107 protein-coding genes, 1 tRNA gene and 4 pseudogenes (2 of these 112 only partly in view) are annotated in these 110,183 nt (G+C 72.9%); 56 read left to right on the top strand and 56 right to left on the bottom strand.

All coding sequences use genetic code 11. From position 1 onward, the window contains the following. From ACZ8ZB_RS10870 to ACZ8ZB_RS10810, 13 genes and pseudogenes are all read left to right on the top strand, one after another. Positions 1 to 733: the 3' portion of an MCE family protein gene (locus ACZ8ZB_RS10870; protein ID WP_470737502.1), read on the top strand. Its footprint begins 326 nt before the window's first position; the window shows 733 of its 1,059 coding nt (coding positions 327–1,059); the start codon falls outside the window, past its left edge; the stop codon is at positions 731 to 733. Beyond that, entirely contained in the window at positions 730 to 1,815 is a 1,086-nt protein-coding gene (locus tag ACZ8ZB_RS10865; protein WP_470737501.1) for an MCE family protein, read from the top strand. The genes ACZ8ZB_RS10870 and ACZ8ZB_RS10865 overlap by 4 nt, the downstream gene beginning before the upstream one ends. Beyond that, positions 1,812 to 2,834: an MCE family protein gene (locus ACZ8ZB_RS10860; RefSeq protein WP_470737500.1), complete on the top strand. Its 1,023-nt coding sequence runs from the start codon at positions 1,812 to 1,814 to the stop codon at positions 2,832 to 2,834. Before ACZ8ZB_RS10865 ends, ACZ8ZB_RS10860 begins: the two co-directional genes overlap by 4 nt. Further along, positions 2,831 to 4,141, top strand: a complete 1,311-nt coding sequence (locus tag ACZ8ZB_RS10855; protein WP_470737499.1) for an MCE family protein — start codon at positions 2,831 to 2,833, stop codon at positions 4,139 to 4,141. Before ACZ8ZB_RS10860 ends, ACZ8ZB_RS10855 begins: the two co-directional genes overlap by 4 nt. Further along, positions 4,138 to 5,415, top strand: coding sequence for an MCE family protein (locus ACZ8ZB_RS10850; RefSeq protein ID WP_470737498.1), 1,278 nt, complete (start codon positions 4,138 to 4,140; stop codon positions 5,413 to 5,415). Before ACZ8ZB_RS10855 ends, ACZ8ZB_RS10850 begins: the two co-directional genes overlap by 4 nt. Next, positions 5,412 to 5,927 (top strand): hypothetical protein, encoded by a 516-nt coding sequence (locus ACZ8ZB_RS10845; protein WP_470737497.1) that lies wholly within the window; start codon positions 5,412 to 5,414, stop codon positions 5,925 to 5,927. The genes ACZ8ZB_RS10850 and ACZ8ZB_RS10845 overlap by 4 nt, the downstream gene beginning before the upstream one ends. A 353-nt stretch (positions 5,928 to 6,280) precedes the next feature. Continuing rightward, positions 6,281 to 6,778, top strand: a pseudogene (locus ACZ8ZB_RS10840) (hypothetical protein); the annotation flags it as partial. Between the two features lie 27 nt (positions 6,779 to 6,805). Continuing rightward, positions 6,806 to 7,354 carry a hypothetical protein gene (locus tag ACZ8ZB_RS10835; RefSeq protein ID WP_470737496.1) on the top strand — a complete coding sequence of 183 codons (549 nt, stop codon included), beginning with the start codon at positions 6,806 to 6,808 and terminating at the stop codon, positions 7,352 to 7,354. Between the two features lie 45 nt (positions 7,355 to 7,399). After that, entirely contained in the window at positions 7,400 to 8,227 is an 828-nt protein-coding gene (locus ACZ8ZB_RS10830; protein ID WP_470737495.1) for a hypothetical protein, read from the top strand. Between the two features lie 64 nt (positions 8,228 to 8,291). Beyond that, a complete protein-coding gene (locus tag ACZ8ZB_RS10825; protein ID WP_470737494.1) occupies positions 8,292 to 9,584 on the top strand; it encodes a lytic transglycosylase domain-containing protein in 1,293 nt (430 codons plus the stop codon). A gap of 187 nt (positions 9,585 to 9,771) precedes the next feature. Further along, positions 9,772 to 10,749, top strand: a complete 978-nt coding sequence (locus ACZ8ZB_RS10820) for an arabinan endo-1,5-alpha-L-arabinosidase (RefSeq protein ID WP_470737493.1) — start codon at positions 9,772 to 9,774, stop codon at positions 10,747 to 10,749. Beyond that, on the top strand, positions 10,731 to 10,868 hold the full coding sequence (locus ACZ8ZB_RS10815; RefSeq protein WP_470737492.1) for a hypothetical protein: 138 nt from the start codon (positions 10,731 to 10,733) through the stop codon (positions 10,866 to 10,868). Before ACZ8ZB_RS10820 ends, ACZ8ZB_RS10815 begins: the two co-directional genes overlap by 19 nt. 27 nt (positions 10,869 to 10,895) lie before the next feature. Continuing rightward, a complete protein-coding gene (locus ACZ8ZB_RS10810; RefSeq protein WP_470737491.1) occupies positions 10,896 to 11,459 on the top strand; it encodes a hypothetical protein in 564 nt (187 codons plus the stop codon). A 7-nt stretch (positions 11,460 to 11,466) separates the two neighbouring features. Here the strand turns inward: ACZ8ZB_RS10810 and ACZ8ZB_RS10805 are convergent, their stop codons facing one another. The 8 genes from ACZ8ZB_RS10805 to ACZ8ZB_RS10770 all read right to left on the bottom strand — a co-directional run bounded on the left by ACZ8ZB_RS10805 (position 11,467) and on the right by ACZ8ZB_RS10770 (position 21,928). Further along, positions 11,467 to 13,206, bottom strand: a complete 1,740-nt coding sequence (locus tag ACZ8ZB_RS10805; RefSeq protein ID WP_470737490.1) for a pyridoxal phosphate-dependent aminotransferase — start codon at positions 13,204 to 13,206, stop codon at positions 11,467 to 11,469. A 158-nt stretch (positions 13,207 to 13,364) separates the two neighbouring features. Continuing rightward, positions 13,365 to 14,519 carry an aldose epimerase family protein gene (locus ACZ8ZB_RS10800; RefSeq protein ID WP_470737489.1) on the bottom strand — a complete coding sequence of 385 codons (1,155 nt, stop codon included), beginning with the start codon at positions 14,517 to 14,519 and terminating at the stop codon, positions 13,365 to 13,367. 55 nt (positions 14,520 to 14,574) lie between these two features. Then, on the bottom strand, positions 14,575 to 15,822 hold the full coding sequence (gene mmsB / locus ACZ8ZB_RS10795; protein WP_470737488.1) for a multiple monosaccharide ABC transporter permease: 1,248 nt from the start codon (positions 15,820 to 15,822) through the stop codon (positions 14,575 to 14,577). Then, positions 15,819 to 17,369, bottom strand: a complete 1,551-nt coding sequence (gene mmsA, locus ACZ8ZB_RS10790; protein WP_470737487.1) for a multiple monosaccharide ABC transporter ATP-binding protein — start codon at positions 17,367 to 17,369, stop codon at positions 15,819 to 15,821. The genes mmsB and mmsA overlap by 4 nt, the downstream gene beginning before the upstream one ends. A 32-nt stretch (positions 17,370 to 17,401) precedes the next feature. Next, a complete protein-coding gene (chvE, locus tag ACZ8ZB_RS10785) occupies positions 17,402 to 18,508 on the bottom strand; it encodes a multiple monosaccharide ABC transporter substrate-binding protein (protein WP_470737486.1) in 1,107 nt (368 codons plus the stop codon). 139 nt (positions 18,509 to 18,647) lie between these two features. Beyond that, entirely contained in the window at positions 18,648 to 19,616 is a 969-nt protein-coding gene (locus ACZ8ZB_RS10780; RefSeq protein WP_470737485.1) for a hypothetical protein, read from the bottom strand. Between the two features lie 118 nt (positions 19,617 to 19,734). Next, the gene (locus tag ACZ8ZB_RS10775) at positions 19,735 to 20,739 is read right to left on the bottom strand and encodes a zinc-dependent alcohol dehydrogenase (RefSeq protein WP_470737484.1); all 1,005 of its coding nucleotides are present in this window, start codon (positions 20,737 to 20,739) and stop codon (positions 19,735 to 19,737) included. Positions 20,740 to 20,764: 25 nt separating this feature from the next. Beyond that, positions 20,765 to 21,928, bottom strand: a complete 1,164-nt coding sequence (locus ACZ8ZB_RS10770; protein WP_470737483.1) for a mandelate racemase/muconate lactonizing enzyme family protein — start codon at positions 21,926 to 21,928, stop codon at positions 20,765 to 20,767. Between the two features lie 241 nt (positions 21,929 to 22,169). On the opposite strand from ACZ8ZB_RS10770, the gene ACZ8ZB_RS10765 reads away from it, so the two are divergent. Beyond that, positions 22,170 to 22,958, top strand: coding sequence for an SCO2400 family protein (locus ACZ8ZB_RS10765; RefSeq protein ID WP_470737482.1), 789 nt, complete (start codon positions 22,170 to 22,172; stop codon positions 22,956 to 22,958). A 157-nt stretch (positions 22,959 to 23,115) separates the two neighbouring features. Here ACZ8ZB_RS10765 and ACZ8ZB_RS10760 read toward each other — a convergent pair whose 3' ends face one another. Next, positions 23,116 to 23,553 (bottom strand): MarR family winged helix-turn-helix transcriptional regulator, encoded by a 438-nt coding sequence (locus ACZ8ZB_RS10760; RefSeq protein ID WP_470737481.1) that lies wholly within the window; start codon positions 23,551 to 23,553, stop codon positions 23,116 to 23,118. A 93-nt stretch (positions 23,554 to 23,646) separates the two neighbouring features. Between ACZ8ZB_RS10760 and ACZ8ZB_RS10755 the strand changes: the two genes are divergently transcribed. From ACZ8ZB_RS10755 to ACZ8ZB_RS10745, 3 genes are all read left to right on the top strand, one after another. Next, positions 23,647 to 24,666 carry an NADP-dependent oxidoreductase gene (locus tag ACZ8ZB_RS10755; RefSeq protein ID WP_470737480.1) on the top strand — a complete coding sequence of 340 codons (1,020 nt, stop codon included), beginning with the start codon at positions 23,647 to 23,649 and terminating at the stop codon, positions 24,664 to 24,666. 116 nt (positions 24,667 to 24,782) lie between these two features. Beyond that, on the top strand, positions 24,783 to 25,580 hold the full coding sequence (locus tag ACZ8ZB_RS10750) for an EI24 domain-containing protein (protein WP_470737479.1): 798 nt from the start codon (positions 24,783 to 24,785) through the stop codon (positions 25,578 to 25,580). Further along, positions 25,577 to 26,191: a LysE family translocator gene (locus tag ACZ8ZB_RS10745; RefSeq protein ID WP_470737478.1), complete on the top strand. Its 615-nt coding sequence runs from the start codon at positions 25,577 to 25,579 to the stop codon at positions 26,189 to 26,191. Before ACZ8ZB_RS10750 ends, ACZ8ZB_RS10745 begins: the two co-directional genes overlap by 4 nt. Here ACZ8ZB_RS10745 and ACZ8ZB_RS10740 read toward each other — a convergent pair. The 3 genes from ACZ8ZB_RS10740 to ACZ8ZB_RS10730 all read right to left on the bottom strand — a co-directional run bounded on the left by ACZ8ZB_RS10740 (position 26,163) and on the right by ACZ8ZB_RS10730 (position 29,630). Next, on the bottom strand, positions 26,163 to 27,413 hold the full coding sequence (locus ACZ8ZB_RS10740; protein ID WP_470737477.1) for a pyroglutamyl-peptidase I: 1,251 nt from the start codon (positions 27,411 to 27,413) through the stop codon (positions 26,163 to 26,165). The genes ACZ8ZB_RS10745 and ACZ8ZB_RS10740 overlap by 29 nt on opposite strands. Before the next feature lie 318 nt (positions 27,414 to 27,731). Next, a complete protein-coding gene (locus ACZ8ZB_RS10735) occupies positions 27,732 to 28,703 on the bottom strand; it encodes an aldose epimerase family protein (protein WP_470737476.1) in 972 nt (323 codons plus the stop codon). Between the two features lie 15 nt (positions 28,704 to 28,718). Beyond that, on the bottom strand, positions 28,719 to 29,630 hold the full coding sequence (locus tag ACZ8ZB_RS10730; protein WP_470737475.1) for an SGNH/GDSL hydrolase family protein: 912 nt from the start codon (positions 29,628 to 29,630) through the stop codon (positions 28,719 to 28,721). A gap of 237 nt (positions 29,631 to 29,867) precedes the next feature. Between ACZ8ZB_RS10730 and ACZ8ZB_RS10725 the strand changes: the two genes are divergently transcribed. Continuing rightward, positions 29,868 to 30,362, top strand: coding sequence for a DUF3145 domain-containing protein (locus ACZ8ZB_RS10725; RefSeq protein ID WP_371238322.1), 495 nt, complete (start codon positions 29,868 to 29,870; stop codon positions 30,360 to 30,362). Positions 30,363 to 30,605: 243 nt separating this feature from the next. On the opposite strand, the gene fabF is transcribed toward ACZ8ZB_RS10725, so the two are convergent. From fabF to fasR, 5 genes are all read right to left on the bottom strand, one after another. Further along, positions 30,606 to 31,877: a beta-ketoacyl-ACP synthase II gene (gene fabF, locus ACZ8ZB_RS10720; RefSeq protein ID WP_470737474.1), complete on the bottom strand. Its 1,272-nt coding sequence runs from the start codon at positions 31,875 to 31,877 to the stop codon at positions 30,606 to 30,608. A 113-nt stretch (positions 31,878 to 31,990) separates the two neighbouring features. Further along, positions 31,991 to 32,239, bottom strand: a complete 249-nt coding sequence (locus tag ACZ8ZB_RS10715) for an acyl carrier protein (RefSeq protein WP_004931691.1) — start codon at positions 32,237 to 32,239, stop codon at positions 31,991 to 31,993. Between the two features lie 80 nt (positions 32,240 to 32,319). Next, positions 32,320 to 33,351 carry a beta-ketoacyl-ACP synthase 3 gene (locus ACZ8ZB_RS10710; RefSeq protein ID WP_470737473.1) on the bottom strand — a complete coding sequence of 344 codons (1,032 nt, stop codon included), beginning with the start codon at positions 33,349 to 33,351 and terminating at the stop codon, positions 32,320 to 32,322. A 22-nt stretch (positions 33,352 to 33,373) separates the two neighbouring features. Next, on the bottom strand, positions 33,374 to 34,285 hold the full coding sequence (locus ACZ8ZB_RS10705; protein WP_470737472.1) for an ACP S-malonyltransferase: 912 nt from the start codon (positions 34,283 to 34,285) through the stop codon (positions 33,374 to 33,376). 89 nt (positions 34,286 to 34,374) lie between these two features. Continuing rightward, positions 34,375 to 35,580, bottom strand: coding sequence for a fatty acid biosynthesis transcriptional regulator FasR (fasR, locus tag ACZ8ZB_RS10700; protein WP_470737471.1), 1,206 nt, complete (start codon positions 35,578 to 35,580; stop codon positions 34,375 to 34,377). A gap of 62 nt (positions 35,581 to 35,642) precedes the next feature. Here fasR and ACZ8ZB_RS10695 point away from each other — a divergent pair, with 62 nt between their 5' ends. Then, positions 35,643 to 36,302: a pirin family protein gene (locus tag ACZ8ZB_RS10695; RefSeq protein WP_470741460.1), complete on the top strand. Its 660-nt coding sequence runs from the start codon at positions 35,643 to 35,645 to the stop codon at positions 36,300 to 36,302. A gap of 610 nt (positions 36,303 to 36,912) precedes the next feature. Next, on the top strand, positions 36,913 to 37,155 hold the full coding sequence (locus ACZ8ZB_RS10690) for a hypothetical protein (RefSeq protein ID WP_470737470.1): 243 nt from the start codon (positions 36,913 to 36,915) through the stop codon (positions 37,153 to 37,155). A gap of 85 nt (positions 37,156 to 37,240) precedes the next feature. Here ACZ8ZB_RS10690 and ACZ8ZB_RS10685 read toward each other — a convergent pair whose 3' ends face one another. Beyond that, positions 37,241 to 38,062 (bottom strand): serine hydrolase domain-containing protein, encoded by an 822-nt coding sequence (locus ACZ8ZB_RS10685; RefSeq protein WP_470737469.1) that lies wholly within the window; start codon positions 38,060 to 38,062, stop codon positions 37,241 to 37,243. A gap of 126 nt (positions 38,063 to 38,188) precedes the next feature. Next, positions 38,189 to 38,338 (bottom strand): annotated as a pseudogene (locus ACZ8ZB_RS10680) (GNAT family N-acetyltransferase); the annotation flags it as partial. A 95-nt stretch (positions 38,339 to 38,433) separates the two neighbouring features. Here ACZ8ZB_RS10680 and ACZ8ZB_RS10675 point away from each other — a divergent pair. Then, positions 38,434 to 38,910, top strand: a complete 477-nt coding sequence (locus ACZ8ZB_RS10675; protein WP_470737468.1) for a MerR family transcriptional regulator — start codon at positions 38,434 to 38,436, stop codon at positions 38,908 to 38,910. After that, positions 38,907 to 39,932, top strand: coding sequence for an aldo/keto reductase (locus tag ACZ8ZB_RS10670; RefSeq protein WP_470737467.1), 1,026 nt, complete (start codon positions 38,907 to 38,909; stop codon positions 39,930 to 39,932). The genes ACZ8ZB_RS10675 and ACZ8ZB_RS10670 overlap by 4 nt, the downstream gene beginning before the upstream one ends. A gap of 108 nt (positions 39,933 to 40,040) precedes the next feature. Here the strand turns inward: ACZ8ZB_RS10670 and ACZ8ZB_RS10665 are convergent, their stop codons facing one another. From ACZ8ZB_RS10665 to ACZ8ZB_RS10655, 3 genes are all read right to left on the bottom strand, one after another. Further along, positions 40,041 to 40,889: a DUF4429 domain-containing protein gene (locus tag ACZ8ZB_RS10665; RefSeq protein ID WP_470737466.1), complete on the bottom strand. Its 849-nt coding sequence runs from the start codon at positions 40,887 to 40,889 to the stop codon at positions 40,041 to 40,043. A gap of 66 nt (positions 40,890 to 40,955) precedes the next feature. After that, on the bottom strand, positions 40,956 to 42,173 hold the full coding sequence (locus ACZ8ZB_RS10660) for an alpha/beta hydrolase (protein ID WP_470737465.1): 1,218 nt from the start codon (positions 42,171 to 42,173) through the stop codon (positions 40,956 to 40,958). Positions 42,174 to 42,227: 54 nt separating this feature from the next. Beyond that, positions 42,228 to 42,917 carry a TetR family transcriptional regulator gene (locus ACZ8ZB_RS10655; RefSeq protein WP_470737464.1) on the bottom strand — a complete coding sequence of 230 codons (690 nt, stop codon included), beginning with the start codon at positions 42,915 to 42,917 and terminating at the stop codon, positions 42,228 to 42,230. Positions 42,918 to 43,028: 111 nt separating this feature from the next. Here ACZ8ZB_RS10655 and ACZ8ZB_RS10650 point away from each other — a divergent pair, with 111 nt between their 5' ends. Together ACZ8ZB_RS10650 and ACZ8ZB_RS10645 are read left to right on the top strand one after the other, a co-directional pair. Further along, entirely contained in the window at positions 43,029 to 44,648 is a 1,620-nt protein-coding gene (locus ACZ8ZB_RS10650; RefSeq protein ID WP_470737463.1) for an MFS transporter, read from the top strand. A gap of 151 nt (positions 44,649 to 44,799) precedes the next feature. After that, the gene (locus ACZ8ZB_RS10645) at positions 44,800 to 45,108 is read left to right on the top strand and encodes a small hydrophobic protein (RefSeq protein WP_470737462.1); all 309 of its coding nucleotides are present in this window, start codon (positions 44,800 to 44,802) and stop codon (positions 45,106 to 45,108) included. 60 nt (positions 45,109 to 45,168) lie between these two features. Here the strand turns inward: ACZ8ZB_RS10645 and aceE are convergent, their stop codons facing one another. Continuing rightward, complete coding sequence (aceE, locus tag ACZ8ZB_RS10640; protein WP_470737461.1) at positions 45,169 to 47,916, bottom strand: pyruvate dehydrogenase (acetyl-transferring), homodimeric type; 2,748 nt, start codon at positions 47,914 to 47,916, stop codon at positions 45,169 to 45,171. A 404-nt stretch (positions 47,917 to 48,320) separates the two neighbouring features. Between aceE and ACZ8ZB_RS10635 the strand changes: the two genes are divergently transcribed. The 6 genes from ACZ8ZB_RS10635 (at position 48,321) to ACZ8ZB_RS10610 (ending at position 52,783) form a co-directional block, all read left to right on the top strand. Beyond that, entirely contained in the window at positions 48,321 to 48,758 is a 438-nt protein-coding gene (locus tag ACZ8ZB_RS10635; RefSeq protein WP_030218400.1) for a DUF3052 domain-containing protein, read from the top strand. Between the two features lie 108 nt (positions 48,759 to 48,866). Further along, complete coding sequence (locus tag ACZ8ZB_RS10630) at positions 48,867 to 49,325, top strand: peroxiredoxin (RefSeq protein ID WP_470737460.1); 459 nt, start codon at positions 48,867 to 48,869, stop codon at positions 49,323 to 49,325. Between the two features lie 115 nt (positions 49,326 to 49,440). Beyond that, the gene (locus ACZ8ZB_RS10625; RefSeq protein ID WP_470737459.1) at positions 49,441 to 50,016 is read left to right on the top strand and encodes a calcium homeostasis/redox stress adaptation protein; all 576 of its coding nucleotides are present in this window, start codon (positions 49,441 to 49,443) and stop codon (positions 50,014 to 50,016) included. A gap of 137 nt (positions 50,017 to 50,153) precedes the next feature. After that, positions 50,154 to 50,729: a TerD family protein gene (locus ACZ8ZB_RS10620; protein ID WP_470737458.1), complete on the top strand. Its 576-nt coding sequence runs from the start codon at positions 50,154 to 50,156 to the stop codon at positions 50,727 to 50,729. Between the two features lie 49 nt (positions 50,730 to 50,778). Then, positions 50,779 to 51,918: a DUF475 domain-containing protein gene (locus ACZ8ZB_RS10615; RefSeq protein WP_470737457.1), complete on the top strand. Its 1,140-nt coding sequence runs from the start codon at positions 50,779 to 50,781 to the stop codon at positions 51,916 to 51,918. A 127-nt stretch (positions 51,919 to 52,045) separates the two neighbouring features. Continuing rightward, positions 52,046 to 52,783 carry a TerD family protein gene (locus ACZ8ZB_RS10610; protein WP_470737456.1) on the top strand — a complete coding sequence of 246 codons (738 nt, stop codon included), beginning with the start codon at positions 52,046 to 52,048 and terminating at the stop codon, positions 52,781 to 52,783. 30 nt (positions 52,784 to 52,813) lie between these two features. Here ACZ8ZB_RS10610 and ACZ8ZB_RS10605 read toward each other — a convergent pair whose 3' ends face one another. After that, on the bottom strand, positions 52,814 to 53,758 hold the full coding sequence (locus ACZ8ZB_RS10605) for a TerD family protein (RefSeq protein WP_470737455.1): 945 nt from the start codon (positions 53,756 to 53,758) through the stop codon (positions 52,814 to 52,816). A 173-nt stretch (positions 53,759 to 53,931) separates the two neighbouring features. Here ACZ8ZB_RS10605 and ACZ8ZB_RS10600 point away from each other — a divergent pair, with 173 nt between their 5' ends. From ACZ8ZB_RS10600 to ACZ8ZB_RS10590, 3 genes are read left to right on the top strand one after another with little or no spacing between them, the layout of a single operon-like run. Continuing rightward, positions 53,932 to 55,098, top strand: coding sequence for an HpcH/HpaI aldolase/citrate lyase family protein (locus tag ACZ8ZB_RS10600; RefSeq protein ID WP_470737454.1), 1,167 nt, complete (start codon positions 53,932 to 53,934; stop codon positions 55,096 to 55,098). Between the two features lie 29 nt (positions 55,099 to 55,127). Continuing rightward, on the top strand, positions 55,128 to 57,791 hold the full coding sequence (locus ACZ8ZB_RS10595; protein WP_470741459.1) for a phosphoribosyltransferase: 2,664 nt from the start codon (positions 55,128 to 55,130) through the stop codon (positions 57,789 to 57,791). Continuing rightward, entirely contained in the window at positions 57,791 to 58,603 is an 813-nt protein-coding gene (locus ACZ8ZB_RS10590) for an HAD family hydrolase (protein ID WP_470737453.1), read from the top strand. Before ACZ8ZB_RS10595 ends, ACZ8ZB_RS10590 begins: the two co-directional genes overlap by 1 nt. Positions 58,604 to 58,637: 34 nt before the next feature. Here ACZ8ZB_RS10590 and ACZ8ZB_RS10585 read toward each other — a convergent pair whose 3' ends face one another. After that, the gene (locus ACZ8ZB_RS10585) at positions 58,638 to 59,402 is read right to left on the bottom strand and encodes a DedA family protein (protein ID WP_470737452.1); all 765 of its coding nucleotides are present in this window, start codon (positions 59,400 to 59,402) and stop codon (positions 58,638 to 58,640) included. A gap of 131 nt (positions 59,403 to 59,533) precedes the next feature. Here ACZ8ZB_RS10585 and ACZ8ZB_RS10580 point away from each other — a divergent pair, with 131 nt between their 5' ends. After that, positions 59,534 to 60,676: a sensor histidine kinase gene (locus ACZ8ZB_RS10580; protein ID WP_470737451.1), complete on the top strand. Its 1,143-nt coding sequence runs from the start codon at positions 59,534 to 59,536 to the stop codon at positions 60,674 to 60,676. After that, positions 60,667 to 61,311, top strand: a complete 645-nt coding sequence (locus tag ACZ8ZB_RS10575) for a response regulator transcription factor (protein WP_073935764.1) — start codon at positions 60,667 to 60,669, stop codon at positions 61,309 to 61,311. The genes ACZ8ZB_RS10580 and ACZ8ZB_RS10575 overlap by 10 nt, the downstream gene beginning before the upstream one ends. Positions 61,312 to 61,373: 62 nt before the next feature. Here ACZ8ZB_RS10575 and ACZ8ZB_RS10570 read toward each other — a convergent pair whose 3' ends face one another. The 3 genes from ACZ8ZB_RS10570 to ACZ8ZB_RS10560 all read right to left on the bottom strand — a co-directional run bounded on the left by ACZ8ZB_RS10570 (position 61,374) and on the right by ACZ8ZB_RS10560 (position 63,953). Beyond that, entirely contained in the window at positions 61,374 to 61,595 is a 222-nt protein-coding gene (locus tag ACZ8ZB_RS10570) for an FmdB family zinc ribbon protein (RefSeq protein ID WP_470737450.1), read from the bottom strand. A 37-nt stretch (positions 61,596 to 61,632) separates the two neighbouring features. Beyond that, positions 61,633 to 63,063, bottom strand: a complete 1,431-nt coding sequence (locus ACZ8ZB_RS10565) for a hypothetical protein (RefSeq protein WP_470737449.1) — start codon at positions 63,061 to 63,063, stop codon at positions 61,633 to 61,635. A gap of 74 nt (positions 63,064 to 63,137) precedes the next feature. Continuing rightward, complete coding sequence (locus ACZ8ZB_RS10560) at positions 63,138 to 63,953, bottom strand: DUF4097 family beta strand repeat-containing protein (RefSeq protein ID WP_470737448.1); 816 nt, start codon at positions 63,951 to 63,953, stop codon at positions 63,138 to 63,140. A gap of 207 nt (positions 63,954 to 64,160) precedes the next feature. Here ACZ8ZB_RS10560 and ACZ8ZB_RS10555 point away from each other — a divergent pair. Further along, positions 64,161 to 64,232, top strand: a tRNA-Val gene (locus ACZ8ZB_RS10555). 67 nt (positions 64,233 to 64,299) lie between these two features. Here ACZ8ZB_RS10555 and ACZ8ZB_RS10550 read toward each other — a convergent pair. Next, positions 64,300 to 64,641 carry a hypothetical protein gene (locus tag ACZ8ZB_RS10550; protein ID WP_470737447.1) on the bottom strand — a complete coding sequence of 114 codons (342 nt, stop codon included), beginning with the start codon at positions 64,639 to 64,641 and terminating at the stop codon, positions 64,300 to 64,302. A 66-nt stretch (positions 64,642 to 64,707) separates the two neighbouring features. Here ACZ8ZB_RS10550 and ACZ8ZB_RS10545 point away from each other — a divergent pair, with 66 nt between their 5' ends. Then, a complete protein-coding gene (locus ACZ8ZB_RS10545; protein ID WP_470737446.1) occupies positions 64,708 to 64,941 on the top strand; it encodes a DUF2277 domain-containing protein in 234 nt (77 codons plus the stop codon). Positions 64,942 to 65,128: 187 nt separating this feature from the next. Here ACZ8ZB_RS10545 and ACZ8ZB_RS10540 read toward each other — a convergent pair whose 3' ends face one another. The 4 genes from ACZ8ZB_RS10540 to ACZ8ZB_RS10525 form a co-directional block, all read right to left on the bottom strand. Then, positions 65,129 to 65,737, bottom strand: coding sequence for a DedA family protein (locus ACZ8ZB_RS10540; RefSeq protein WP_470737445.1), 609 nt, complete (start codon positions 65,735 to 65,737; stop codon positions 65,129 to 65,131). A gap of 244 nt (positions 65,738 to 65,981) precedes the next feature. Further along, positions 65,982 to 66,434: a DoxX family protein gene (locus tag ACZ8ZB_RS10535; RefSeq protein ID WP_470737444.1), complete on the bottom strand. Its 453-nt coding sequence runs from the start codon at positions 66,432 to 66,434 to the stop codon at positions 65,982 to 65,984. Positions 66,435 to 66,682: 248 nt separating this feature from the next. Beyond that, positions 66,683 to 68,329: an alkaline phosphatase D family protein gene (locus tag ACZ8ZB_RS10530; RefSeq protein ID WP_470737443.1), complete on the bottom strand. Its 1,647-nt coding sequence runs from the start codon at positions 68,327 to 68,329 to the stop codon at positions 66,683 to 66,685. A gap of 80 nt (positions 68,330 to 68,409) precedes the next feature. Next, the gene (locus ACZ8ZB_RS10525) at positions 68,410 to 69,054 is read right to left on the bottom strand and encodes an HNH endonuclease family protein (RefSeq protein ID WP_470737442.1); all 645 of its coding nucleotides are present in this window, start codon (positions 69,052 to 69,054) and stop codon (positions 68,410 to 68,412) included. A 148-nt stretch (positions 69,055 to 69,202) separates the two neighbouring features. Here ACZ8ZB_RS10525 and ACZ8ZB_RS10520 point away from each other — a divergent pair. Together ACZ8ZB_RS10520 and ACZ8ZB_RS10515 are read left to right on the top strand one after the other, a co-directional pair. Beyond that, a pseudogene (locus tag ACZ8ZB_RS10520) lies at positions 69,203 to 69,616 on the top strand (TMEM165/GDT1 family protein); the annotation flags it as partial. 197 nt (positions 69,617 to 69,813) lie between these two features. Continuing rightward, positions 69,814 to 70,482, top strand: a complete 669-nt coding sequence (locus ACZ8ZB_RS10515) for an HAD-IA family hydrolase (RefSeq protein WP_470741458.1) — start codon at positions 69,814 to 69,816, stop codon at positions 70,480 to 70,482. 208 nt (positions 70,483 to 70,690) lie between these two features. On the opposite strand, the gene ACZ8ZB_RS10510 is transcribed toward ACZ8ZB_RS10515, so the two are convergent. After that, positions 70,691 to 71,695, bottom strand: a complete 1,005-nt coding sequence (locus tag ACZ8ZB_RS10510) for a peptidoglycan-binding domain-containing protein (protein ID WP_470737441.1) — start codon at positions 71,693 to 71,695, stop codon at positions 70,691 to 70,693. 242 nt (positions 71,696 to 71,937) lie between these two features. Here ACZ8ZB_RS10510 and ACZ8ZB_RS10505 point away from each other — a divergent pair, with 242 nt between their 5' ends. Further along, positions 71,938 to 74,025 carry an MDR family MFS transporter gene (locus ACZ8ZB_RS10505; RefSeq protein ID WP_470737440.1) on the top strand — a complete coding sequence of 696 codons (2,088 nt, stop codon included), beginning with the start codon at positions 71,938 to 71,940 and terminating at the stop codon, positions 74,023 to 74,025. Positions 74,026 to 74,035: 10 nt separating this feature from the next. Here ACZ8ZB_RS10505 and ACZ8ZB_RS10500 read toward each other — a convergent pair whose 3' ends face one another. After that, entirely contained in the window at positions 74,036 to 74,527 is a 492-nt protein-coding gene (locus ACZ8ZB_RS10500; protein ID WP_470737439.1) for a GNAT family N-acetyltransferase, read from the bottom strand. A gap of 159 nt (positions 74,528 to 74,686) precedes the next feature. Between ACZ8ZB_RS10500 and ACZ8ZB_RS10495 the strand changes: the two genes are divergently transcribed. Both ACZ8ZB_RS10495 and ACZ8ZB_RS10490 read left to right on the top strand, forming a co-directional pair. Further along, positions 74,687 to 75,349 carry a hypothetical protein gene (locus ACZ8ZB_RS10495; RefSeq protein ID WP_470737438.1) on the top strand — a complete coding sequence of 221 codons (663 nt, stop codon included), beginning with the start codon at positions 74,687 to 74,689 and terminating at the stop codon, positions 75,347 to 75,349. Between the two features lie 3 nt (positions 75,350 to 75,352). Next, positions 75,353 to 76,015 carry a hypothetical protein gene (locus ACZ8ZB_RS10490; RefSeq protein WP_470737437.1) on the top strand — a complete coding sequence of 221 codons (663 nt, stop codon included), beginning with the start codon at positions 75,353 to 75,355 and terminating at the stop codon, positions 76,013 to 76,015. Here ACZ8ZB_RS10490 and ACZ8ZB_RS10485 read toward each other — a convergent pair. Then, positions 76,004 to 76,432 (bottom strand): DnaJ family domain-containing protein, encoded by a 429-nt coding sequence (locus tag ACZ8ZB_RS10485; protein ID WP_470737436.1) that lies wholly within the window; start codon positions 76,430 to 76,432, stop codon positions 76,004 to 76,006. The two genes, ACZ8ZB_RS10490 and ACZ8ZB_RS10485, sit on opposite strands and share 12 nt — an antisense overlap. A 101-nt stretch (positions 76,433 to 76,533) precedes the next feature. On the opposite strand from ACZ8ZB_RS10485, the gene ACZ8ZB_RS10480 reads away from it, so the two are divergent. Further along, positions 76,534 to 76,926, top strand: coding sequence for a hypothetical protein (locus tag ACZ8ZB_RS10480; protein ID WP_470737435.1), 393 nt, complete (start codon positions 76,534 to 76,536; stop codon positions 76,924 to 76,926). Between the two features lie 10 nt (positions 76,927 to 76,936). Here the strand turns inward: ACZ8ZB_RS10480 and ACZ8ZB_RS10475 are convergent, their stop codons facing one another. After that, complete coding sequence (locus ACZ8ZB_RS10475; protein ID WP_470737434.1) at positions 76,937 to 77,614, bottom strand: O-methyltransferase; 678 nt, start codon at positions 77,612 to 77,614, stop codon at positions 76,937 to 76,939. 78 nt (positions 77,615 to 77,692) lie between these two features. Beyond that, positions 77,693 to 79,102 carry a glycine betaine/L-proline transporter ProP gene (gene proP / locus ACZ8ZB_RS10470; protein ID WP_470737433.1) on the bottom strand — a complete coding sequence of 470 codons (1,410 nt, stop codon included), beginning with the start codon at positions 79,100 to 79,102 and terminating at the stop codon, positions 77,693 to 77,695. A 386-nt stretch (positions 79,103 to 79,488) separates the two neighbouring features. Between proP and ACZ8ZB_RS10465 the strand changes: the two genes are divergently transcribed. Both ACZ8ZB_RS10465 and ACZ8ZB_RS10460 read left to right on the top strand, forming a co-directional pair. After that, a complete protein-coding gene (locus ACZ8ZB_RS10465; protein WP_470737432.1) occupies positions 79,489 to 81,519 on the top strand; it encodes a bifunctional glycosyltransferase 87/phosphatase PAP2 family protein in 2,031 nt (676 codons plus the stop codon). A 168-nt stretch (positions 81,520 to 81,687) separates the two neighbouring features. Further along, positions 81,688 to 83,196 (top strand): DUF4246 domain-containing protein, encoded by a 1,509-nt coding sequence (locus ACZ8ZB_RS10460; protein WP_470737431.1) that lies wholly within the window; start codon positions 81,688 to 81,690, stop codon positions 83,194 to 83,196. Positions 83,197 to 83,267: 71 nt separating this feature from the next. Here ACZ8ZB_RS10460 and ACZ8ZB_RS10455 read toward each other — a convergent pair whose 3' ends face one another. The 8 genes from ACZ8ZB_RS10455 to ACZ8ZB_RS10420 all read right to left on the bottom strand — a co-directional run bounded on the left by ACZ8ZB_RS10455 (position 83,268) and on the right by ACZ8ZB_RS10420 (position 92,163). Next, on the bottom strand, positions 83,268 to 83,687 hold the full coding sequence (locus tag ACZ8ZB_RS10455) for an aggregation-promoting factor C-terminal-like domain-containing protein (protein WP_470737430.1): 420 nt from the start codon (positions 83,685 to 83,687) through the stop codon (positions 83,268 to 83,270). A 266-nt stretch (positions 83,688 to 83,953) separates the two neighbouring features. Beyond that, a complete protein-coding gene (locus tag ACZ8ZB_RS10450; protein ID WP_470737429.1) occupies positions 83,954 to 84,829 on the bottom strand; it encodes an ECF transporter S component in 876 nt (291 codons plus the stop codon). Then, the gene (locus ACZ8ZB_RS10445; RefSeq protein WP_470737428.1) at positions 84,826 to 86,484 is read right to left on the bottom strand and encodes an ABC transporter ATP-binding protein; all 1,659 of its coding nucleotides are present in this window, start codon (positions 86,482 to 86,484) and stop codon (positions 84,826 to 84,828) included. Before ACZ8ZB_RS10445 ends, ACZ8ZB_RS10450 begins: the two co-directional genes overlap by 4 nt. Then, a complete protein-coding gene (locus tag ACZ8ZB_RS10440; protein ID WP_470737427.1) occupies positions 86,481 to 87,635 on the bottom strand; it encodes an energy-coupling factor transporter transmembrane component T in 1,155 nt (384 codons plus the stop codon). The genes ACZ8ZB_RS10445 and ACZ8ZB_RS10440 overlap by 4 nt, the downstream gene beginning before the upstream one ends. Then, positions 87,625 to 88,266 carry an SCO2322 family protein gene (locus ACZ8ZB_RS10435; protein WP_470737426.1) on the bottom strand — a complete coding sequence of 214 codons (642 nt, stop codon included), beginning with the start codon at positions 88,264 to 88,266 and terminating at the stop codon, positions 87,625 to 87,627. Before ACZ8ZB_RS10435 ends, ACZ8ZB_RS10440 begins: the two co-directional genes overlap by 11 nt. Beyond that, entirely contained in the window at positions 88,263 to 89,486 is a 1,224-nt protein-coding gene (locus ACZ8ZB_RS10430) for a prenyltransferase/squalene oxidase repeat-containing protein (protein ID WP_470737425.1), read from the bottom strand. Before ACZ8ZB_RS10430 ends, ACZ8ZB_RS10435 begins: the two co-directional genes overlap by 4 nt. Positions 89,487 to 89,826: 340 nt before the next feature. Further along, the gene (locus ACZ8ZB_RS10425; protein WP_470737424.1) at positions 89,827 to 91,209 is read right to left on the bottom strand and encodes a glycoside hydrolase family 10 protein; all 1,383 of its coding nucleotides are present in this window, start codon (positions 91,207 to 91,209) and stop codon (positions 89,827 to 89,829) included. A gap of 261 nt (positions 91,210 to 91,470) precedes the next feature. Next, positions 91,471 to 92,163, bottom strand: coding sequence for a TetR family transcriptional regulator (locus ACZ8ZB_RS10420; RefSeq protein ID WP_470737423.1), 693 nt, complete (start codon positions 92,161 to 92,163; stop codon positions 91,471 to 91,473). A 206-nt stretch (positions 92,164 to 92,369) separates the two neighbouring features. Between ACZ8ZB_RS10420 and ACZ8ZB_RS10415 the strand changes: the two genes are divergently transcribed. Genes ACZ8ZB_RS10415 through ACZ8ZB_RS10405 form a run of 3 tightly spaced genes read left to right on the top strand, consistent with a single transcriptional unit; the run spans position 92,370 to position 95,628 of the window. Beyond that, entirely contained in the window at positions 92,370 to 93,806 is a 1,437-nt protein-coding gene (locus ACZ8ZB_RS10415; protein ID WP_470737422.1) for a glycosyltransferase family 4 protein, read from the top strand. Further along, entirely contained in the window at positions 93,800 to 94,546 is a 747-nt protein-coding gene (locus ACZ8ZB_RS10410) for a class I SAM-dependent methyltransferase (protein WP_470737421.1), read from the top strand. The genes ACZ8ZB_RS10415 and ACZ8ZB_RS10410 overlap by 7 nt, the downstream gene beginning before the upstream one ends. Next, positions 94,543 to 95,628: a prenyltransferase/squalene oxidase repeat-containing protein gene (locus ACZ8ZB_RS10405; protein ID WP_470737420.1), complete on the top strand. Its 1,086-nt coding sequence runs from the start codon at positions 94,543 to 94,545 to the stop codon at positions 95,626 to 95,628. The genes ACZ8ZB_RS10410 and ACZ8ZB_RS10405 overlap by 4 nt, the downstream gene beginning before the upstream one ends. A gap of 16 nt (positions 95,629 to 95,644) precedes the next feature. On the opposite strand, the gene ACZ8ZB_RS10400 is transcribed toward ACZ8ZB_RS10405, so the two are convergent. After that, positions 95,645 to 95,938: a hypothetical protein gene (locus tag ACZ8ZB_RS10400; protein ID WP_470737419.1), complete on the bottom strand. Its 294-nt coding sequence runs from the start codon at positions 95,936 to 95,938 to the stop codon at positions 95,645 to 95,647. Positions 95,939 to 96,097: 159 nt separating this feature from the next. On the opposite strand from ACZ8ZB_RS10400, the gene ACZ8ZB_RS10395 reads away from it, so the two are divergent. Beyond that, positions 96,098 to 96,535: a cupredoxin domain-containing protein gene (locus ACZ8ZB_RS10395; protein ID WP_470737418.1), complete on the top strand. Its 438-nt coding sequence runs from the start codon at positions 96,098 to 96,100 to the stop codon at positions 96,533 to 96,535. Positions 96,536 to 96,602: 67 nt separating this feature from the next. On the opposite strand, the gene ACZ8ZB_RS10390 is transcribed toward ACZ8ZB_RS10395, so the two are convergent. The 3 genes from ACZ8ZB_RS10390 to ACZ8ZB_RS10380 form a co-directional block, all read right to left on the bottom strand. Continuing rightward, positions 96,603 to 97,460 carry a hypothetical protein gene (locus ACZ8ZB_RS10390; protein ID WP_470737417.1) on the bottom strand — a complete coding sequence of 286 codons (858 nt, stop codon included), beginning with the start codon at positions 97,458 to 97,460 and terminating at the stop codon, positions 96,603 to 96,605. 159 nt (positions 97,461 to 97,619) lie between these two features. Beyond that, the gene (locus ACZ8ZB_RS10385) at positions 97,620 to 98,549 is read right to left on the bottom strand and encodes an N-acetylmuramoyl-L-alanine amidase (protein ID WP_470737416.1); all 930 of its coding nucleotides are present in this window, start codon (positions 98,547 to 98,549) and stop codon (positions 97,620 to 97,622) included. Positions 98,550 to 98,558: 9 nt separating this feature from the next. Then, positions 98,559 to 99,218 (bottom strand): class I SAM-dependent methyltransferase, encoded by a 660-nt coding sequence (locus ACZ8ZB_RS10380; RefSeq protein WP_470737415.1) that lies wholly within the window; start codon positions 99,216 to 99,218, stop codon positions 98,559 to 98,561. Positions 99,219 to 99,823: 605 nt separating this feature from the next. Between ACZ8ZB_RS10380 and ACZ8ZB_RS10375 the strand changes: the two genes are divergently transcribed. The 3 genes from ACZ8ZB_RS10375 to ACZ8ZB_RS10365 all read left to right on the top strand — a co-directional run bounded on the left by ACZ8ZB_RS10375 (position 99,824) and on the right by ACZ8ZB_RS10365 (position 101,905). Then, positions 99,824 to 100,084, top strand: coding sequence for a WGxxGxxG family protein (locus tag ACZ8ZB_RS10375; protein ID WP_470737414.1), 261 nt, complete (start codon positions 99,824 to 99,826; stop codon positions 100,082 to 100,084). Between the two features lie 130 nt (positions 100,085 to 100,214). Continuing rightward, a complete protein-coding gene (locus ACZ8ZB_RS10370) occupies positions 100,215 to 101,642 on the top strand; it encodes an MFS transporter (RefSeq protein WP_470737413.1) in 1,428 nt (475 codons plus the stop codon). Between the two features lie 92 nt (positions 101,643 to 101,734). Beyond that, positions 101,735 to 101,905, top strand: a complete 171-nt coding sequence (locus ACZ8ZB_RS10365) for a MaoC/PaaZ C-terminal domain-containing protein (RefSeq protein ID WP_470737412.1) — start codon at positions 101,735 to 101,737, stop codon at positions 101,903 to 101,905. A gap of 159 nt (positions 101,906 to 102,064) precedes the next feature. On the opposite strand, the gene ACZ8ZB_RS10360 is transcribed toward ACZ8ZB_RS10365, so the two are convergent. Both ACZ8ZB_RS10360 and ACZ8ZB_RS10355 read right to left on the bottom strand, forming a co-directional pair. Beyond that, positions 102,065 to 102,232, bottom strand: coding sequence for a hypothetical protein (locus ACZ8ZB_RS10360; RefSeq protein WP_470737411.1), 168 nt, complete (start codon positions 102,230 to 102,232; stop codon positions 102,065 to 102,067). Positions 102,233 to 102,965: 733 nt separating this feature from the next. Then, positions 102,966 to 103,967, bottom strand: a pseudogene (locus ACZ8ZB_RS10355) (hypothetical protein); the annotation flags it as partial. Between the two features lie 173 nt (positions 103,968 to 104,140). On the opposite strand from ACZ8ZB_RS10355, the gene ACZ8ZB_RS10350 reads away from it, so the two are divergent. From ACZ8ZB_RS10350 to ACZ8ZB_RS10340, 3 genes are read left to right on the top strand one after another with little or no spacing between them, the layout of a single operon-like run. Further along, the gene (locus tag ACZ8ZB_RS10350; protein WP_470737410.1) at positions 104,141 to 105,004 is read left to right on the top strand and encodes a Nif3-like dinuclear metal center hexameric protein; all 864 of its coding nucleotides are present in this window, start codon (positions 104,141 to 104,143) and stop codon (positions 105,002 to 105,004) included. Beyond that, complete coding sequence (locus ACZ8ZB_RS10345) at positions 105,001 to 105,744, top strand: zinc ribbon domain-containing protein (RefSeq protein WP_470741457.1); 744 nt, start codon at positions 105,001 to 105,003, stop codon at positions 105,742 to 105,744. The genes ACZ8ZB_RS10350 and ACZ8ZB_RS10345 overlap by 4 nt, the downstream gene beginning before the upstream one ends. A 12-nt stretch (positions 105,745 to 105,756) precedes the next feature. Beyond that, a complete protein-coding gene (locus tag ACZ8ZB_RS10340) occupies positions 105,757 to 107,112 on the top strand; it encodes a bifunctional RNase H/acid phosphatase (protein WP_470737409.1) in 1,356 nt (451 codons plus the stop codon). Here ACZ8ZB_RS10340 and eda read toward each other — a convergent pair. The 4 genes from eda to ACZ8ZB_RS10320 all read right to left on the bottom strand — a co-directional run bounded on the left by eda (position 107,087) and on the right by ACZ8ZB_RS10320 (position 109,699). After that, positions 107,087 to 107,746, bottom strand: coding sequence for a bifunctional 4-hydroxy-2-oxoglutarate aldolase/2-dehydro-3-deoxy-phosphogluconate aldolase (gene eda / locus ACZ8ZB_RS10335; protein WP_470737408.1), 660 nt, complete (start codon positions 107,744 to 107,746; stop codon positions 107,087 to 107,089). The two genes, ACZ8ZB_RS10340 and eda, sit on opposite strands and share 26 nt — an antisense overlap. A gap of 65 nt (positions 107,747 to 107,811) precedes the next feature. Further along, positions 107,812 to 108,594 carry a peroxide stress protein YaaA gene (yaaA, locus tag ACZ8ZB_RS10330; RefSeq protein WP_470737407.1) on the bottom strand — a complete coding sequence of 261 codons (783 nt, stop codon included), beginning with the start codon at positions 108,592 to 108,594 and terminating at the stop codon, positions 107,812 to 107,814. A gap of 26 nt (positions 108,595 to 108,620) precedes the next feature. After that, positions 108,621 to 108,947 (bottom strand): hypothetical protein, encoded by a 327-nt coding sequence (locus ACZ8ZB_RS10325; RefSeq protein WP_470737406.1) that lies wholly within the window; start codon positions 108,945 to 108,947, stop codon positions 108,621 to 108,623. Then, positions 108,944 to 109,699 (bottom strand): MerR family transcriptional regulator, encoded by a 756-nt coding sequence (locus ACZ8ZB_RS10320; protein WP_470737405.1) that lies wholly within the window; start codon positions 109,697 to 109,699, stop codon positions 108,944 to 108,946. Before ACZ8ZB_RS10320 ends, ACZ8ZB_RS10325 begins: the two co-directional genes overlap by 4 nt. Positions 109,700 to 109,871: 172 nt before the next feature. Here ACZ8ZB_RS10320 and ACZ8ZB_RS10315 point away from each other — a divergent pair, with 172 nt between their 5' ends. Then, on the top strand, positions 109,872 to 110,183 hold the 5' portion of the coding sequence (locus ACZ8ZB_RS10315) for a Uma2 family endonuclease (protein WP_470737404.1). The gene runs 255 nt beyond the window's last position; the window shows 312 of its 567 coding nt (coding positions 1–312); its start codon is at positions 109,872 to 109,874; the stop codon falls past the right edge of the window.

Below are 110,183 nucleotides of genomic sequence, written 5' to 3'. Positions count from 1 at the left end.
GTACCTCAACATGGTCGGCCAGCGCTACGTCGCCCTCGACCGCGGCAGCGGCGACCTCACCGGCACGCTCGAAGCCGGCGACACCATCCCGCTGGACCGCACCACGCCCGCCCTCGACCTGACCCTGCTCTTCAACGGGTTCAAGCCGCTGTTCGAAGGCCTGTCCCCGAAGGACGTCAACGGACTCGCCGGATCGATCGTGCAGGTGCTCCAGGGCGAGGGCGCCACCGTCGACGGACTGATCCGCCACATCGGCTCGCTCAGCACGACCGTCGCCGCCAAGGACGAGGTGATCGGCCAGGTCGTCGACAACCTCACCACCGTCCTGAAGACGCTCAACGACCGCGAGGACAGCTTCGACGACCTCGTGGTCACCCTGCGGGACCTCGTCACCGGCTTCAACGACGACCGCGAACCCCTCGGCGAGGCGGTCGAGGCCATGGGCGACCTGACCACCGTCACCGCCGATCTCCTCGAGGACGGACGCGCCCCCCTCAAGGAGGACATCCGCGAACTGGGCCGGCTCTCGACGGGTCTGGGCGAACACACCCCGCGGATCGAGGACTTCCTCGACCGGACCCCCGCCAAGATGACCGCGCTGGCCCGCCTGTCCTCCTACGGATCGTGGTTCAACCTCTACCTCTGCGAGGCACGCGTGAGCGGAGTGACCACCTCCGACGGCTCGGAGCCGCCGACCGGCATCGCGATCACCGAATCGAGGTGCCGCGGATGAGACCCTTCGCACGGCGCGACCGGACCGGCCGGCCGGCCGGGGTCCGGCGCCCGCGGCTCAAGCCGGTCAAGGAACGCGACCCCGTCGCCGTCGCCGTCGTCGGGCTGCTCGCCCTCGCCCTGCTCGCCGCCCTCGTCTACCACGTGGACCGGCTGCCGTTCGGCGGCGGTACGCACTACAGCGCCGACTTCTCCGAGGCCGCCGGCCTCGACGAGGGCGACGAGGTGCGCATCGCCGGCGTCAAGGCGGGCGAGGTCACCGGCGTCGTCCTCGACGGCGACAGGGTGAAGGTCACCTTCGAGGTCGAGGACGCCTGGATCGGCGACCGGACGACCGCCGCCATCGCCATCAAGACCCTCCTCGGCGACAAGTACCTGGCGCTCGACCCGCTCGGCTCCGGCCGGCAGGATCCAGGCAGCCGCATCCCGCTGTCCCGCACCACCTCCCCCTACGACGTGACACAGGCGTTCCAGGACCTCGGCTCCACCGTCGAGGACATCGACACGCGGCGGCTGGCGGAGAGCTTCGAGACCATCTCCGACACCTTCGAGAACTCCCCGCCCCATGTGCGCAGAGCCGCCGACGGCCTGTCCGCGCTGTCGAGGTCCGTCTCGAAGCGCGACGCGAAGCTCTCCGAACTCCTCGCGGGCAGCGCCCGGTTCACCAAGACGCTGCAGAACAGGAAGTCCAGCTTCGAGACGCTCATCGAGGACGGCGGCTCCCTGCTCGGCGAACTCCGGGACCGCCGCAGCGCCATCCGGGCCCTGCTCAAGGGCAGCAGGGAACTCGGCACCGAGATCAACGGCCTGGTCGACGACAACGAGAAGCAGCTCGGCCCCACCCTCAAGGCCCTCGGCCGGGTCACCGGCGTCCTGGAGAAGAACAACGACCAGCTCGGCAAGACCCTCGCCCTGGTCGGCCCGTACTACCGCCTCGTCGGCAACACCCTGGGCAACGGCCGCTGGTTCGACAGCTACCTGTGCGGCGTCGTCCCCCGCGACTACCTGCCCGAGACGTCCCTGCCCGAGACCGGCTGCCTGCCGCCGAAGCAGGCGGCGGCCCGGGGGAACGGTGAACGATGAGCAGACGCAGAAAAGTCCTCACCGGCCTGCTCGCCCTCGCGGTGCTCGTCGCCGCGGGCCTGACCGCGGTCCGGGTCCTCGACTCCGGCGGCACCCGCATCACCGCCTACTTCGACCGCACCGTCGGCGTCTACGCCGGGTCCGACCTGCGCGTCCTCGGGGTGCGGGTCGGCGAGGTGGAGTCGGTGCGGCCGCAGGGCACCACCGTGCGCGTCGGCCTCCTCCTGGACGAGGGCGTGAAGGTCCCCGAGGGCGCGCGGGCCGTGGTCGTCGCGCCGAGCGTCGTCGCCGACCGCTACGTACAGCTCACCCCCGCCTACAGCTCGGGCCCCGCCCTCGCCGAGGGCGCCGTGCTGCCCGCCGCGCGCAACCGCACCCCCGTCGAGATCGACCAGCTCTACGACTCGATCACCGAACTCGGCGAGGCACTCGGCCCGGACGGCGCCAACTCCGGTGGCGCCCTGTCCGACCTGCTGAGCACCGGCGCCGCCAACCTCGACGGCAACGGCGAGGCCATCGGCGACGGCATCGAGGAGTTCGGCAAGGCGGCCAGGACCCTCGACGGCAGCAGCGGCGACCTGTTCGGCACGCTGCGCAGCCTCCAGACCTTCACCACCATGCTGAAGGAGAAGGACACCGACGTGCGCACCGCGCAGGAACGCCTGGACGAGGTCGTCGGCTTCTTCGCCGACAACAAGGACGACCTCGCCGGCGCGCTCGAGGAGCTCGGCACCGCCCTCGGCCAGGTCAAGACCTTCATCGAGGACAACCGGGGCGAGCTGAAGGAGAACGTCGACCGGCTCGTGCCCCTCACCCGGACCCTCGTCGAGCAGCGGGCCTCGCTCGCCGAGGCGCTGGACGTGGCGCCGCTGGCCGCGGGCAACGTCGTGGACGCCTACAACCCCGACACCCGCACCCTCGACGGCCGCGCGAACCTCAACGAGATCAGCATGGGCGGACCGCTGCTGCCGCTGCCCGCGGCGGGCGGCTTGGCCGCCACCGGGGAGGGGGAGCGATGAGACGCGGGCCACGGAACTCCGGCCCGAGGGCCGCGGCGGTGAAGCGCGGCGTGCTCACCACGGGAGGCGCCGCCGGCCTCACCCTGGGCGGGCTGGTCGCCCTCGGCCTCGGCTTCGCCCTGGCCCTCGGCGCGGTCACCGTCGAACCGCCGCGCTTCGACGGCATCGAGGACCTGCCGCTGCCCGGCGGCGCCGACCTCGGCGACCACCCCTACACCGTCACCGCGGAACTCCGGGACGTGCTCAGCCTGGTCCCGCAGTCCGCGGTGAAGGTCAACGACGTCGCCGTCGGCCGGGTCACCGACGTCGAACTCGGCCGCGACGACTGGTCGGCCCGCGTCACCATGAGGATCAACGGCGACGTGCGGCTGCCCGCCGACGCCACCGCCCGCCTCGAACAGTCCAGCCTGCTGGGCGAGAAGTACGTCCAGCTCGTCGCGCCCGACCGGGAGACCGGAACCGGAAGGCTGGAGGACGGGGCCGTCATCCCGGTCTCCCGCACCAGCCGCAACACCGAGGTCGAGGAGGTGTTCGGCGCGCTGTCCCTGCTCCTCAACGGCGGCGGGGTCAACCAGCTCAGGACCATCACCCGGGAACTCGACGCGGCGCTCGACGGCCGCGAGCCCGAGGTCCGCTCCGTGCTGAAACGGGTCAACACCCTGGTGACCGACCTCGACGACCACCGGGGCGACATCACCGACGCCCTCGACGCCGTCAACCGGCTCTCCACGACCCTCGCCACCCGCAAGGACGACGTCGGCACCGTGCTCACCGGCCTCTCGCCCGGGCTGAAGACGCTCGAGGAACAGCGCGGCTCGCTGCTGACCATGCTGCGCTCCCTCGACACGCTCTCCGGCGTCGCCGTCACCACCATCGACGCGAGCAAGGACGACATGATCGCCGACCTCAAGGCCATCGCGCCGACCCTGAAGGCGCTCGCGGACGCGGGCACGGACCTGCCCGACTCCCTGGAGGTGCTGCTGACGTACCCGTTCACCGACGAGGTGCTGCGCGGGGTGAAGGGCGACTACCTCAACGTGTACCTGGACATGGCCGCCGTACCCGGCACCGAGGTGATCCCGCCGTTGGTGCCCGGGGGCACCGCGTCGCCCTCCGCCCCGGCGGACGGCGGGCCGGCGGCGGCCGGGAGGGAGCGGTCCGAGGGGAGGACGGGTGGGGAAGGGGAGTCCGCCCCGTCGCCGGCGGCCCCGTCCCGGCGGTCCTCACCGGCGCCGTCCTCCCCCCTGCCCCTGCCTTCCGTCCCCGCCACCGGGACGGCGGCCGTGCGGGGAGGTGAACCGGGTTGATCACCCTCGCCGTACGGCTGAAGAACCTCGCCTTCCTCGTCGTCGCCGTCCTCGCCCTCTCCTACCTCGGCATCCGCTACGCCGACCTCGGGCGCTACGTCGGGGTCGCCGACCACTACACCGTCGACGTGCGGCTCCCGCGCACCGGCGGGCTGTTCACCCACTCCGACGTCACCTACCGGGGCGTTTCCGTGGGCCGCGTCGGACCGATCGGCCTGACCGACGACGGTGTCGTCGCCGAGCTCCGCATCAAGAAGTCCGCCCCGCGCATCCCCGCCGACACCCGCGCCGTGGTCGCCGGGCTCTCCGCGGTGGGCGAGCAGTACATCGACCTGCGGCCCGAGAGCGGCGGCGGCCCCTACCTCGCCGAGGGCGCCCGCATCGAACAGGCCGACACCCAGGTGCCCGCGCCCGTCACCGACGTGCTCGCCAGCGTCGACGAACTCGCCGGCTCCGTCCCGCTCGACGACCTGCGCACGGTCGTGGACGAGTTCGGCAGGGCCTTCAAGGGCCACGGTGACGACCTCCAGGTCCTGCTCGACAGCGGCAGCGCCTTCGTGGAGGCCGCCGACCGCGCCCTGCCGTCCACCACCCGGCTCATCACCGACGGCGAGACCGTCCTGCGCACCCAGGCCGAGGAGGAGCGGGCCATCCGCGACTTCGCCGTCGGGGCGGAGGAACTGGCCCGCACCCTCAAGGGCTCCGACGCCGACCTGCGCCGCCTCCTCACCGTCGCCCCCGAGGCCGCCACCCAGGTCAGCGGCGTCCTGCGGGACCTCGACCCGAGTCTCGGCGTCGTCCTCGCCAATCTGCTCACCACCTCCGAGATCGCCGTCACCCGGCAGCGCGGCACGGAGGAACTCCTCGTGAAGTACCCGGCCGCCGTCGCCGCCGGAGCCACCGCCGTCGACGGAGGGAAGCTGAACCTCGGCATGGCCGTCACCTTCTTCAAGCCCCTGCCCTGCACCGCCGGATACGGCGCCACGCGCTACCGCAACGGACTCGACCTCGGCACCACGCCCGCCCTCAACACCGGCGCGGCCTGCACCGCACCCGCCGCGGACGGGTTCAACGTGCGCGGTTCGGCGAACGCCCCGAAGGGCGGCCCGGTGCCCGCCCCGGCCAGGCCCGGATCCCTGCCCTCCGGCAGCGGCGGGGCACGGACGGGCGGGCCGGCCGCGCTGCCCGGCGCCCTCGCCCTGCCCGGCCAGGACGGCGAGGCGCCGCGGGACATGGCGGGCCTGCTCGCCCCGGCCGGCGGGAGCACACGATGAAGGGGGCCCGCGTCCTCACCGGCGTGGGGCTGGCCCTGGCGCTCGGCTTCTGCGGCGCCGGCGCGTGGACGTACGCGCAGGCACGCACCGACGACGCGCTCGCGTACGGCCGGGAGCGCGACCGGGCGCTCGCCGACGGGCGGGCGGGCGTCGCCGTGCTCACCACGCTCGACGCCTCCACCCGGCAGCGGGCGGAGCAGGGAATCCGGGCCTGGCGCGACGCCTCCACCGGGCCGCTGCGCGAGGAACTGGGCCGCACCGAGGCGAAGGCGGGCGCCTCGGCGCGCGGCACGGTGACCGAGGCGGCCGTCACCGCCCTCGACACGCGGGCCGGCACGGCCAAGCTGATCACCACCGTCCGCGTCGAGGTCACGTCCGCCGGGACGAAGAAGCCGGCCGCCGACCGCAAACGCCTGGAGGCGGTCCTGGCCCGCACGGGTGAGGGGGAGTGGAAGGTGAAGGCGCTGAGCGCGGTGCCGCTCTCGGGGGAGCGGGAGGACGGGGACCGATGACGCTGACACGGCTGCTGCGCGGCAGGGCGCAGGATCCCGCGCGGGACGCGGCCCCGGGGGCTGATTCCGCTACGGACCCGGTCTCCGGGCCGGGACCCGCGGACGCGTCCGCCGCGGGGGAGACGCCCGCGGGCGGGACCCCCGGGCACGGGACCCCCGGGCACGGGACCCCCGGGCACGGGACCCCCGGGCACGGGACCTCCGGCAACGGGCCCTCCGGCAACGGGCCCTCCGCCGACGGGCTCCCCGAGGACCGGTTTCCCGGGGACGGGCGTTCCGGGGACGGGCGCTCCGAGGCGCAGGGCCCTGCGAACGGACCCGCCGCGGACCCGGTGGACGGCGTCCGCGCGGGCGGCCCTCTGCGGCGGGCCGCCCTCGCCGGGATCGCCGCGGCGCTCGTCCTCGGCGGCTGCGGCTTCCTCTACGGCGCCCACCGGCTCGAGTCGGCCGAGTCGGCCCGGAACCGCGCGCTCACCGACACCGAGGCCACCCACCGCGTCACCGGCGAGATCGCCGACGCCCTCGCCCGCGTCTTCTCCTACACGCCGGACGGCACCGCGGCCGCCGAGCGTTCCGCGCGCTCCGTCCTCGGTGGTCGCGCCGCCCGCCAGTACCAGGATCTCCTCGCCCAGGTCCGCGAGGACCTCACCGAGCAGCGCGTCACCCTGAGCACCCGTGCCGTCCGCACCGGCGTGATCGAACTCGACGGCGAAAGGGCACGCCTGCTGGTCTTCCTCGACCAGACCTCCCGCCGCGGCAAGGACGAGGCCACCACCGCGGCGGCCCAGCTCACCGTCACGGCCCGGCTGGAGAACGGCCGTTGGCGGATCGTCGACCTCAAGGCCCGCTGATCCGTGCGCGGGAGACTGGAGCACCCCATGCAACGCGCGGTCCGCGTCCTCACCGCACACCGCCCCCGTCCGCTGACGTCACTGGTGGTCGCCCTCACGCTCACCGCGGGCGGCTTCGCGGCCTGGGCGGGACAGGACTGGTACGGCGCGGCCCACGACGACCGGACCGCGTACGCCGCGCAGCGGGACGAGGCGCTCGCCGCCGGGGAGCAGGCCGTGCAGAACCTCAACACGCTCGATCACCGGGACCTGAACCAGGGCCTGGACCTGTGGGAGTCGTCGACCACCGGTGAACTGCACGACCAGCTGAAGTCGGGGCGGGCGGAGTTCGCGGACCAGGTGAGAGCGGCGAAGACGGTCACCACGGCCCGGGTGCTGTCGGGCGCGGTCGCCGAACTCGACGACCGCGCGGGCCGCGCCCGGGTGCTGGTCGCCCTGCGCGTCACCGTCCGGGCGTCCGACGGCGCGAGGACGGACAAGGACAGCCGCATGCTCGGCGAACTCACCCGCACCGGGGACCGGTGGAAGCTGAGCGCCCTGGGCCAGGCCCCCGTGGGCGGCGCACCGACCGGCTGACCCGGCTCCGCACCGGGCAAGCCGCCGCACCGAGAGGACAGCACGATGTCGACGACCCGCCACCACATCAACCGCCAGCGGCGCCGCCAGGCCCGCGAGACCCGGCCCGCCGCCTCCGCCGGGGCGGCGGAGAGCGCCGGGAGCCGGAGCCGTGCGGGTGGCACGGCCGTCCTGCCGCCCGCCGGCTCCCCGCCCTCCACGCGGCCGAACGGAGAGGGCCGGAAGGGCCGGAAGGACCGGAAGGACGGGAAGGCGCACGCGGCCGGCGGCGCGACGGACCTGAAGCCGGCCGGGTCCCGGGACGCGGCCGGTGAACGGACGGCCCGTGCCCGGCCGCGCCGCCCGGTGGGCCTCGCGGTGCTCTGCGCGCTGACCGTGCTCCTCGGCGGCTTCGCCGGCTGGGCGCACGCGAAGGCCGAAGCGCTCCGGGACGACCCCGCGCGGCGCAACACCGCCCTGACGGATCCCGCCCGCACCGGCGAGATCGAGGGACAGACGTCCAAGGCCGTCGACCGGCTCTTCTCCTACGACCACACCGACCCCGGCGCCCTCGAGAAGGCCGCGCGGGACCTCCTCACGGGAAAGGCCGTCGACCAGCACCGCACCCTGCTCGCCGACGTCCGGAAGCGGGCCGACGGGCAGAAGGCGGTGATCACCACGACGGTCACCGAGAGCGCGGTCGAACGGATCGACGGCCACCGGGCCCGGGTCCTCGTCTACGCCGACCAGAGCAGCGTCGCCACCGCCGGAAGCGCGAAGGACGCGAAGGACACGCAGGACGAGGGCGTGTACGCGGGCGCCGTGCTCGCCGTCGACGTCGTGCACCGCGACGGACGGTGGCTCGTCTCCGGCATCGACACCTTCGGCCGCTGAAGGCCGCCCGGCCGACGGAACCCACGGGCGTGACCGCCCCCCGCATCCGACAGGAGTGACAGCCATGCCCGTACGCCGCGTACGACGTCCGCGCACCGGCCGGACCCGCAGGGGACTGCGGACGACCGCCGTCACCGTGGCGGCCATGGCGGCCCTCACGGCCTCCCGGGCCCCCGGACTCCTCGGGGACGCGCGGGACGCCCATGCCGCCCCGCCCGCCGACGACGTGCGCGGCACGGCGGCGGGCGCCCCGTACGTCGATCCCGTTCCACCCGGTGACGGCTCCTACCACACCGAACTCCCGCCCCTGCGGACCCCGGACGTCGCCTCCGCCGCCCCGGCGCTCGTGCGGGACCTCCGTTCCCAGTCGGGCATCCCGGCCACCGTGCTGCGCGCCTACCGCGCCGCCGAGGCCTCCGTCGGCAGGACGGACCCCGGCTGCCGGCTGCCCTGGGAGCTGCTCGCGGCGATCGGCAAGGTCGAGTCCGGCCAGGCGCGCGGCGGCGCGGTCGACCGCAGCGGCACCACACGGGGCCGGATCACCGGGCCACCGCTCGACGGCCGGGGTTTCGCCCTGATCCGGGACACGGACGGGGGCGCCCACGACGGTGACACGGTCTACGACCGCGCGGTGGGACCGATGCAGTTCCTGCCGTCCACCTGGGCCCGCTGGGGCACGGACGGCAACGGCGACGGCCGCGCCGACCCGAACAACGTCTTCGACGCGGCCCTGGCGGCCGGCCACTACCTGTGCGCGGGCGACCGGGACCTGGGCCGGGCCGCGGACCTGGACCGGGCGGTCCTCGGTTACAACCACTCACGCCCCTATCTGAGGCTGGTCAGGTACTGGCTGGACTTCTACAGCCGGGGGGCCCACGCCGTACCCGACGGCGAGGGCGTCGTCCCGAGGAGCCCCGGCGCGGGCGGCGCCACCCCGGCGAACGGGCCCGTCGACGGCGGGATCGGCGGCAAGGGCGGCAAGGGCGGCAAGGGCGGCAAGGGCGGCAAGGGCGGCAAGGGGGACGGGAACGCGGGCGGGGGCATCGTCATCGGTCCCGACCCGAGCACGCCGGGCAGCCCCGGGCCGTCCCCGTCCCCCTCCGCCCCGGCGCCCGCTCCGACGACCGCCTCCCCGACCCCGCAGCCCTCCCCGACGACGCCTCCGACGAGCCAGGAACCCTCGCAGCCGCCCGTCCAATCCCCCACGGGAACCCCGTCGCCGGACCCGACGGACCCTAGCCCCACGCCCACCGGTCCGGACGACTGCCCCACGGAGTCCGCGACCCCGTCCCCCGGCCCCGCCGCCTCCCCGGCCGCCTCGCCCTGCCCGGCCCCGACGGCCACCTCGTCCGGGTGAAGAGGGCCCCGGAGAACCGCGCCCGCCTCACCGTCGGGCGGGCACGGTTCTCCGGGGCCGGTGTCAGGAAGGGCTGCGCGGGCCATTGACGCGCAAACGGTTCGATTCTACGGTCCCGTTCGAACTTGCGATCGCTGTTCGAAATCGCGAACAGCTCCTTCACCCCCACCGCAAGGAGAACCCCCGCATGAGCCGCACCCTTCGCAGGCGCACCGCGCTCCTCGCGCTCCCCACCGCCGCCCTCCTGGCGCTGACGCCGACCACGGCCTCGGCGTACCCCGACCCCGGCCGCGTCACCGGTTCCGTCGTCACGCACGACCCGTCGATGATCCGGACCTCCTCCGGGCAGTACCTCCTCTACGCCACCGGCGGAGGCGTCTCCAGCAAGACCTCCACCGACCGCACCGCCTTCTCCGCCGGCGCCGACGCGTTCTCGTCCCGCCCGAGCTGGTGGCGGAACTACTCCTCCGTGCCGGAGGCCTGGGCGCCGGACATCTCGTACCACGGCGGCAAGTACCTGATGTACTACTCCGTCTCGAAGTTCGGGTCGAACACCTCCGCCATCGGGCTGGCCGGCTCGACCACCGGACAGCCGGGCAGCTGGACCGACTACGGCACCGTCTACACCTCGAGCTCCTCCAGCGACTTCAACGCCATCGACCCCAACCTCTTCGTCGACGACGACGGCAAGTGGTGGCTGTCCTTCGGCAGCTGGTGGACCGGCATCAAGATGATCCGGATCGACCCCGCCACCGGGAAGCAGCTCTCCTCCCACACCACCCGCTACTCGCTCGCCTCCCGTCCCTCCGGGACGAAGGCCGTCGAGGCGCCGTTCATCGTCAAGCGGAACGGCTACTACTACCTCTTCGCCTCGTACGACACCTGCTGCGCCGGCACCAGCTCCACCTACAAGGTCAAGGTCGGCCGCGCCACCAGCGTCACCGGGCCGTACCGCGACAGGAACGGCGTCTCGATGATGAACAACGGCGGCACGCCCGTCCTCGAGTCGCACGGCAGCGTCATCGGCCCCGGCGGCCAGTCGATCATGAACGACGTCGACGGGGACCTGATCGTCTACCACTACTACGACGGCGACGACAACGGCACCCCCAAGCTCGGCGTCAACCTCCTGAACTGGAGCAGCGGATGGCCCGTCGCCCACTGACCCTGACCCTGCCGCTGCCCGCCCTCTCGCTCGGGCAGTCGTCCGCGGACGGCGCCGACGTACGGCGGTGGACCTGGCTGAACAATGGGCGCCGGCAGTGGAGGCTCAGCCCTGCGTAGGGCACGGGGCAGGAGGGTGAGGGGCGGATGGACCTGGACACGCTGGCCGACAGGGCGCGGGAGGCCTTGCGCGCGGGCGGGGAGGAGGCCGACGTGTGCGCCGGTCTCGTGCGGGACACCGGCGATCCGCGCGCCGCCGCGCTCGCCACCTGCCTGGCCCTGGGGATCACGCGGACCGAGGCCGAGCGGCGGCTGGCGACGGAGGAGGGGGCGGGCGCCTTCGACGAGACGGGGCCCGGCGACGAGGATTTCCTCGCCCTCCTGCTCCAGGCCGGAGGCGTCTTCGTCGTCGACCGGCGGCTCGACGCACACGAGCAGCGGATACGGGACCTGCTGGATGCGGCGCGCACGGCGTACGGGGCGGGCCTTCCGAGCGGGTTCGCCGTCAGCCTGTGGCGGTGGTGCCGCGCCGGTGAACTCGCCCGGGCCTATCGGGGACTCGCCTCGCGGCAGCGGGTCAGGGACGACGGCGATCCCGCCGCCTACTGGGCCGCCCTCGTCGCCGCCGGGGAACTCCTGCAGGACGGCGACGGGATCGAGGAGGCGCGGGAGCACTGCCGCCGGATGGCGGAGCGACACCCCGCCCCCTGAGGACGGTTCAGCCCGCCTGGCCCATCCCCGCCGGGCCGGGCCAGGCGCTCTGCGGTCCCGGCCGGCCCGCCGCCGGGGCCGTGGAGAGGCCGTCGGTGCCCCTGACCTGGGCGGCCGTCAGGCCGCCGCGGGCGGGGACGCCGGGTGGGGTGAGGCCGGCGGACGGAGGCTGCGCCGGGTACGCCGTCGCGGCGGGCATCGGCGCCTGCGGCACCTGTGCCGCCTGCGCCACGGGCGCGAGCGGCTGCGCGGGCTGCGGGAGCGGCTCCGGAACCTGCGGGGGCGCGGGCTGCGACACGGGTTGGGGCACGGGCTGCGGGACCTCCTGCGGCGCGGGCTGCGGCGCGAACTGCGGCGCGAACTGCGGTACCGGCTGGGCGACCGGCTGAGGCGCCCCGGCCCCCGTCCCGCCCCCCGCGACCACCGAGGCGGCGGCCGGCACCGGCATCCCGCCGCCCGCGCCCGTCGCGGGGGCGGGCGCGGCGGCGGGGAGCGGCATGCCGGCACCGGCGGCCTGAGCGGCGAGCCCCCGCGTGCCCGCCCCGTTGGTCCGGCTCACCAGGCGGTCCACGGCCGCCGTGCCCGAGCTGTAGCCGGTCCCTGTCGCCTGCTCGGGCACGGCGGCGCCCCTCCTGGACGTCCCGTAGAGCACCTGTTCCAGACCGGACACCAGGCGGCGCACGTCCACCTGGGGACGCACCACGAGACGCAGGAAGCGGCTGGAGGAGCCGATCTTGTTGCCGCACTCGCGGACCAGGATCCGGTGCTCGGTGAGCATCCGGTCCCGGACCACGGTGCCCTCGGCGCCCACGGGGAGGCGCACGAAGAGGAAGTTGCCCTGGGACGGGTAGACCGTCAGCCCGGGCAGCGAGGAGAGCTGACCGGACATGTCCATCCGGTCGCGGCGCACCTGGTGCAGACTTCGGGCGTACTCGGCGCCGTGCTCCTTCAGCATGAACACCACGTGCTCGGCGAAGGAGTTGAGATTCCACTTGGGGAGCATCGAGCGCACCTTCCCCGCGAGCGCGGGGTTGGCGACCAGGTAGCCGAAGCGGATGCCGTGCAGGCCGAAGTTCTTGCCGAGGCTGCGCAGCACGATGACGTTGGGGCGCAGCATCGCCTCCTGCACCACGCTCGGCTCGTTCTCCGCGTCGGCGAACTCCAGGAAGGACTCGTCGATCACCACCAGGTCCAGGTCGGCCATGGCGTCCATGAACTGCACGACCGCGTGCCTGTGCAGGAAGCCGCCGTCGGGGTTGTTCGGGTTGCAGATCACCGCCACCCGGGTGCCCCTGGCCCGTATGAACTCCGCGTACTGCGCGAGGTCGAGGACGAAGCCGCCGGCCTCCTGGAGCGGGAACATGTCGACCCGCTTGCCGGTCTCCATGGGCTGGTCGGTCCAGCGGCCGAAGGTGGGGACGGGGACGGCGAGGGACTCACGGACCAGGAGGTGGTCGATCCAGGTGATCAGCTCCGTGGAGCCGTTGCCCATCGCCACGCACTGCGGCGGCAGTTGGAGCAGGCCGCACAGTTCGGCCGTGATGGTGTCGGCGCTGCTCGGGTAGTACGTGATGATGTCGCGCAACCGGCCCGCCATCTCCTCGAACATGGCGGGGGTGGGGAAGTACGGGTTGCAGGGGATGCAGAAGTCCACCGGGCCGGCCCCGTCGCTCTCCCGTGTCAGCGCCGCCATCGACGGGCTGTGCGCCGCGGTGCCGCGGAACAACGAGGTGACGTTGTCGGCCATGGATCCTCCGTGTGCGACGGGCCCGTCGGGGAGGGGGCCGGGCCCGTCATGCCTGGGTGGCCCGTGCGGGGGAGCACGGGCCACCCAGGAGTACGGAGCGGGGCGCGCCGCCGTTCAGGCCGTGTGAGGAAAACGTGACGGCGACGATCCCCCGGGGCTCATGCCCCGAACGAGTGGACCGTCGTCGTCCGGTACGTCTGTCCCGGCCGCAGCACGGTCGACGGGAACGACGGCTGGTTCGGCGAGTCCGGGAAGTGCTGGGTCTCCAGGCACAGCCCGTCGCCCTGCCGGTAGACCCGGCCGCCGGTGCCGACGAGGGTGCCGTCGAGGAAGTTGCCGGAGTAGAACTGCAGGCCCGGCTCGTTCGTCGCGATCCTCAGGGTGCGGCCGGAGGACGGGTCGCGCAGGACGGCGACCTGCTCGGGGCGGCGGGTGACGCCCTTGTCGAGCACCCAGTTGTGGTCGAAGCCCTGCCCGTACAGCACCTGCTGGTGAGCGGCGCGGATGTCCCGGCCGACCGGCTTGGCCCGGCGGAAGTCGAAGGGGGTGGCCGCGACCCGCGCCAGTTCGCCCGTGGGGATCAGCCCCGAGTCGACCGGCGTGTAACGGGAGGCGGCGATGGACAGCTCGTGGTCGTAGATCGAGCCGCTGCCCTCGCCCGCGAGGTTCCAGTAGACGTGGCTGGTGAGGTTGGTGACGGTGGCGTGGTCGGTGGTGGCCTCGTAGTCGATGCGCCAGTCGCCGTCGCGGGTGAGGGTGTACGTGACCTTCGTGCGCAGCGTGCCCGGGTAGCCCATCTCGCCGTCGACGCTCGTGTGGTACAGGCGCAGGCCGACGTCGGAGCCCCGGGTGAACGGCTCGACGTCCCAGACCCGCTTGTCGAAGCCCTGGGCTCCGCCGTGCAGGCTGTTCTCGCCGTCGTTGACGGAGAGCTGGTACTGCTTTCCGTCGAGGGTGAAGCGGCCCTGGTCGATGCGGTTGCCGTAGCGGCCGATCAGGGCGCCGAAGTAGGGGCTGGAGGCGACGTACTCCTCGAGGGTGTCGAAGCCGAGGGAGACGTTGGCGTAGCGACCGCGGCGGTCGGGGATCTCCAGGGACTGGACGATGCCGCCGTAGGAGAGGACCTTCATCCGCGTGCCGCCGTTCTCCAGCGACCAGCTGTGGACCTTGGTGCCGTCCTCGAGCCTGCCGAAGAGCGACCTCACCGGCTTCCCCCTGCCCGGCGCGGCGTGCGCCGTGCCGCCGAGGGCGGTGGTGGCGGCGACACCGGCCGCCGCGGCTCCTGCGATGACCGTGCGTCTGTTCAGTTCCATCCGTGCGGCTCCCGAAAAGGAAGGGGCCCCGCCTTCCGACGGGGCCCGAGCTGACCTACGAACCGGACTTGCGCTTGTTCCACACGTCGAAGCCGACCGCCGCCAGCAGCACCAGGCCCTTGATGACCTGCTGCCAGTCGGTGCCGATGCCGACGAGGTTCATGCCGTTGTTCAGCACGCCCAGGACCAGACCGCCGATGATCGCGCCGAGGACCGTGCCGACGCCGCCGCTCATCGACGCGCCGCCGATGAACGAGGCGGCGATGGCCTCCAGCTCGAAGTTGAGGCCGGCCTTGGGAGAGGCCGCGTTGAAGCGGGCGGCGAAGACCAGACCCGCCAGGGCCGCGAGCATGCCCATGTTCAGGAAGACCAGGAAGGTGACCTTCTTGTCCCGCACGCCCGACAGCTTGGCCGCGGGCAGGTTGCCGCCGATGGCGTAGATGTGGCGGCCGATGACGGCGTTGCGCATCACGTAGCCGAAGCCGACGAGCAGCGCGCCGAGGATCAGCAGCACGATCGGGGCGCCCTTGTAGCTGGCCAGCAGCATCGTCACGACCAGGATGGCGGAGCCGAGCGCGACGAGCTTCAGCAGGAACAGCTTGGCGGGCAGGACGTCGAGGTCGAACTCCTTCTGGCGGCGGCGGTCGCGGACCTCCTGGAGGACCACGAGCGCGATCAGCGCGAAGCCGAGGAGCAGGGTGAGGTTGTGGTAGTTGGTCTCCGGGCCGACCTCCGGCATGAAGCCGTTGGCGACGGTCTGCAGACCCTTGGGGAACGGGCCGAGGGTCTGGCCCGCCAGGAAGATCTCGGTGAGACCGCGGAAGGTCAGCATGCCCGCGAGGGTCACGATGAACGACGGTATGCCGCCGTAGGCGATGAACCAGCCCTGTATCGCGCCGGCCAGCGCGCCCACGGCCAGACAGAGGATCACCGCGACCGGCCACGGCAGGTCGTTCTTCACCATGAAGACGGCGGCCATCGAGCCGACGAACGCCGTCAGCGAGCCGACCGACAGGTCGATGTGGCCCGCGATGATGACCAGCATCATGCCGATCGCGAGGATCAGGATGTAGCTGTTCTGCAGCACCAGGTTGGACACGTTGCGCGGCAGCAGCAGGTCGCCGTCGGTCCACACCGCGAAGAGCGCCACGATGAGGCCGAGGGCGATCAGCATGCCGTACTGGCGCATGTTGCGGCGCATGCCGTCCAGCATCAGCTGGAGCAGGCCGTCACCGCCGCCCGCCCCGTTCCTGCCCGGCGGCGCGGCCGCCGGGGTCTTGCCGGTGACTTCGGTGCTGCTCATCGGGATACCTCTTTGTCCTTCGTCATCTGACGCATCAGCGATTCCTGGGAGGCCTCGGCCCGCGAGAACTCACCGGTCAGCCTTCCTGCGGCCATCGTGTAGATGCGGTCGCACATGCCGAGCAGTTCGGGCAGCTCGGAGGAGATGAAGACGACCGCCTTGCCCTCGGCGGCCAGCTTGTCGATGACCGTGTAGATCTCGTACTTGGCGCCGACGTCGATGCCGCGCGTCGGTTCGTCGAGGATCAGCACATCGGGACCCGCGAAGATCCACTTGCTGAGCACGACCTTCTGCTGGTTGCCGCCGGACAGCTTGCCCACCGGCTCGAACACCGTCGGGGCCTTGATGTTCATCGACTTCCGGAAGCGCTCGGAGACCTGCCGCTCCTCGTGCTCGTCCACCACACCGCGCCGGGCGACCTTCTTCAGGGCGCTGAGCGAGATGTTGCGGTTGATGGTGTCGATGAGGTTCAGCCCGAAGTGCTTGCGGTCCTCGGTGACGTACGCGATGCCGTGCCCGACCGCCTCGGGGACGGTCTTCGTACGGATCTCCGTGCCGTCCTTGAGGACCGTGCCGGCGGCGTACCGGCCGTAGGTGCGGCCGAAGATGCTCATCGCGAGCTCGGTACGGCCCGCGCCCATCAGGCCGGCGATGCCGACGATCTCACCGCGCCGCACCTCGAGGGACACGTCGTCGACGACCTTGCGCTGCTGGTCGATCGGGTGGTGCACGGTCCAGTTGCGGACCTCCAGGGCCGGGGCGGCGCCCTCCTCGGGCTGGTGCGGGGAGCGCTCCGGGAAGCGGTGCTCCAGGTCGCGGCCGACCATGCCGGAGATGATCCGGTCCTCGCTGGTCTCCGCGGCCTTCACGTCGAGCGTCTCGATGGTCCGCCCGTCCCGCAGGATCGTCACCGAGTCGGCGACCTTGCGGATCTCGTTGAGCTTGTGGGAGATGATGATCGAGGTGATGCCCTGTTCCTTCAACTCCAGTATCAGGTCGAGGAGTTTGTCGCTGTCCTCGTCGTTCAGGGCCGCGGTCGGCTCATCGAGGATGAGCAGCTTCACCTTCTTCGAGAGCGCCTTCGCGATCTCCACCAGCTGCTGCTTGCCCACGCCGATGTCGGCGACGCGGGTGTCCGGGTGGTCGGACAGACCGACCCGGCGCAGCAGTTCGGTGGCGTGCTTGAGGGTGGCGTTCCAGTTGATGAACCCGCGCGTGGCGTGCTCATTGCCGAGGAAGATGTTCTCGGCGAGGGAGAGGAACGGCGACAGCGCCAGTTCCTGGTGGATGATGACGATGCCGCGCTGCTCGCTGGCCCGGATGTTCTTGAACTCGCAGGGCTCCCCCTCGAAGAGGATGTCCCCCTCGTAACTGCCGTGCGGGTGGACGCCGGAGAGGACCTTCATGAGGGTCGACTTGCCGGCGCCGTTCTCACCGCAGATGGCGTGGACCTCGCCCTTGCGGACGGTCAGCGTGACGTCCGACAGCGCCTTGACGCCGGGAAAGGTCTTGACGATCGAGCGCATTTCCAGGACGGGTCCCGCCATGGTCGTGCCTTCCAATCCTTGAAGGGGCCCGGTTACTTGAGCTGGTCCTCGGTGTAGTAGCCGCCGTCGACCAGGACCTGCTTGTAGTTGGACTTGTCGACGCTCACCGGCTGCAGCAGGTAGGCGGGGACGACCTTGGCGCCGTTGTCGTACGACTTGGTGTCGTTGACCTCGGGCTTCTTGTCGTCGAGGACCGCGTCGACCATGTTCGCGGCGACCTTGGCGAGCTCGCGCAGGTCCTTGAAGACGGTCTGGGTCTGCTGGCCCGAGATGATCGACTTCAGCGAGGCGACCTCGGCGTCCTGGCCGGTGACGACGGGCATGGCCTTGCTGCCGGAGCCGTAGCCGTCCGACTTCAGGGCGGACAGGATGCCGATGGAGATGCCGTCGTAGGGCGAGAGCACCGCGTCGACCCGGGCGCCGCGGTAGCTGGAGGTGAGCAGGTCGTCCATGCGCTTCTGCGCGGTGCCGCCGTCCCAGCGCAGCGTGGTGACCTGGTTGAGGTCGGTCTGCTTGGAGCGGACGACCAGCTGGCCCTTGTCCATGTACGGCTTCAGGACGTTCATCGCGCCCTGGAAGAAGTACCGGGTGTTGTTGTCGTCGTTGGAGCCGGCGAACAGCTCGATGTTGAAGGGGCCCTTCTTGCCGGCCTTCAGCCCCAGCTTGTCGACGATGTAGCCGCCCTGCAGCTCGCCGACCTTCTCGTTGTCGAACGAGGCGTAGTAGTCGACGTTCTCCGTGCCGAGGATCAGCCGGTCGTAGGAGACGACCGGGATGTCGGCGTCCTTGGCCTGCTGCAGGACGTTGCCCAGGGACTTGTTGTCGATCGCCGCGATGATCAGGGCGTCCACACCCTGCGTGATCATGTTCTCGATCTGCGAGACCTGCTGGTCCGGGTCGTCCTCGCCGAAGACCAGCTTGGTCTTGAACCCCTTGGCCTTCAGCTCCTTCTCGACGTTGGCGCCGTCGGTGATCCAGCGCTCGGAGGACTTGGTCGGCATCGCGATGCCGACGGTGGCCCCCTCCGAGCCGCCCTTCTTCTCGCTGCCGCCCTCGCTGTTCTGGCCGCAGGCGGTCAGGGTGAGGGCGAGGGCTGCGGCCGAGGCGACGGCGGCGAGTGCGGCTCTGCGGTTACGCATGGTCATCATCCTTGATGTGGGTGCGGGGTCGGTCCGGACGGGCGAGGCGCCACCGGGAGGGGGATCAGGAGACCGGGAAAGAGGTGTGTGCGATTGTGCGCGGCTGTGTCTGCTTCTGTGAAGCCGAGTTTCCGGAACGTTATGACGAGATCTCGAACCGGCTCAGATCGCCCGGAAGGCGCGAACCGAGCGGCGCCATGTCGCCGTCCGCGCCGTGCCGGGCCAGCAGGTCCAGGGCCAGCCGGCCGCGCCGCACGCGCTCCTTCGCGGTCGCCAGGGTCAGCTCCCGCATGTGGTGCCCGTACGGATAGATCCCGGGTGTCTTGGACAGGCCGAACTTCAGGTACAGCGGGGCGCCGCGCCGGATGAGTTCGGCGACCTCGTACATCCGCACGTAGCCGCCGAGGTCGTCGGGGGCCTCGATGTACATGTCCATCGGGGTGGCCGAAACCCGCCGTATCTCGGTGAGGTGGTCGAGCGTCAGGTCGCTGGGGACGTTGATCGAGTCGGCGCCGAGGTGCTCGTAGACCGCGAAGGAGGCGGGGTTGACCGGTCCGACGAGCGCCGAGAGCTTCAGTGTGGTGTCGGCGGGCAGCAGCCCGGCCGCGCGCGCCCGGTGCAGCGTCCACAGCACGCCCTCGTCGGCGACCAGCAGGCACTTGACGCCCAGCTCCGTGGCGCGCACGGCGTCCTCGACGCAGCCGGCGACCGCGTCGTGGCCCCGGGCGCGCAGTCCGGCGCCGCCCGAGTCGGTACGGGTGGAACCGCCGATGTCCCAGGTGCCGCGCGGGCCGGTGAACAGGCAGAGCTCGATGTCGCGCTCCGCGGTGGCCTCGGCCATCTCGGTGATCTCGGCGTCGGTCAGCATCCAGACGCCGCTGCCCTGGCTGATCCGGTGGATCGGCACGTCGAGGCGCGAGGCCTCCTTCAGGACCACGGCCAGCGCCTCGGGCCCCTCGCACGAGGGGATCTCGGTGCGCCAGCGGCCGCCGCCGGGGAAGGTGTGCGGCGAGGCGTCGGCGGGGTCGAGGGCGGGTGCGCTCATGCCGAGCGCGGTGAGGATCTGCTCACCGGGCCTGCGGGGAGCCGTGGCGGAAGCGTCGGTCACAGGGTGTCCTTTGGTTCGATATGTCGGACGAGGTTCGCGGCTCGGGGTGCGAGTCGGGCGGGAGGCGGGCGTACGCCGGTACGGGGACCGTCAGGTCGCCCCCGTACCGGCGTACGGACTAGGGACGCAGCAGGACCTTGCCCACCTTCGGATCGCCGGACCCCACCAGCTCGATGGCCTGCGGGAACTCGGCGAGCGGCAGCTCATGGCTCACCAGCGGCAGCGGATCGAGCAGCCCGGCGGCGAACACCCGCACGGTGTGCGCCCAGGCGTCCGGCGGAGCGCCGAAGACGGTGTGCACCTCCAACTGCCGTACGACCAGGTCCGTGGGGTCGAGCCCGTCGGCGCCCGGCGCCGGGATGCCGGTGAGGACCAGCCGCCCGCCGCGCCGCAGCAGCGAGGCCGCCGTACGGGCCGCGTCCGCCGACCCGGCGGTCTCGATCACCACGTCGAAATCGTCCGGGAGCGGCCGGTCCTTGGTGCGGAAGTCGGTGGCCCCGTACTGCCGGGACAGCGCCTCGCGGTCGCCCCGGGAGCCCACCACCAGCAGCTCGGAAGGGGAGCCGGCGCGCAGGAACTGCACGGCGAACATCCCGAGGGTGCCGGTGCCGACCACCGCGACCCGCTCGCCGGGCACGGCGTTCGCCTTCAGCGCGGCGGCGGCGATGCAGGCGGCCGGCTCCAGCAGCGCGGCGGCGCTCAGGTCGGCGTCGTCGGGCAGGACGTGCAGCAGCCGGGCCGGGAGGGTCAGCGTGGCGGCCATGGCGCCCGGCTGGGTGAAGCCGGTCTCCTCGTAGCCCGCCGAGCACAACGTCGTCTCACCGGCGTGACAGCGGTCGCAGACCTGGCAGTTGCGGAAGCCCTCGCCGACCACCTTGCGGCCGGCCAACGCGGCGGACACCCCCGCGCCCACCCGCTCCACGGTCCCGGACCACTCGTGGCCCGGGGTGAGCGGGTAGCGCACGTACCCCTCGGGACGGTTGCCCTGGTACACCTCGCGGTCGCTGCCGCAGATGCCCGAGGCGTGCACCCGGACCAGGGCCTCGCCCGCACCGGGCTCGCGCGGCTCGTGCGGGACCAGGCGGTGCTCGCCGGGGCCCTCGATGACGACCTGGGTGCTCATCGCGTCCCTCCCGGGCGGCCGGCGGTCACTTGGTGCCCTTGGGCTTGCGCGTCTCCCAGCCCTCGGCCCACAGGTCGAACCGGGCCTGCTGCTGCGGGAACTCGGCCGCCGCGTCGACGTCCAGCTCCACGCCGAGGCCGGGGGCGTCGGAGAGGTGGAAGCAGCCGTCCTCCGGGTTCACCTGGGGCGCGCCCTTGACCACCTTCTTGATCTCCGCGTCCGCGAAGTCGTTGAAGTGCTCCAGGATCTTGAAGTTCGGCGAGGTGAAGCCGACCTGGAGGGACGCGGCGGTGAGCACGGAGCCGCCGACGTTGTGCGGGGCGACCAGCATGTAGTGGGTCTCGGCGGTCGCGGCGAGCTTGCGGGTCTCCCAGATGCCGCCGATGTGGCCGACGTCCGGCTGGATGATGTCGACGGCCTGGCTCTCGAAGAGCTCGCGGAACTCGATCCGGTCGTGGATGCGCTCACCGGTGGCGAGGGGCATGTCGACCTTCGCGGCGACCTTCTCCAGCGCCTTGAGGTTCTCCGGCGGGACCGGCTCCTCCAGCCAGGCCGGCTTGAACGGCGCCAGTTCGTGCGCGAGGCGCACGGCGGTGGCGGGGGAGAAACGGCCGTGCATCTCCAGCATCAGCTCGGCGTCGGGGCCGATGGCGTCACGAACCGCCTCGATCAGGGAGACCGCGTACAGCGTCTGCTGGTGGTCGAGTTCGAAGTGGCCGGTGCCGAAGGGGTCGATCTTGAGCGCCCGGTAGCCGCGCTCCATCACCGCCTGCGCGGCCTTGTGGTACGCCTCGGGGGTGCGCTCGGTGGTGTACCAGCCGTTGGCGTACGCCTTGACCTTGTCGGTGACCTTGCCGCCGAGAAGCTGCCAGACGGGCACGCCGAGGGCCTTGCCCTTGATGTCCCAGCAGGCCATCTCGACGACGGCGATGCCGGACATCACGATCTCGCCGGCGCGGCCGTAGTCGCCGTACTTCATCCGGCGGACCAGGTCCTCGACAGCGAACGGGTCGGAGCCGAGAATGTGGTTGACCTCGGCCTCCTTCAGGTAACCCAGGAGGGCGTCGGTGTGGCCCAGCATCCGGGTCTCGCCGACTCCGGTGATGCCCTCGTCGGTGTGCACCTGGACGTACGTCAGGTTGCGCCACGGCGTCCCGACCACGTGTGTGCTGATTCCGGTGATGCGCACGGCAGTTAGCCCCTCGCTGTGGTGGTGGACCTTGTCGTCGGTGTCCGCAGTTCGACGCGTTCGATATTTCGACGCACGTTCGAAATGCTGGCGTGACAGTAAGGACGGGGTGGCGAGGGTGTCAATGGGTCGCGCGCATAACGGTTTCGGCAGTTTCGAAACCATTGGGTAATGGTCCGCACCAAACCTTCACAGCAAGCTCTATGAAGCGGGCTCGAACGGAACCTAACCTTCCCGCGTCATGGACTTTTGCGACCCGTGCCGACGGCACCTCAATGGCGCCCTCGCCTGCCCCGGCTGCGGCACGCCCGCCGAGACGCTCCGCGCGCGGGGACAGGCGCCCGGGGCGACTTCGGAAGACGAGGGCGAGACGGACGGGGCCGCCCGGGCCGGGGAAGGGCCCGGCGAGTACGGTGACGCGCCGGGCGGGCGCCGGGCGGGCCGGCGCCGGGAGCCGCACCGGGGCCGGGAGCCGGTGCCGGACGAGGCGCCCGCGGCGAGGGAGGGCCGACGGGACCGCAAGGCCGCGGCGCACCGCCGCCGGCGCAACCGCACCCTGCTGATCGCGGCCGGATTCGTCCTCGCGGTGGGCGGACTGAGCCTGGCGGAACTCGGCCTGGACGCGCCCGGCTCGGAGCCGGAGCCGGCGGTGGCCGGGGAGGAGTCGCCCGACGGCGGCGCGACGGAGGTGGAGTCCTCGGAGCCGGCGGGCGGCGGTGCCGCGAACGCCGCGACGCCCGGAAGGCCGCCCGGTGCGACGCCCTCTGGCTCACCGTCGGCTTCCGGCTCTCCGGAGTCGGAGGAGGAGTCGGAGGAGGCGGCGGCGGAGGAGGAGGAGGGGGAGGAGGAGGCCGAAGAGGGTGCGTCGTCCGCGCCCGCGACCCCGCCCACGGCCGCCCCGACGACGGCTCCGCCGCCGGAGCCCTCGACGGAGCCGGAGACCCCGGAGCCGGACCCGACCACGGAGGAGCCCGAACCGGAGCCCGAGCCCACGGAGACCTGCGACCGCTTCCTGTGGTGGTGCACCTGACCCGACCGCGTGGACCCGCACCCCCGCTCGACGCCCGCCGCCGCGGGCACTCGTGCCTCCCTCCAGTGCCCCGAAGGTTCGGGAGGCGCCCCGCGGACGCCGGGCCGCGCGACCACTCCCGGCCCGCACGGGGCGCCCGTCCCACCGGCCGCGGGCGCTACCCCAGCATCCTGCGCAGCACGTCCCGCAGCGCCACCCGCTCCGCCTCCGAGAGCCCCGCCAGCGGCTCGCGGGCGAACCGCAGCGACTCCCGCAGGCTCCGCGCCACCCGCCGCCCCTCGGCCGTCGCGGCCGCCAGCTTCACCCGCCGGTCCGCCGGATCCGGCCGGCGCTCCACCAGGCCCCGCGACTCCAGCCGGTCGACGATCCCGGTGACGTTCGACGGCTCGCACTTCAGCCGCTGCGCCAGCTTCCGCATCGGAAGCGGCTCCAGGGACAGCAGACCGAGCAGCTTCGCCTGGGCACCCGTGAGGGCATGACCGGCGGCGGCTTCCTCGTACTCCTCGTGGTAGCGGGCCACCACCGAGCCGATGAGCTCGACGACCTCCAGGGTGAGGGCGTCGGGACGGCGCGAGGCGGTGTCGGGTGCGGCCATGCGCTCCAGGGTACCCGGTTGCTTGACATACTGAAATATTCAGTCGCATGGTTGTTTCAGGTAGTGAAGCATCCCGACGAAAGGCGCCCGGCCATGACCGCCCCCACACCTCCCGCCACCGGCCGTGAATGGCATCTGCTGAACCGTCCCGTCGGCTGGCCGAAGCCCGAGGACTTCGCCCTCGTCGAGGCGGAGGTCACCGCCCCGGGCGAGGGACAGGTGCTCGTACGGAACGAGTACCTCTCCGTCGACCCGTACATGCGCGGCCGGATGAGCGCCGCCAAGTCCTATGTCGCCCCGTACGAGCTGGGCAAGGCCATGCAGGGCGGCGCCGTCGGCGAGGTCGTCGCCTCGAACGCCGAGGGGATCGCCGTCGGCGACCGCGTCCTGCACTTCTTCGGCTGGCGCGAGTACGCCCTCGTGGACGCGGAGAACGCGGTCAAGGTGGACCCGGAGGCGGCGCCCCTCTCCGCGTACCTGGGCGTGCTGGGCATGACCGGCCTCACCGCCTACGCGGGCCTGCTGCGCACCGCCGCCTTCAAGGAGGGCGACTCCGTCTTCGTGTCCGGTGCCGCGGGCGCCGTCGGCAGCCAGGTCGGGCAGATCGCGAAGCTCAAGGGCGCCTCGCGGGTGATCGGCTCGGCCGGCTCCGACGAGAAGGTGAAGCTGCTCGTCGAGGAGTACGGCTTCGACGCCGCCTTCAACTACAAGACCGGCCCCGTGAGCGAGCAGCTGCGCGCCGCCGCCCCGGACGGGATCGACGTCTACTTCGACAACGTCGGCGGCGACCACCTGGAGGCGGCCGTCGGCAGCCTCAACCGGGACGGCCGGATCGCGGTCTGCGGGATGATCTCGGTCTACAACAACACCGAGCCCGCCCCCGGCCCGCGCAACCTCGCCCGGCTGATCCAGACCCGCGGCCGCATCGAGGGCTTCCTCGTCGGCGACCACTACGACCTCCAGCCGCAGTTCGTCCAGGAGGTCGGCCCCTGGGTCCGTTCGGGCGAGCTGAAGTACCGCGAGACGGTCGTCGAGGGCATCGAGAACAACCTCGAGGCGTTCCTCGGCGTCCTGCGCGGCGACAACACCGGGAAGATGATCGTCAAGCTCTGACACGGCCGTGACGCGGCACCGCCGACGGTCGTTGCGCAGACGGGGGGCCGCACCCTTGGACGTGGGGTGCGGCCCTCACCCGTGCCGGGGGACGGGGCCCCGATAAGGTCTCCCCCATGCGCGATCTTGGGGCGGGTTTCCGGTATCTCCTGAAGGGCCAGCGATGGGTGGCCCGGCACGGCAAGCAGTTCGGGTTCGGGCTGCTGCCGGGGCTGATCACCCTGGTGCTGTACGCGGCGGCGCTGGTGGCGCTGGCGCTGTGGGGCGAGGACTTCGTCACGTGGGCGACGCCGTTCGCCGACGACTGGTCCAGCCCCTGGGCCGGGCTGTTCCGCGGCTTCCTCACCGCCGTGCTGTTCGCGCTCGGTCTGCTGCTGTCCGTGCTCACCTTCACCGCGGCGACCCTGCTCATCGGGCAGCCGTTCTACGAGAACCTCTCCGAGAAGGTCGACCGGGACGTCTCGCCCGACGGCACCGCGCCCGAGTCGGGGCTGCCGCTGTGGCGGGAGCTGTGGATCTCGGCCCGCGACAGCCTCCGCATCGTCGTACGGGCCCTGGTGTGGGGCGTGCTGCTGTTCGCGCTCGGGTTCATCCCGGTGGTGGGGCAGACCGTCGTACCGGTGATCGGGTTCTTCGTCACCGGGTTCTTCCTCACCGAGGAGCTCACCGCCGTAGCCCTCCAGCGGCGCGGGGTCGAACTGCGCGAGCGGCTCCGCCTGCTGCGCTCCCGCAAGACCCTCGTCTGGGGCTTCGGCACACCCCTGGGACTGGCCTTCCTGGTCCCGTTCGTCGCCGTGTTCCTGATGCCCGGCGCGGTCGCCGGCGCCACGCTGATGGCCCGTGACCTGCTCGGTGAGGAGACCGCCGGGGAGGACGCCGAGGAGCCCGGGAAGGAGGAGGACGTCCGCTCATGACCGAGGTGCTCGCGGTCGCCGTCATCACCGTCCTGGCCGTGATCGCGCCGGGCGCCGACTTCGCCATGGTGGTCCGCAACAGCTACCTCCACGGCCGCCGCACCGGCCTGCTCGGCGCCCTCGGCGTCGCCGTCGGCGTCCTCGTCCACGTCACCTACACGATGCTCGGCGTCGGCCTGCTGATCGCCTCCTCCGCCTTCCTCTTCACGGTGATCAAGCTGGCCGGCGCGGCCTACCTCGTGTACATCGGCGTCCGCACCTTCCGCACCCGTGGCGAGGTCACCGTCGACCTGGAGAACAGGACGGAGCTGACCCCGTTCGCGGCGCTGCGCACCGGCTTCCTGACCAATGTCCTCAACCCGAAGACGACCCTCTTCGTCGTCTCGACCTTCGCGCAGGTCGTCAGCCCCGGCACCCCGGTCCTGACGCAGGCGGGCTACGGCCTGTTCATGTCGCTGGCCCACCTGCTGTGGTTCGGCGTCGTCGCGGTGTTCTTCTCCCACGACCGGATGCGCACCCTGATGCTGCGCGGCCAGAAGGTCCTCAACAAGGTCATCGGATCCGTCCTGGCCGGCCTCGGCGTCAGTCTCGCGTTCGCTCCGTCGCGCTGACCGCCACGGTCACGATCGACCGCGTCTGCTCGATGATGTCCAGCCGGTTCCGCACGAACTCGGGGTCGGTGACCTCGGTGGTGTTCCCGGCGCCGAACCGCAGGACGGGCGTGTGCACGTGCCCGCCCGGCAGCTCCTCGTGCAGCCCGAGCCGGTCCCGCAGCAGCGTCGCCCGGTAGGCGATCTCGTTGGACAGGTAGTCCCCGCCGCCCCCGGCCCGCGCCGTCGAGCCGGGCGTCGGCCCCTGCGGCCGGACGACCGGCTCGGCGCCGCCCGCCGGGATCTCGGTCACGCTCGTGTTGTCGTACACCGGGAACCGTCCGGTGCCCGCGGCGACGATCCGCGCGTACGGCAGCGTCGTGGACGTCCACTGGGGCTGCGAGGCCGGGTCGGCGACCGGGATCGTCCCCGTGCGGCCGATGTTCTCGTTGTCCCCGAAGCCGCCCCGCCAGGCCCCGTTGGTCCGCTCGACGTCGAAGCGGCCCGCCCGGCCCTGGCTGACGGTGGTGAACAGGTCGACCTCCGGCAGATGCGGCCGCAGCGCCCGCTCCACCGTCCCCTCCGCGAAGTCCCGCCAGCGCACCGGGAACACGGCCGCCTCGACGCGCGCCGGGCCGTCCGCGGTCTCGATCACCGTGCCGTCCAGGGCGAGCGCCACGGCGCCGGACGGGTTGGAGATGCGGATGTCCCGGTCCAGGGTGAACGGGTCGAAACCGGTCACCAGGATCCGCTTCACGCCCTTGGCGTGCCGCGGGTAGCGGATCGCGGTCTGTCCGCGCGAGGTCCGCTCCAGCTCGTCGAGCAGCCGCGCCCGTCGCTCCTCGCCCAGCCGGAACCCGGGCTCCCAGGTACGCAGTTCACGGGTCATCCCGAGCCGCGCCCAGTACAGCGGCCGGTCGTCGTCCCGGCTGAGGTCGCCGCCCGCCGGACCGCGCCCCTGCGCCCGGTCGACGGCCCTGCGCCACAGCCGCGTCCCCTCGCGCACGACGGCACGGCGGGCCTGCGCGTAGGAGCGCGCGCGGTCCAGCGCGCGGGCGAAGTCCGGTGTCGCGTCCGCGAATCCGGAGCGGCGCAGTACCTCCTGCGGGACGGCCCCCTCCAGGCGGCGCTCCTCGACGGTGGGGGAGGGCGCCGTCCCGGCGGCGGTCGCGGTCGTGGGGGCGGCGAGACCGGTCAGCAGGACCAGACCGAGAACACCGATGCGAACACGTACGGATCTCAAGGGGGTGAGGCCTTCCGTCGTCGTGGGGTACGGGGATGCCGGAGCCCGCAGTATCGCGTGAGCGGGGTGGCCCACGCCACGGGTCGTCCGCACCCCGTGGAGCGCACCGGGCAGCGCGACCCCACCCCGCCCCAGCCCACCCCAACGGGGTCATATGTGAAGGCTTCGTACGAGATTCGAGCGGGCATGCTGATCGGGGACCGCGATCCCGCCACAGCGATTAACGTCTGATCCGGGAAACACCCACATGAGCAGCCCCGGCCCGGGACCCTGACCCCGGACCGGGGCTCATGTGCGCGGCGTCCCGCGCCGCTCCGGCTACCGCACCCCGAAGCCGTACACCGTCTCGGAGCGGAACACCTCGCCCGGCTTCAGGACCGTGCTCGGGAACTCCGGGCGGTTCGGGGAGTCGGGGAAGTGCTGGGTCTCCAGCGCGATGCCGTCGCCGGGGGCGAAGGGCTCCCCGATGTGGTCCGCGGTGTACAGCTGCATCCCGGGCTCGGTGGTCGCCACCGTCAGCACCCGGCCCGACGTCGGGTCGTACAGCTCGGCGACCTCCTCGGCGGTCGCCGTCACCCCCTTGTCGAGCGCGAAGTTGTCGTCGTACCCGGTGCCGGCCTTGCGGGCCTCGCGGAAGTCGAAGCGGGTGCCGCGGACGTCGGCGAGCTCACCGCTCGGGATCAGGTCCGCGTCGGAGGGGGTGTAGCGGGAGGCGGCGAGCCGCAGCTCGTGCCCGGCCGCGCTGCCCGAGCCGGCCAGGTTCCAGTACGAGTGGTTCGTCAGGTTCACGTGCGTCGGCGCGTCCGTCACCGCCTCGTACGCGATCCCCAGCGCGCCCCGCTCGTCCAGCGTGTACGTCACCGAGACCTCGAGGCGCCCCGGGAAGCCCTCCTCGCCGTCCGGGCTGACCAGGGACAGCCGCAGACCGTGCTCGACCGGGCTGACGTCCCACACCCGCTTGTCGAAGCCCCGCTCACCGCCGTGCAGCGAGTTCGGCCCGTTGTTCGCGGCGAGCGTGTGGTCGCGCCCCTCCAGGGAGAAGCGGGCGCCCGCGATCCGGTTGGCGTACCGGCCGATCAGGGCGCCCAGGAAGGGCTCCGGATGCCGGAGGTAGCCGTCCAGGTCGGAGAACCCCAGCACCACGTTCCCGGTCCGTCCGTCCCGGTCCGGCACCTCGACGTCCTGCACGATCCCGCCGTAGGACAGGACCCGCACCCGTACGCCCGCCCGCTCCAGGGTCCAGCGGTGCACCGGCGTGCCGTCGGAAAGTGTGCCGAAGAGTTCGTTCATGTGCGAAACAATAAGTCACGGCTGCTTCGCCGTGACCGTCCGGTACGCGATCCCGGCCAGCTCGGCCTGCCCGTTCACACTGGGGTGGAACCAGTCCCAGTGGCTCAGCTGCTCGGTGCCGAACCGGTACTCGTACACCGCTCCGCCGTCGAAGCGGCAGCGGGGGTCCTCGGCGCAGACCTCCTCCAGCACCTCGTTGTAGTCCTCCACCCGTTTCTGCACCGTCTCGCGCCGCAGCGTCGCCGCCGCGTCCACGGCGTCCGCGTCGCCCAGCATCGACGGGCAGATGCCCAGCTTCCACACCTGCCTGCCCAGCGGACTGGTGCGCCCCTGCGACCAGAGCCGCTTCAGATCCGGCACGCTCGCCACGTACACCTGCGCCTTGGGCAGCGCCCGGCGCAGCGTGCGCATCGCCTCCTCGAAGTCGGCACGGAAGTCCGCCACCGGCGTCATCGCCGACGTGGTCTCCCGGCAGGCGTCGTTCGCCCCGGCCATCACCGCCACCAGCTCCGGACCTTGCCGCACCGCCCGCTCCATCTGCCCCGGCAGATCCGCCATCCGGGCCCCGGTCACCGAGTGGTTCCAGCTCCGCTCGGCCGCCCCAGCCCGCCCCAGCAGCCGTACGGCGAGGCTGTCGACCTGCTCGCTGTCGCCCGTCGCCCACGACACCTCGGGGCAGTCCGTCAGCACCGCGCACGCGTTGAAGCCGCGCGTGATGGAGTCCCCCACGGCGGCGACCGAGTCCGGACCGGTGTCCCACACGGGCGTGGGCTTCGGGGACGGCCGCCCCTGCTGCGCCGCCGTGCCGGACGGGGCGGGGGAGCCGCCGCCGACGGCGCCGCAGCCTGCCATGCCCAGTGTGGCGGCCGTCACCACGGCGAGCACGGCCCGTGAAGGGCGCCCGCGCCTCCGTGTCCCCTGCTCCATCCGTCGCCTCCCGGTGTGTCGTGGTCCTTCGGTCCCCGCACATGACAACGCACGGGGGTTCCCGCCCCGCCCGTACAGGCGTCCTGCCGGGTGAATGACGCACGTTTCCCGGCACCGGGACCGACGGTACGTCACACTCCTTGCGCCGTCGCACGGTAGCCTCGCCATCAACGTGGTCCGCCCGGGCCGCGGCCGTTCCGTCCGTTCCAAGACGACCCGCTCAGCCCGGAGGTTCCGGTGACGACCCGTGGAGTTCTGTACGTGCACTCCGCGCCGCGCGCGTTGTGCCCGCACGTCGAGTGGGCCATCGCCGGGGTGCTCGGCACGCGCGTCAGCCTGGACTGGATCCGCCAGCCCGCCGCCCCCGGCACCTGGCGCTCGGAGTTCTCCTGGCAGGGCCAGGCAGGCACCGCCTCCAAGCTCGCCTCCGCGCTGCGCGGCTGGCAGATGCTGCGCTTCGAGGTCACCTCCGAGCCCTGCCCCACCGCCGAGGGCGAGCGCTACAGCTGCACCCCCGACCTGGGCATCTTCCACGCCGTCACCGGCATCCACGGCGACATCCTCGTCCCCGAGGACCGTCTGCGCGCCGCCCTGGTCCGCTCCCGGACCGAGGAGACCGACCTCGAGTCGGAGATCGCCAAGCTCCTCGGCAAGCCCTGGGACGACGAACTGGAGCCCTTCCGCTACGCGGGAGAAGGCGCCCCGGTCCGCTGGCTCCACCAGGTGGTCTAGAGAACACCGAGAGGCACGGCGCCCCGGGGGCGCGGGCTGTACCGACATGCGGCCCCGCCGCGCGGGCGCGACAAGCCGTGACGAACCCGCACCCGACCGCTCGGGATCAAAGGGGCGAAGCCCCTCGAGGACGGGAAGGGCAAGGGCGGCGGGGGCGAAGAAACACCCGGCACACCCCCGCAGCGCCGCACGGCGAAGGGCCCCCACCCCGCCAGGGGTGAGGGCCCTTCAAACCGACCCGGGTCACACGGACCGGAACGCCAGCACCACGTTGTGCCCACCGAACCCGAACGAGTCGTTCAGCGCGGCGATCCGCCCGTCCACGGGCAGCTTCCGCGCCTCACCGCGCACCACGTCCGCGTTCGCCTCCGCCTCGGGGTCGAGGTTCTCGACGTTGATGGTCGGCGGAGCCACCCGGTGGTACAGCGCGAGCACGGTGGCCACCGACTCCACCCCGCCCGCCCCGCCCAGCAGATGACCCGTCATCGACTTCGTCGCGGAGACCGCGAAGTGGTCCGCCTCGTCACCGAACACCTTCCGCAGAGCCTTCAGCTCCGCGATGTCACCGGCCGGCGTGGACGTCGCGTGCGCGTTGACGTGCACGATCTCCGCCGGGTCGAGGTCCGTCCGCTCCAGCAGGTTCCGCAGGGCCTGCGAGATGCCACGCCCCTCCGGCTCCGGCTGTACGATGTCGTGCGCGTCGGCCGAGATGCCCTGGCCGACCGCCTCCGCGTACACGCGGGCGCCCCGCGCGGCGGCGTGCTCGGCGGACTCCAGGACGACCACGCCCGCGCCCTCGCCCATGACGAAGCCGTCACGGGCCACGTCGTAGGGGCGCGACGCGCCCTCGGGGTCGTCGTTGTTCTTGGACATCGCCATCATGTTGCCGAACGCGGCGATCGGCAGCGGGTGGATCGCCGCCTCCGTGCCGCCCGCGACGACGACGTCGGCGCGGCCGGTGCGGATCATCTCGATGGCGTAGCCGATGGCCTCGGCGCCCGACGCGCACGCGGAGACCGGGGTGTGCACACCGGCGCGGGCGCCCACCGCGAGACCCACGTTCGCGGACGGGCTGTTCGGCATCAGCATGGGGACGGTGTGCGGGGAGACCCGGCGTACGCCCTTCTCCTTCAGCACGTCGTGCTGGTCCAGCAGGGTCGTCACACCGCCGATGCCGGAGGCGATGACCGCGCCCAGCCGTTCGGGGTCGACGTTCGGGTCCTCGCCGGCCTTGGCTTCGAAGCCGGCGTCGGCCCACGCCTCCTTGGCCGCGATCAGCGCGAACTGCGCCGAGCGGTCCAGGCGGCGGGCCTGCGGCCGGGGGATGACCTCGGTGGGTTCCACGGCCACCCGGGCCGCGATGCGGACCGCCTGCTCGGCGGCCCACTCCTCGGTGAGGGGCTTGACACCGGAACGTCCGGCGACCAGGCCCTCCCAGGTCGAGGCCGCGTCGCCACCCAGCGGTGTGGTTGCGCCGATACCGGTGACGACCACGGTGCGATTGGTCGGGCTCATCGGAATGCTCTCTCCAACGGATCTACGAGGATTCGTACGGCGCCACCGCCGGGTGGCGGGGCCGGGAACCCCGGCCCCCGGGCCTCCCGTGCCGACGGAAGGCCCGGCAGGGCTCAGGCCTGGTGCTTGAGGATGTAGTCGGTCGCGTCGCCGACCGTCTTGAGGTTCTTGACGTCGTCGTCCGGGATCTTGACGTCGAAGCGCTCTTCGGCGGCGACGACGACCTCGACCATGGACAGCGAGTCGACGTCCAGGTCGTCGGTGAAGGACTTGTCCAGCTGGACGTCCTCAACCGGGATGCCGGCGATCTCGTTCACGATCTCCGCGAGACCGGCGACGATCTCTTCCTGAGTGGCGGCCATGGTGGCGCTCCTTCGTTGTGATTCCAGGGGATGGGACGGTGGTTCCTCGCGTGCCGGACGCATGATCCGGCACGGAGTGCCTAGGGGAGGGTAACGACCGTAGCGGCGTAGACGAGACCCGCCCCGAAGCCGATGACGAGCGCGGTGTCGCCGCTCTTCGCCTCACCGGTCGCCAGGAGCCGCTCCATCGCGAGCGGGATCGAGGCGGCCGAGGTGTTGCCGGTGGTGCGGATGTCACGGGCGACCGTGACGTGCTCCGGCAGTTTCAGGGTCTTCACCATCGAGTCGATGATCCGCACGTTGGCCTGGTGCGGGATGAAGACGTCCAGTTCGTCCGCGGTGATCCCGGCCGCGTCCAGCGCCTGCTGGGCGACCTTCGCCATCTCGAACACGGCCCAGCGGAACACCGCCTGGCCCTCCTGCGTGATCGCGGGGAACTTGACGTTGCCCGCGCTGTCGAGGGGCAGCCCGGAGACGTCGCCGGTCCTGAAGCGGTCCCACGGGACCGTCTGCTTGATCGTCTCGGACTTGTCGCCCTCGGAGCCCCAGACGGTCGGGCCGATCGCCGGCTCCTGGGACGGGCCGACCACGACCGCGCCCGCGCCGTCACCGAACAGGAAGGCGGTGGCCCGGTCCTCCAGGTCGGTCAGGTCGCTCAGCCGCTCCACGCCGATGACGAGCACGTACTCGGCGGAACCTTCCACCACCATGCCCTTGGCCAGCGTCAGGCCGTAGCCGAAGCCCGCGCAGCCGGCCGAGATGTCGAAGGCGGCGGCCTTGTCCGTGCCCAGCCTGTCGGCGATCTCGGTCGCGACGGCCGGGGTCTGGCTGAAGTGCGAGACGGTCGAGACGACCACGGCGCCGATCCGCGAGGCGTCGATCCCGGCGTCCGCGATCGCCTTGCCGGACGCCTCGACGGACATCGCGGCGACGGTCTCCTCGGCGGACGCCCAGTGCCGGGTCTCGATGCCGGAGCGCGAGCGGATCCACTCGTCGGACGAGTCGATCGTCTCCAGGATCACCTCGTTCGGCACGACCCGGGTGGGCCGGTAGCCGCCCACGCCGAGGATGCGGGCGTACGGGGCGCCCTTGCTGGGCTTGATCTTCGCCATGCGGGTCGGCTCCTTGGGGGCGTCAGGCGTGCTCGGCGACGAGCTCGCGGGCCGCGTCGAGGTCGGCGGGGGTCTTCAGGGCCAGCGTCCTCACACCGGGCAGGGCGCGCTTGGCGAGGCCGGTCAGGGTACCGCCGGGGCAGACCTCCAGGAGGGCGGTGACGCCGAGCTCCTGGAAGGTCTCCATGCACAGGTCCCAGCGGACCGGGTTGGCGACCTGGCCGACCAGGCGCTGGAGCACCTCGGCGCCGGTCGCGACCGGCCTGCCGTCCTTGTTCGACACGTAGGTGACCTTCGGGTCGCCCGGCGTCAGGGCCTCGGCGGCCTTCGCCAGCGTGTCGACCGCGGGCCCCATGTGGCGGGTGTGGAAGGCGCCGGCGACCTGCAGCATGACGACCCGGCGCACCCCCTCGGGCTTGTCCGCCTCCAGCGCGGCGAGCTGCTCCTTGGTGCCGGCCGCGACGATCTGGCCCGCTCCGTTGATGTTCGCCGGGGTCAGACCCAGCTTCTCCAGGTGCGCCACGGTGGTGTCGGGGTCGCCGCCGAGCAGTGCCGCCATGCCGGTCTCGGTGATCGCGGCGGCGTCGGCCATGGCCAGACCCCGCTTGCGGACCAGGGAGAGTGCGGCGGTGTCGTCCAGGACACCGGCGAGGGCGGCGGCGGTGATCTCGCCGACGCTGTGGCCGGCGACGGCACCGGGTGCCACGTCACCGAGCGCGGAGGCGGACAGCAGCCCGGCCGCGACCAGCAGCGGCTGGGCGACGGCCGTGTCGCGGATCGCGTCCGCGTCGGCCTTCGTGCCGTAGTGGACGAGGTCGAGTCCGATGGCGTCGGACCATGCGGCGACGCGCTCCCCGGCACCGGGGAGGTCGAGCCATTCAGTCAGAAAGCCGGGAGTCTGGGCACCCTGGCCAGGAGCGACGAGTACGAGCACTCTCACACTCTCTCTTGGGGACGGCCACGGCCGCCCGTGAGGACAAGGACGAAGAACAGGAGGCGGTTTTGTGGGGCCCCGACAAAAGGCTAGGGATGGAGATCGCCGTCGGCCAGGCGCCCCAGGATCAGCGCGATCCGCAGCGTGAACGCAGAGCGTACATCGGAGGGTGACCATCCGGTGACGTCAGTCACACGTCGGAGCCGGTAACGAACGGTGTTGGGGTGAACGAACAGCATCCGCGCCGCGCCTTCGAGGCTGCTCGCCTGCTCGAGATAGACACTGAGCGTCTCCAGCAGCGCGGCCCCGGCCTCCTCCAGCGGTCTGTAGATCTCCTCCACCAACTGCTCGCGGGCCGAGGGGTCCCCGGCCATCGCCCGCTCCGGCAGCAGATCGTCCGCCAGCACCGGGCGCGGGGCGTCCTGCCAGGCGGAACACGCCTTGAGGCCCGCCGCGGCGGCCTGCGCCGACCGGGTCGCGGCCAGCAGGTCCGGCACCACCGGGCCCGCCACCACCGGCCCCGCCGCGTACGGCCCGATCAGCGACTTCGCGACGGCCAACGGGTTGTCGCTGCCGCCCGCGATCACCACCAGTCGGTCGCCGAGCACCCCGGTCAGCACCTGGAGCTTGGCGTGCCGGGCGGCGCGCCGGATGGCCTCCACGGTCAGCTCGGAGTCCCCGTCGGGCGCGGTGCCCAGCACCACGCACACATGATCGGGCGAGCTCCACCCCAGGGCGGCGGCCCGCGACACGGCCCCCTCGTCGGCCTCGCCGCTGAGCACCGCGTTCACCACCAGGGACTCCAGCCGGGCGTCCCAGGCACCCCGTGCCTCGGCGGCCTGGGCGTACACCTGGGCCGTGGCGAAGGCGATCTCCCGCGCGTACACCAGCAGCGCCTCGCGCAGCACGCTCTCGTCGCCGGGCGCCGCCACCTCGTCGATGGCGGACTCCATGACCTCGATGGTGGTGCGCACCATCTCCACGGTCTGCCGCAGCGTGATCGCCCGGGTCAGCTCGCGCGGCGCGGTGCCGAAGACATCGGTGGAGATGGCCTGCGGGGCGTCCGGGCGCCGGAACCACTCGGTGAACGCGGCGATGCCCGCCTGCGCGACCAGACCGATCCAGGAACGGTTCTCCGGCGGCATGGCCCGGTACCAGGACAGCGTCTCGTCCATCCGCGTGATCGCCTGCGCGGCGAGGCTGCCGGACGACTTCTCCAGCCGCTTCAACGTCGCGGTGTGCGGATGGGCGGGGCGCGCTGCGGCTCGGTGGGTACTGGTTTCGGGTTCGGGCACGGGGACAAGACTGCCTCATCGGTACGGCCGAGCGTGTCGCCGGGTCTACGGTGGACCGTGTGATGGACGTACGGCGGGCGCGGGAGCGCTACCGGGGCGGTGATCCGGCGGCCGGGATCGAGACCTGGCACGCCTTCTCCTTCGGCCCCCACTACGACCCGGACAACCTCCGCTTCGGCGCGGTGATCGCCTGCAACGAGGAGCGCCTCGCCCCCGGCGCCGGCTTCGACGAGCACCCGCACCGCCACACCGAGATCGTGACCTGGGTGGTGGAGGGCGAGCTGACCCACCGCGACTCCACGGGCGAGGAGACGGTGATCCGCCCCGGCGACGTGCAGCGCCTGAGCGCCGCGTCGGGCGTCCGCCACGTGGAGCGCAACGCGGGCGACCGTCCTCTGACCTTCCTCCAGATGTGGCTGGCCCCGCTGGAGCCCGGCGGCGACCCGTCCTACGAGGTCGTCCGCGGCATGGCGGACTCCACCCCGTACGCCCTCCCGGAGGCGGGCGCGATGCTCCATGTGCGGCGGCTCGGCGCGGGGGAGCGGACGGCGGTGCCGGACGGGGCGTACGTGTACGTCCATGTGGTGCGCGGTGAGGTGACCCTGGACGGCGAGACCCTGACTCCGGGCGACGCGGCCCGCCTCACGGACGCCGAGGACGTCGAGGCGGTCGCCGTGAACGCGCCGGCGGAACTCCTGCTGTGGGAGATGCGCGCCGCGTGAGCCCGGCTCCGCCGGGAGCGCTCCGGTGGAGGTCGCGGACGGACTGTCCTGGGCTGCCCGCGCCGGCCGTCGGCGGAGGGCTCGGCGAGAGCGGGCGAGGGCTGGTGATCGTGGACGTGGTCACCGACCGGTGGGGTGTCGCCGTCCGCCCCGACGGGCGGGGCAAGACGGTGTGGCTCGAGTGCCCGGCCGGTGCGTGAGGCCGGTTGCCGCCGGCGGCCTGGAACATGGTCTTCCCGGTGGTCTGGCGGTCGGCGTTCCGGTGCGTGACCAAGGGGTTGTCGTCGATGTCGAGGAAGGTCGTCCCGTCGGGCAGCGGGGCCTCGATCGGCAGGGAGACCGCCGGGGCTCCCGCCCGTACGGCATCGTGACGGCATACGGACACGGACGACACGCTTCCGTGAGCCCTGCCGACAGGTCCGGCCGCGCAGGCCGCGCCCGCGGCGGTCCGCGTTCCGGTGTCGGCGCGCGTTCACCGAATTTTTCGCGGGCGTTTCGAACGTCCCGTCGTGGATCCACGTCTTCCCCCTTGCAGACCGCTCAGGGGCCGGCGGTCGGCACGGCAAGGCAGGACAAGGCCCGCTCCGGATCCGTCTGTTGGGAGAGATGTATGAAGTCGTGGCGTTCTCGTATCGCCGCTGCCGCGATCGGCACCGCGCTGGTCACCATTCCGCTGACCGCGGCCCCGGCGTCCGCCGCCGGCACCAACCCCTGGGGTTACGTAGAGATCTCCGGCTGGAGGGACAAACTCGCGTGCGTGGACGACGGGCAGTACGTCCTCGCCCACGGGTACGTGAACTACTACTGCGACTGGGACGACCCGTACTGGGTCCTGTGGGCCCTCCCCGCGTAGGACCAGCCGCCGACGGGTGGGTGACCGGCACGGGGAGCCGGAGCCGGCCGGTGGCCGTGGGGGGCCGCCGGCCGGTGCGCGGGACTCAGCCGCGCAGCTCCGCCAGCACCGCGTCGGTGAACGGCGGCCACGCCTCGACCGCCCAGGGGCCGAAGGCGCGGTCCGTCAGGGCCACGCAGGCCGCGCCCGCGTCGGGGTCGATCCACAGGAACGTGCCCGACTGACCGAAGTGGCCGAAGGCGCGCGGCGAGGACGAGGAACCCGTCCAGTGCGGGGACTTGGAGTTCCGGATCTCGAAGCCGAGGCCCCAGTCGTTGGGGTTCTGGTGTCCGTAGCCCGGCAGGACGCCCTTGGCGCCGGGGTACTGGACCGTCATCGCCGCGGCGACCGTGCGGGGGTCGAGGAGGCGCGGGGCCTGCACCTCGGCGGCGAACCGCAGCAGGTCGTCCACGGTGGAGACGGCGTCCTTCGCCGGGGAGCCCGCCAGCGAGGTCGACGTCATGCCGAGCGGCTCCAGCACCGCCTGCCGCAGGTACTCCGCGAACGGGATCTCCGTCGCCTTCGCGACGTGGTCGCCGAGCTGCTCGAACCCCGCGTTGGAGTACAGGCGCCGCTCGCCCGGCGCCGAGGTCGTCCGGTGCTCGTCGAAGGCCAGCCCCGAGGTGTGCGCGAGCAGGTGCCGGACCGTCGAGCCCTCCGGGCCGGCCGGCTCGTCCAGCTCGATCGCGCCCTCCTCGTACGCCACGAGCACCGCGTACGCCGCGAGCGGCTTGGTGACCGAGGCCAGCGGGAAGCGGTGCCCGGTCGGGCCGTGCGTGCCCGGGACGGTGCCGTCCGCCCGTACGACACCCGCCGCGGCGGTGGGAACCGGCCAGTTCTCGATCAGCGCGAGGCTCTTCAGCGACATGCCGTCGAGCCTAAGCGGTCACCGGACCCGCGCCGGTGAGGGGGGCCGGTGACCGGCACCGCACTCGGCCGGCCCGCCCGTCCTCCCGCCGGCGTCACGCCGCGGGCGCTTGCCCACAGGGCACTTCGGCTCGGCCGGCCTGTCGCACAGCACGGGCAGCGACCCGGCGTGCCAGGCCGTGGACGGGTCGGACCGGGGCATCGAGCCGATCATCACCTGGCGCAGGCGCAGCACTTCCTCCGCGTCCTTGGGCGTCGCACGGCGTACAGAGGTCATGACCGCACGCCAATCGGCCACCTGCCTCCACGTCCCGCCCATTTCCCCGGGCGTCGCTTGCCTGGAGCGCACTCCAGCGTTCTAGCGTGGAGGCCATGACGGTGACGGAGACGGAGACGGAGACGACGGGTGCCAGCGCCGACACCTGCGCCGGACCACCGCAGGGAGACCGCCGGCCGGACGGCGAGGACAGGTACACGATCAGCGAGGTCGTCGCCCTCACCGGGCTGACGGCGCACACCCTGCGCTGGTACGAGCGCATCGGGCTGATGCCGCACATCGACCGCTCCCACACCGGGCAGCGGCGCTACAGCAACCGCGACCTCGACTGGCTCGCCCTCGTCGGCAAGCTCCGCCTGACCGGGATGCCGGTCGCGGACATGGTGCGGTACGCGGAACTGGTCCGCGCGGGCGACCACACCTACACCGAGCGTTTCGAACTGCTCCAGCGGACCCGCGAGGACGTGCTGTCCCGGATCGCCGAACTCCAGGGCACGCTCGCCGTGCTCGACCGGAAGATCGGTTTCTACGCGGACGCCGGGCGCGCCCTGGCGTCGGAGAGGACACGATGACCGACATCGGCAGGAACAGGATCGGCACGGCCCCACTGGGCGAGGACGGCCCCCCGGTGGGCGTGCAGGGCCTCGGCTGCATGGGCATGAGCTTCGCCTACGGCCCCGTGGACGCGGACGCCTCCCGGGCGACCCTGGAGCGGGCCCTGGAACTCGGCGTCACGCTCTACGACACGGCGGACGCGTACGGCGCGGGCGACAACGAGCGGTTCCTCGCCCCGTTCCTCAAGGCCCACCGGGACGAGGTGGTCATCGCCACCAAGTTCGCCCTGTCGATCCCGCCGGACGACCCGACCCGGCGGATCATCCGCAACGACGCGCCGTACATCCGCGAGGCCGTCGAGGCGAGCCTGAAGCGCCTGGACGTCGACGTGATCGACCTCTACTACATGCACCGGCGCGACGTGAACGTGCCGATCGAGGAGACCGTCGGCGTCATGGCCGAGCTGGTGCGCGAGGGCAAGGTCAAGCAGCTGGGGCTGAGCGAGGTCACGGCCGGTGAACTGCGCGCCGCGCACGGCGTGCACCCGATCGCCGCCGTGCAGTCGGAGTGGTCGCTGTTCAGCCGGGACATCGAGGCGAGGGTCGTACCGGCCGCGCGCGAACTGGGCGTGACCCTGGTGCCGTACTCGCCGCTCGGCCGCGGCTTTTTGACCGGCTCCTTCGCCGACGCCGACCAGGACCTGACGGCCGACGACTTCCGCCGTCAGATGCCCCGCTTCACCGGCGACAACGCGGCGGCCAACGCGGCCCTCCTGGAGCCGGTCCGCACGGTCGCCCGGTCCCACGACGCCACCCCGGGCCAGATCGCCCTGGCCTGGGTCCACCAGCGGTCGGAGGTCCACCGCCTCCCGGTCGTCCCCATCCCGGGAACCCGCAAGCCGGCCCGGGTGGAGGAGAACACGGCGGCGACGCACATCACCCTGACCGACGAGGAGCTGGCCCTGCTGGAGCCCATCGCGGCCAAGGTGACCGGCACCCGCTACGCGGACATGTCCTTCACCTCCGCCGGAAGGGAGTAGGGGAAACCCTGTCAGGGGCGCGGGGCCGTACCGACGTGCGGCTCCGCCGCGTGGGCGCGGCCGGCCGCGAACGGCCCGCAGCCGAGGACGGACCGCCCCCGGCGAACGCTAGAGCTCCGCGAGCAACTCCGCCTTCTTCGAGGAGAACTCCTCGTCCGTCACCAGCCCCGCCTGGTGCAGCTCCCCGAGATGCCGGATCCGCTCGGCGATGTCCGCGGGGTCACGGCGCGCCCGCGCCGTGGACATCGCCGGCACCGGCGCGCAGTCGCGCACCGCCGCCAGCACGGCCGCCGCGAACGGCAGCGACTCGTGCACGGGCCCGTACCCCAGGCCGAACACCACGGCGGCCGGATCCTGGTCGGCCTGCGCCGGCGGAGCCCCCGCGTCCCGCCGCAGCAACCGCAGATGCCCCTCGAACACCTCCGGGGACCGCCACTCCACCCCGCTCAACTCGCCCACCGGGAACCGCTGGTCACCGGCCTTCCACTTCGCCGACGACGCCCCCGTCCAGAACCACCGGAACGACACCGCCGTACCGTCGAAGGCCGCCTTCCCGTCGTACGCCTTGAACTGCAGCGGCACCTCGGGGGCGGCCACCAGGTGGCGTTCGGCGGGCCCGGACTCGGTGAGCTGCGCGCGCAGTTCGTCGGCGTAGTACTCGGCGAGCGTCTCGCGTTCGGCGGGCAGCACCAGTCGGTAGGGGTCGCTGCTCTCCTTCAGCTGGCCGGAGGCGGCCTCCAGCAGCGGGTCGGCTCCGGGCCGGAGCTCGATCCGCAGGACCACGGTGCCGCGCCTCCCGGGCGTGAGGGTCACCCCCTCGATCGCCTCCAGCGGAACACGCCGCTGCCCGAGCGCCTGGAACAACTTGGGTGTCCGGATGCCCCGTTCGTAACGGATGAGCACGGAGTCGGACCCGAACTCCCAGGCGGCATGAAATCCGGCCAGTACGTCACCCATGCGGCTCATCGTATGCGGCACGAGCTTCTCCGTCCCTTCCCCACGCATACCGCAGTATCTCCGCCTCTACGCGCGTCCGGTAGTGGTCGTACCGGACAGACCCGCCCGGCAGGCGTTCTCCTCGTCCGCACAGGACACCGCGCGGTATGCGCCAACACCGATCCCGGCGAAGTTCCGCAGACTGTCCGTGCCCGGTTCGAAGTACCCGGCGTGCCCCTTCGCCTCCCGTGCCGACAGCACCCGCGCACCGAATTCCGCCGCCACCGGGTCGGCCCCGTGCCCCAGACCGCCGAGCTCCAGATACGGCACGTCCTGGATCCAGTCGTCGGCGTCCCGCATCGCCCACACCCGGGCGGTGGTGCGCAGCTGGGACGCCTTCTCCACCCGCATGCCGGGGCTTCCGGCCACCGCGATGTCGGTCACCCGCTCCGGCAGCCGGTGGGCGGCGACGCCGCACACCACGGAACCGTAGCTGTGGCAGAACAGCGAGACCGGGGCGATCCCGGGCAGTCCGCGCACCAGCGCGTCCAGCCGCAGCGCGCCGTCCTCCGCGCGCATCGCCGTGGCCGCGTCCATGCCGAGCCCGCTGGGGGCGGTGTAGTCGGCCCAGGCGATCACGGCGGTACGGGTCGAGGGGGCGGCGTCGCGTTCGGCCGCGTACAGGGACCTCGCCATGCCGACGGGGGCCGAGTGCTTGCGCCGGGTGCGCTGGAAGGTGAGCAGGTCGGTGCCGACGCCGGGGACGACGACCGAGATCCGCTCGGCCCCGCGCAGGTCGCCGAAGACCTCGGCGACCCGGCCGGAGCCCGCCGGGTCGAAGGCGAGGACGCGCCGGCCCGGCCGCATCAGCGCCTCGAAGCGGTCCAGCCTGCGGGCGGCCTGCCGCTTGCCGGAGGGGGTGAGACGGCTGTCGTGCACGCGTTCCATCTCGACCTTGCGGGCCTGCCCCAGCGCGATGCGGTTGGCGCGGTAGCGCAGCTGGACCGGCGCGCCGTTCATGTTGCCGACCGCGAGCGGATAGCGACGGGCGAGGTCGGCACGCTGCCCCTCGGTGAGCGAGGCGAAGAAGCGGGCCAGCCGGGCGGGCGCCGACTGCGGGTCCGGCAGCCGGTGACCGGCCAGCCGACCGTTCTCCCAGGCGCTGAGCGACGCCTGGAGCGGAGCGGGACGGCGCTGGTGGCGCAGTGTGGTCCAGCCCGTGGTCGCCAGCATCACGAAGACGACGGCGAGCGCGAGCAGCGCGCGCCGGACGTTCGGTTGCGGGGAGGTGTCGAAGGAAGTCACTGAAAGGACACACTAGGAGAACGGGCGTGTCTCGCGTGGGTCAAGTGATCGGGATCACGTTTCGCGGTGTCGATCCGGGGATCGATCCGTACGCCAGTTCTCCGCGAGCGCCGGTCCCACATGGTCCAGACAGACCGTCATCAGGCCCCGCATGGCCGCCGCGCTGAAGTCGTTCCCCGCGGACCAGCGCCGCTCCGCCACGCGGACCACCCCGCCGAACGCGGCCACCAGGATCCTCGGCCGGGGGTCGGCGTCCGCGTCGAGTCCCTCGCGCTCGGCGACGATGCGCGCCAGCTCCTCCTCCAGCTCCGTCGCGCGGCGCAGATGGGCGGCGAGCAGGGCGGGCGTCGACTCGATCACCCGGTAGACGCGCATGTGCAGTTCCAGGGGGACGAGTTGTTCGACGGCCTCGGTGATGTCGTCCCAGCTGTCCAGCACGGCCCGGCGCAGCGCCTCCAACGGCGCCTCGCCCGGCGGGCGTCCGCGTGCGGCCTCGACGACGCGTGACTCCGCGAGCCGGGGGACGAAGAACGCCACCTCCTCCTTGCTCGCGAAGTAGCGGAAGAAGGTGCGCTGCGAGACGTCGACGGCCGCGGCGATGTCGTCGACGGTCGTCCCCTCGTACCCGCGCGCGGCGAACAGCTCCAGCGCGGCCCGGACCAGTGAGTCCCGTGTGCGCTGCTTCTTGCGCTCCCGCAGACCCGGCCGCGGCGGCGCGCCCACGACGGTCCCGACCGTCTCCATGGTTCCTCCTCGAACTGTTTCCCCAGTTCAGGCTATACGCGCATGTCGTGTCAGTGACCGACTGGTGAATTGGTTTGTCAACTGTCAGCGGCTGTCATTAATGTCGAACGCATGACTAGTCAGACCACCATCGACACAACGGGGCCGGGGGACGGCACGCCGGACGCCCCGTCGGGCGGGGCCCCGGGCAAGGGGCTGCGCGGGCACCCCTGGTTCACCCTCTTCACCGTTGCCGTGGGCGTCATGATGGTGGCCCTCGACGGCACCATCGTGGCCATCGCGAACCCGGCCATCGGTGACGATCTGGACGCCACCTGGTCCGATCTCCAGTGGATCACCAACGCGTACTTCCTCGCCCTGGCGGTCTCCCTGATCACCGCGGGCAAGCTCGGCGACCGGTTCGGCCACCGGCAGACCTTCCTCATCGGTGTGGCGGGCTTCGCCGCCTCCTCGGCCGCCATCGGGCTGTCCGAGGGCATCACGATGGTCATCGTCTTCCGCGTCTTCCAGGGTCTGTTCGGCGCACTGCTGATGCCGGCCGCGCTCGGCCTGCTGCGGGCCACCTTCCCGGCCGAGAAGCTCAACATGGCGATCGGCATCTGGGGCATGGTCATCGGCGCCTCCACCGCGGGCGGCCCGATCCTCGGCGGTGTCCTCGTCGAGCACGTCAACTGGCAGTCGGTGTTCTTCATCAACGTGCCGGTCGGTGTCCTCGCCGTCGCGCTCGGCGTGTGGATCCTGCTCGACCACCGCGCGGAGAACGCGCCGCGCTCCTTCGACCTGCTCGGCATCGCCCTGCTGTCCGCAGCGGTGTTCTGCCTCGTCTGGGCCATCATCAAGGCCCCGGAGTGGGGCTGGGGCGACCTCGCGACCTGGGCGTTCATCATCGGCTCCGTGGTCGGCTTCGGGCTCTTCGCCTTCTGGGAGACGAAGGTGAAGGAGCCGCTGGTCCCGCTGAACCTCTTCCGTTCCGTCCCGCTGTCCGCGGGTGTCGTGCTGATGGTCCTGATGGCCATCGCCTTCATGGGCGGACTGTTCTTCGTCACCTTCTACCTGCAGGGCGTGCGCGGTCTGGGCCCGGTCGACGCCGGTATGCGCCTGCTGCCGCTCACCAGCATGATGATCGTCGGCTCGCCGCTCGCCGGTGCGATGATCACCAAGGTCGGCCCGCGTGTCCCGCTGGCCTTCGGCATGGCCCTCACCGCGCTCGCCATGTACGGCATGTCGACGCTCGACACGGACACCGGCGGCGTCGCGATGTCGCTCTGGTTCGCCCTGCTGGGCCTCGGCCTGGCCCCCGTCATGGTCGGCGCCACCGAGGTCATCGTGGGCAACGCGCCGCTGGAGCTGTCCGGCGTCGCCGGTGGTCTCCAGCAGGCCGCGATGCAGGTCGGCGGCAGTCTCGGTACGGCGGTGCTGGGCGCCGTCATGGCCTCCAAGGTCGACGGCGACCTCCCGGGCAACTGGGCGGACGCGGGTCTGCCGCAGCTTCCCCCGGAACAGATGGAGCAGGCGGCGCTGGCCGTCCAGAAGGGTGGCGCCCCGGTGGCCGAAGGCACCCCGCCGGAGATCGCCGCGAAGATCACCGACGTCGCCCACGACACCTTCATCTCCGGCATGAGCCTGGCGTCCCTGGTCGCCGCCGGAGTCGCCGCCGTGGCGGTGCTGGTCGCCTTCCTCACCAAGCGCGGTGAGAACGCGGAGGCGGGCGCGGGCGTCGGGCACATCTGACGGACCGTGCGACCGGGTCGTTCCGCGTGCGCGCCGCCGGACCGAAGGGGGGCGGCGCGCGTGCGGCGGCCCCCTCCTGCCGTCCGTACGGCGTGAATTCACCGCCGAAGCGGGGGTACCCGACCTGTCAACCAACCCTCGCAGGGAGTTGATGATGGCGAGCTTCGGACACGGTACGCGCAGGGACCCCCGCACACGTGGCCGGACGTGGTCACGGTCCGGGCCGGATCGCGCGACGCTCGGGATCATCGGAGCCATCTGCGCGGTCGCCGGTTTCTTCGTGCTGGGGATCATCCTCGGCCCGGTGGCGGTCGTCTGCGGCTGGCTCGCCATGGGCCGCAGCTGGGCGGGCTCCCGCTCGATGCCGGCCCTGGTCGCCCTCGTCCTGGGCGCCATCGACACGCTCCTGGCCGTCATCTGGCTGGCGGGAGCGACCACGTCGGGCTACTCGATGTTCTGACGCGGCGTCATGGGAGAGGCCCCCGGCGGGACGCCGGGGGCCTCTCCCTGGGCGCGGGCCCTACGCGTCGCCTCCCGCGGCCCCCGGGTCCGCCGCGGCCACGTCCAGCAACTGGTACCGGTCGATCGCCTGCTTCAGCACCGACCGGTCGACGTGTCCCTCGCGGGCCAGCTCCGTCAGCACCGCCACCACGATCGACTGCGCGTCGATGTGGAAGAACCGCCGCGCCGCCCCCCGCGTGTCCGCGAACCCGAACCCGTCCGCGCCCAGCGACTGGTACGTCCCCGGCACCCAGCGCGCGATCTGGTCCGGCACCGACCGCATCCAGTCGGAGACCGCCACCACCGGCCCCTGCGCCGCCGCGAGCTTCCGCGTCACGTACGGGGTGCGCTGCTCCTCCTCCGGGTGCAGCAGGTTGTGCCGCTCGCAGTCCACCGCCTCGCGCCGCAGCTCGTTCCAGGAGGTGGCCGACCAGACGTCGGCCCTGACGTCCCACTCCTCGGCGAGGATCCGCTGCGCCTCGATCGCCCACGGCACCGCCACCCCGGACGCCAGGATCTGCGCGGGGAACGAACCCGCCGTGCCCTCGCTGAAGCGGTAGAGGCCCTTGACGATGCCCTCCGCGTCCACGTTCTCGGGCTCGGCGGGGTGCTGGATCGGCTCGTTGTAGACGGTCAGGTAGTAGAAGACGTCCTCGCCGTGCGGGTGCTGCTCGTCGGAGCCGTACATCCGGCGCAGCCCGTCCTGCACGATGTGCGCGATCTCGAACCCGAACGCCGGGTCGTACGCGACGCACGCTGGGTTCGTGGACGCCAGCAGCTGCGAGTGGCCGTCCGCGTGCTGGAGACCCTCACCGGTCAGCGTCGTGCGCCCCGCGGTCGCACCCAGGACGAAACCACGGGCCATCTGGTCGGCCATCTGCCAGAACTGGTCGCCGGTGCGCTGGAAACCGAACATCGAGTAGAAGACGTACACCGGGATGAGCGGCTCGCCGTGGGTGGCGTACGCCGATCCCGCGGCGATCAGCGAGGCGGTGCAGCCGGCCTCGGAGATGCCGTCGTGCAGCATCTGGCCGTTCGGCGCCTCCTTGTAGGCGAGCAGCAGCTCCCGGTCCACGGACTCGTACTGCTGGCCGAGCGGGTTGTAGATCTTCGCGCTCGGGAAGAACGAGTCCATGCCGAACGTGCGGTACTCGTCCGGTGCGATCAGCACGAACCGCTTGCCGATCTCCTTGTCCCGCATGAGGTCCTTGAGGAGACGGACGAATGCCATGGTCGTCGCGATGGACTGCTGGCCGGAGCCCTTCTTCACGGTCGCGTACGTCTTGTCCTCGGGCAGTCGCAGCGGCTTCGACCGCACCACCCGCGTCGGCACGTACCCGCCGAGCGACTTGCGGCGGTCGTGCATGTACTGCATCTCCTCGGTGTCCGGGCCCGGGTGGTAGTAGGGCGGCGGGCCGGACTCGAGTTCCTTGTCGGAGATCGGCAGGTGCAGTCGGTCCCGGAAGTGCTTGAGGTCGGTGACCGTCAGCTTCTTCATCTGGTGCGTGGCGTTGCGGCCCTCGAAGTTCGGGCCCAGCGTCCAGCCCTTGACCGTCTTCGCGAGGATCACCGTGGGCTGGCCCTTGTGCTCGACCGCCGCCTTGTACGCCGCGTAGATCTTGCGGTGGTCGTGGCCGCCGCGCCCCAGGTGCAGGATCTGGTCGTCGGTCATGCCCTCGACCATCGCGCGCAGCCGGTGGTCGTCGCCGAAGAAGTGGTCGCGGATGTACGCGCCCGACTCGGTGGCGTACGTCTGGAACTGGCCGTCCGGCGTGGTGTTCATCTTGTTGACCAGCACGCCGTCGCGGTCCTGGGCGAGCAGCGGGTCCCAGGTGCGGTCCCAGACCAGCTTGATCACGTTCCAGCCGGCGCCCCGGAAGACCGACTCCAGCTCCTGGATGATCTTCCCGTTGCCGCGCACCGGGCCGTCGAGCCGCTGCAGGTTGCAGTTGACGACGAAGGTCAGGTTGTCCAGGCCCTCCCGCGCGGCGAGGGACAGCTGGCCCAGCGACTCCGGCTCGTCCATCTCGCCGTCGCCGAGGAACGCCCACACGTGCGAGCGCGAGGTGTCCGCGATGCCGCGCGCGTGCATGTAGCGGTTCATCCGCGCCTGGTAGATCGCGCCGATCGGGCCGAGCCCCATCGACACGGTGGGGAACTCCCAGAAGTCCGGCATCAGCCGCGGGTGCGGATACGACGACAGCGCGTACGGGGCCTTCGACTTCTCCTGGCGGAAGCCGTCCAGATGCCGCTCGCTCAGCCGGTCCAGCAGATACGCGCGGGCGTAGATGCCGGGGGAGGCGTGCCCCTGGAAGAAGACCTGGTCGCCGCCGTCGCCCTCGTCCTTGCCGCGGAAGAAGTGGTTGAAGCCCACGTCGTACAGCGAGGCGGAGGAGGCGAAGGTGGCGATGTGGCCGCCGACCCCGATGCCCGGCCGCTGCGCGCGGGAGACCATCACCGCGGCGTTCCAGCGGGTGGCGTTGAGGATCTTGCGCTCGATCTCCTCGTTGCCCGGGAAGAACGGCTCGGCGCGGGTCGGGATCGTATTGACGTAGTCCGTGCTGCGCATCTCGGGGACGGCCACGCGCTTGGCGCGGGCACGCTCGATCAGTCGCAGCATCAGGTAGCGGGCCCGCTCCCGGCCGCGCTCGTCGACCGCGGCGTCCAGGGAATCGAGCCACTCCTGCGTTTCCTCGGGATCGAAGTCAGGAACCTGACTCGGAAGGCCGCCAATGATGATCGGGTTGCGATCGGATGCGGAAGCCACGCTGTTCCTTACCTGTCAGAGGGCCGTGGGGCGGGCCGCCGTCCTGCCGGTACGGCCCGGGTTGCGCCGCTCCCCATGCTCCACCTCGGGGCCGTCGGCGTCATCTCTACCGGGAGGTAATCCGCGGGCGCGACCAGTACGGTGTTCATAGGGCTCGTCCATTCGAGTCTTCGCACACATAGACGGTTCCCAAAGGGCCAAACGGGGCACAAAGGTGTGGCGTGCGTCACTTCGGGCCATGATGGTGTGCCTGGAGTTGCGGTGACCCGGCCAGGATCGTCACCGTTTCGGCGGTCTGCACGGCCGGGTACTTGCGCGATCCGTCCCGCCCGTGTGGACTACGGCCAATGCTTCGCGCACGCGCGTGGCTGAGTTATTCCCAAGACATGATCAGGAGGCAACCCGTGAGCGCGACCGCGGACCACGCGGAGGAGCGGACGAACCCTGCCGCCAGGCTGGGGTTCCAGCCCGGGCAGGTGGTCCAGGAGATCGGCTACGACGACGACGTCGACCAGGAGCTCCGCGAGGCCATCGAGGGCGTCATCGAGAGCGACCTCGTCGACGAGGACTACGACGACGTGGCTGACGCCGTTGTGCTGTGGTTCCGCGACGACGACGGCGACCTGACGGATGCGCTGGTGGATGCCACCACGTACATCGAGGAAGGCGGGGCGATCCTGCTCCTCACGCCGAAGACGGGCCGTTCGGGCTACGTGGAGCCGAGCGACATCTCGGAGGCCGCCACCACGGCGGGCCTGACGGCGGCCAAGAGCGTCAGTGTGGGCAAGGACTGGAGCGGCAGCCGGCTGGCGACGCCGAAGGCGGCCAAGTCCAAGCGGTGAACCACCCCGGACGGGCCGGTCGCGTCACGCGTCGGCCCGTCCGTCGGCCTGCCGCGCTCCCTGCGTAGGGTGGTCGGAGCGAACCACTCCGAAGGGACGGACGCGACGATGGCGATCCAGGTCGGCGACAAGGCCCCCGAATTCGAACTCAAGGACAACCACGGGGCGACCGTGAGGCTGTCCGACTTCCGCGGGCGGAAGAACGTGGTGGTGCTCTTCTACCCGTTCGCCTTCACCGGCGTGTGCACCGGCGAGCTGTGCGAGGTCCGCGACCAACTGCCGCAGTTCTCCGAGCGCGACACCCAGGTGCTCGCCGTCTCCAACGACTCCATCCACACCCTGCGCGTCTTCGCCGAGCAGGAGGACCTGGAGTACCCCCTGCTCAGCGACTTCTGGCCGCACGGCGACGTCTCGCGCGCGTACGGCGTCTTCGACGAGGACAAGGGGTGCGCCGTGCGCGGGACGTTCATCATCGACAAGGAGGGCGTCGTGCGCTGGACCGTCGTCAACGCCCTGCCGGACGCCCGGGACCTGAACGAGTACGTCAAGGCGCTCGACGCCCTGTGATTCTCCGGTCGCCGGGCCTGCGGCGACCGGGAACCCGTCACTAGGATCGACTCGTTGATCCGACATCCGACGCACGACGGGGCACCCCGCCCCAGGACACACCAATGGAGGACTCGTGGGAGTCAGCCTCAGCAAGGGCGGCAACGTATCGCTGACCAAGGAGGCGCCGGGCCTGACCGCGGTCATCGTCGGTCTGGGGTGGGACATCCGCACCACGACCGGTACCGACTTCGACCTCGACGCCAGCGCGCTGCTGCTGAACAGCAGCGGCAAGGTCGCCAGCGACGCGCACTTCATCTTCTTCAACAACCTGAAGAGCCCGGACGGCTCGGTGGAGCACACCGGCGACAACCTCACCGGTGAGGGCGAGGGCGACGACGAGCAGATCAAGATCAACCTCGCCACGGTCCCCGCCGACGTCGAGAAGATCGTCTTCCCGGTCTCCATCTACGACGCCGAGAACCGCCAGCAGTCCTTCGGCCAGGTGCGCAACGCGTTCATCCGCGTCGTCAACCAGGCAGGCGGGGCCGAGATCGCCCGCTACGACCTGAGCGAGGACGCCTCCACCGAGACCGCCATGGTCTTCGGTGAGCTGTACCGGCACGGCGCGGAGTGGAAGTTCCGCGCCATCGGCCAGGGCTACGCCTCCGGCCTGCGCGGCATCGCGCAGGACTTCGGTGTGAACGTCTGAGACGGACACGCCCCGGGCGGCCACGCCCGAGCCCGGCCGCCTTCCGCGGCCGCACCGCCCGGCGCCGCACGGTTTACGTGCGGCGCCGGACGCACAGGACCACCTTGAGAAACACCGACCGGAGGGGGACCAGCATCATGGGCGTCACGCTTGCCAAAGGGGGAAACGTCTCCCTGTCCAAGGCCGCGCCGAACCTCACGCAGGTCATGATCGGACTCGGCTGGGACGCGCGCTCCACCACCGGAGCCGACTTCGACCTCGACGCCAGCGCGCTGGTGTGCAGCGGCGGCCGGGTCATGGGGGACGAGTGGTTCATCTTCTACAACCAGCTCACGAGCCCGGACGGCTCGGTGGAGCACACCGGTGACAACCTCACCGGTGAGGGCGAGGGGGACGACGAGTCTCTGCTGGTCGACCTCTCCACGGTGCCGGCCCAGTGCGACAAGATCGTCTTTCCGGTCTCCATCCACATGGCCGACGAGCGCGGCCAGACCTTCGGCCAGGTCAGCAATGCCTTCATCCGCGTGGTGAACCAGGCGGACGGCCAGGAACTCGCCCGTTACGACCTGAGCGAGGACGCGTCCACCGAAACCGCGATGATCTTCGGTGAGCTCTACCGTTACCAGGGTGAATGGAAGTTCCGTGCGGTGGGACAGGGGTACGCGTCGGGATTGCGGGGCATCGCTCTAGACTTCGGAGTCAACGTTTCGTAAAGCCGATCACGGCAGCGGGGGAGACCCGTCAACACACCTGGGGTAGCCAGTGGTTCTGAAAACCTTCGGCTGGTCGTTCGCGGTCACCGCGCTCGGCCTGGTCGCAGCGATCCTCTTCGGGGGGTGGACCGCCTTCGGAATCGTGGCGATCCTCTCGATCCTCGAGATCTCGCTGTCCTTCGACAACGCGGTGGTCAACGCCGGGATCCTGAAGAAGATGAACGCCTTCTGGCAGAAGATCTTCCTCACCATCGGCATCCTGATCGCCGTCTTCGGCATGCGGCTGGTCTTCCCCGTCGTCATCGTCGCCGTCAGCGCCCAGCTCGGCCCGATCGAGGCGGTCGACCTCGCGCTCAGCGACAAGGACCGCTACCAGGAACTGGTCACCGACGCCCACCCGGCGATCGCCGCGTTCGGTGGCATGTTCCTGCTGATGATCTTCCTGGACTTCGTCTTCGAGGACCGGGACATCAAGTGGCTGGGCTGGCTGGAGCGCCCGCTGGCCAAGCTGGGCAAGGTCGACATGCTGTCGGTCTGCATCGCGCTGATCTTCCTGATGATCTCCGCCATGGCCTTCGCCACCCACGCCCACCAGCACGGCGGCGCGCACGTCGACAAGTCCTCCACGGTCCTGCTCGCGGGCGTCGCCGGCCTGATCACCTACCTGATCGTGGGCGGTCTGTCCGGCTTCTTCGAGGACAAGCTCGAGGAGGAGGAGGAACGCGAGCACGAGGCCGAGGAGCAGGCCGCGCGCGAGGGCAAGCCGAAGTCGGCGGTCGCCCTGGCCGGCAAGGCCGCGTTCTTCATGTTCCTCTACCTTGAGGTGCTGGACGCGTCCTTCTCCTTCGACGGAGTGATCGGTGCCTTCGCCATCACCAACGACATCGTCCTGATGGCCCTGGGCCTGGGCATCGGCGCCATGTACGTCCGTTCGCTGACGGTCTACCTGGTCCGCCAGGGCACCCTGGACGAGTACGTCTACCTGGAGCACGGCGCCCACTACGCCATCGGCGCCCTGGCGGTGATCCTGCTCGTCACCATCCGGTACGAGATCCACGAGCTCGTCACCGGCTCCATCGGCGTCATCCTGATCGGCTGGTCCTTCCTGTCCTCCGTCCGCCGCAACAAGCGGCTCGCCGCGGCCGAGGGGAGCGCCGGCGACAAGACCGAGGTCCCCTCCGGGGTGTGACAGCCCTCCAGGTGAGGAACGCTCTTCGACGGGGCGGCTCCGAGGACCACTCCTCGGAGCCGCCCCGTCGGCCGTCCGGGAGCCCCGGCGGCCCGAGCGGGGTTCGGCGACTGGACTTGGGGCGGGAATGGGTTTCCTGGACGGACTGCGGCGCGGACGTGAGAGCGCTTTCGACTCGGGCAGCGCGGCCAGCAACGCCATCGAGCTGACCAAACGGCACGGTCAGGTGTCCCTGACCAAGCAGGGGGCGGCCACCGGCCATCTGCGGATCAACCTCAGCTGGCGGATGCGGACCTCCGACTTCGGCGGCTCCCAGCGGGAGAGCCTGCTGCGCCACCCCTTGAAGGCGCTCAAGCCGCCGGAGGTGGTCGGCCACAGCCAGTCCATGGTCAACGTCGACCTCGACCTCGGCTGTCTGTACGAGCTCCAGGACGGCACCAAGGGCGTGGTCCAGCCCCTCGGCGGTCTCCTCGGCGACGTCAACGCCGCGCCCTACGTCAAACTCAGCGGCGACGACCGGTTCGGGTCGGGCTCGGGCGAGACCATGTACGTCAACCTGGACCAGCGCGAGAACATCAAGCGCCTGCTGGTCTTCGCGTACATCTACGACCAGACGCCCGCGTTCGACCGGACGCAGGCCATGGTCACGCTCTACCCCAGCCACGGCCCGCGGGTCGAGATCGGCCTCGACGAACGCCACCCCCAGGCCCGCTCCTGCGCCGTGGTGATGATCGAGAACGTCAAGGGCGAGATCCTCGTCCGCCGCGAGGTGAAGTTCGTGTACGGGTTCCAGGCGGAGCTGGACCGGCTGTACGGGTGGGGGCTCCAGTGGGGGAGGGGCTTCAAGAGGAAGGCCGATCGCTGAGGAGCCCCTGATCGCGTGGGCGCCGGTCCGCTAACGCCCGATGAACTGCGGCCCCTGCGGCGGAAGCCGGAAGTCCGGGTCGGGGGAGGCCGCGGCCGGCGGCGGGAAACCGTATCCGGACGGCGCCCCTGCGGCGGCCGCGGCGGGTGCCGGCGGATAGCCGTAGGCGGGCTGGGCGGCCGGGTGCGGATAGCCGTAGGCCGGCTGCGGCGTGGCCGCGGGCTGCTGCGGCGGATAGCCGTACGCGGGCTGCGCGGGCACCCCCGCCGGCCGCTCCGGCGGCAGTGGCCGGGACACCTCGGGCGTCGGCGGGACGAGCGGGGCCTGCGGCTGCGTGAGGGCCTCGGAGGAGGTGCGGTCGGCGGCCGGCACGTGCGCCGTCGGCGGCGGCTGCTGGGTGACGTCGGAGGGATCGGGCTGCTGCGCCGCCTCCGACTCGTCCACCGAGATGCCGAAGTCGGTCGCCAGGCCCTCCAGACCGTTCGAATAGCCCTCGCCGAGCGCCCGGAACTTCCAGCCCTCCCCGCGCCGGTACAGCTCACCGCAGATCAGCGCGGTCTCCTCACCGGTCTCCGGCTTGACGTCGAAATACGCCAGCGCGTCCCCGTCGGCGGCCTGTGCGTCGTACAGCAGGATGCGCAGGTCCCGTACGCGGTCGAAGGTGACGTCGTCCGCCGACGCGACGAGCAGAATCCGGTCGACACCGGACTCGACACCGGTGAGATCCGCCTGGATCGTGTCGGCCAGTCCCTCGGCGACGCGCTTCTTGCCGAGCCGCCACACCTGCCCGCCGGGATGCCGTGGCTGGTTGTAGAACACGAAGTCCTCGTCGGAGCGCACACGACCGTCGGGGCCGAGGAGCAGCGCGGAGGCGTCGACGTCCGGCACCCCCTGCCCGGGCGACCAGCGCAGCACGGCACGTACCGTGGTGGCCTCGAGAGGGACGTTCGACCCCTTGAGCATCGCGTGCGTCATACGGTCATCCTGCCTTCTCCGTCCTGGTCACGACAACGTGGGGGGTTGGTGCCGACATGGCCGGGTTACCTGAAGTTCACGCCCCGCGGGAACCGTCGACATGGATCCCTACGTACTATTACCGGCCACCTTCCGACATTCCCGAGATTCCAGAGAGGCCACGGGGGAGTTCCATGCGTCATTTCGGGCATATCGCCCCTGCGGTGCGGAAACGTCTCTTCTACCGGGAGCCCGTCGAGTTCACGCCGGCTTCCCCGGCCCGGCTGCTCTCCGCGGCCCTCGGCGCCACGCTCTACAGCCCGGCGACCCGGCCCCGGCTCGCCGACGACGTCGTCAAGCAGGGCGGACGCGGTGTGGTCTCCATGGTGCTGTGCCTGGAGGACTCCATCGACGACGCCGACGTGCCCGCGGGCGAGGAGAACCTCGTACGGCAGTTCGCGGACCTGGCCGGACGGCCCGGCGCGGAGCCGCCGCTGCTGTTCATCCGGGTCCGCACCCCCGAACAGATCCCCGACCTCGTCCGGCGCCTCGGCCCCGCCGCCTCGCTGCTGTCCGGATTCGTGCTGCCGAAGTTCACCGCGGAACGCGGCCTGCCGTTCCTGGAGGCGCTGACCACCGCCGAGGCCGAAAGCGGGTACCGGCTGTTCGCCATGCCGGTGCTGGAGTCGCCCGAGCTGCTCTACCGCGAGTCCCGCGTGGAGACCCTCGAGGGCATCTTCCGCGCCGTCGACAAGTACCGCGACCGCGTGCTCGCGCTGCGCCTCGGCGTGACCGACTTCTGCTCCTCCTACGGGCTGCGCAGGGGCCCCGACATGACGGCCTACGACGTCCAGGTCGTCGCCTCCGTGATCTCCGACGTGGTGAACATGCTGGCCCGGGCCGACGGCACGGGATTCACCGTGACGGGGCCGGTCTGGGAGTACTTCCGGGTCCAGGAACGCATGTTCAAGCCCCTCCTGCGGCAGAGCCCCTTCCACGAGGTGAAGGCGGTCGCCCTGCGCGAGAAGCTCATCGAACACGCCATGGACGGACTGCTGCGCGAGATCGCCCTCGACCGGGCCAACGGCCTGCTGGGCAAGACCTGCATCCACCCCTCGCACGTCCTCCCCGTGCACGCGCTGTCCGTCGTCAGTCACGAGGAGTTCAGCGACGCCCAGGACATCCTCCGGCCGGAACGCGGCGGCGGGGGTGTCCTCAGATCGGCCTACACGAACAAGATGAACGAGGTGAAACCGCACCGCGCCTGGGCCGAGCGGACCCTGCTGCGCGCCGAGGCCTTCGGCGTGGCCAACGAGGACATCGGCTTCGTGGAACTGCTCGCGGCGGGCCTGGCCGAGTGACCGGGACGGAGAAGGCTGTGAACGAGGGGATGCGCCGCCCGGCGCGTCACGGGGACCCGGCCGGCGGGGACACGTGGTCCGGCAGCTGGGTCACGGAGCGGCTCGGCGTCGAGCTGGCCGGGGACGAGAGCCTGCCCGGGCTGCTGGGGCTGGCGCTGCGCCGCAACCCCAAGCGGGCCCACCTGCTGGTCTCCAACGTCCTCGGCAAGCACGTCCCCCAGTCGCCGGCCGTCGTGTACGGCCACGGCGTCGCACTCGGCCGCCGGGTGCGCGAACTGCTGGGTGACACGGCGGAGGACGCGGTGGTCCTCGGCTACGCCGAGACCGCGACCGGCCTCGGCCATTCCGTCGCCGACGGTCTGGGCCCGGCCCCGTATCTGCACTCCACGCGCCGCCCGGTCGCGGGAACGGCCACCGCCGGGGGCTTCGAGGAGTCCCACTCCCACGCCACGTCCCACCTGCTGCTCCCGGAGGATCCGCGGCTGCTGGCCGGGGACGGTCCGCTGGTCCTGGTCGACGACGAGTTCTCGACGGGGAACACGGTGCTGAACACCGTCCGGGATCTTCACGCGCGGTATCCGCGGGGGCGGTACGTCGTGGTGGCCCTCGTCGACATGCGTTCGCCCGCGGACGCCGGCCGTCTGGACGGGTTCGCCCATGAGATCGGGGCGCGGATCGACCTGGTGACGACCGCGTCGGGCACGGTGCGGCTGCCGGACGGCGTCCTGGCGAAGGGGCAGGAGCTGGTGGCGCGGTACGAGAGCGCCGCGGGGGGCGGCCGGCCGGCTGCGACCGCGCCGGTGCCGGCCGCGCGGTTCCCCGCGCCCCTGAAGGGTGCCGCTGCTCCCGCGAGCTTCGAAGCCGACGCCCGGACGGACTCCCCAGGGGCGCGGGGCGCAGCCGGATCCGCGGCTACCGCCGCGCGGGCGCGATCGCCCCAGGACGGCCCGCACCCGGACGACAGGCGCGCCACGCGAGTGGACCTGCGCTGGCCGGACGGCCTCCCCGACGGCGGCCGCCACGGCTTCACCCCCGCGCACCGGGCCCGCCTCGAATCCGCACTCCCCGGCATGGCGGCCCGCCTCGCGGCCGCGCTCCCCGACGACGCGCGCCGCGTCCTCGTCCTCGGCTTCGAGGAGCTGATGTACGCCCCGCTGCGCCTGGCGGGCGAGCTGGAGCGGACCGTCCGCGCCGACGTACGCTTCTCCACCACCACCCGCTCACCCGTCCTCGCCGTCGACGACCCCGGCTACGCGATACGCACCCGTCTGGTCTTCCCCGCCCATGACGACCCCGCCGACGGCCCCGGCGAGCGCTACGCCTACAACGTCGCCGGCGGCGGCTTCGACGCCGTCGTCGCCGTCGTCGACTCGACTGCCGACACCCCCGCACTGCACGCGCCCGACGGCCTGCTCGCCCGGCTCGCCGCGCACACCCCGCAGGTCCTCCTCGCGGTCGTACCGTCGTACGTGCCCGCGCCGCAGGACACCGCCCCCCAGGACGCCCGACCGGACGCCCCCGAAAGGCCCGCCACCATGCTGCCCGAGCCCCTCAGAGGCCCCGCCTTCTCCTCGTACGCGCCCGAGGAGGTCGGCTGGCTGCTCCAGGACCTCTCGGACGTGACGCTGGAGGCGCCGACCGAGGAGCGCGAGGAGGCCATCCAGAGCGGCGGCGCCCACTACGCGGAGTCGCTGCCCGTGGAGTACCAGCCGAGCGAGCAGTACCAGGAGCTGTTCCACGCGGCCCTGAACGAGTCGGCGGCCCGCCTGGCCCACGCGGTGGGCGTGGTCACCGAGACCGTGCTCGCCGAACGCTCCCCCCGCCCGGTGCTCGTCTCCCTGGCCCGTGCGGGCACCCCCGTGGGCATCCTGATGCGCCGCTGGGCGCAGCACCGCCACCAGCTCGACCTGCCCCACTACGCGGTGTCGATCGTCCGCGGCCGGGGCATCGACGCCAACGCGCTGCGCTGGCTGGCCGCCCACCACGACCCCCGGGACGTGGTCTTCGTCGACGGCTGGACCGGCAAGGGCGCCATCACCCGCGAACTCGCCCAGGCCGTGGAGGAGTTCGAGAAGACCGAGGGCGTCACCGGCTTCGACCCGGAGATCGCGGTCCTGGCCGACCCCGGCTCCTGCGTCCGCACCTACGGCACCCGCGAGGACTACCTGATCCCCTCCGCCTGCCTCAACTCCACGGTGTCCGGCCTGATCTCACGCACCGTGCTCCGGGCCGACCTGGTCGGCCCGGAGGACTTCCACGGCGCCAAGTTCTACCGCGAACTCGCCGGCGCGGACCTCTCGACGGCCTTCCTGGACGCCGTGTCCGCCCGCTTCCCGGAGGTCGCCGACGCCGCCTGCGCCCGGGCCAAGGAACTGCTCTCCGCCGACCGCACCCCCACCTGGGAGGGCTGGGCGGCGGTCGAGCGCATCAGCGAGGAGTACGGCATCCACGACGTGAACCTCGTCAAGCCCGGCGTCGGCGAGACCACCCGGGTGCTGCTGCGCCGGGTGCCCTGGAAGGTGCTCGCCCGGAGCGGAGCCGGCAGCGACCTCGACCACGTACGCCTCCTCGCGCAGCAGCGGGGCGTCCCCGTCGAGGAGGTCGACGGACTCCCCTACACCTGCGTCGGACTGATCCACCCCCGTTACACCCGTGGTGCCACCGGCGCCGACGGCAAGGCGGTGACCGGCTGATGCCCGTCATCGTCGCCAGCGACCTCGACCGCACGCTCATCTACTCCGCCGCCGCCCTCGCCCTGACCATGCCGGACGCACGGGCGCCCCGGCTGCTGTGCGTGGAGGTCCACGAGAGCAAGCCCCTTTCCTACATGACGGAGACGGCGGCCCGGCTCCTCACCGACCTCGGCGACGAAGCCGTGTTCGTCCCCACGACGACCCGCACCCGCAAGCAGTACCAGCGCATCAACCTCCCCGGCCCGCCGCCGACCTACGCGATCTGCGCCAACGGCGGACACCTCCTCGTCGACGGCGTGTCCGACCAGGACTGGCACGCCCGGGTGCTCGCCCGCCTCGCCGACGAGTGCGCCCCGCTGTCCGAGGTGCAGGACCACCTGCTGCGGACCGCCGACCCGGTCTGGGTACGCAAGCACCGGGTCGCCGAGGACCTCTTCGCCTACCTGGTCGTCGAGCGGGAACTGCTGCGCGAGGAGTGGGTGAAGGAACTCGGGGAGTGGGCGGAGAACCGCGGCTGGACGGTCTCCCTCCAGGGCCGCAAGATCTACGCCGTGCCGGTGCCCCTCACCAAGAGCGCGGCCATGGAGGAGGTGGCCCGCCGCACCGGCGCCGATCTCACCCTCGCCGCCGGCGACTCCCTCCTCGACGCCGATCTGCTCCTCGCCGTGGACCGGGGCTGGCGCCCGGGCCACGGCGAACTCGCCGACGCCGACTGGACGGCCCCCGGGATCAGGGCTCTGCCCGAGCGGGGCGTCCTGGCGGGCGAGCGCATCCTGCGCGAGTTCCTGCGGACGGTGCGCTCGCCCCGGTGAGACCGTACGGTCCCGCGGTCGTGCGGCCGGGGCGTCAGCGAAGGCGGCGCAGACTCATCGTGTCGGCGGAGTCGTACCCGTCGCCGTGACCGTCCCCGGAGCGCGGCGGGTGCGGGTGTCCCGTGCCCGCCCGCCCGTCCCGCCGCCGGCGGCCGTCCCCCGAGCGCAGCAGCCGCAGGACCACGAACGCCACCAGAGCCAGCGCGGCCACGCCGAGGACCACCTTCGAGTACGCCGAGACGACGGTCGACACCTGCTCCCAGTTGTCCCCCAGCACATACCCCGCGAGCACGAACGCGGTGTTCCAGATCGCACTGCCCAGCGTGGTCAGCCCGAGGAACAGCGGCAGCCGCATGCGCTCCACGCCGGCCGGCACCGATATGAAACTGCGGAAGAGCGGGATCATCCGGCCGAAGAACACCGCCTTCGTCCCGTGCCGCAGGAACCACGCCTCCGTCTTCTCGATGTCCGCGACCTTCACCAGCGGCAGCCGCTCCGCTATCGCCACCGTCCGGTCCCGGCCGAGCAGCGCGCCCACCCCGTACAGCGCGAGCGCGCCGACCACCGAGCCGGCGGTGGTCCACAGCAGCACGGCGAGCAGGCTCATCCGCCCACTGCTCACGGCGAACCCCGCCAGGGGCAGGATCACCTCACTGGGTATGGGAGGGAAGAGGTTCTCCAGCGCGATGGCGAGGCCGGCCCCGGGGGCGCCCATGGCGTCCATGAGGTCGTTGACCCACTGCGGTCCGGCGCTGCCGTCCCCGGCCGCCGTGATCGTGTGCGCTGCGATGGCTGTCATGGCTCCCACGCTAGAAAACCGGAGCTGAAGGAACGCTGAGGAAAGCCGCACGACTCGATGCGGTACTCCGCAGCCGCAATTGCGGTTTTCCGCAGTGTGTACCCGTGCCGCGCACGGTTAGCCTCACGATCATGCGAGACATGGTGCGGCGTGTGGTGCGGTGCGCGGTGGGGCTGATGTGGGGCGCCGCCGCGGCCGTCGTCGAGCTGCTCTACACCGTCCTGGCCGGCCTGTCCCTCTTGTTCGTCGTGGCCTGGCCGCGCGGCCGTCGCGCCGTGCTCCGCCCGGTCCTCGCGGGCGCGCGAGGACTGACGGAGCTGAACCGCACCCGGCTGCGGACCTGGCTGGGAGCACACACCTCGCCCGCGTACGAGGACCCGCAGGCCCTGGGATACCTGGCCTGCCGCTGGACCCTGGGTGTCCTGGGCGCGGTGGTGATGCTCTCGGCGGCGATCGGCCTGGGGTACGGCACGTCGTGGATGTACCTCTGGCTGCTGGTCGACGACGTACGCAACACCGCGTCGATCGTCTACACGTCCCTCGGCGGCCTCTTCCTGCTCTTCCTCGTCGTGCAGGGGATACTCGCCGTGGCCCAACTGGAGGGGAAGCTGGCCCGCCGCCTGCTGGGCCCCCGCCACCAGGACGCGCTGGAGCGGCGCATCGCCGAACTGTCCGCGAGCCGCGCGGCCGTGGTCGACGCGGTGAACGACGAGCGGCGGCGCATCGAGCGGGACCTGCACGACGGAGTGCAGCAGCGTCTGGTCGCGCTCGGCATGCTGCTCGGCCGCGCCCTGCGCAGCGAGGACCCGGCCCGCACGGACCGGTTGCTGCGCCAGGCCCACCAGGAGAGCCGGCACGCCCTGGACGACCTGCGCGAGGTGGCGTGGCGGATCTACCCCACCACCCTGGACGAGGCAGGGCTGCGGGCGGCGCTGGAGACGGTCGCCGAGCGGGCCTCCGTCCCGGTACGGGTGGAGTACGGGCTCACCGGGGAGCCCGAGCGGGCGGTGGGGACCGTGGTCTACTTCGTCGTCTGCGAGGCCGTCACCAACGCGGTGAAGCACGCGAAGCCGACCCGGATAGTGGTCGAGGTCGGACCGAGGGAGGGAGCGTTGTACGTGAGCGTCGAGGACGACGGCCGGGGCGGGGCGAACGCCACGGGCAGCGGACTGTTCGGGCTGGCACGGCGCGTCGCCGCACTCGACGGGCGGCTCGAGGTGCGCAGTCCGCCGGGCGGGCCGACCCTGGTGACCGCGGAGCTGCCATGCGCCTGATCCTGGCCGAGGACTCCACCCTGCTCAGAGAGGGCCTGGTGCGGCTGCTGGCGGAGGAGGGACATCAGGTGCTGGCCGCCGTCGGCAACGCGGAGCTGCTGCTGCGGGCGGTCGCCGAGGACCCGCCGGACGTGGTGGTCGCCGATGTGCGGATGCCGCCCACGCACACCGACGAGGGACTGCGCGCGGCCCTGGAGATCCGCCGGCGCTGGCCGTCCGTAGGGGTGCTGGTGCTCTCGCAGTACGTGGAGAAGCGGTATGCGACCGAGTTGCTGACCGGTGAGTCGGAAGGAGTCGGCTATCTGCTCAAGGACCGTGTCGTCCAGGTCGACGAGTTCCTGGACGCCCTGGAGCGGGTGGCGCAGGGACGCGCCGCCTTCGACCCGGAGGTCGTGCGGCAGCTGCTCGGCCGCACGACGCACACCGACCCGCTCGCCCGCCTCACCGCGCGGGAGCAGGCGGTACTGGCGGAGATGGCACAGGGGCACACCAACGCCGCCATCGCGCGGCGACTGCACATCTCGCAGAGCGCGGTGGAGAAACACACCAACGCGATCTTCGACAAGCTCGGGCTGACGGGAGGCGAGGGCTATTCGCGCAGGGTGCTGGCGGTGCTGCGCTACCTCGGCAGCTGATGCCGCGCCGTCCCGGCAGCCGATGTGCGGCTGACGTCCGGTGCCGTGTCCTCCGGCGGGGTTCAGCCGCAGCAGCCGCCACCGCAGCAGCCGCCACCGCCGCCACTCGCGGACGGAGCGGGGGCCGCGGCGGAGGCGGTGCCGCCCACCGCGACGGTGGAGAGCAGCTTGACCGTGTCGTCGTGACCCGCCGGGCAGGCGGCGGGCGCGGAGGACTCCGCCATGGGGCGGCTCAGTTCGAAGGTGTCGCCGCAGGTCCGGCAGCGGTACTCATAGCGAGGCATGGGCACAGGTTAACCGGATCGGCCCGCGCCGGGACGGTCAGTGGGCGGCACCACCGCGTTCCTCCCGGATCAGGGCCACCACACGGCCCACCGCCGCCCGCACCTCCTCCGTCTCCGTCAGGAAGTGCCAGTAATCGGGATGGCGGCCCTCCAGCCCGGCGACGGCCCGCTCCAGACGGGCCACGGCGTCGTCCAGGGGGCGGGCGTGGCGCGGGTCGGGGGTGTTGCGGCCGGCCATGGCCAGCCGCTGGGCGTCCCGGATGGTGAAGCGGGTGCGCTCGATCTCCTGCCCGGGGTCCTTCTGCACGGCGTTCAGCCGCCGCAGCCGGTCGCCGGCCGCCGACACCGCCTCGTCGGTCGTGTTCAGCAGCGCCCGCGCGGTCGACAGCAGGGCGGTCGCGTCCGCCCAGCGCTGCTCCTCGCGGGCCGCCCGGGCCTCGGCGAGTCTCGCCTCCGCCCGGCTCACGTTCTCCGTGGCCACGTCGGGGACGTGGTGCAGGTCCTGCCAGCAGGCGGCGGTGAAGCGCCGGCGCAGTTCGCTGAGGACCGGTTCGACCTGTTCGGAGCGGGTGGTGAGGGCCTGGGCGCGGGTGCGCAGGGAGACCAGCCGGTGGTCGATCTCGGCGGCCCGCTCCGGCAGCCGCTCGGCTTCGACGCGGACCGCCTCGGCCTCGCGCGTGACCCGTTCGGCCCGCTCCAGGGTCTGGGGCACGCCGTGCTGCCCCGCGCCCTGGTTCAGCTTGGTCAGTTCCGGGGAGAGCACGGCGAGCCGGGCGGCGAGGTCGTCGGCCTTCAGACCCGATCCGCGTGCGGTGTCGAGGGCGTTCGAGGCGGCGAGCAGCGCCTGCCGGGCGCGTTCGACGGCGGGCGCGAGCCGGGCGAGCTGGGTCTCGGCCTTGCCGAGGAGGGAGCCGAGCCCGTCGGCGAACCGGTCCAGCTCCTGCTTGACCCGGCCGAGTTCGTCCTTGGCGGCGGTCAGCCGTTCGCGGGCCTGGGCGGCGGCCGAGGCCTCCAGGTCGTCGCGGTCCAGGTCATGGGCGTCGACGGCGCTGATGTAGCGGTGGCTGGCCTCGTCGATGCGCCGGCCGAGCGCCTCGAAGTCGGCGACGGCGCGGCGGGCGGCGGGGGAGGCGTCGACGGCGGTGATCGTCTCGATGGAGATCCGCAGGTCGCGCTGGGCGGTGTCGAGTTCGTAGAAGGCGGCCGCCGCCGCGTCCTTGGCGGCCTGCGCCTCGGCCCGCTGGTTCTCCGCCCGCCCGCCGAACCAGCGCCGGGTCCCGCCCCCGGTGAACGCGGCGGGCAGCGCCAGCGCCACGACCAGCGGCAGCCCCACGAGGGCGAGCACCTCCCGCAGCGCGCCGGGGGTCCGGCGGGCACCCGGCCGGTGGGGAAGAGGAGGTACGGCACGACACGTGCGAGGCACGCGCGGCTCCGACGGCGAGTACGGCTGCGCTGGTGTCGCCGTCACATCCCTCTCCCGTACTGTCGTTCGCCCGGCCCGATGTCATTCTCCCACCGGTGGAGGACGAAGACACGGGCCGGTCAGTTCACCGTACGGACGGTGAGTTGGCCGTCGCCGGTGCGCGCGGTCACCCTGTGGGGGCTGGAGTCGTCGCGGGGCACGGACACGTCCTCGGCGCCGTCGCCGGTCTCGGTGTCCACGCGGTAGGAGGCCCGCGGCAGGTCGACCGTCAGGGAGCCGTCGCCGCTGCGGGAGTCCACCAGGTCGGGTACGGCGGCCAGTTCGAGGCGGACCGAGCCGTCCCCGCTGTGGGCGCGCACCGTACGGGAGGAGACCTCCGCGCGCACGGACCCGTCACCGGTGCGCAGCTCCAGCGGTCCGGTGGAGTCCGTGACGTGGATCGAACCGTCCGTCGTGCGGATGCTCAGCGCGTCGCGGAAGCCCCGCGCCCGCACGCTGCCGTCCTCCTCCTCGACCTTCACGGAGACTCCGCGGGGCACCTCGATGCGGTGCTTGGCGGAGCAGTCCGCGACGACCCCCGAACACTTCTCCCGCAGCACCAGCCGGTCGCCGTCCATGGACCAGGTGGCCTTCGGGGTCGAGCCGATGGCGACGGTGCCCTGGAACCACCGGGTGACCTCGACCTTGCCGGGAGCGTTCTCGTCCGAGGCGACGATCTCGAGGGCGGACTCGTCGGAGTCGACGACGAGGGTCCTGCCGGGCAGGCCGAAGGACCGGTGGTCGGGATCGTCGTCGTCGGCGGCCGACGCCCCGCAGGCGCTCACGCCCGCGACGATCACCGTGGTGGCCCCGGCGAGGGCGAGGGCGCGTGTCCACGCGGCACGGGCGCCGGGAGCGGAGCCGAAGGGCCGGGCGGTACGGGTCGTGCGGGTCATGGCGGTCTCCCCCTGGGACGGACGGTGGCGCTCTCCGGCGGTCTCCGGGCGCTCTTCGACCGTACGGACCGGGGGCCCGCCGGGGGATCCGGGCGGCTGGCGGATCCGGGGTGGGGATATCCCCCGGTGCCCCCGGCGGGCGTTTGCCGGACCGCGCCCCGGGCCATGTAGGCTGTCGACTCGACCTGGGCGCGCGGCCCGGGTCCCGGGTGCGTAGCTCAGGGGTAGAGCGCCTGCCTTACAAGCAGGATGTCGGCGGTTCGAAACCGTCCGCGCCCACCGGGAGACAGGGCCTCCGGAGTCGCTCCGGAGGCCCTTGTCGTCGTGCCGTCCCGTGCCGTCCGCCCTATGCGGGCCCCTCCGGGTCCTCGTGGGTGTGCTTCAGCCGGGAGCGGGCGTGCACGCGGTCGGCGCCGGTGAGTTCGGCCCAGTAGCGGTGGGTGCTGACGAACACCGCGAGCTCGTGCTCCCGTCGCCGGAGCTTCTCCACCTCGGCCTGTTCGTCGGCGGTCCAGCCGGGCGAGGCGGGGCGCTCGACCTTGCGCCAGCCGTGGTCGTCGCTGAACCCGTCGACGGGTTCGACCGACCAGGGGAGCCGCTTCAGCAGGGCCGACAACTCGGCCCGGACCTGCTGCAGTTCCTCCTGACCGGCGAGGAGGTCACTCGGAAAGTCATAGGTCGCAGCCACAACCCGATGATACGCCTGTTCGATTTTGGGTGGCGAGTTGCGGAGGGGGCGCGTCAGACTGGAGACATGTGTCGGAGCATCAAGACCCTGCGTCCGCCCGTGCAGCCCGGGGAGGCCACGGAGGAGGAGATCCGGGCCGCCGCCCTGCAGTACGTGAGGAAGGTGTCCGGCTTCCGCGCGCCGGCCGCCCACAACCGCGAGGTGTTCGACCGGGCGGTGGAGGCGATCGCCTCGGCGACGGCCGAGCTGCTGGACGGGCTGGAGGTGCGCGGGGGCGCGGCGCGGCGGGCGGGGGGATAGCGCCCCCGGGCGCCGCGGCCGCGGGTGATCGTGCCGCTGCGGCGGCACGGGTGGGTGACGGGGGCGCCTCCCGGGCCGTTCGGGCACTTGGGGGAGGCGCCCCGTGGACGCCGGGCTGCGCGACACCCCCGCCCGGCCCGACCGCCCCGGCTCTCGGACTCCGCGCGAGTCCCGGGGCCCGCAGGGCCTACGAAGCCTCCGAGGGCTGCGGCTGCGGTCGCCGGCGCATCAGGTAGCCCGCCCCCGCCCCCGCCGCGAACAGCGCGCCCACCGACACCGCCGTGGCCAGCCAGGTCGCGCCCAGCCAGTGGGCGCCGAAGTAGCCGAGGGCCACGCTGTACGCGGCCCAGGACAGCCCCGCCAGGGCGGACCAGGGGAGGAAGTCGCGGGCGCGGTGGCGCGCGGCTCCGGCGCCGAGGGAGACCACCGAGCGCCCGGCCGGGGCGAAGCGGGCGAGGACGACCAGGACGCCGCCGCCCCGGGCGAGCGCCGCGCCGAGACGTTCCTGCGCGCTCCTGAGCCGCCGTGAACGGGCTATGGCCCGGTCCAGACGGGCACCGCCGCGCCAGGCGAGGCGGTAGGCCACCAGGTCGCCCAGGACGGAGGCGGTGGCGGCGCACAGCGTCAGCACCAGGATGTCGGGCACGTCGGTCGCCGTGCCCGCGGCCGCCGCCGTGGCCGCGGTGATCACCAGTACCCCGCTGGGCAGGACCGGGAGGAACACGTCGAGCAGGACCGAGAGGGCCACCACCGCATAGATCCACGGGCTGCCGACCAGCGCCCCCACACTCTCCACCCGAACTCCCCGTGGCTCCCCCGCGGGCCGCGCCGTGCCGCGCTGACGCGGGCGAGCGGCAGGAGTGGCAGGAGTGGCCGATGACAGCGATACAGCGTACGCCCGGTGAGTGACGGAAAGGTCACGAGGGGTTCGCGCGTCCGGCGCCCCGTGTTCCCCCGCTCTTCCCCCGCGCAAAGGGGAAGGGCGCCCTCCCCCCGTCGTGCGGGAAGGGCGCCCGTGCGGTCCGGTGGGGGGAGGACGGTCAGGCCGCCACCGGGGTCCGCTCCGTTCGCCGTTCGCCGTCCGCCGACGAGTGCCTGGTGAACAGGCGGTCCAGGCCGAAGGCTCCGGATCCGGTGAACACCAGCAGGAACATGGCCCAGCAGTACAGGGCCGCGCCCTCGCCGTTGTTCTCTATCGGCCACAGGGCCTGGGGCTGGTGGACCTTGAAGTACGCGTAGGCCATCGCGCCGGACGAGACGAACGCGGCGGCGCGGGTGCCGAGGCCGAGCAGGACCAGGGTGCCGCCGACGAGTTCGATCAGGCCCGCGTACCAGCCGGGCCAGGCGCCGGTCTCGACGGTGCCGCCGTTGCCGTCCGCGCCGCCGAGCAGGCCGAGCAGGGAAACGGCGCCGTGGCAGGCGAAGAGCAGTCCGACGACGATGCGGAACATGCCCAGGACATACGGCTGGGCGCTGTTGAGGCGTCCGGTCATGGGGGGCGTCTCCTTCGGTCAGGCCGACCCCCGGGTGGGGCCGGTCCGGGGGGCGGAACCGAGTCGACCACCCACGTTAGGCGTCCCCAATAGATACTTGCAAGTTCAACATTTGGCCACGAATTAGCCTCCGCTTGACCGCTCCGGCACCCGCTCCCGCCGGTCACGGCGGTGTCCGCCCTCGTGGTCACAGCCCACCGTGTGACCGGATCCGCACCACAGCGCACAGCGGGCCCACAGATTCCGGTTCACCGGCTCAGCCGGGTCTCCGTCACGCGCCTGAGCCGTGTCCCGGCCGCATCCTCCTGCGCGTCCTCCAGCCGCAGCACCGCCGAACGCCCCTGCGTCGTCAGTGTCATGAGCTGATTGCCGAACCAGGGCCCGCCCGTCCTGCGCCAGGTGACCGGCGGCGGGCGGAGCCGGCCGTGCCGTGCGAACACGCGCCCGAGGAGCCGGGCGGCGCCGCTCCAGCCGAAGCGGAAACCGAGCTTCATCGACAGCGGGATGGAGTTGTGGACGGGGGAGCAGGTCAGCTGCACCACCCGGGAGTCCGGCCCGGCGCCGCCCGGCCAGCCCGGTTCGGCGACGTAGGCGTGATGGACGTCCCCGGAGAGCACGCACACCGTCGCCGGCGCCTCCGGCCCCGTGCCGGTCTCGGCGATCAGCTCCGCCAGCTCGCCGAACGACTCCGGGAAGGCCGCCCAGTGCTCCAGGTCCGCCGCGCGCCGCAGTTTCTCCCCGAGCCGCGCCCAGCGGGCGCCCTTGTCGCCCCGGCACAGCACGGAGCTCCAGGCCTCGATGTCGTGCACCAGGTGGGGCAGCAGCCAGGGCAGGGACGTGCCGATGAGCAGGTGGTCGTAGGAGCCGCGCCCGTCGAGGGCCTGTTCGCGCAGCCAGTCGGCCTCGGTCCGGTCGAGCATGGAGCGCCGGCCCTCCTCCAGGACGCGGGCCGCGCGGCTGTCCACCATCACCAGGCGCACCCGGCCGAAGTCGCGCCGGTAGCTCCAGCGCACACTGGTCGCGTCCGCCTCGGCCCGGGAGGCGAAGGCGCGCAGCGCCTCGGTGCCGTCGTCGGCCGCCCGGACGGACGCGTACAGCGGGTCGGCCCCGACCTCGGCGGGGGAGAGGTTGCCCAGGTGCTGGTACACCCAGTACGACATCAGGCCGCTGAGGATCCGCTCCCGCCACCACGACGTGTCCCGCATGTCGGCGACCCAGGAGGCGGAGGTGTTCCAGTCGTCGATCACGTCGTGGTCGTCGAAGATCATGCAGGTGGGCACGGTGGACAGCAGCCAGCGCACCTGCGGGTCGAGCCAGGACTCGTAGTAGAGGTGGGTGTACTCCTCGTAGTCCGCCACCTGGCTGCCCGGGGGGTCGTCCAGATCGCGGCGGGCGGCGAGCCACTCGCGCGTGGCGTCGGAGGTCTCGTCGGCGTACACCTGGTCGCCGAGGAGCAACAGGACGTCGGGCCGTTCGCCGTCCGGGTCGGCGGCGATGCGTTTCGCCAGGGCGTCCAGGGCGTCGGGGCCGACCGGGTCGGGCTCCCCGGTGGGCGGGGACGCCCAGCGGCAGGAGCCGAACGAGACGCGCGTACGGTCGTCCGGGCCGGGGGTGGGGATGACGGACGGCGGGAGCGACGGGAACGGGTCCTCGGCCAGCGGCCACACCCGGACGTCGTCCAGGAAGACCTCGTACGGGGTGGCCGTCCCCGGTGTGAGACCGGTGACGTGGACGAGCGCGTAATGGTGGCCCGCGATCCGGAAGGTGCCGGCCGTCCCGCCGGTCCCGTCCGCGCAGCGCACCTCCACGGTGCCCGGAGCGGCGGTCTCGACCCAGAGGGTGGCGGACGAGCCGTCGATGTACCTCAGCAGTGGTCCGAGCCGCAGTCCGGCCATGGTGACCCCTTCCTCCGTCGCTCCGTACGGTACGCAGCGACGGAGGCGGTCGGCGAGATTTGTGCGCCCGGTAATTCCTCTCAGCAGCCCGCGAGGTGGCTCTGCAGGGCGGACTTCTCGGCGGAGTCGACCGACAGGCCGTAGTAGTACTTCACCTGGACCCAGGCGCGGACGTAGGTGCAGCGGTAGGCCGTGCGCGACGGCATCCAGGTGGCCGGGTCCTGGTCGCCCTTGGCCTGGTTGACGTTGTCCGTGACGGCGAGGAGCTGCGGGCGGGTCAGGTCGTTGGCGAAGGCCTGGCGTCGCGAGGTGCTCCAGGAGCGGGCGCCGGAGTCCCAGGCCTCGGCGAGCGGGACGAGATGGTCGATGTCGACGTCGGAGGCGGCGGACCAGGTGGCGCCGTCGTACGGGGAGTACCAGCTGCCGGCGGTGGCGGCACAGGAGGAGTCGGTGACGACGCCCGAGCCGTCGCGCTTGAGGACGGTCTCGCGGGTGTTGCAGGAGCCGGACTGCGTGATCCAGTGCGGGAAGAGGTCGCGGTCGTAGCCGGTGCGGTTCTCGGTGGCGACCGTGAGGGTGGCGAGGTAGCCGCGGGCGGTGGCGGCGCTGACCGGGGTGGGCAGGGCGGCGGAGGCGGCCGAACCGTTGAACAGGCCGGCGGAGGCTATGAGTCCGGTGAACGCCGCGACCGTGCTGATCCGTCGACGCGCGTAGAACTTCGACATGCGAACTCCCTTGGGGGATGGGGTTGTCGGCGTGCGGGCAGGGGGATGCTCGCCACGCCGCGTTGCCGGGAGGGGTGGATCCGGTAAGAAGTTAATGACGCGTACATGACACGTCTATGGTTCGGGTGTGAAGCTTCCGCGCACGACGGCCGGCAGCGTGCTCACGCTGCTGCCGCAGCAGATCGTGCACGCGATCGCGGACGTGCTCTTCCTGGGCGGCGCGGCGGTGCCGCTGGTGAAGAAGGGCGAGGACGAGGAGGAGGTCCGCAAGCCGGAGAACCAGGCCTTCCGGAAGGTCTCCGGGGCCGGGTTCACACTGATCCTGGTCGCCGAGTTCGGCGATCCGACGCAGATCATGACGGCCGACCTCGCCGCCCGCTACGACGACCCGCTCCCCGTCGGCCTGGGCGCGGTGCTCGCGCTGTGGTCGGTGGCCGGGCCCGGCATCGCCGGCGGGAAGGCGCTGGTGAAGCGGGTCCCGCTCGCGCTGATCACGCAGATCGCGGCGCTGCCGATGCGGGGTCCGGGCGTGTGGAGCCTGTGGGAGGCGGTCACCGGGTGACGCCCGCCGCACGGGCCCCGCGCGGCGACGGCGGACCGAAGCGTCGGTGAACGGTCGGTGAAGGAGGTGGCGGGGTGCCGGGTTTGTTTTGTACCGTGGATGAACAAAGTGACCCCCGCCCGTTTCCCCTGACCGGCGGGCGGGGTCACTCTGCCTCCCGGGCCACCGCCCGGAGCCCTCACCTCCGCGCCTTGGAGCTGCCGATGACGGCCACCACCGTGCTCACCGCCCGCGCCCTCCTGCTGGACATGGACGGCACCCTCGTCAACTCGGACGCCTCCGTCGAACGCGTCTGGCGGCGCTGGGCCGACCGGAACGGGCTCGACGGCGACGAGGTCATGAAGGTCGTGCACGGGCGCCAGGGGTACGCGTCGATGGCCCTGCTGCTGCCCGGCCGCCCGATGGAGCAGAACCACGCCGACAACGCCCGCATGCTCGCCGAGGAGACCGCGGACACCGAAGGCGTCGTCGAGATACCGGGCGCCCGCGCGTTCCTCGCCTCCCTGAAGGGGCTGCCGCACGCGCTCGTGACCTCCGCCGACGTCGCCCTGTCGACGGCGCGGATGGCCGCCGCCGGGCTGGAGCAGCCCGACGTGCGGGTGACGGCGGAGTCCGTCGGCGCGAGCAAGCCCGACCCCGAGGGCTTCCTGAAGGGCGCGGCGGAACTGGGCGTCGCCCCGGCCGACTGCGTGGTCTTCGAGGACTCCGGCGCGGGCGTCGCCGCGGGCAGGGCGGCCGGGATGCGGGTCGTGGGCATCGGCCCCCGGGCCGGCCTCCACGACCCGGACGTGCTCGTACGGGACCTGACCCGGGTGCGGGTGGAGGCCGCGGCCGACGGCGTGATCCGGCTGCACATCACGGAGTAGCCCGCGGGAGCCCCCGGTCCGTGCGGCTCCCGGACGCCCGGCGCCGCGGTCCGCGCCCGCCCGGCCCGCCGCGGCCGCCGTGCGGCCCGGGGCGTGGCGCCCGGCCGGTCGCGGCCTGCCCGGCCCCCGGACCCGGAGGACTTCGGCAAGCCCCCGAAAAGGGCCGGCCGGGACGGAATCCCCGATCCCCGATCCTCGGGCCGGGGGCTCAAGGCTCCTGGGTCTCCGCCTCCAGGCGGGCCCGCGTCTCCGGTCCGTACACGCTCAGTTCGGCCTGGAGGCCCCGGGACCACTGGTAGTTGCGCAGGGACTCCTCCACCCGGCGGTTGAACTGGCCGTTGACGTCGTCGTTGTAGAGGTACAGCTGGCGCAGGCGCTGCTGGAGTTCCTCGACCTCCGAGCCGCGGTCGCCGCGGCGCAGCACCGGGCCGCCGGTGTCGTCGCCGTCCGCCTCCTCCGTGTCCTCGGCGGAGTCGGCAGGCGGCGTGGTCGGCGGGGTCGAGGGCGGTTCGGCGGACTCCGACGGGCTCGCCGAGGCGGTGGACGCCGACGGCGAGGGTGAGGCCGACGCGCTCGCGCTGGCCGACGGGGACTTCGACGGGGAGGCGGACGACGTCGGCGGGGTGGAGGACGCACCGGCCGTCGGCTCCGCGGAGGGCGCGGCGGACGACGCGTCCGGAACGCTCGCCCTGACCTCCTCCGGCGCCGCGCCGTCCCGGGACGGCGTCTCGTAGGAGAACACCCCGCTCGCCCACCCCGCCACCCCCACCACGACGACCACGGCCCCGGCGGCCGCGAGCAGCGCCCCGCGGCGGCGCCGGCGCGGCGGGGCCCCGTCGGCCTCGGCCGGGCCGGGTGCGGCGGGGACGGCCGCGAGGGGCTGCGTGGCGTCGAACAGATGGAGATCGGTGGCGCTCGGCCGGGCCGTCCCGGGGGCCAACGGCGTCGGGAGGACGGACGTCGCGTCCGCCGCGCCGGGAGCCTCCTCCGGCGGGACGGCGCGCAGGGCCATGGTCTCGTCGGCCGCCCCCGGGGCGCCGGGTTCCGCCGCGGGGGTCTTCGGCGTGCCGGAGGCCTCCGCCGCCCCGTCCGGCGTACCCGGACCGGTTCCGCCGTCCAGCTCGACGTACGGCCGTATGTGCAGCGGATCGAAGTCCTCCGCGGCGGCGGCCTCCGCCGTACGGGCGTCGCGCAGGGCGTCGGACGCACGCAAGGTGCAGGCGCACGACGGCGTGTTGTCGCTGTTCCTGGGCGCACCGCACTCTGGGCACGGGTGTCCGTTCGGCTGTTCCACGTGTTCGTCCCTCCCCTCGCGAACTCCAGAGATTATGCAGATCTTCTTCACGGCCCCGTGCGCGCGCCCCCGGAATCTGGACTTCCGGAAGGACTCGACAGGCCATAACGGGTCACACCGATCACGATGGATGGGGGAACCGGGAATCTGTGGAGGTCTTCATGGCCGGGGACGCGCACCGCACGGCGCCGAGGGCGGGCAACACGGGGTCGCCACCCGGCGCCGGACCGCCCGGCCGCGACGCCGGCCGGGAGCACGTGTCCGGGAACGTCATGGTCTCGATCGGAGCCCTGCTGCTCGGTCTGCTGCTCGCCGCCCTCGACCAGACCATCGTCGCCACCGCGCTGCCCACCATCGTCAGTGACCTGGGCGGTCTGGAGCACCTGTCCTGGGTGGTCACCGCGTACCTGCTGGCCTCGACCGCCGCGACCCCGCTGTGGGGCAAGCTCGGCGACCAGTACGGGCGCAAGAGGCTCTTCCAGGCCGCCATCGTGATCTTCCTGGTGGGCTCCGCGCTGTGCGGCGCGGCGCAGGACATGTTCCAGCTGATCGCGTTCCGCGCGCTCCAGGGACTGGGCGGCGGCGGGCTGATCGTGCTGTCGATGGCGATCGTCGGCGACCTCGTGCCGCCCCGCGAGCGCGGCCGCTACCAGGGCCTGTTCGGGGCGGTGTTCGGCACGACGAGCGTCCTCGGGCCGCTGCTCGGCGGACTGTTCACCGAGCACCTGAGCTGGCGCTGGGTGTTCTACATCAACCTGCCCGTCGGGGTCGTCGCGCTCGCCGTGATCGCGGCGGTGCTGCACATCCCGCGCCGGCGGACCAAGCACGTCATCGACTACCTCGGCACCTTCCTCATCGCCTCCGTCGCCACCTGCCTGGTCCTGGTCGCCTCCCTCGGCGGCACCACCTGGGACTGGGCCTCGCCGCAGATCATCGGGCTCGCGGTGCTCGGCGCGCTGCTCGCCGTGGTCTTCGTGGCGGTGGAGCGGCGGGCCGCCGAGCCGGTGCTGCCGCTGAAGCTGTTCCGGGTGCGCACCTTCACGCTCTCCGCCGTGATCAGCTTCATCATCGGCTTCGCCATGTTCGGCGCGATGACCTACCTGCCGACCTTCCTCCAGGTGGTCCACGGCATCACCCCGACCATGTCCGGCGTGCACATGCTGCCGATGGTGGCCGGCATGCTGCTGTCCTCCACCGGCTCCGGGCAGATCGTCAGCCGCACCGGCCGCTGGAAGGTGTTCCCGATCGCGGGCACCGCCGTCACCACCCTCGGACTGCTGCTGCTCCACCGGCTCGACGCGCACAGCTCCACCGCCGTGATGAGCCTGTTCTTCTTCGTCTTCGGCCTCGGACTCGGCCTGGTGATGCAGGTCCTGGTGCTGATCGTGCAGAACGCCGTCCCCTACGAGGACCTCGGCGTCGCCACCTCGGGCGCGACCTTCTTCCGCTCCATCGGCGCCTCGTTCGGCGTCGCCATCTTCGGCACCGTCTTCGCGAGCCGCCTCGGCCACGAGCTCACCGACGCCTTCCGGGGGCAGCGGCTCCCGCCCGGCGTCTCCGCCGACTCCCTGGAGGCCGACCCGCGCGGCATCGCCGGCCTGCCGCCGGCCCTGCGTCCGCCGGCGACCGACGCGTACGCCACCGCCATCACCGACGTCTTCCTGTACGCCGTACCCGTCGCCCTCCTCGGTTTCGCGCTGGCCTGGTTCCTCAAGGAGGACCGGCTGCGCGCCTCGGTCACCGCGCCCGACGTCACCGAGACGCTCGCCAGCAACCCCGTGGAGCGGTCCTCGTACGACGAGGTGTGCCGCGCGCTGTCGGTGCTCGGCACCCGCGAGGGCCGCCGCGAGATCTACCGGAGGATCACCGACCGCGCGGGCTACGACCTGCTGCCCGCGACGAGCTGGCTGCTGCTGCGCATCAGGAAACACGGCTCGGTGGAACCGGCCCGGCTCGCCGAACGCAGCCCGATCCCGCTGAACGTCGTCCTCGAGGCCGCCCGCCAGGCCGAGATCCGGCACCTCGCCGTGCGCCAGGGGCTCGACATGGTGCTCACCGGCGAGGGACGCGAGGTGACGGAGCGGCTGGCGCGGGCCCGCGAGGAGTCGCTGGCCGAGCTGCTCGGCGACTGGTGGGGGCCGGACCGCCCGACCGACCTGGTGCGGCTGGTGCACGAACTGAACGACGAGCTGTGCGGCTCCCGGGGCGAACGCCCGCACGACGAGCGCCCCGTGGCGCGGGCCGGCTGACGCGCCTCCCTCAGCCCAGCTCCTTGGCGAACCAGTGCTCGGCGTACGGGTCGGTGTTGTGCGGTCCGGTCTCCGTGTAGCCGAGCCGGGCGTACAGCGCCCGGGCCTCGACGAGGTCCCCGCGCGTGTCCAGGACCATCCGGGTGGCGCCCGAGGCACGGGCCGCGCCCTCGGCGGCCCGCACCAGCAGCGCCGCACCGCCCCTGCCGCGCACGCCCTCGTACAGGAACACCCGGGTCAGTTCGGCGGACGCGCCGGCCGGCAGCCGGACGCCCGCGCTGCCGGCCGGCTCACCCGCGTACCGCGCGACCAGCAGCAGGCCCTCCGGCGGCGCGAGGTCGGCCCCCGACACGGCGGCGATCCCCCGCTCCAGCTCCCCGGGATCGGTCCGCCGCCCCTCGTGCCGCAGGTACCAGCGGTCGCTGACCTCCGTGTAGTACGCCCGCCACAGCGCGGCGGCGACGGGGGAGTCGTACGGTTCCGGGGCTACGGTCCAGGCCATGCCCGCCATTCTCGGCGGGCCCCCCGACGGACGCGCAAGCGGCCGGGCGGTGGCGGACCGTGACGGTCCCGAACCGTTTGTGCGCGAACCTTCGGGCAACCCGGAGGATTGACCGGCTCGAGAGGAGTGCCGGCCTGGCCGAGAACCCGGAAGGCATTCATGTCCACTGGCCTGATCATTGCGTTGATCGTGATCGTCGCGGTCGCCGTCGTCGCGGCCGTACTGGTGTCGCGCGCCCGCGGCCCGCGGCACGGCGCCGGTCTGAAGCGGCGCTTCGGACCCGAGTACGACCGTGCCGTCGCCCGGCACGACGGGGACGCCAAGGCGGCCGAGCGGGAGCTCGCCGAGCGCGTGGAGCGCCACGGCGACCTGCGCGTACGGTCGCTGGAGCCCGCCGAGCGGGAGAGGTACGAGGTGCGCTGGACGGCGGTCCAGGAGCGGTTCGTCGACGCGCCGCGGGACGCGGTCGCCGAGGCGGACCGGCTGATCGCCGAACTCGCCGCCGCGCGGGGCTTCCCCGCCGACGGGCACTACGAGGACCAGCTCGCCGCGCTGTCCGTGCACCACGCCCACCACGTCGAGGGCTACCGGCGCGTGCACCGGGTGGCGCAGGCCGGCGCGCACGACGGCGGCGCGGGCACCGAGGAGATGCGCGAGGCCCTCGTCGGGGCCCGCGCGCTGTTCGAGGAACTGGTGCGGCCGTCCCGGCACGAGACCGGACACCACCGCACGGGTGCGGAAGCCGGCCGTACGTCCCCGGCGGCCGGCCGCGGCCGGCACACACCGTCGTTGTTCCACCGGCACCAGGCGAAGGAGAGCTGAACGATGACCGACGCCACCCGACGTCCCGGCGACGTCCCGCCCGTCGAGGGGCACCGCACCACCCCCGGCGTCCGGAGCGACGCCCCGGACCCGGGCGCCCGCGCCTTCGGCACCCGTGAGGAGGCCGGCCGCACCGCCCCGGCCTCCGACGGCGAGAGCCCCCTGGTCGCCGCGCACCCGCGGCCCGGCGGGACCGTCCCCGCCGGTACCGGTGCGCACACCGGTACGGGCATGCACCACGACGGCGACCGGAACCCTGCCGGTACCGGTGCGCACACCGGTACGGGCATGCACCACGACGGCGACCGGAACCCTGCCGGTACCGGTGCGCACACCGGTACGGGCACGCACCACGACGGCGACCGGAACTCCGGAGCCCGCCTCCTCCGGCTCGACGACACCGACAAGCTCACGGCGCGGTTGCAGCACGCCGTGGCCGGGTTCGTCGACGCGCCGCGGGACGCCGTGCGGGAGGCCGACCGCGCCCTGGAGGAGCTCACCGAGCGCTTCACGGAGGCGGTGACCGAGCGGCGCCGCGCCCTGCGGCGGTCCTGGCAGGACGGCGGGGCCGACGAGGGCGAGGCCGTGGCGGCCACCGACACCGAGCAGCTGCGGCTCGCCCTGCGGGACTACCGCGAACTGGCGGAACGGCTGCTACGCGCCTGAGCCGTCCGACCCGCCCGCCGCCCGGCGCTCCCGCCACTGCCGTACGACGTCCTCGACGTCGTACGGCTTCTTGCCCAGCGGGGGGCCGGGCGGCGGCTTGAACATCATGTCGCTGATCTTCGCGTTGATCTCCGTGAGGATCTTCCGCGCGATCCGCTCCGAGGGCGCCGCGAGGGCCGCCTCCAGAGCGTCCTCGGCCTCCTTGCGCAGGGCCAGCGTCGGCGGCAGCACCGAGAAGCCCTCGCGGGCCATCTTCCGCTTGACCCACCACATTTCGTCGTAGGTGGTCTCGACCTCGCGGGGGAGCGGCTTGCCCGCCCCCGCCAGTTGCTCGAACTCGCCGCGGGCCTCGGCATCACGGATCTGCTTGTCGACCCAGGACTCGAAGTCGACGCCGGGTGGCTTTCGCTCGGTCATGAGGCCATTGTGCCGGACGCCGTGGAGCCGGGCGTTTTATCATTCGGCGGCAGCCGGGCCGGGCACCTCCGGTCCGTCAGGACGTCTCAGGAGGAGCCCACGTGCTCGAACTCACCATGGCCGCGGTGTCCGCGGCGGAAGCGGGCGCCACGGCCGGCATGCTCATGGCCGACGCGCCCAGCGAGCCGGGCGCCGTGCTGCGGGTGGGCCGGGACGCGTCCCTGTGCCGGCTCTCGACGCCGGACGACTGGCTGTTCGTCTCGCGGGTCCACCTGGAGTTCCAGTGCGCGCCGGACGGCTCCTGGCAGCTGACCTGGCTGCGCGGCTCCCTGCCCGAGCCGTCCTCCGAGGTGCGGCTGACCGTCGGCGGGCACGCCCGGCCGGTCGCCTACGGCGGCACCGTGACGCTGCCCCGGGGCGGCAGCGGCGAGGTCGTCATCCAGGACCGCTCCGCCCCGCGCAGCGTCAACGTGGGTTTCTACCACGAGGTCTGAGACCCCGGCGTCACGCCAGCACCCGGGCCAGCGCGAAGCCGTCGTAGTCCTTGGCGCCGACCGTCTGGAGCGCCGTGCCGCTCAGCCGGGGGTGGCTGCCGATCAGGTCGAGGGCGGCGCGGGTGCCCAGCACGTCCGGGTCGGTGTCGTCCGGGTCGGCCACCCGGCCGCCGCGCACCACGTTGTCGAGGACGATCAGGCTGCCCGCACTGGTCAGCCGGAGCGCCCACTCCATGTAACGCGGGTTGTTCGCCTTGTCGGCGTCGATGAAGACCAGGTCGAACGGGGGCGGGTTCTCGTCGGCCAGTTCGGGCAGCGAGTCCAGCGCCGCGCCCACCCGCACCTCGACCTGCCGGTCGAGGCCCGCGCGGGCGATGTTGCGGACGGCGACCTCGGCGTGCCCGGGGTCGTACTCCAGGGAGACCAGCCGCCCGTCGGCGGGCAGGGCGCGGCCCAGCCAGATGGTGCTGTAGCCGCCGAGCGTGCCGATCTCCAGGATGTTCCTGGCTCCCTGCACCTGGGCGAGGAGCTGGAGCAGCTTGCCCTGCAGGGGGGAGACGGCGATCGGCGGGAGGCCGGCGGCGTCGCTGTCGCGCAGGGCGGCGGCCAGGGCGTCGTCGGGGCCGTCGGGCAGGAGGCGGCCGGTGAAGTAGTCGTCCACCTCGTGCCAGAGCTGCGACTCGCTCATGCGCCTGTACCTTCCGTACGGCTGGTCGGCCTGTCCCACCGGTGCCGCTGACGAAGATACGCCGTGTCCCCCTCCCCGTCAGGCGCTCTCCCGGGGTGTCCCGGCCGTCCCGGCCTCCAGCGACGGCGCCGAACCCGGCAGCGGGCGGCCCGCCGACTCGGCCATGCGCCACACCGCGAAACCGCCGATCACGGCCGCCGCCATCATGTAGTAGGCGGGCATCATCATGTCGCCGGTCGCGCCGATCAGGGCCGTGACCACCAGCGGGGTGGTGCCGCCGAACAGGGACACCGAGACGTTGAAGCCGATCGACAGCGAGCCGTAGCGCACCCGGGTCGGGAACAGCGCGGGCAGCGCGGACGGCATGGCCGCGGTGAAGCAGACCAGCAGCAGGCCGAGCGCGCCCAGGCCGGCGGCGACCGCGAGCAGACCGCCGTCGCGGATCAGCAGCAGCGCGGGAACCGACAGCACCAGGAACCCGGCGCAGCCGGCCGCGATCACCGGACGGCGGCCGACCCGGTCGGTCAGCGCGCCGGCGAACGGCTGGACGATCATCATCAGCACCATCACGCCGAGCACGACGACCAGGCCGTGCGCGGCGTCGTAGCCCAGCTCGCTGGTGAGGTAGCTCGGCATGTACGACAGCAGCATGTAGTCGGTGACGTTGAAGACCAGCACCAGGCCCACGCACAGCAGCAGGGCGCGCCACTGACCGGTGACCATCTCCCGCAGCGGCACCTTCGGGCGCTCGTTCTCGGCCTTGGCGACCTCGGCCGCGAACGCCGGGGTCTCCTCCAGGCGCATCCGCAGGTAGAGGCCGATGACGCCCATCGGGCCCGCGATCAGGAACGGGATGCGCCAGCCCCACGACAGCAGGTCCTCCGACGACAGCAGCGCGGTCATCAGGGTGACCAGGCCCGCGCCGCCGATGTATCCGGCGAGGGTGCCGAACTCCAGCCAGCTGCCGAGGAAGCCGCGCCGCTTGTCGGGGGCGTACTCGGCGATGAAGGTGGACGCGCCGGCGTACTCGCCGCCGGTGGAGAAGCCCTGCACCAGACGGGCCGCCAGCAGCAGGATCGGGGCGCCCACGCCGATCGCGGCGTAGGACGGGATGAGGCCGATGGCGAAGGTGCCCGCCGCCATCATGATCATCGTGAGGGCGAGGACCTTCTGCCGTCCCACGCGGTCGCCGAGCGGGCCGAAGACCAGGCCGCCGAGCGGGCGGACCAGGAAGGCCGCGGCGAAGGCGCCGAACGTGGACAGCAACTGGGCGGTGGGGTCGCCCGAGGGGAAGAAGACCTTGCCCAGCGTGACCGCGATGTAGCTGTAGACACCGAAGTCGAACCATTCCATCGCGTTGCCGAGCGCCGCCGCCTTCACGGCGCGCCGGACGAGCGCGGGGTCGGTGACGGTGGGGGCGGGTGCGGCGCCGGACTTCGACGAGACCTTCCGCGTGGACGGGGGAGCGGTGACCGTGACGGTGGCCAAAACTTCGCTCGCCTACCTTTCGTCGGGAACAGGGACGGGGCCGCGCGGCGGCGCTGTCGGCGGACCGAAGGAAACGACGATAGGCGCCGTTGGTGCCGTTACGGGCGGTACGGACTTAGATGCATGCTGCATCTAAATGGGGGGTGTACAGGCACGCGGCGCCGCCCCCGAGGGCTTCGGCCGACCGTCCGGTGTGACCCTTCTCGCGTCCCTCGCGGGCGACGGCGACCCCGGTGATCCCTCGCCGTTCGGGCGGAAGGCGCGGGCCCGCCGGGCGGGGTGGGGGCCGCCTGCGCCCCGTCCGGGGTCGCGAACCCTATGCTCCTCACGCAGAGAGATCGCATGATCGCCCAGCGTGACGCGGGCGAGGTGGGAGGCCGACGAGGGTGAGGAACGCGGACCGCGGCGGACGTCCGGCAAAGGCCTGCGGGGCGGCGGTCGCCGACGGCGCCCGGGCACGGCTGCGCATGGCGCGCCTCGGCCTCTGGACGCTCGCCGCCGTCCTCGCCGTACGACAGGTCACCGTCGTCCTCACCACGTCACCCGGGGAACGTCTGACCGACCTGGAGACCTGGGCGGACCGCGAGGGCGTGCCGTACGTCCGTGGCTCCCTCCACGACGCCGACGAGTACACCGGCACCCCTTTCAGCGGGCTCGTCCTCACACCCCTCACCCGTTCGGCGGAAGAGGCCCTCGGCTGGGGCTGGACCTTCGGCACCCTGCTGCTGGTCGTCGCCCTCGGGCTGATCGCCGCCCGCGCCCTGCCCCGGCCGGTCGGCCGCCGCACCGCGATCCTCGCCGGGCCCGTCGCCGTCGGCCTGCTCATGCTGTCCCTGCCGGTGCGCACCACCCTCCGGCTCGGCCAGACCGGCGTCATCCCGGTCCTGCTCGTCCTGCTGGGCTGCTTCGTCGTCCGCGGCCGGCGCGCCGGCGGCGCACTGATCGGCGTCGCCGCCGCCCTCCAGCCCGCCCTCCTCCTCTTCGCGCCGCTGCTGTGGTTCACCGGCCGCCGCCGGGCCGCCGCCGCCACGGGCGTCACCTTCGCCACGGCCACCGCGCTCGCCTGGGCCACGATGCCGCACGACTCCCGCACCCACTGGGTGCACCACCTGGCGGGCAGCGGCGTCGGCGGCCCCGCCGACGCCCTGGCCAACCAGTCCCTGCACGGCGCCCTGCTCCGGCTCGGCCTCGAGGGTCCGCCGGAGACCGGCCTCTTCCTGCTGCTCGGCGCCGCGGTCGTGACCCTCGCCCTGCGCCGCGCCGTCCGCTACGCCCACGACGGCCAGCTCCTGCTCGCGGTCGCCGTCACCGGCTGCGCCGCCCTCGCCGTCTCCCCCACCGCCTGGCAGCACCAGCTGCTGTGGGTGCTGCTCACCGCCGTCGGCCGGGTGGGCGGGCACGCCCGCGACCGCCCGGTGTGGCCCGTCGCCGTCGTCCTGGTGATGACGCTGCCGACGACGACGACACTGCCGAACGTGGCGTTCCTGTACCCGTTGCGCGACAACGCCGTCCTGCTGGTAGCCCTGGCCGCCGCCACCGCGCTCCCCTTCCTCTCCCGCGGCTCGCCGTACTTCCACGCGCCGGTCCCGACCCGGTACGCCCCGCCCGTCCCGGCCCGCTTCGCGTCCGTCCCGCTGCCGCGCCGGGTGCTCGTGCGCCCGAACCTCCTGCTCGAGCTCCTGCTGATCCGCGTCGCCTACGCCGCGTACGCCCGGGTCCGCCTCGCCGCGACCGGCGGCGGCGACGCGGCGGGCCGCGTCCGCGCCGAGGAACACGGACAGCAGATCCTCGACCTCGAACGCCTGCTCCACCTGGACGTCGAGCGGGCCGTCAACCACGCCGTGGCGGAGATCGGCTGGCTGCGGGAGTCCTTCGACTTCTACTACCTGTCGTTCCACTTCGCCGTCCCGCTGACCGTGCTGGGCCTGCTGTACTGGCGCCGCCCCGGCGACTACCGCTGGGCCCGCTCGGCCCTCGGCTTCACCACCCTCCTCGCCCTGGCCGGCTTCTGGCTCTACCCGCTCGCCCCGCCCCGTCTCATGCCGGGCCTCGGCGTCATCGACACGGTCCACGGCGTGCAGGACTTCTCCCGGCCCGACTACGGCGCGCTCACCCACCTCACCAACCAGTACGCGGCGATGCCGTCGCTGCACTTCGGCTGGTCCCTGTGGTGCGGACTGGTGATCGCGGTCATCGCACCGAGGGGGTGGACGAAGGCGCTGGGCATGGCGCACCCCCTGTTCACGGCCTCCGCGATCGTCGCCACCGGCAACCACTGGATCCTGGACGCGGTCGGCGGCGCACTCGTCGTCGGCGCCGGTTTCGGCCTGACGTACCTGCTCCGGGGCCCGCGCGCCCCTACGGCCGAGCCCGGTGACGAGCCGTCGGCGCCGGTGAAGGACCGTACTGCGGGCTGACAGGGCGAGGCGGGGAGCGGGGACGGGGCGGGGGTGTCCGCCGGCGGGGCTCTCGTGCTCCCCGGCCCCGGACGGGCGCGAACCGGACCGCACGCGGCCACGGCTGCGGTGTCGGTCGGCTGACGTATCGTTCCCGCCACCGCACACCGACCGTGAGGATCCAGAGAAGTGACCGGCCTGTCCGCTTTCCCGCTGCCCTTCCACACGTCCCGTTCCCCGGCGTTCGCGACGCCCCGGACGCTGCGGGAACTCGAGATGATGCGGTGCAGCGCGCACATCCGGGCGAAGCCGGGATGGTTCGACAAGATGAACGACGCCGACGTCGTCGCCAGGTGGACGCGGGAAGCGCTCGCCCAGGGGCTCACCGAGGCGCAGGTGCGTTACGTGCTCGACGAACTCCGTCACTACGCCGCGCTGCGGGACGCGCGGACCGGCGTCGAGGTGTCCGCCGTCGACGGGGTGTGGCAGTCGGACACCCTGGTCGACGACGAGCTCGGAGCCCGGCTGCGCGAGGCGGTCCGGGTTCTGGAACAGGTCCCCGAAGCGGAGAGGGACTGGCATCCCGGATCCGGCGGCCAGGTGCTGGACCTGGTCCATCCCTCACTGTTCTGCCTGGTGAGAGGGGTGAGCGGGGAGCCCGAGCGGGCTTGGCGGAACCCGGCGAACCAGTACGCGAGGTACGAGTTCTCGGAGAAGTCCCAGTGGCTGCCCACGGACGTCGACGTCAGCGACGACGGAGACGTCACCTTCCGCTCGTACGTCAACAACCTCCACCCCGAGACCCATCGCGAACTGGCCTCCGTCCTGCCGGAGGTGTTCGCGCGCTTCCGCCCGCTGCTGGAGAACGTGCTCACCGACCTGCGCCGTCCGAGGCCCCCGCGGATCGAGGCCGATCCCTACGGCTGGTACGACTCGGAGCCGGAGCATCCGGACAAGTCCGCCTACCGTGACGAGGAGGCCTACGCAGAAGCCCGCCGGGCATGGGAACAGGCCCTGGACGACTGGTGGGAGAACCGCCGCCCGGTCATACCGGACGCCCCGGCCTTCACCCCGCCCGAGTCGCCCGACGCGTCCGACCGGGTCGATCTGCGCGGCCGCCGTCTCCAGGTCATCGTCAAGCTCGCCACCATCCACCTCACCCCGGACAAGCCCGAATACGCGGGCGGCTCCTGGCACGTCGAGGGAATGCTGAACGAGCGGATCGTCTCGACCGGCATCTACTACTGGGACAGCGAGAACATCACCGAAAGCCGGCTGAGCTTCCGGGCGGCGCTCGACGACCCGGACTACGAGCAGAACGACGACGACGGCCTGCGCGAGGTCTACGGCCTGGAGGACGAGGACGCGCTGAACCAGCTGCTGGGGTCGGCGTCGACCCCGGCGGGCCGCTGCCTGGCGTTCCCGAACGTCCTGCAGCACCGCGTCGGCTCGTTCCGCCTCGCGGACCCCACCCGCCCGGGACACCGCAAGATCCTCGCGTTCTTCCTGGTCGACCCGTCGGAAAGGATCGTCTCGACCTCCGACGTGCCACCGCAGCAACCGTGGTCCGACACCTCGACCATGACGCGCGAACAGGCCGAGGAGTACCGCGAACAACTCATGCGGGAACGCAAGTTCTTCGTCGACGAACACAACCAGCAGCTCTACGAGCGGGAATTCTCCCTCTGCGAGCACTGAGGACGGAAGACGAGGGCGGCGGCCCCGGGGATCGTGGGGCCGCCGCCCTCGGTACGGGGGGTGCGGGGCTGTCAGTACCAGTTGTTGGACTGCCAGAAGGACCAGGCGCCGCAGGCGCTGCCGTAGCGGTCCTTCATGTAGTCCAGGCCCCACTTGATCTGGGTGGCGGGGTTGGTCTTCCAGTCGGCGCCTGCCGAGGCCATCTTGGAGGCGGGCAGGGCCTGGACCAGCCCGTAGGCGCCGCTGGAGGCGTTGGTGGCGGTGTGGTTCCAGCTGCTCTCGTGCTGGACGATGTTCGAGAAGCACTGGAACTCGGCCGGGTCGCCGATCATCTTCTGCGCGGTCGCCCGGGCGGAGGAGGCGCTCGTCGTGGTCGCGGCCTGGGCGGGCGCGGCGGCGATCAGGGTGCCGCAGGCGGCGGCGGCCAGGGCGGCGCCGGCGAGGGTCTTCTTCGGGGTGGCGACGGTGCGGAGGAGGGAAGCGGCGGACACAGGCGGCCTTTCGGTCGGAGGCGGGAAGGTCGCGTCACGCGGTGCCGGACGCCGTGGGCGGCGGGGACGTGCGTCGGCGCCGCGACCCGTGGGGTACGTCGGCGCCTGGCGACCGCTCCACAGAAGCAAATCCCGTAATTGTCCGCAAAGGTCCCGTTTACTACCGAAGGTCGGAGAGACCGGTGCGAGGAGCGGGGACGCCCCGCGCGGCCCCGGTGCGCCGCTACGGTGCAGGGTCGTATGTGAGGCGGGTCATGTGGGGTGGTTCACCGTCCCGGTCGCGGGGGGTGAGCGGGGGATCGCTCAGGGGCGTCCCCGAATGTGACCGGGGCCTCGAAGGCCGCCCTGCGGGTGGCCCGGCGGAGGGCCTTGAGGAGGGAGGGGCCCACGGTGAGGGTCAGGACGACCGTGACCAGGGCACGGCCCAGGTCCCAGCCGAGGGACGTCGCCAGGCAGTAGGCCGCGAAACGGGCCAGGTTGGCGGGGAGCGACGCGTCGGGGGAGAAGGAGATGTTCGAGGCCAGGGCGGACATGAAGGGCCAGCCCGCCATGTTCATCACCGTGCCGTAGGCGAAGGCGGCCAGGAAGCCGTACCCGGCGAGCATCCAGACCTCCGCACGGCCGCGCAGGCGGTCGGGGCCCGGCAGAAGGCCCGCGCCCGTCGTGAACCAGCCCATCGCCAGCATCTGGAACGGGAGCCACGGGCCGACGCCGCCGGTGAGCAGCGCGGACGAGAACATCGTCACCGAGCCGAGGACGAAGCCGAAGCCGGGGCCGAGGACCCTGCCGCTGAGGACCATGAGGAAGAACATGGGCTCCAGGCCGGCCGTGCCCGCGCCGATGGGGCGCAGGGCCGCGCCGGCCGCCGCGAGGACGCCGAGCATCGCCACCGCCTTCGGGCCCAGGCCCGACTCCGAGATCGTCGCCGCCACGACCGCGACCAGGAGGACCAGCAGGCCCGCGAAGAGCCACGGGGCGTCCTGGGCGTGGGCGTTCAGCGACGAGGCGGGCGGGGCGAGGAACGGCCAGCCGAAGCCGGCCACGCCCACCGCGCTGACCAGGGCGAGGGCCAGCCAGGAACGCGGTCCCAGGCGGACGGCCCGGGCCTGGCGGTCCGTCCGCCGTCCTGTGGTGGCGGTCATCGCTCCAGCGCCTTTCGGACCTGGGAGACCGTGAGCCACTGCTGCGGGGCCAGGATCTTCGCCACCTGCGGGGCGAAGGACGGGGACGCCACGACCACCTCCGCCGCCGGGCCGTCCGCGATCACCTCTCCCTCGGCGAGCAGGACCACCCGGTGGGCGAGTTCCGCCGCCAGTTCCACGTCGTGCGTGGCCATGACGATCGCGTGGCCCTCGGCGGCCAGTGCGCGCAGGATCGCCACCAGGCGGGCCTTCGCCGCGTAGTCCAGGCCGCGGGTCGGCTCGTCGAGGAGGAGCAGGGGCGGGCGCGCGGTGAGGACGACCGCCAGGGCGAGGGTCAGGCGCTGGCCCTCGGACAGGTCGCGGGGGTGGGTGTCGTCGGCCACCGAGGGGAGCAGCTCGGTCAGCAGGGCGCGGCAGGTGCCGGGCTCGGCGCCCGCGTCACCGTCGGCGGCCGCGCACTCCGCCGCGACCGTGTCGGCGTACAGGAGGTCGCGGGGTTCCTGGGGGACCAGACCGACGCGGCGGACCAGGTCGCGGGGGCGGGTGCGGTGGGGGACCGCGTCGCCGGCGCGGACCGAGCCCGAGGACGGGGCGACCAGGCCCACCAGCGCGCTGAGCAGCGTCGACTTCCCGGCGCCGTTGCGGCCCATGAGGGCGATCGTCTCGCCGGGGGCGACGGTCAGGTCGATGTGGCGCAGGGCCTGGACACGGTCGCGGCGGACCGCGAGGGAGCGGACCTCGGCCACGTGGGCGGGGGCGGGCGCGTCGGGCTTCCTGCGCGGGAACAGGCGTCGGGCGGCGGGGGCCGGCGGCCCGGGTTCCCGGGCGGGCGGCCGCCCGCCGGCGAGGCGGTCGCGCAACGGGCCCGCCGCGCGCCGGGCGTCGCGGACCGTCAGGGGCAGGGGGGACCAGCCGGCCAGGCGGCCCAGGTCGACCACCGGAGGGCGGACGGGGGAGACCGCCATCACCTCCGACGGGGCGCCGAGCCGCGGCCGCTCGCCGGGGCCCGGCAGCAGGGCCACCTGGTCGGCGTACTGGACGACGCGTTCCAGCCGGTGCTCGGCCATGAGGACGGTGGTGCCCAGGTCGTGGACCAGGCGCTGGAGGACGGCCAGGACCTCCTCGGCGGCGGCCGGGTCGAGCGCGGACGTCGGTTCGTCGAGGACCAGCACCCGGGGGTGGGGGGTGAGGACCGAGCCGATGGCGACCCGCTGTTGCTGGCCGCCGGAGAGGGTGGCGATGGGGCGGTCGCGGAGACCGGCGAGGCCGAGAAGGTCCAGGGTCTCCTCGACCCTGCGCCGCATCACATCCGGCGGGAGGCCCAACGACTCCATGCCGTAGGCGAGTTCGTCCTCCACCGTGTCCGTCACGAAGTGGGAGGGCGGATCCTGGCCCACCGTGCCCACGACATCGGCGAGTTCGCGCGGTTCGTGGGTGCGGGTGTCGCGGCCGGCGACCGTGACCCTGCCGTGCAGGGTCCCGCCGGTGAAGTGCGGGACCAGACCGCTCACCGCGCCCAGCACCGTCGACTTGCCGACGCCGGACGGGCCGACGAGGAGGACCAGTTCCCCCTCGGGGACCTCGAAGTCGACTCCGTGGACGGCGGGTTCGGCCATTCCGTCGTACGTCACCGACACGTTCTCGAAGCGGATCACGTCGTCGGCTCCTTGCGGGTGTGCGCGGGCTCGGGGGCGGGGGTGACGAAGGCGGGGAGCAGGCCGATCAGGACGGCCGCCGCCGGCCACAGGGGGAGGGTGGGCGCGACCAGCGGGACCACGCCGGGGTGCAGGGCCGCCGGGTCGCGGGAGGCGGCGAGGGTCAGGAGGGCGGCCACGGCGGCTCCGGACGCCGTGACCAGCCAGGCGCGGGCGCCCCAGGGGTCGGGGCGGTAGCGGGTGCGCAGGGTGCGCCGGCCGCCGAGCCACAGGCCGCCGAGGGCGGCGGCGACACCGGCGAGGAGGACGGGCAGGCCGTAGGCGCCGCCCTCGGCGGTGAGCAGTCCGTACGTCCCCGCGCAGACGCCGAGCAGACCGCCGAGGGTGAGGGCGGCGGTGGCGCGCCGGACGGCGGGCGGGACGGCGGCGGTACGGCCGTATCCGCGGGCGTCCATCGCGGCGGCGAGGGAGACCGAGCGCTCCAGCGCGCCCTCCAGCACCGGGAGCCCGACCTGGAGCAGACCGCGGACGCCCTTGTCGGGCCGGCCCCGCAGCCGGCGGGCGGCGCGCAGGCGCCGGACGTCGGCGATCAGGTGGGGCGCGAAGGTGAGGGCCACGACGACGGCCACGCCGAGTTCGTACAGGGCGCCGGGGAGGGACTTGAGCAGGCGGGAGGGGTTGGCGAGGGCGTTCGCGGCGCCCACGCAGATGAGCAGGGTGGCGAGGCGGAGGGCGTCGTACAGGGCGAAGGCGAGGGCCTCGGCGGTGACCTCGCCGCCGAGGCGGATGCCCTGGGCCCAGTGGGGGAGGGGGACCTCGGGGAGGTGCACGAGCACGTGCGTGCCGGGGATGGGGGAGCCGAGGAGCACGGCGAAGGCGAGGCGGACGAGGAGGACGGCGAGGGCGAGCTTGACGAAGGCGCCGTAGGAGCGGGACCAGGGGGCGTGGGGGCGGCGGGCCGCCACGACGTGGGCGGAGACGGTGATGAGGAGGGCGAGCAGGAGGGGGTTGGTGGTGCGGGTGGCCGCGGTGCCCAGGGAGAGGGCCCAGAGCCACCAGGCGCCGGGGTGGAGCGGGGGGCGGGGCGTGTGCCGGGCGGAGGTGCTCTCCTCGCCCCGGGGGAGGCGCGACTGCCCGCGGTTACGAGGCACGGCGGCGGGTCTGCCAGACGGCTGCCGCTCCGAGGAGGGCCACCACGGCGATTCCGGCCATCAGGCCCACCGACGGGCCGTCCGCGTCGTCCGGCTCGGTCCTCTCCTCCGCGGGTGCGGGGTTCCCGTCCGTCGAGACCTGCTCGCCGCAGCCCTTCTCCGGGTAGCCCGCTATCGCGCACAGCAGGGCGCTGGTGTCGTAGCGGAGGGGTTCGGCGACCGCGGCCAGGGCCTCGGCCGTGGTGGCGTCCTCGGGGACCTGGGCGCAGGCCGTGCGGCCGGCCGGCGGGGTTTCGCCGGAGGGGGCGTCGGCGGGGGTGCCGAAGTCGATGACCAGGGCCACGCGCTTCGTGCCGTCGGCCGCCGGGGTCTTCGCGCAGATGGTGTCGAAGTCGGCGGCGCCGCGGGGCTCCGCCGCGTCGGCGGAGTTCTCGCTGACGGAGAAGCGGAAGCCGTGGACATCGCCGTCGGCGGGGCGGGCGAGGGACGGGCCCTGGCCGGCGTACGTCCATGCCGTCCCGTCCCGCTCCCAGAACGACCAGTAGCGGTAGCCGGCGGCCTGCGCCTGGCCCGCGCCCGCCGACAGGGGCAGGAGCGCGGCCAGGAACAGGACGGTGACCCGGCGGATCACGGCTGCTGCCGCTTCGTACGGCCGCTGATCAGGAAGCCGATGCCGACGCCGGCGACCAGGCAGACGCCGACGAACCACCAGACGCCGAAGCCGGAGTCCGACTCGTCCTTCTTCTCGTCGTCGCTCTTCGCCTCGGCGGTCCTCTCGGGAGCGGCCGGGCCGGTCGCGCCCAGCTGCTTCACCAGGTCCGTGCCGCCGAAGTCGCGCGGGTCCGCACCCGTCGCACGGGCCGCGAGGATGAGCTGGGCGTAGGCGGCGGGACCGCTCTGCGCCGCCCAGTCGGCGGCGTTCTCCTCCAGCCAGGCCAGGGACTTCTCCGCCTGCTCGCCGGCGCCCAGGGCGGCGAGCGCGACCACCGCGTCGGCGGTGTTGCCGTAGTCGGGCTGGTCCTCGGCGCCGGCGAGGGCGGAGGTGAGGTGGCCGTCCTCGGCGAGGACGTCCATGAGGTGGGCGGCGCCGTTGGCGGCGGCCTGCTCGGGGGTGTCGGCCTGCTCGCAGGCGGCGTCCTTCGGCTCCCCGCTCCGGCCGGGCTCGACGACCAGGCCCGCACCGAGCGAGCCGAGCACGCCCGCCGCCGTCGCGTCCGCGTTGGCGACCAGCTCGCCCTTCTTGTCCGGCTGGAAGGCGAAGGCGCCCGCGCCGTCGCCCTCGCAGGGCAGCGCCAGCTCCAGCAGGGCGTCGTAGGGGGACCTGCCGTCCTTCTTCACCTCGGCCGGCTTCTCACCGACGGCCGCGAGCGCGCCGATGACGACGGAGGTGGAGTTGGTGTCGCTGGCGCCGCCCGCCGTGTAGCCCCAGCCGCCGTCCTCGTTCTGCGCGGACTTCAGCCAGTCGACGGCCTTCTTCGTGACGTCGTCGTGGCCGCCGAGCGCGGCGAGGGCCTGGACGGCGGCGGCGGTCTGGTTGGTGTCGACCATCGTCTTCGCGTCGCACGCCCCGGAGGTGTCGGCGCGGTACGGGGCGAAGGAGCCGTCGGCGCACTGCTGCCCGGTGAGCCAGTCGACGGCCGCCTTCGCCGGCTCCACGCCGGCCGTGTGCAGGGCGAGCAGGGCGAGTGACTGGCGCCAGACGCCGTCGTACTGCGGGTCGCCGTCGCCGTACAGGGCGGAGGGGAGCGCCTGGGACGGCGACGGGGACGGGGAGGTGTCGGCGGCGGCCGGAGTGGCGGCGCCGATCACGGCGACGGCGGCCAGGACCGCTGCGCTGTGGCGGACGTTCATGATCGGCGGGTGCCTTCCCTGCGGGGAGCCGGGCAGCGCGGGACACCCCGGCGGCTCGGCTCCGTATACCTCGACGGCGCCGGTGCGCCGGCGGGTCCGCCGGGCACGCGAGCCGGTCACGAACCGTGCGGGGCAGTCCGGCTCACCGTCCCGGCGGACGGCTCACGGTTGCGGGTCAGCGCCGGAATTGCACCGGCTTCCCCCCGTACGGTGTGATGACGACGCCGACACTCTACCCGCCCGTAGGGAAGGAGCCGGGGGTGGCTTCGGTGAGTGAGGTCACGCGGGACGCGCACCGCACCCGCGCCCCGGAGCGGGGCGCGGGTGCGGGCGGAGCGGGTCAGGACGCCGTGCAGGCGCCGACCTGTGGCGGGGGCGTGGCGCCGCCGTTCACGGTGAAGCCGAAGCCGGTCGAGGCCCCGGCCGCGAGGGAGCCGTTCCCACTGGAGCGCACCGTCATGACGTTGCCGCCGCCGTCCCGGGCGGGTGAGCCGTTCCGGACGGAGACGCCCTTCTGCGGGGCGGGCATGGTGACGTTCACGCTCCGGGCGGTGATCGGCGAATCGCCCGCGGTGATCGTCACCTCGCCGTTGTAGCCGCCGCTCCACTGCTCCGCCGTGGTGTGGGTGGCGGTGCAGGCCGCGTCCGGGTCGCCCGGGTCGCCGCCGCCGAGAGCGCTCAGCACGGCGTCGTACGCCGGCTTCTTGTTGTAGTCGTTGTCGAACAGCAGGGGAGTGCCGGTCGACCGCCACGAGTACTTGTCCGGGATGCCCCACACCGTGATGCCGGTGCAGCGCGGCACCGCGAGGCAGGCCCGTACGACGTTGCCGTAGTCGGTGGCCTGGGCCTGGCCGGAGCCCTCGATGTCCAGTTCGGTGATCTGCACGTCGACGCCGAGGTCGGCGAAGCGCTGCAGGTTGGCCCGGTAGTCGGAGGGGACCGGGGAGGTGGGGTCGAAGTGGGACTGGAAGCCGACGCAGTCGATCGGCACGCCGCGGGACTTGAAGTCCTTGACCATGGCGTGGACGGCGTCGCTCTTCGCGTTGACGCCCTCGGTGTTGTAGTCGTTGTAGCAGAGCTTGGCGTTCGGGTCGGCGGCCCGGGCGGTGCGGAAGGCCTCCTCGATGAAGCCGTTGCCGAGCTTTTGCTGGAAGGGCGAGTTGCGCCGGGCGCCGCTGCCGCCGTCCTGGAACGCCTCGCTGACCACGTCCCAGGAGTGGATCTCGCCCTTGTAGTGGGTCATGACCTGGGTGATGTGGTTGTTCATGGCCGACCGGAGCTCGCTCGCGCCGAGTCTGGGGACCCAGCTCGGCAGCTGCGAGTGCCGGACCAGGCCGTGTCCGCGGACCTCCATGCCCTTGCTCCGGGCGTGGTCCACGATCTGGTCGGCGCGGCTGAAGAGGAAGGTGCCGCGGCGCGGCTCGACGGCGTCCCACTTCATCTCGTTCTCGGGCGTCACCGAGCTGAACTCGCGGTCGAGGGTGGCGGTGTACGGCGCCTCGCCGAGGCGGTACGCGGCCACGGCGGCGCCGAAGTAGCGGCCCTTCTCGGCCGCCGCCGTGCCCAGGGTGTCGGCGGCGTGGGCGGTGGTCTGGGGGAGCGCGGCGAGCGCGGTGGCGGTGAGCAGGGCGGTGGTGGTGGCGCCGAGGGCGGAGCGCAGCCGGTCGCGCGCGGGGCCGCCGCCTCCGGTTCTCGTCCCCGTTCGCTTTCTGATCATGCGCATGTCATCCCTTCTCCGGTGTGTCCCGTGCTGCGGATGGGCGGGATTGCCGCCGTGCGGTCGATCGAAAGTTTCGGACTCGGCTCCGAATTGTCGCGGTGACGATACGGGCCGCCGAAGAGGCGGTCAATCGTTCACGCATGACGGAACTCGCCGGTGCGGGAGGGGGTGTGGAGGGGGAAGTTCGACGCGGGCGTCGGCGGAAAGGATGCGAAACTTTCGCCGACGGCCGCCGACGGCTGCCAGCGGCGGTCGGCGGGCACGTCAGCCGCCGTCGGCGCTCTTCGGGGCCGTCAGGTCCATCAGGCGGCACACCGTCTCTATGTCGGTCTCGACCTGGGCGAGGGAGGCGCGGCCCGAGAGCCAGGTGATCAGGGCCGAGTGCCAGGTGTGCTCGATGACCCGGACGGCCGAGAGCTGCTCGGGCGTGGGATCGACGAGCTCCACGGCGTCCAGGATGATCGCCGTGGTCCGCCGGGAGACCTGGTCCACCTCCGGGCTCACGCTGCGGTCCGCGAAGGTCAGGGCGCGCACCATCGCGTCGGCCAGGTGCGGCTCCCGCTGAAGGGCGCGAAAGGCCCGCATCAGGGTCTCCGCGACCCGCTCGGCCGGGGTCTCGCCGACCGGCGGCTCCTTCCGCAGCGTGTCGTGCAGGGTCTCCAGCTGGTCCCGCATGGTGGCGACCAGGAGATGGATCTTGGAAGGGAAGTAGCGGTACAGCGTGCCGAGCGCCACCTGCGAGGACTCCGCGACCTCACGCATCTGCACCGCGTCGAAGCCGCCCCGGCCGGCCAGCCGCGCGCAGGTCCGCAGGATGCGGCGCCGGCGTGCCTCCTGGCGCTCGGTGAGCGGTGAGGCCGGGGCGGGCGGCGCGGTGCCGGCTCCCGCCGCCGCCCCGCACGCCCCGGCCGTCGTGGCTGCCCTGGCCTCCTCGTCCCTGTTGGCTTCCGTAGGCATGGGTCCCGTCCGTGACAGTCGGTGAGGGTGGATGATCGGACAGCATGGCATGCCGTCCGTCGTGGCGTGAATCACCTGATCCACTGCTGCCAGTACCCCTACCTGCCGGTAGATTCGGATCCTCCGAACGATCAACTCTGAAACTTGTTCTAGATGAGCGTCCCGACGTAGTGTCGCGGGACAGTGCAGGGAGAAGGGGGCCCAGAGTGACCGCTGAGGCCAGTCAGGCCGGGCCCTCGCAGGGGACCGCATCCGACGGCTTGCGACCGCTCCGCATCGCACTCCTCACCTACAAGGGAAACCCGTTCTGCGGCGGGCAGGGCGTCTACGTACGCCACCTCTCCCGCGAACTCGCCCGTCTCGGACACCGCGTCGAGGTCATAGGGGCCCAGCCCTACCCCGTGCTCGACGTCCTCGACGGGGGCCGCACCGGGCCGACCCTCACCGAACTGCCCAGCCTCGACCTCTACCGCCAGCCGGACCCCTTCCGCACCCCGAAGCGCGACGAGTACCGGGACTGGATCGACGCGCTGGAGGTCGGCACCATGTGGACCGGCGGCTTCCCCGAGCCGCTGACGTTCTCCCTGCGAGCCCGCCGCCATCTGCGCGCCCGCCGCGGCGACTTCGACGTCGTCCACGACAACCAGACCCTCGGCTACGGTCTGCTCGGCGACCTCGGCGCCCCCCTGGTGACCACCATCCACCACCCCATCACCGTCGACCGCCGGCTGGAGCTGGACGCCGCGGAGAACTGGCAGCGGCGGTACTCGGTACGCCGCTGGTACGCCTTCACCCGGATGCAGAAGCGGGTGGCGCGCCGCCTGCCGTCCGTGCTCACCGTCTCCGGCAGCTCCCGCCAGGAGATCGTCGACGACCTCGGCGTACGGCGGGACCGCGTCCACGTCGTCCACATCGGCGCCGACACCGACCTGTTCGCGCCCGATCCGTCGGTGCCGGTCGTACCCGGGCGGATCGTGACCACGTCCAGCGCGGACGTGCCGCTGAAGGGACTGGTCTTCCTCGTCGAGGCGCTGGCGAAGGTGCGGGCGGAGCAGCCCGACGCCCATCTCGTCGTGGTCGGCAAGCGGCCCGTGGAGGGGCCCGTCGCCCAGGCCGTGGAGCGGTACGGCCTCGAGGGCGCCGTCGAGTTCGTCAAGGGCATCTCGGACGCCGAACTGGTCGACCTGGTGCGGTCGGCGCAGGTCGCGTGCGTGCCGTCGCTGTACGAGGGGTTCTCGCTGCCGGCCGCCGAGGCCATGGCCACGGGCACCCCGCTGGTCGCCACGACCGGCGGGGCGATCCCCGAGGTGGCAGGCCGCGACGGGGAGACGTGTCTCGCCGTACCGCCCGGCGACGCGGGGGCCCTGGCCGCCGCGCTGACCCGGCTGCTCGCGGACCCCGGACTGCGCGCCCGGCTCGGCGCGGCCGGCCGGGAACGGGTGCTGCGGAACTTCACCTGGGCGCGTGCGGCCCAGGGCACGGTGGCCCGCTACCGCGAGGCGATGGCCCGTGCCGGCCGGGGCACGGGCGCCGCCCGTGCGGAGGAACCGGCGCCGGCCGCCGCGGACGTCCTCCCGGACCCGGGCGCCGCAGACGTGAACACAGCCGACACCTCCGACCGCGAAAGCAGGGCCACGTGCTGACCGTCGACTTCTCCCGGTTCCCGCTCGCCCCGGGCGACCGCGTCCTGGACCTCGGCTGCGGAGCCGGCCGGCACGCCTTCGAGTGCTACCGGCGTGGTGCGCGGGTCGTGGCGCTGGACCGGAACGGCGAGGAGATCCGCGAGGTCGCCAAGTGGTTCGCGGCGATGAAGGAGGCCGGGGAGGCGCCCGCCGGGGCCACCGCCACCGCCATGGAGGGCGACGCCCTCGCCCTGCCCTTCCCCGACGAGTCCTTCGACGTCGTCATCGTCTCCGAGGTGATGGAGCACATCCCGGACGACAAGGGCGTCCTCGCCGAGATGGCGCGCGTGCTCAAGCCCGGCGGCCGGATCGCGATCACCGTCCCGCGCTACGGCCCCGAGAAGGTGTGCTGGACCCTGTCCGACGCCTACCACGAGGTCGAGGGCGGCCACATCCGCATCTACAGGGCGGACGAGCTCCTCGCCAAGATCCGCGGGGCCGGCCTCAAACCGTACGGCACCCACCACGCGCACGCGCTGCACTCGCCGTACTGGTGGCTGAAGTGCGCGTTCGGCGTGGACAACGACAAGGCGCTGCCGGTACGGGCGTACCACAAGCTGCTGGTCTGGGACATCATGAAGAAGCCGCTGGCCACCCGGGTCGCGGAGCAGGCGCTGAACCCGCTGATCGGCAAGAGCTTCGTGGCGTACGCGACCAAGCCGCACCTGCCGCGCGCCGAGGCCGAGGCGGACGCCACGTGACGACCCCCCGGACTCCTCGGACGGAACACCTCGTCCTGCCCGGGGTGCTCACGCCCGGCCAGGCCGCCGCGACCGTCGCCGGCATCCTCGCCGGGCAGCGGGAGGACGGGGCGATCCCCTGGTTCCGGGGCCACCACCTCGACCCGTGGGACCACGTCGAGGCCGCGATGGCCCTGGACACGGCGGGCGAGCACGACGCCGCCGAACGGGCCTACCTCTGGCTGGCCCGGCACCAGTTGGCGGACGGCTCCTGGTACGCGGCCTACGCCGACGGCGACCCGCTCGACGTCACCGACCGGGGCCGGGAGACCAACTTCGTCGCCTACGTCGCGGTCGGGGTGTGGCACCACTACCTCGCCACGGGCGACGACACGTTCCTGGACCGCATGTGGCCGGTGGTGTACGCGGCGGTGGAGTTCGTGCTGCGGCTGCAGCAGCCCGGCGGGCAGATCGGCTGGCGGCGCGACGACGACGGCACGCCCACCGCGGACGCGCTGCTCACCGGCTCCTCCTCCGTCCACCACGCGCTGCGCTGCGCGCTGGCCATCGCCGAGCAGCGCGAGGAGCCGCAGCCGGACTGGGAGCTGGCGGCGGGCGCGCTGCGGCACGCGATCCGGCGCCACCCGGAGCGGTTCCTGGACAAGAACCGCTACTCCATGGACTGGTACTACCCGGTGCTCGGCGGCGCGCTCACCGGCACGGAGGCCGAGGCCCGCATCGAGGAGGGCTGGGAGCGTTTCGTCGTCCCCGGACTCGGGGTGCGCTGCGTGGTGCCCAATCCATGGGTGACCGGCGGTGAGTCGGCCGAACTCGCCCTGGCGCTCTGGGTGATGGGCGAGTCCGACCGCGCGCTGGAGGTGCTCCAGTCGATCCAGCACCTGCGCGATCCGGAGACCGGCCTGTACTGGACGGGCTACGTCTTCGACGACGGCGCGATCTGGCCGCGCGAGCTGACCACCTGGACCGCCGGCTCCCTGCTGCTGGCGGTCGCCGCACTCGGCGGCCACGAGGCCACCTGCGCGGTCTTCGGCGGCGACCGCCTGCCCAGGGGGCTGACCCCGGACTGCTGCACGCCCGCCTGAACCGGCCGGGGCGTGCTCAGTACCGGCGCAGGCGGCCGGCGATGGCGTGGCCGATGAACAGGTAGACGACGGCGGCGAGTCCGTAGCCGGCGACCACACGCGCCCAGGCCTCGTCGAACGTGAAGAGGTCGCGTGACCAGGCGGCCAGCCAGTTGGCCGCGTCGTGGACGAACTGCACCAGGTCGTTGCCCCGGTTGGCGTCCAGCAGATACATGAGGATCCACAGTCCGAGGATGACGGCCATGATGTCCGCGATCACCGCGACGACCGTCCCCGCGGAGTTGGAACCAGTGCGATAGCGAGGGGACATACTCTCCGACTGGCCCCGAACGTCCGGTTGAAACCCGCGACGCCCGGGACCGGCGCGGAAGTCCGGCGTGGGACCAGCGGTGGGTGAGCAGCAGGCGCCACGCCTTTGGGCCGCGCTGCCGGAGCGGCTGGAACCGGCGATCCCTCCGGCCTGCCGAGCGTGGACCGCGCGTACCTGCTGGTCCAGTCGGAGTTCCACCTCGGCGGACGGAACGGCATCGCCGACGCCGGCAAGGCGAACGCCGAGGAACCCGACACGGTCGCCTTCAACGGGCACGCCGACCAGCACGACCACGACCCGATGACGGCGAGGACCGGCGGGCGCGTACGGATCCGGGTGCTGACGGCGGGACCGAACGTGCCCGGCGCCCTCCACGCCGTGGGCGCCCAGTTCGACACGGTGTTCCGCGAGGGCGCGTACGACCTGCGGCCGGACGGCGCGGAGCGCGGCGGCGCGCAGGCCCTCGACCTCGCCCCCGCGTCCGGCGGGTCCGTCGAGCCGCCCTTCCCGGAGGCGGGCGACCACCCGTTCGTCACCCATGTGATGACCGGCGCGGAGCGCGGCGCGCACGGCATCGTCCGCGCCGGCCGACCGTGACGGGTCCCGCCGTACGGCGACGGCCCCCCGCCCGGTGGGCGGGGGGCCGTCGCGGAGGGGGCCCGGGTCAGCCGCGCTGGATGCCCGAGGTGTCCTGGAGGACGCCGCGGCGGCCGTCCTGGGTCTGGGCGACGAGGGACGGACCGCGCTGCTCGACCGCCAGGTACCAGGTGCCGGGGGCCAGTTCGGCGATCGGCGTGGGCGAGCCGTCCTCCGGGAACAGCGGCCGGGGCACCGGCACGGCGAACCAGAACGGCGAGAAGTCCCCGGCGGGCGCCGGAGCGGGCTGACCCGCCTGCGGCTGAGCCGGCTGACCGGGCTGGCCCGGCTGCGGCTGGCCCGGGAAGGGCTGCTGCGGCTGGCCCGGCTGCGGCTGACCGCCGAACGAGGCCTGCTGCGCGCCCGGGTAGCCGTAACCGCCGGGCGGCTGCGCGCCGTAGGGCTGCGGGGCGGCGGGACGGGCGGCCGGGAGGAGCGCGCCCTTGAGGGCGGGCACCAGGGGGGTGGCGATGGCGGCGACGGCCATGACGAGCGTGGCGACGAGAGCCAGGATCAGACCGGTGCCGGCGTCGGGACCGTCCGAGGACCCGCCGCCGACGTTGTCGATGCCGCCGGCCACGTCGAAGATGTTGCCGAGGGCGCTCCAGGCGGCGAACACCGTGAAGGCGACGCCGAACTGGCCGAGGTCGAGCCCCGCGACCTTCGGCGGCTGCGGCAGGCCGCGGGCGACGACGACGAGCGCGGCGCCGATGAGGCCCGCCAGCACGACTCCGAGCACGACCGGACCGCTGCCCCACAGGCTGGGGAGGTCGTAACTGTCGGGTGCGCCGTCGACGGAGTAGAGGTCGAGGAACGACGCGATGAACAGCAACACCGCTGCTCCGATCACCACGCCGTCGCCTCGAGTGAGGGAGCGGATATTCACTTCAGGTCCTTCGTAGGTCGTCTCGTCGTCGGAAGAGGCGTCGCTGTCACCATGTCGCCCGAAGGTTCCGGTGTGAAGCGCGGGGGTGGCCCCTCATCGTACGGACGGACACTATCGTCCGCAGGATCGGGCTGTCCGCCCGGACCAGCGCGCTGATCCCTACCCGCGCAGGAAGCTCACGATTCCCTCGGAAATCCCTTGCGCCGCTTTCTGCCGCCAGGCGCCGCTGGTCAGCAGCGCCGCGTCCTTGCTGTCGCGCATGTTGCCGCACTCGACGAACACCTTGGGAACCGTTGACAGATTGAGACCGCCCAAGTCCTTGCGCGTGACGAGACCGGTACCGTCGCCGACGTAGTTGGAGGGCGCGCTGCCGGTGACGCGGACGAAGGTGCCCGCGATGCGCGCACCGAGGTCGCCGGACGGCTCGACGATGGCGCGGGTGTCCGCGGCGCCGGCGTCGACGGCGCCGGGGAGGATCACATGGAAGCCGCGGTTGCCGGTGCCCGAGCCGTCCGCGTGGATCGAGACGACGGCGTCGGCCTTCGCCTCGTTGCCGATCCGGGCCCGCTCGTCCACGCACGGGCCGAACGGCCGGTCCCCGTCCTGGGTCAGCTTCACGGTGGCGCCCCGCTTCTCGAGCAGCGCGCGCATCCGGTGGGCGACGTCGAGGGTGAACTCGGCCTCCGCGTACCCGTCGTTGGTGGACGTACCGGTGGTGTCGCACTCCTTGCGGTTCGTCCCGATGTCCACCTGGCGGTTGATCTCGGCGGTGTGCTTGAAGTTGCCCGGGTTGTGTCCGGGGTCGATGACGACGACCTTGCCCGCGAGGGGGCCGCTCGCGGCGGCGGAGGCGCCGGGCTTCCCGCCCCCGGAACTCGCGGACGGCGCCGGCGTACGGGACGAGGCGGAGGGGGAGGCGGGAACGGCGGCGCTCCCCGGCCCCTCGTCGTCCCCGGACCCGCCCACCGCGGCGTACACCGCCCATCCGAGCAGCGCGCCCGGCACCAGCGCGGCGAGTGCCACGGTCAGGGGCCCGCGCCGGGACCTCCGGGGCTGGGGCGGATCGAAACCGGGACCTGTGTACGACACGCAGCCACCCTAGCGGTGCCGGGCGTCCGTGCCGGTACGGCGCAGTACGCGCAGGGATCCGGTCGCCGAGACCTCGGTGAACGCGCCGGACGCGAGGGCCCGGAGGCAGACGCGGTACGGGGCCTGGCCGGTGAACTCGTCCACCGGGTCGGGGAAGACGTCGTGGATGACGAGCAGGCCGCCCTCGACGACGTGCGGGGCCCAGCCCTCGTAGTCGGCGGTGGCGTGTTCGTCGGTGTGGCCGCCGTCGATGAAGACGAGGGCGAGCGGGGAGGCCCAGAGGGCGGCGATCCGGGGCGAGCGGCCGACCAGGGCCACCACGTGGTCCTCCAGGCCCGCCCGGTGCAGGGTGCGGCGGAAGGCGGGGAGGGTGTCCATCAGGCCCAGTTCGGGGTCGACCGTCTCCGGGTCGTGGTACTCCCAGCCGGGCTGCTGCTCCTCGCTGCCGCGGTGGTGGTCCACGGTGAGCGCGGTGACACCGGCCGCGCGGGCCGCGTCGGCGAGCAGGATCGTGGAGCGGCCGCAGTAGCTGCCGATCTCCAGGAGCGGCAGCCCGAGACGGCCGGCCTCGGCCGCCGCCGCGTACAGGGCCAGCCCTTCGTCCACGGGCATGAAGCCCTTCGCCGCCTCGAACGCGGCCAGGATCCCGGGCCCGGGTGCCATCGACATGGGGCTTGCCTCTCCCGAGGGCGTACGTGTGTGCACGGGCCCATGCTGCCGCACCCCCTGCCGGACCGGCCGGCAGGGGGTGCCGCCGGGTGAGGGGAGTCGGGCGGAGACCGTCTCGCCCGGCAGGGACGGGTCCAGGTCGGCCGGGCGCCCGTCGCCCTCGTGGCGGACCGGGGAGCCGAGCGGAGCGCGGCCGGTGGCGCGGGCGGCCAGGACGTACGTGCTCCCGGCGGCGTCCGGGACCGTCTGCGCACGCTCCGGGTCCTACCCGCTGCCCGCCCGCGGCCGCGGACGCCGGTCCGACGGTCGCCCGGAGGGCCGGTCGTCGTCTGCGTCATGAAGGGTGCCTCCGGGGCCCGGCCGTGTGCAGGAGTACGCGCGGACCGAGCCCCGTACACCGAGGCGGCTGGTCCGGCTCCGAGCCGCTGACGAATTCTCGACCGTTCCTTCGTGCCGATGCGCCGACGGGCGTCGGCACCCTTCGGTTGAAGCGGCAATCAATAGATTCTCTACATTTCCCGCATTTCAGTCTGTAGGGGATGAAAAGGGGCACTCCGGATGGCGTGAAAGTGACTGCCGGGACCACTGAGACGAGGGAGACAGCAATGCGCAAATTCGTGGGCACCGTCGCCATCGGCGTTCTGCTCGCCGTCGCCCCGGCCGGCGCGGCGTTCGGCCAGAGCGCCGGGCAGGCGGCCCAGCCGGCCACCGCCACGGTCGTGCAGGCGCAGAACGACAACGACGACGACGGCGGCGGCAACGGCGGGCTGTGGGGCCTGCTCGGCCTGCTGGGACTGGCCGGGCTCATCCCCCGCAAGACCAAGCACGAACACCACCGGGACACCGGCGGCAGCCACCGCATGTGACCGCCGGGCCCGCTCCGGCGGAGCCGTCCGCCGCCCCCGGCCGACCGGGGGCGGCGGGCGGTGTCCAGGACCGGGGACCGGGTGCGGGTAGGACGAAAAGCCGGTGCCGGGGCGGGGACCGGTTGAGAACATGGCGCACATGCTCGAAACCACCGACGCCGCCCACAGGTCCGCCCGTGCCACATCGTCCGTCTGGCTGGTGGTCGCGCTCGCCTGCGCCGGGCAGTTCCTCGTCGTCCTCGACATCTCGGTGGTGAACGTCGCCCTGCCGTCCATGCGGAGCGGGCTGGCGCTCGGCGAGCAGGGCCTGCAGTGGGTGGTGAACGCGTACGCCATCGCCTTCGCCGGCTTCATGCTGCTCGGCGGACGCGCCGGCGACCTCTACGGGCGCAAGCGGATGTTCCTCGTCGGCCTCGGCCTGTTCACGCTGGCCTCGCTGGCCGGCGGGCTGGCCCAGGACGGCTGGCAGCTGCTGCTGGCCCGGGCCGTGCAGGGACTCGGGGCGGCCGTTCTGGCGCCCTCCACGCTCACCATCGTCACCTCGGCCGTGCCGGAGGGCGCGGCCCGCACCCGGGCCATAGCGACCTGGACGGCCGTCGGGGCCGGCGGCGGCGCGGCCGGCGGATTCGTCGGCGGGGTGCTCGTGGACGCGCTGTCGTGGCGGTGGGTCCTGCTGATCAACGTACCCGTCGGAGCGGTCGTGCTGGCCGGGGCCGCCCGATGGCTCACGGAGAGCCGGGCCGGGGACGGACGGCGGCTCGACCTGCCGGGTGCGCTCCTGGTGACGGCCGGCCTCGCCACCCTCGCGTACGGCATCTCACAGACGGAGGCCGAGGGCTGGACGGCGACGGCCACGGTGGCGCCGCTGTGCGCCGGGCTCGTCCTCCTCGCCCTGTTCCTCCTCGCCGAGGCACGGGCCAAGGCCCCGCTGATGCCGCTCGGGTTGCTGCGGCTGCGGTCGGTGGCGTCGGCGAACGCGGCGATGCTCCTGAGCGGCTGCGCCATGTTCTGCATGTGGTTCTTCATGACCCTGTACGCCCAGAACGTGCTCGGCTACACCCCGCTGGAGGCCGGACTGGCCCTGGTGCCGAGCTCGCTCGCGGTGATCATCGGCTCCAAGCTCGCGCCCCGGCTGATGCGTACGGCGGGACCGCGCGCGACGGCCGTGCTCGGCACGCTGACCGCGGCGGCCGGCTTCGGCTGGCAGTCGACGATGACCGCGGACGGGGCGTACCTCACCGCCGTCATGGTCCCCGGCGTCCTGATGATGCTGGGCGCGGGCCTCGCCACCACCCCGCTGGCCTCGCTGGCCATGTCCGGCGCGGCGCCGGAGGAGGCCGGCCTGGTCTCCGGGCTGGTCAACACCTCCCGCACGATGGGCGGTTCCCTGGGCCTCGCGATCATGTCCACGATCGCGGCGGCCCGCACGGGCGCCACCCGCACCCCGCAGGCCCTGACGGAGGGCTACGCCCAGGCCTTCCGCACCAGCACGGCGCTGCTGCTGGCCGGCGCGGCGGTGATGTGGCTGTGGCTGCCCCGGAGGACGACGGCGCGCTGACGGCCGCCCGCGGGCGACCACGCCGTCCCCACCGCGGGCGGAGCGGCCCGCCCCCGCTCGGCCCCGGCCGCCGGAACGACGCCGGGAGCCCCGTGCCCACCGGGTTCGAACGGCCCGTCCCGCACGGCCTGTTCACCTACGGCATGACCCTCGAGGCGGTCGTCGGCGCCCTGCTCGACGGTGACGTCACCCGCGTCCGCTCCTGCGTCACCCGGTTCGCCGGGGACGCGCAGCCGGGCGAGACGCTGCGGATGCGGATGTGACGCGGGGACGGTGCGGTGTAGGTGGTCGTCGGCGCGGTGGGGAGAGGTGACGCGCCGGTACGCGCCGGTACGGCGGCCGAACACGACGGAGCCGGGTCCCGGTCGTCGTCGACGACGGCCGGGACCCGGCTCAGGTGCGGACCGGTGCCTGACGGGTGGTCAGGCTGCCGACTCCGCGTACTCGTTCGCCTGCTCCGGCCTGCGGTGCCGGCCGCGCGGGGACGCTTCCGCGTCCTGCGTGGAGACAGGGCCCCGGTGCCTGCCGTGTCCGGCAGAGGCCTGTCCGCTCTCGGCGGACTGCGGCTCGTGCGTGCTGATGTCGTTCATCGGAAGGAACTCACCCCGTAAACACGATCTCTTTTACAGCCGGGCGAGTGTAACCGGCCCACCACCACCCGGATCCAGGCGGCCACGCCGACCGCGGCTACTTCGTTACAAGCCGGTCCAGGGGCGCCTTCTGCAAGGGGACGGGGCGGGGGGCGGGGGGCTCGGGCGCGGGGAGTTCGGCGTGGAAGGGGCTTCGGCCGTCGGCCATGCACTCGCTGGGGGGCTGTGGTTGACCGCCGACCGTGTGTGCGGTGCACAGCGGGAACGGACCGTCGGCGATGCGCACGGAATACGACGGCGACCTGCCGCCGCCGGGCAGGGCGCAGGGCGGGAGGAGCTCTCCGGCCATGGGGCCGACGGCGGTGGTGAGCCGGCCCTCGGGCGGGGCGTGGTCCTGGTTCGTGGACGGGGTGGTGGTGGCGAGTCGGCCCACGGTCATGAGGACGGCGTTGGAGGGGGTCGCGCCCTCGGCCGTGGGCGCGTCGGCGGACCGGTCCCGCTCTTCGGCCACGGGGGCGGCGGGGAGAACGAGCCGCCCTTCGGTCATGGGCGCGGCGGCGGACGGCACCCGGCCTCGGGCCATGGGCCCCACGGCGGTGGGGAGCCCGCCGTCGGACACCGACACGGGTGCGGGCTCGGCGGGTGCCGGGCGGCCCGGCGCCTCCCGGAGGTCCACCACCGGACGGACGTCCAGCCCTTCTCGCGGCCGCTCCCGCCAGGGCGCCCTCAGCCCGGCCACACCGCACGGCACCGCCCCGGTGGCGTACGGCAGCCGCAGCTCCCCGCCCACGGTCCACAGCCCGGCGCCGGCCAACCACCCCGCGGGCGCCGGAAAGTGGTGCACCCGTCGTTCCGCCGGCCGCCACACCCCGACCCAGCTGCCGAACGCGCCGTCGATCCGCAGCGCCACCGCGCAGCCCTCCGGCGTCAGCATCTGCCCCGGCTGGATCGCGAACGGCGTGACCGCGCAGTCCGCCAGCCGCAGGCACTCCGGGAAACGCACCGGCAGCGTGCTGCCCAGCACCCCCCAGCCCAGCCGGCCCCGGCCGGGCGACGGCGCGTCCGAACGGATCAGCAGCAGCCCGCTGTCCGGATCGGCGAGCAGCAGCCGGTCGTCGCTGCCGTCGGCGATCTGCAGCAGCGGGGACGTCTCGCCGCCGCGCTCCAGGTCCACCACGACCGCCTTGGTGCGCCCGCCGGTCTCCCGGTCCAGCGCCAGCATCCGCCCCTCGCGGTCCAGCCACACCCCGCCGGAGCAGCGTCCGGGGACCTCCGCGAGCTGCTCGGGCCCGAACGCGCCGCCCGCCACCAGCCACACCACCGTGGACCGCCGGCCCACGGCGAGGGCGTACGCCCGCTCCCCGCCCGGCGCGGGCGGCAGCAGCCGCAGTCGGGTGTCCTCCTCCGGGCACTCCACCGTGCCCAGCGGCAGCTCGCCGGTGCCGGGGCCGGTCGGGTACAGCAGGGAGAAGGCGTGCCGTCCGCCGGACGGCCGGCGGATGAGGACCCGGCCGTCGCTCAGGGGCTGCACCTCGGTGCCGGGTTCCTCGGGCTGGTTGCCGGGCAGCGGCACCGCGTAGGGCTCGGGGCCGTCCAGGGTCCAGCGCTCCGGGAAGAAGGAGTCGCCGGCGAGGGCGAGGCGTGCGGCGTAGGAGCCGTCGGCGGTGATGGCGCAGCCCGCCCGTCCGGCTCCCTCCTCGTGTCCCGCCCCGGGTTCGATGGCACAGACCGTCATCGTTCGGTCACCTCCGGTGACGAAGGTAGGTCGCGCACGCACGGACGGCGGAGCGGTGGGCCCGCGCTTCACACGTAAGGGTGTTCCAGGAACGATTCGTCCGAGGAAGGAGAGGGGTGTGTGCTCCAGGATGCCGGTACTGCCGCACGGAACGGCCAGGTAGCCTTTCAGGTGTGCCCCGTCTGTCTGAAGTCATCGCCGCGCTGGAGAAACTGTGGCCCGCCGAGCGGGCCGAGTCCTGGGACGCGGTCGGCACCGTCGTGGGCGAGCCCGACCAGGAGGTCACGCGGGTCCTGTTCGCCGTCGACCCGGTCCGGGAGACCGTCGACGAGGCGGTGAGGCTGGACGCCGACCTGCTGGTCACCCACCATCCGCTCTATCTGCGCGGGACGACCACGGTCGCGGCCTCCACCTTCAAGGGCCGCGTGGTGCACACGCTCATCAAGAACGACATCGCGCTGCACGTCGCCCACACCAACGCCGACACCGCCGACCCGGGAGTCTCCGACGCCCTCGCCGGCGCCCTGGACCTCAGGGTCCTGCGGCCCCTGGTGCCGGACGCCACCGATCCGGAGGGCCGCCGGGGGCTCGGCCGCGTCTGCGAGCCGGCCCACCCGCTGACCGTCCGCGACCTCGCCGCCCTCGCCGCCGAACGCCTCCCCGCCACCGCGCAGGGCATCCGCGTCGCCGGCGACCCCGACGCCCTCGTGCGCACGGTCGCCGTCAGCGGCGGTTCCGGCGACAGCCTCTTCGACCACGTACGGGCCGCCGCCGTGGACGCCTTCCTCACCGCGGACCTGCGCCACCACCCGGTGTCCGAGTTCGTCGCGGACCGCGCCCAGGGCCCCCTCGCCCTGCTCGACGCGGCGCACTGGGCCACCGAGTGGCCCTGGTGCGAGCTGGCCGCAGCCCAGCTCGACGAGATCTCCGATCGCCACGGATGGGGCCTGCGGGTCCACGTCTCGAAGACGGTCACCGACCCCTGGACCGCCCACGCGGCCTCTACCACCACCGACACATCTGGAGCCCCCAACTGAACGCCGCGCCCGCCGACCAGATCCGACTCCTCGACGTCCAGGACCTCGACGTCCGCCTCCAGCAGCTCGCGCACAAGCGGAGGTCGCTGCCCGAGCACGCCGAGATCGAGTCGCTGAACCGGGACCTCGCCCAGCTGCGGGACCTGCTCGTCGCCGCGCAGACCGAGGAGAGCGACTGCGCCCGCGAGCAGACCAAAGCCGAGCAGGACGTCGACCAGGTGCGCCAGCGCGCCGCCCGCGACCAGAAGCGCCTCGACTCCGGCGCCGTCTCCTCGCCGAAGGACCTGGAGAACCTCCAGCGCGAGATCGTCTCCCTCGCCAAGCGGCAGGGCGACCTGGAGGACGTCGTCCTGGAGGTCATGGAGCGCCGCGAGTCCGCGCAGGAGCGGGTCGCCGAACTGACCGAGCGGGTCGGCTCCGTGCAGGGGAGGATCGACGACGCCACCGCGCGCCGGGACGCGGCGGTCGAGGAGATCGACGGCGAGGCCGCCTCGGTGACGAAGGAGCGCGAGGTCGTCTCCGCATCCGTGCCCGCCCCGCTGCTGAGCCTGTACGAGAAGCTGCGCGAGCAGCAGGGCGGCATCGGCGCGGCGAAGCTGTACGCCCGCACCTGCCAGGGCTGCCGCCAGGAGCTCGCCATCACCGAGCTGAACGAGGTCCGCTCCGCGGCCCCCGACACGGTGGTGCGCTGCGAGAACTGCCGGCGCATCCTGGTGCGCACGGCCGAGTCGGGGCTGTAGGGGCCACCGGCGGTGCGGGAGTTCATCGTCGAGGCGGACGGCGGGTCCCGGGGCAACCCGGGGCCCGCGGGCTACGGGGCCGTGGTGGCTGACGCGGCGACGGGGGAGACCCTGGTGGAGGCGGCCGAGTACATCGGGGTCGCCACGAACAACGTCGCCGAGTACCGGGGCCTGCTGGCCGGCCTGCGCGCCGCCCACGAGCTGGACCCTCGGGCGCGGGTCCACGTCCGGATGGACTCCAAGCTCGTCATCGAGCAGATGACGGGCCGCTGGAAGATCAAGCACCCGGCGATGAAGCCGCTCGCGGCCCAGGCGGCGCGGGTCTTCCCGCCGGAGCGGGTGACGTACGAGTGGATCCCGCGGGCGCAGAACAAGCACGCCGACCGCCTGGCCAACGAGGCGATGGACGCGGGCAAACGGGGCGAGGCATGGTCGGCGGCGACCTCCCGGGCCGCCCTGGACGCCCCGCCGGCCCGCCCCTCGCTCCCCGGGCCCGCGGGCCCGCCCGGCGACGCGGCAGCGGGCGCGGCCCGCGCCCGGGCGGCGCTGGCACCGGCGCCCGCGGGCCCCGCCGACGCGCGGCCCGCGGACGCGGTCCCCCCGTCCGGCACCGCCTCCGGGGCGTCCGGGACCGGCGTCGCAGCCGGAGGCGCCGACGCTCCCGAGGGCGCCGGTGCCGAGGCCGACGTCCGGGCCGCGCGGGCCGTCGCCACGCCTAGCGCCGGGTGGGCGCCCGCCGATCTGGGGCCGCCCGCGACCTTCGTGCTGCTGCGGCACGGCGAGACCCCGCTGACTCCGCAGAAGCGTTTCTCGGGCAGCGGCGGCAGCGACCCCTCCCTCTCCGGCGTCGGCCGGGAGCAGGCCGAGAAGGCCGGCGAGTTCCTCGCCCGGCGCGGCACCGTCCAGGCGGTCGTCGCCTCGCCCCTCGCCCGCACCCGCGAGACCGCCGGCATCGTCGCCGCCCGGCTCGGTCTGGACGTGACCGTGGAGGACGGGCTGCGCGAGACGGACTTCGGCGCCTGGGAGGGCCTCACCTTCGGCGAGGTCCGCGAACGCCACCCCGACGACCTGAACGCCTGGCTGTCCTCCCCGGACGCCGAACCCACCGGCGGCGGCGAGAGCTTCGCGGCCACCGCCGCCCGGGTCGCCGCCACCCGCGACCGGCTGACCGCCGCGTACGCCGGCCGCACGGTCCTGCTCGTCACCCACGTGACACCGATCAAGACCCTCATACGCCTCGCGCTGGGCGCCCCGCCCGAGGCCCTGTTCCGCATGGAACTGTCGGCGGCCTCCCTCTCCGCCGTGGCGTACTACGCCGACGGCAACGCCAGCGTCCGCCTGTTCAACGACACCTCGCACCTGCGCTGAGCCCCGCCGCCGCCCGGGCCAGCGCCTCGACGCGGTCCCAGTCCCGGGCGGCCACCGCGTCCGCCGGAAGCATCCAGCTCCCGCCCACGCACCCCACGTTGGGCAGTGCGAGGTAGTCCGGCGCGGAGTCGGGGCCGATGCCCCCGGTCGGGCAGAAGCGGGCCTGCGGAAGCGGCCCGGCGAGCGACTTCAGGTACGCCGTGCCGCCCGCCGCCTGCGCCGGGAAGAACTTCATCTCCCGCACCCCCCGCTCAAGGAGCGCCACCACTTCGGAGGCGGTGGACACCCCCGGCAGGAACGGCACCCCGGACGCCCGCATGGCCTCGAGCAGGACGTCCGTCCACCCCGGGCTGACCAGGAACCGCGCCCCGGCCGCCACCGCCTCGTCCGCCTGCGCCGGCGTGATCACCGTCCCGGCGCCGACCACGGCCTCGGGCACCTCACCGGCGATCGCGCGGATCGCGTCGAGCGCGGCGGGCGTCCGCAGGGTCACCTCGATCGCGGGCAGCCCGCCACCGGCCAGCGCACGCGCCAGCGGCACGGCGTCGGCGGCGTCCTCGACGACGACGACGGGCACGACGGGGGCGAGGTCCAGCACGGAGGAGGAGGCCGAGGAGGGCAGGGGAGAGCGCATGGCGTCATCCTGCCCGCCCGGTGCACACCACGCAAAGGCCGTTGCGCCTACTGCAACGCGAGGGTTCAGTGCACCTCGTCCACTAGGACGTCGAGCGACCAGGCCGCCCCCGCCCGGGCCGGCGCCGTCGCCTCCACCTCGTGGCCGAGGTCCCGCAGCGCCTCCACCAGCCCGGCGGGGTCCTTCGGCGCGGCCCCGGCCGTCAGCAGGCTCCGCACCATCCGCCCCTTGGTCGCCTTGTTGAAGTGGCTGACCACCTTCCGGGTCGGCGCGTGCAGCACGCGTACGGTCGCCGTCCGCCCGGCGACCTCGCCCCTGGGCCTCCAGGCCGCCGCGTACGCCGCCGACCGCAGGTCCAGCACCAGCCCGTCCCCGGCCGCCTCGGGCAGCACCTCGGCCATCGGCGCGCGCCAGTGCCCGCTCAGCGGGCCGAGGCCGGGCAGCTTCACGCCCATCGAGAGCCGGTAGGAGGGGATCTCGTCGGTGACCCGGACCGCGCCCCACAGCCCGGAGAAGACCAGCAGGGACGCCGCCGCCCGCCGCTTCGCCGCCGCGTCCAGGGACGCCAGGTCCAGGGCGTCGTACAGCACCCCGGTGTAGATCTCCCCGGCGGGCCGCGCCCCGGCGGTCCGCAGCTCCGCGTTCTTCGCGACCTCGCCCCGCAGCCCCTCGCTCAGCCCGAGCACCTCGCGCGCCTTGTCCTCGTCGCCGGCGCACAGGTCCACCAGCTCGGCGAGGACGGCCTCCCGCGCGGCGGCCAGCCCCGGCAGCGACAGCGACTCGGGCCTCAGCGGGGCACCGCGGCCGGAAGCGGCCTTGCCTTCGGACGGCGGCAGCAGGACAAGCACACGTACTCCTTCGATCGAGCTCGACGTCAGGGTACGGCGTGCGCCGGCCGGTCCAGTTCGGCGCCGTGGAGGACGGCGGGGTCCAAGCCCGTCCCCGTGAAGTGCCCCGCCGGTTCCAGGGAGAGGACCACCGAGTGCACCGTCGGCCGGTCGCCCGGCAGTACGGACATCGCCACCGTCTCGACCACGCACACGGACGCGAACCCGTACATCGGGGCCGCCTGCCCGCGCGCGTACCCGGACGCCGTACCGCCGCCGACACCGTGCTTGCGCCGGGCCACCCACAGCCAGAGGCTCATCATCAGCCGCAGCTCGTGCCGGGCCAGCGCCCGAGCCACCCGCACGCCCCTCATGACCGTCCCTCCGTGAGGATCCGCAGCATGCGGCGGAACGCCTCAGCCTGGGCCGGCGCGAAGTCGGCGTAGAGGGCCCGCAGGAAGCCGTCGGCCTCACCGAGGCCGGTTCCCTCCGGGACCAGACCGTCCGGCACGGACGCGGCGAGGGCGCGGGCGGCCTCCTCCACGCGCGGATCGTCCGGATCGGCGTCGGCGAGCGCGTCGAGCATCCCGTACAGGGCGCGCGCCCGCTCCGCCCCGCCCGGCGCGCTCACCACCCCGCCGAGCAGCCCGATCAGCCGCTCCCGCTCCTCCGGCGGCGCCGCGGTCTCGACGAGCGCGAGCATCTCGCGGTCCTTGACGGCCATGGGGGAGTCGGACAGGTGAGCCGTGTCCCGGAACAGCGCGGCCAGCTCCGGCGAGACCGGCCCCTCGGCGCTCAGCCCGCCCTCGCCCTCCAGCAGGGTCCGCAGCCGCGCCCGCCGCTCCCGGATCGCGGCCTCCTGCCGCGCCAGGTCCTCGTCGAGCTCCGTCAGCACCTCGACGAGGTCCTTGCCCGCGTCGTCCGCGAGCACGTCCCGCACCTCGGCGAGCCCAAGACCCAGCTCGGTCAGCCGCCTGATCCGCGCCAGCACGACGGCGTGCCGCAGGGTGTAGTCCCGGTACCCGTTGCCCAGCCGCTCCGGCTCCGGCAGCAGCCCCAGCAGGTGGTAGTGCCGCACCGCCCGCGTGGTGACCCCGACGGCGGCGGCGAGTTCTCCGATCCGCATGGCCCCAGTGGAAACGTTGACGCTGCGGCAGGGTCAAGGCAGTGCTGTGTCGCCTGACGGCGGTCCTGCTCCTGTGCCACGACCGAGGCAACGGTTCCCGATCCCACGGACAGGCGATCAGCCGATGTCCCAGTCCGGCGGGCGACAGAAGGAGGGGCGTGACACGACTGCCATGGCTCATGAGCCGCTTTCGCGGGCGGACGTCCTGCTGGAGGGCTTCCTCGCCCTGGAGACCCCGGAGGGTTTCCGGGCCGAGCTGATCGAGGGGGAGATCGTTGTGACGCCGCCGGACGGGGACCACGAGGACTGCATCGGGCTGATCGTGACGCAGGTGGTCAGAGAGTCCCGCACGGACATGCAGTTCTCCGGGAACAAAGGCCTGAAGCTGAAGAGCGGCGGAGCCCGCCCGAAGAACCACGCCATCCCGGACGGCACCTTCGCTCCCACGGCACTGCGCCTCTACCGGGGAGCCGACCCCTGGATG

This window comes from Streptomyces sp. 12E (assembly GCF_055633275.1).
The sequence above is the reverse complement of the archived record's forward strand: the minus strand, read 5'-3'. Positions and strand labels throughout refer to the sequence as shown.

Bases quoted from the DNA above. Each gene is read 5' to 3' on its own strand.
- ACZ8ZB_RS10675 (WP_470737468.1), top strand. From the start codon at position 38,434: ATGACGGTGACGGAGACGGAGACGGAGACGACGGGTGCCAGCGCCGAC.
- ACZ8ZB_RS10860 (WP_470737500.1), top strand. From the start codon at position 1,812: ATGAGCAGACGCAGAAAAGTCCTCACCGGCCTGCTCGCCCTCGCGGTG.
- ACZ8ZB_RS10575 (WP_073935764.1), top strand. From the start codon at position 60,667: ATGCGCCTGATCCTGGCCGAGGACTCCACCCTGCTCAGAGAGGGCCTG.
- ACZ8ZB_RS10430 (WP_470737425.1), bottom strand. From the start codon at position 89,486: ATGAACGTCCGCCACAGCGCAGCGGTCCTGGCCGCCGTCGCCGTGATC.
- ACZ8ZB_RS10450 (WP_470737429.1), bottom strand. From the start codon at position 84,829: ATGACCGCCACCACAGGACGGCGGACGGACCGCCAGGCCCGGGCCGTC.
- eda (WP_470737408.1), bottom strand. From the start codon at position 107,746: ATGCGCTCTCCCCTGCCCTCCTCGGCCTCCTCCTCCGTGCTGGACCTC.
- ACZ8ZB_RS10545 (WP_470737446.1), top strand. From the start codon at position 64,708: ATGTGTCGGAGCATCAAGACCCTGCGTCCGCCCGTGCAGCCCGGGGAG.
- ACZ8ZB_RS10490 (WP_470737437.1), top strand. From the start codon at position 75,353: ATGACCGACGCCACCCGACGTCCCGGCGACGTCCCGCCCGTCGAGGGG.
- ACZ8ZB_RS10835 (WP_470737496.1), top strand. From the start codon at position 6,806: ATGCAACGCGCGGTCCGCGTCCTCACCGCACACCGCCCCCGTCCGCTG.
- ACZ8ZB_RS10370 (WP_470737413.1), top strand. From the start codon at position 100,215: ATGGCGCACATGCTCGAAACCACCGACGCCGCCCACAGGTCCGCCCGT.
- mmsB (WP_470737488.1), bottom strand. From the start codon at position 15,822: ATGAGCAGCACCGAAGTCACCGGCAAGACCCCGGCGGCCGCGCCGCCG.
- chvE (WP_470737486.1), bottom strand. From the start codon at position 18,508: ATGCGTAACCGCAGAGCCGCACTCGCCGCCGTCGCCTCGGCCGCAGCC.
- ACZ8ZB_RS10605 (WP_470737455.1), bottom strand. From the start codon at position 53,758: ATGACGCACGCGATGCTCAAGGGGTCGAACGTCCCTCTCGAGGCCACC.
- ACZ8ZB_RS10845 (WP_470737497.1), top strand. From the start codon at position 5,412: ATGAAGGGGGCCCGCGTCCTCACCGGCGTGGGGCTGGCCCTGGCGCTC.
- ACZ8ZB_RS10325 (WP_470737406.1), bottom strand. From the start codon at position 108,947: ATGAGGGGCGTGCGGGTGGCTCGGGCGCTGGCCCGGCACGAGCTGCGG.
- fabF (WP_470737474.1), bottom strand. From the start codon at position 31,877: ATGAGCCCGACCAATCGCACCGTGGTCGTCACCGGTATCGGCGCAACC.
- ACZ8ZB_RS10755 (WP_470737480.1), top strand. From the start codon at position 23,647: ATGACCGCCCCCACACCTCCCGCCACCGGCCGTGAATGGCATCTGCTG.
- ACZ8ZB_RS10560 (WP_470737448.1), bottom strand. From the start codon at position 63,953: ATGACCCGCACGACCCGTACCGCCCGGCCCTTCGGCTCCGCTCCCGGC.
- mmsA (WP_470737487.1), bottom strand. From the start codon at position 17,369: ATGGCGGGACCCGTCCTGGAAATGCGCTCGATCGTCAAGACCTTTCCC.
- ACZ8ZB_RS10765 (WP_470737482.1), top strand. From the start codon at position 22,170: ATGGACTTTTGCGACCCGTGCCGACGGCACCTCAATGGCGCCCTCGCC.
- ACZ8ZB_RS10800 (WP_470737489.1), bottom strand. From the start codon at position 14,519: ATGGAACTGAACAGACGCACGGTCATCGCAGGAGCCGCGGCGGCCGGT.
- ACZ8ZB_RS10750 (WP_470737479.1), top strand. From the start codon at position 24,783: ATGCGCGATCTTGGGGCGGGTTTCCGGTATCTCCTGAAGGGCCAGCGA.
- ACZ8ZB_RS10745 (WP_470737478.1), top strand. From the start codon at position 25,577: ATGACCGAGGTGCTCGCGGTCGCCGTCATCACCGTCCTGGCCGTGATC.
- ACZ8ZB_RS10580 (WP_470737451.1), top strand. From the start codon at position 59,534: ATGCGAGACATGGTGCGGCGTGTGGTGCGGTGCGCGGTGGGGCTGATG.
- ACZ8ZB_RS10400 (WP_470737419.1), bottom strand. From the start codon at position 95,938: ATGTCCCCTCGCTATCGCACTGGTTCCAACTCCGCGGGGACGGTCGTC.
- ACZ8ZB_RS10710 (WP_470737473.1), bottom strand. From the start codon at position 33,351: ATGGCGAAGATCAAGCCCAGCAAGGGCGCCCCGTACGCCCGCATCCTC.
- ACZ8ZB_RS10360 (WP_470737411.1), bottom strand. From the start codon at position 102,232: ATGAACGACATCAGCACGCACGAGCCGCAGTCCGCCGAGAGCGGACAG.
- ACZ8ZB_RS10495 (WP_470737438.1), top strand. From the start codon at position 74,687: ATGTCCACTGGCCTGATCATTGCGTTGATCGTGATCGTCGCGGTCGCC.
- ACZ8ZB_RS10690 (WP_470737470.1), top strand. From the start codon at position 36,913: ATGAAGTCGTGGCGTTCTCGTATCGCCGCTGCCGCGATCGGCACCGCG.
- ACZ8ZB_RS10505 (WP_470737440.1), top strand. From the start codon at position 71,938: ATGGCCGGGGACGCGCACCGCACGGCGCCGAGGGCGGGCAACACGGGG.
- ACZ8ZB_RS10425 (WP_470737424.1), bottom strand. From the start codon at position 91,209: ATGCGCATGATCAGAAAGCGAACGGGGACGAGAACCGGAGGCGGCGGC.
- ACZ8ZB_RS10320 (WP_470737405.1), bottom strand. From the start codon at position 109,699: ATGCGGATCGGAGAACTCGCCGCCGCCGTCGGGGTCACCACGCGGGCG.
- ACZ8ZB_RS10760 (WP_470737481.1), bottom strand. From the start codon at position 23,553: ATGGCCGCACCCGACACCGCCTCGCGCCGTCCCGACGCCCTCACCCTG.
- ACZ8ZB_RS10830 (WP_470737495.1), top strand. From the start codon at position 7,400: ATGTCGACGACCCGCCACCACATCAACCGCCAGCGGCGCCGCCAGGCC.
- ACZ8ZB_RS10855 (WP_470737499.1), top strand. From the start codon at position 2,831: ATGAGACGCGGGCCACGGAACTCCGGCCCGAGGGCCGCGGCGGTGAAG.
- ACZ8ZB_RS10525 (WP_470737442.1), bottom strand. From the start codon at position 69,054: ATGTCGAAGTTCTACGCGCGTCGACGGATCAGCACGGTCGCGGCGTTC.
- ACZ8ZB_RS10815 (WP_470737492.1), top strand. From the start codon at position 10,731: ATGGCCCGTCGCCCACTGACCCTGACCCTGCCGCTGCCCGCCCTCTCG.
- ACZ8ZB_RS10590 (WP_470737453.1), top strand. From the start codon at position 57,791: ATGCCCGTCATCGTCGCCAGCGACCTCGACCGCACGCTCATCTACTCC.
- ACZ8ZB_RS10530 (WP_470737443.1), bottom strand. From the start codon at position 68,329: ATGGCCGGACTGCGGCTCGGACCACTGCTGAGGTACATCGACGGCTCG.
- ACZ8ZB_RS10810 (WP_470737491.1), top strand. From the start codon at position 10,896: ATGGACCTGGACACGCTGGCCGACAGGGCGCGGGAGGCCTTGCGCGCG.
- ACZ8ZB_RS10805 (WP_470737490.1), bottom strand. From the start codon at position 13,206: ATGGCCGACAACGTCACCTCGTTGTTCCGCGGCACCGCGGCGCACAGC.
- ACZ8ZB_RS10670 (WP_470737467.1), top strand. From the start codon at position 38,907: ATGACCGACATCGGCAGGAACAGGATCGGCACGGCCCCACTGGGCGAG.
- ACZ8ZB_RS10570 (WP_470737450.1), bottom strand. From the start codon at position 61,595: ATGCCTCGCTATGAGTACCGCTGCCGGACCTGCGGCGACACCTTCGAA.
- ACZ8ZB_RS10475 (WP_470737434.1), bottom strand. From the start codon at position 77,614: ATGAGCGAGTCGCAGCTCTGGCACGAGGTGGACGACTACTTCACCGGC.
- ACZ8ZB_RS10735 (WP_470737476.1), bottom strand. From the start codon at position 28,703: ATGAACGAACTCTTCGGCACACTTTCCGACGGCACGCCGGTGCACCGC.
- ACZ8ZB_RS10650 (WP_470737463.1), top strand. From the start codon at position 43,029: ATGACTAGTCAGACCACCATCGACACAACGGGGCCGGGGGACGGCACG.
- ACZ8ZB_RS10535 (WP_470737444.1), bottom strand. From the start codon at position 66,434: ATGACCGGACGCCTCAACAGCGCCCAGCCGTATGTCCTGGGCATGTTC.
- ACZ8ZB_RS10500 (WP_470737439.1), bottom strand. From the start codon at position 74,527: ATGGCCTGGACCGTAGCCCCGGAACCGTACGACTCCCCCGTCGCCGCC.
- ACZ8ZB_RS10775 (WP_470737484.1), bottom strand. From the start codon at position 20,739: ATGAGCACCCAGGTCGTCATCGAGGGCCCCGGCGAGCACCGCCTGGTC.
- ACZ8ZB_RS10655 (WP_470737464.1), bottom strand. From the start codon at position 42,917: ATGGAGACGGTCGGGACCGTCGTGGGCGCGCCGCCGCGGCCGGGTCTG.
- ACZ8ZB_RS10645 (WP_470737462.1), top strand. From the start codon at position 44,800: ATGATGGCGAGCTTCGGACACGGTACGCGCAGGGACCCCCGCACACGT.
- ACZ8ZB_RS10825 (WP_470737494.1), top strand. From the start codon at position 8,292: ATGCCCGTACGCCGCGTACGACGTCCGCGCACCGGCCGGACCCGCAGG.
- ACZ8ZB_RS10375 (WP_470737414.1), top strand. From the start codon at position 99,824: ATGCGCAAATTCGTGGGCACCGTCGCCATCGGCGTTCTGCTCGCCGTC.
- ACZ8ZB_RS10665 (WP_470737466.1), bottom strand. From the start codon at position 40,889: ATGGGTGACGTACTGGCCGGATTTCATGCCGCCTGGGAGTTCGGGTCC.
- ACZ8ZB_RS10585 (WP_470737452.1), bottom strand. From the start codon at position 59,402: ATGACAGCCATCGCAGCGCACACGATCACGGCGGCCGGGGACGGCAGC.
- ACZ8ZB_RS10595 (WP_470741459.1), top strand. From the start codon at position 55,128: ATGCGCCGCCCGGCGCGTCACGGGGACCCGGCCGGCGGGGACACGTGG.
- ACZ8ZB_RS10685 (WP_470737469.1), bottom strand. From the start codon at position 38,062: ATGTCGCTGAAGAGCCTCGCGCTGATCGAGAACTGGCCGGTTCCCACC.
- ACZ8ZB_RS10485 (WP_470737436.1), bottom strand. From the start codon at position 76,432: ATGACCGAGCGAAAGCCACCCGGCGTCGACTTCGAGTCCTGGGTCGAC.
- ACZ8ZB_RS10865 (WP_470737501.1), top strand. From the start codon at position 730: ATGAGACCCTTCGCACGGCGCGACCGGACCGGCCGGCCGGCCGGGGTC.
- ACZ8ZB_RS10820 (WP_470737493.1), top strand. From the start codon at position 9,772: ATGAGCCGCACCCTTCGCAGGCGCACCGCGCTCCTCGCGCTCCCCACC.
- ACZ8ZB_RS10620 (WP_470737458.1), top strand. From the start codon at position 50,154: ATGGGCGTCACGCTTGCCAAAGGGGGAAACGTCTCCCTGTCCAAGGCC.
- ACZ8ZB_RS10630 (WP_470737460.1), top strand. From the start codon at position 48,867: ATGGCGATCCAGGTCGGCGACAAGGCCCCCGAATTCGAACTCAAGGAC.
- ACZ8ZB_RS10380 (WP_470737415.1), bottom strand. From the start codon at position 99,218: ATGTCGATGGCACCCGGGCCCGGGATCCTGGCCGCGTTCGAGGCGGCG.
- ACZ8ZB_RS10715 (WP_004931691.1), bottom strand. From the start codon at position 32,239: ATGGCCGCCACTCAGGAAGAGATCGTCGCCGGTCTCGCGGAGATCGTG.
- ACZ8ZB_RS10695 (WP_470741460.1), top strand. From the start codon at position 35,643: ATGGACGTACGGCGGGCGCGGGAGCGCTACCGGGGCGGTGATCCGGCG.
- ACZ8ZB_RS10730 (WP_470737475.1), bottom strand. From the start codon at position 29,630: ATGGAGCAGGGGACACGGAGGCGCGGGCGCCCTTCACGGGCCGTGCTC.
- ACZ8ZB_RS10420 (WP_470737423.1), bottom strand. From the start codon at position 92,163: ATGCCTACGGAAGCCAACAGGGACGAGGAGGCCAGGGCAGCCACGACG.
- ACZ8ZB_RS10600 (WP_470737454.1), top strand. From the start codon at position 53,932: ATGCGTCATTTCGGGCATATCGCCCCTGCGGTGCGGAAACGTCTCTTC.
- ACZ8ZB_RS10610 (WP_470737456.1), top strand. From the start codon at position 52,046: ATGGGTTTCCTGGACGGACTGCGGCGCGGACGTGAGAGCGCTTTCGAC.